We start from the raw sequence: 110912 nt of genomic DNA, 5'->3' as shown, positions 1-110912 counted from the left end.
CACATGACGGTCAACCTCAGTTGCGGCCGCTATCAGCAGGCGCTCGAACAGTGCCAGGACTTCGACCGGCTGGGACTGCCGGGCGACCCGGTCATGTCGTTGAGCACCCAACGCCTGCGGGTGCTGGCGTTGCATTTCATCGGTGACCAGGGCGCGGCGCGGCACGATGCCGAGCAGGTCATCCAGCGCCTGGCCCAGAACGGTCACTTGAGCCGCTTCACTCACGGTTTCGGCGTGCAATACGAACAGAGCGTGGCGGCGCTGACGATCCTGGCGCGGATCCTCTGGCTCCAGGGGTTCCCCGAGAAAGCCCGGCGCACCGCCAACCTCGCGTTGCAGATTGCCTTGCAAATCAACCACGGCCTGTCGATCTGCTACACCCTGGCGGTGAGCGGTTGCGTGATCGCGCAGTACACCGGCGATCACTCCATCGCCCGGGAACGGCTCGATATGCTGAAACACCAGGCCCGGAAACATTCGGTGATGCTGTTCCACGGCTGGGCCTGCCACTTCGAGCGCGCGTTCGACGGCGCGCCCCTCCAGGCGTGCCCGTCCCCTACCAGTCTCATCCAGGACATGGTCGTGACGGTCCGGCCCGATACCGTCAGCCCGACCCAGATCGAACGTGCCCACAGTGGCGCGGCGGGCTGGTGCTCGGCGGAGATCCTGCGTGCCGCCGCCGAAGCCTTGCTGGCACAGGGCGGTGCGGGGGCCGAAGCGAATGCCGAGGCCCATTTGCTGGCCGCGCTGGCCGTGGCCCGGCGCCAAGGCGCGCGCGCCTGGGAGCTGCGCGGTGCCATCTCCCTGGCCCGCCTGTGGCAGCGGCAAGGTCAGGACGAGGCCGCGCATGACCTGCTCGGCCCGGTCTATCGAGGTTTTACGGAAGGGTTCGACACCCCCGATCTAACGGAAGCCGGCGTGCTGCTCCAGGCGCTGGCTCGTCGGCTCGGGTCGTGAATGGCGCAGCTGCCACGCGTTCTGGAGCACGTAGCGGCGCCGCAGCAGATGCCACTGGCCATTACGCCGCAATTTTTCCAGGGCATAGCTGCGGGTGGTGTTCAGCAGATAGAACCGAGTCCCTTCGGCCCGTTGTTCGACCATCACCAGCGATTGCCTCACCAGCCGTGACAGCAGCCAGGGCAACCGCTCCATGCCCAGGTCAGTGCAACTGATGACGGCCATCGCGGCTTTCAGGGAAAACGCCTGTTCAAACACCGCCAGTCTCTGGAACACGGTTTGTTCATCGCGACTCAAGCGCTCGAAGCTCCAGTCCAGCGCGGCCTCCAGGCTGCCGTGACGCGCCACGGCCGTGCGACGCCCGTGGCTGAGCACCGACAGACCGCCGTCCAATTGTTCCAGGACGCCAGCAATCCCCAGGACATCGACTTGGGCCGCCGCCAATTCCAGCGCCAGCGGCACGCCATCCAGGCGCCGGCAAATCTGCGCGAGCAACGCCAGGTCACGCTCCCCCGGCGTGAAGCCTTGCTGTCGAGCGCCGACGCGATCCATCAGCAACTGCACCGCCGGGCACGCCAGCACCTGGTGATCCGGGTCGCGGGGCGACGCCACCGTCAGGCCGGGCAGTTGCAGCACATTTTCCTGCGCCAGGTCGAGGATTTCACGGCTGCTCAACAACAGGGACACGCCGGGGGCCGACGCACGCAGCATCAAGGCCAACTCTCGACAAGCCCCGAGTAAATGTTCAACACCGTCGAGCACCAGCAAAACCCGGGAGGATTGCAACCGCTGCTCCAACGGCCCGTACTCCACACCGAGGGCGTGGCAGATCCGCAGCGCAATCAGGCTCGGGTCGTTGACGTCGGACAAGTCAATGAACCAGGCGCCTTGGTCGAAATGCTCCAGCAGCAACTCCGCCGCCCGCAGGACCACGGTGGTCTTGCCGACGCCGCCCGAGCCGGTGACGGTGGTCAGGGACTGGCGCGGGACTTCGACAAGCAACCGCCCCAGCACTTTGTCGCGACCGATCACCGAGCTCAGGCGCGCCGGTAGATTGTGCCGCTCGCCCTGTTCGGCGTCGGGCCCGCCGGCACTCGGCTCGACAACCAGCGACGCGGCAAAGCAGTAGCCCTGGTGGGGGTGATTGAGGATGTAGCGCTTGCCGTCCCGTCCGTCGCCGAACGTTCGCCGCAACGCCGCGATATGCACCCGCAGGTTGATCTCCTCCACCACGCTGTCAGGCCAGACGTGGGCGATGAGCGTCTGTTTGCTGACGAAGGTGCCGGCGTGCGCCACCAGCAGTTGCAGAATATCCAGGGCGCGACCGCCCAACGCCAGGGGTTGGCCGTCGCGGGTGACCAGTCGTTGCTGTCGGTGAAAGACAAACGGACCGAAGCCCACCGTCTGTTCGGTGCCAGGTTTGACGAAACTGTCCATGAGCGATCCTGCGCCAGATAACCGGTCCGGGCGTGGCGTTGCGAATCGTCGCACGCGTCTGCCCTGGCTCTTTGCGCATCCTTTCCAGAGGGTTCGCCCTTATCTTGGCAGCCGCCCGCCAGAGAACAATGCTGGCACAGGACGCATCACGGACATCACGGTGCCCTGGACGGACACCGACGGCTCAACTGAACTGCTGGCGGTACTGGACCGGGGTCAGGCCGAGCTTTTCGCTGAACAGCAGGCGCATATGGCGGACGCTGCCGAACCCGCTGCGAAAGGCCACGGTCTTGAGCGGCAAGTCGGTGGATTCGAGCAATTGGCGCGCTCGATCGATGCGCGCGCCCTGGAGGAATTCCATGGGGGTCATCTTCACTTCCCGGACGAAGAGCCGGGCGAAGTGCCTGGAACTCATGGCCGCCAACGCCGCCATGCGCTCGATGGTGAACGGCTCTTCCAAATGCTCCATCACGTAGTGCTGCACGCGGGTAACCGCCGACTCCTGGGTCGCCACCGCCGCCACCAGCGGACTGAACTGTGCCTGACCACCCTGGCGTTTCATCACCACCAGCAGCACCTTGGCCACGTCCAGCGCGATCTTTCGTCCATAGTCCTGGGCGACGATGGACAACGCCATGTCGATACCGGCTGTGACACCGCCAGAGGTGATCAGGCGCCGGTCCTGCAGGTAGATCTTGTCGGTCTCGACCAGCGCCTTGGGGAAACGCTGGATCAGGCGCTCGGTGTAATGCCAATGGGTGGTGACGCGGTGTTCGTCGAGCAGGCCCGCCTCGCCCAGCACGAAGGCACCGGTGCAGATAGAGCCGTAGCGCGTGGCCCGTAGCGCCGCGGCCCGGAGCCAGGCGTGCAAGCCGGGATGGCGATCGTTATAGGCGCCAGGACCGCCCGGCACGAGCAAGACGTCATAGGCGGCCCACGCCTGGTCGATGTGGAAATCGGCCTGGACCGTCACCCCGTTGGAGGCCCGCAACGGGCCCCGCTCGGTGCCCAGGGTCAGCAGTTGATAGTGCTGGTCGGGAGCAAGAAAACGATTGGCGATGGAAAACACTTCGAGCGGCCCGGCCATGTCGAGCAGCAGGAAATCAGGGAACAGCACCATTGCAACGGTTTTCATGGGAAAGACGCCAAAATCGAGAAGAACATGCCGGACCCTGTGGGAGCGAGCTTGCTCGCGATAGCGTCCTTCCAGTGGCATCCATGCACCTGACACGCCGCTATCGCGAGCAAGCTCGCTCCCACAAGGATCATCGGCTGGCATTATGACGAAGCCAAGCGCCCGCTGCGAGATTGTCCACTCAGGCCGGACAGTATTTCGCCATTGAGCCGCTTATTGAATAAGTCGATTACCATTAATCTTCTTCTGAACCCGGCGAACGGCCACGGCCAACGCCCACAGAACCAGGAGAATCTTCATGCTCACTCTTCGCAAAGCGTCAGATCGCGGCATCGCTCGTCATGGCTGGCTGACCTCGTTCCACACCTTTTCCTTTGCCAGCTACCGCGACCTCAACCAACAAGGTTTTTCCGACCTGCTGGTCATCAACGATGACCGGGTTGCCGCCGCCAAAGGCTTCGGCCAGCACCCGCACCGGGACATGGAGATCTTTTCCTACGTGCTCGAAGGCGCGCTGGAGCACAAGGACACCTTGGGCACCGGCTCGGTCATTCGCCCGGGCGACGTGCAACTGATGAGTGCCGGCAGTGGCGTCGCGCACAGTGAGTTCAACCACAGTGCCGACGAGCCGGTGCACTTCCTGCAAATCTGGATCGTGCCCAATGTCGTCGGCGCCACGCCGCGCTACCAGCAGGAGCACTTCAGCCCCGAACAGAAACGCGGTCGCCTGCAACTGATCATTTCTCCGGACGGCGCCGAGGGATCGCTTCACGTTCGCCAGGACGCACGGGTGTATGCCGGGCTGTTCGACGGCCAGGAAAGCGCCACGCTGGCATTGGCCGCCGATCGCTACGCCTATGTCCATGTGGCCCGGGGCAGCGTCGAACTCAATGGCGTGCGGTTGCAGGAAGGCGATGGCGTGCGGGTGCGCCAGGAACAGGCGCTGACACTGGGCAATGGCCAGGATGCCGAGGTGCTGGTGTTTGACCTGCGGCCACAGGAACTGCCGCAAATGCCATGAAGCATCCTTTAACCCCTGTGGGAGCGAGCTTGCTCGCGATAGCGGAGGGTCAGCCCCATGAGTATCGGCTGACCTGACGCCATCGCGAGCAAGCTCGCTCCCACAATGGGTCCTTCATAATAGGTCTTCCATAGTGGAGCTTTGACATTGAATGGGTGGCCGCTCCGGCGCGTTATTCGTTTTCCTGGGCAAACGCCCCGACGATCTCATCGATCACCGCCCGCACCCGCGCCGTGTGGCGCAGGTCTGCGTGCGTCACCAACCAGACCTCGTACGGCAGCGGTCGCGTGCGTTCCGGCCACAGGCGCACCAAGCCATCACGCTCGCCCATGTACACCGGGATTTCCCCGACACCGATACCCGCCGCAATCGACCGCCGCACCAGCAGGCTTGAACTCAGGCTGGCAACGATCCGCCCCCGGCTGACCGGCTCGGCGACCAGGGTGAACTCCTTCTGCCCTTGCAAGTACGGCTGATAGACCACCAGGTCATGGCCTTCGAATGCGCTACCGGGCGTCGGCTCCCCGTGGGCGGCTACATAATCGCGCGAAGCAAAAAGCCCCACCGGCCAACGGGCGATCCGCCGGGCGATCAGGTCAGGATTGTCTGGCCGGGTGTTGCGCACGGCGATGTCCGCTTCGCGCTTGACCAGGCTGATGATCTGCGTGGAGGCGTCCAGTTGCACGCGCACATCGGGGTGCCGTTGATGCAGGCGGGCAATGGCCGGGATCAGGAAATCGATCGCCAGCGAATCGGTCGTGGCCACGCGCACGTTGCCGATCAAGCGATCGTCCAGGCCCTGGATCCGTCGCTCCAGCTCCAGCGCCGATTGCTCCATTTTTTCCACGGACTTGAGCGCGGCTTCGCCCATTGCCGTCAAGGCATAACCGTCGGGGGTCCGCAGGAACAGCGCCGCGCTCAGGGATTTCTCCAGCGCCACGATACGCCGCCCGACAGTGGCCTGGTCCACCCCCAATACCCGTGCGGCGCCACGCAAGGTCGACTCTCGACAGACCGCCAGGAACACCCGTGCGTCATCCCAATTCATCCATCCTCCGGTGATGCATAACTGCATCGCTGTGCCGCGTAATCGCTGCATAAACGCAACAACGATAGCCGATATGCTGGGCGCCATAAACCTCTCACGGGATCGCCATCATGCGTACATCATCCGCAGCGCTCGACTCACCTCCAAGCGGCATCTGGCTGCCAATATTCGCCGGTCTTTGCGCCAGCCTCGTCAGTATCGGCTTGGCGCGATTCGCCTATACCCCCTTGATTCCATCGCTGATCGAGGCGCATTGGTTCAGCGCGGGCGACGTGGTCTACCTCGGCGCGGCCAACCTCGTCGGATACCTGATCGGCGCCCTGCTCGGTCGGCCCATGGCTCGGCGACTGCCCCATAAAAACGCGCTGCGGTTGATGATGCTGGCGGTGACCGCTGCGTTTTTCGCCTGCGCCTTTCCACTGTCGGTGACGTGGTATTTCGCCTGGCGGCTGCTGTCGGGAATTGCCGGTGGCGCGATCATGGTGCTGGTGGCCGCGACCGTGCTGCCCCATGTACCCGCCGCGCGCAGAGGGTTGGCCAGCGGCGCGATTTTCCTCGGGATCGGGCTGGGTATCGCGGGCTCAGGGACGATCGTGCCACCCTTGTTGAGCCTGGGCCTTGAGGCCACTTGGCTGGGGCTCGGCGTGCTGTCGCTGGTGCTGACCGGGCTGAGCTGGTTCGGTTGGCCGCAGGATCTGCCCCACGTGGCCGCCGCGAAACACAGCACGCCGGAAGACACCACGCCCCGAGCCGTCTATCTGTTGTTCGCCCAATACGCTTTCATGGCGGCCGGGTTGGTACCGGCGATGGTGTTCCTGGTGGATTACGTGACCCGTGGCCTGAAGGCCGGTGCGCATGTCGGTGCGCTGGTCTGGGTGATGTACGGCGTCGGCGCGATTATCGGGCCCGTGAGCTATGGCTTTCTCGCGGATCATCTGGGCGCGCGCCGAAGCATTCGCCTGGTGCTCGCCGTGCAGGCCGTTGCCCTGGGTTTGCTGGCAGTTTCGCAGACGTTCCTGGCACTGGCGGTTCTGGCGGTGCTGATCGGTTCGTTTCCGCCGGGTATCGTGCCGCTGGCCCTGGCGCGGGTGCATGAACTGGTGCCAAACCATCACCGCCAACAGGTGGCCTGGAGCCGTGCAACCGTGTCATTCGCCACGTTCCAGGCGGTCGCCGGTTTCGCCTATTCCGCGCTGTTCAACGCCAGTGGCGGGCACCATGCGTTGCTCTTCCTGATTTCCGCTGGCGCGGTTGTCATTGCCTTTTTGTTCGACTACATTCCTCGCATTGCGGTGTCTGACACAAAAGCTTAAAGTTCCGCAAATTCGTCGGAGTCCGACCAGCGGTCAGCATTGCCATCATATTGCAATGTTGACTCGCTCCGACAAGCCAAGCAAAATGATTTCACTTGGCCATCATCCTCTGTCGTAGGTCCTTTCACGGAAGAAAAGAATGAAAAGGGTTATTTCTCTGGTCGCTGTCCTCGCGGCTTGCCCAGCGACAGCAGACGTACAGCAGATCCAGTACAGCTACGATGATTCGAATGCCGAGTACGCCATCGTCTCGTTCGTCGAAACGGGTTCGGCTGTGCAGGCAACGGTACGAAGAACCGGTGCCTATTTCACGAATTACACCAGGCTCGAACTTGATTGCGCCAACCGGAATGTCCGTCACATGGGCATGTACAACAGCGTCGAAGGTGTTGAAAAAGCCGAGTTCGACCAGATGCAAGGCCGGATCATAGACGGTTCGATCGCCGACGAAGTGGGCAAGGTGCTGTGCAAGGGCACGACCTTGACCGCCTCGCAGACAGAAGAATTGCCGACCGAAGATTTATTGGACGACAAGAGCTGAATCTAATCGCTGGCCTTCAACGCTACCATTCGTAGCCGCGAAGGCGATTGCAGAACGAGTTCCTGAAGCTCTCGGACATTGGATGTCCCGCAGTTGATTGGCAAGGCCTTGCGGCTCGCCAATCAACTGCTCGAAGACTTCTTTTATTTCTGCCCAGACAGAAAAAAAGCCAACCTGACCGATCGCTTGAACACCCGCCTTGATCGGCGGGCGGGGAATCTTGATGCACGCTAGAAAGCTATTCGAATTGCTGATGTCATCGCTGGGCTACGTCTTGATCTCACTGCTTTGGTTCGTCTACGCCGTCCCGGGGATGATCGAACTGGATTCCGACTTTTCCCTCATAGCCGCCGCTTTTGGCTCCATCATCTGGCTGTGTGCCACGGGCTGTATCGTCCTGTACGTCGTCCAGCGGATGCGCACGGCCTGATACGGCTCATTGCGATACGTGTTTTCGCCCGAACGCCGAGCGGTAGCTGCCGGGCGGAACACCAAAAAAATCCCGGAAACGTCGCTGGAAATGCGGGGAGCTGACAAAGCCCGTGGCAACGGCGATTTCCGTGACTGATCGATTGGTCTGCTGGATGAGCTGGCGCGCACGGGTCAGGCGCAGTTCCAGGTAATACCGCGTCGGGGTCGCCCCGAGAAACCGGCAGAACCGCCGCTCCAGTTGACGCTTGGACACCTTGACGCACGCCGCCAGCTCATCGATCGTCAACGGCTCCTCGACGTTCTGCCACATCAGTTCCAGTGCCAGCTTGAGACTTTGCGGCAGCGTCGGGTCCGTCTCGACGAAGATCGGCGGCAGGTCGCTGGCGTCGTCGCCCGACTCGTCGCAGCGCAGGATCTCCTCGATCGCCCCCACCAGCGCTTCCCCACCCGTGCGGCGAATCAACTGCAGCATCATGCGCAGCGAACTGTTGGCGCCCGCGCAACTGACGCGCTCGCGATCCACCACATAAGCGCGGCTGGAGACCTTCACAAGGGGGAACATTTCGGCCATGGTCGCGCGACTTTCCGGATGGACCGCGCATTCGAAGCCGTCCAGCAGATTCGCGTCAGCGACAAAAAACACGCCGTTCCACAACCCGCCCAACAAGGCGCCAGAGGTTGCGTTGGCGCGCAGTTTGCGCCGCAGCAACGGCGAGCCTTGCAGCTTGACGCGAAAGCCGCCGGCGACAATCAGCACGTCCAGGTTGTCCGGCAGTTGCGCCAGCTCGGCATCGGCCGAAATGACGATGCCCAGGTCACTCGTCACCTGCCCGCCCGACGCGCCGACCGTCAACACTTCATAAAGCGGCATGTCGCTCATCAGGTTCGCGGTGACCAGCGCGTCCACCGCGCCGGTAAAGGACATCATCGAAAAATTGTCCATCAATACAAACGCGACACGGACCGGCGCCTGGCCGGGCGACGCAGCGCCCTGGGGCCGATAGGCCATGTTCTTGTTCTTGAGTACGCTTTCGAATGCGCTTGGCATGGGGCCTCGGGAGACAGGAAGGCGATCTGGACCGGAGCCGGGCACACGGCCCGAACCCTGCCATCTTCCCGATTAACCACCCAAGCGACCATCGCCTGCGCGACATCACTGTCAGCGATAACGACCTCCGACAAATGGCAGTCTCAAGGGAATACGACCTTGGTCGATAGCCTATGGGTAGGCATGGGCGCTTTCCCTTCCAGAGTTCGCAACGCTCACCGCTAATGTTTCCGCCGTTCCAACACCGATAAATACCTGCGGGAGAAGTCATGAATATCAAACAGAAGCTGACATGGGCGTTCGCGGCCATTGCCTGCGTGCCGGTGATCCTGGTGGCGGTGCTCGTGGTATTGAACCTGCGCGATGCGGCACAAGCCAACTTCCTGGACAGCAGCGGTCGCGAGATCCGCCAGATCGACAACGGCATGAAGCAGTTTTTCGACGGCATCATGCAAAACGTCGAATTCTTCGCCAAGGATCCGCGGATCGTCGCAGCCAAGGACCTCAAGAACTATTCCAGCGCTGACGCTGCGCAAATTCCGCTGACCGAGAACAACAAACAACTCCTGGCGATTTTCGATCAGTTCGCCAAGAGCCACCCGACCACCGCCTACCTTTCCCTGGGCCTGGCGGACGGCGGCTACGCCAGTTGGCCGGATGATCCGAAGATTTCCAACTACGATCCGCGCGTACGCCCTTGGTACAAGGCCGCCATCGCCGCGCCGGGCACCACCGTGAAGACCGACGCCTATTACTGGGCGCCGGACGACGTGTCGTTGATCGGCATCGTGCACACCGTCACCGATGCCGCCGGCAAACTGGTGGGCGTGGTGGGCCTGGACGTGTCGCTCAAACAACTGACTGAGCTGGTCAAGAACATCAAGCTCGGTGACAGCGGTTACCTGATGTTGGTGGAAGCCAGCGGCAACGTGCTGGTGGACCCCGCCGATGCCAAGCACAACTTCAAGCCGCTGGCCGATCTCGGCCCGAACTACGCCGCACTGGCCAAGAGCAGCGATGGCGCCACCCAGATCGAGATCGATGGCGTGCCGTACATGGCCAACATCGTCACCTCCAAGAGCCTGGGCTGGCGCTTCATTGGCCTGATCAAGCGCGACGAAGTGATGGCCGGTGCCTCGAGCATGACCTGGCTGATCGCCGTTATTGCCGCCGCCCTGGCCGTGGTCTTCGCAATCGTCGGCGCGAGCTTCGCCAGCGTTATCGTCCGGCCGATTCGTGGCGTTGCCAACGGCCTGCAGGAAATCGCCGAAGGCGAAGGCGACCTCACCCGTCAGCTGGCCGTGCAAGGCAAGGACGAAACCGCCACCCTGGCAAGCTGGTTCAACCAGTTCCTGGGCATGATCGCGCAGTTGGTCCAACGCATCGGCAGCGCCTCCTCCGACCTGCAGAATGCCGCCGCCGATACCCGCGATGTCGCCCAGAACATGAACGAAGCCGCCGGACGCCAGCGCCAGGCCGTGGAACTGGTGAGTACCGCGTTCAACGAAATGGTCGCCACCGCCAACGAAGTCGCGCGCTCCTGCAGCCAGGCCGCCGTCAGCGCCGACACCGGTTATCGCGACGTTCACGACGGCCAGCACCACATCGGCGAAGCCACCGGCAGCGTGTTGAAGCTGAGTGAGGAATTGCAGCAGTCGACCCAGACCATGCAGGCGCTGGAGCAGGACAGCAAGAACATCAACACGATCCTGGACACCATTCGCTCGATTGCCGAGCAGACCAACCTGCTCGCGCTCAACGCGGCCATCGAAGCCGCCCGTGCCGGTGACCAGGGCCGCGGCTTCGCCGTGGTGGCCGACGAGGTACGCGCCTTGGCGCGGCGTACCGCCGACTCCACCGGCGAGATCGACAGCCTGCTCGGCAACCTCGCCCGACGCACCCAGGAAGTGACGCACCAGATGCAGAACAGCCTGCAGGTGTCGCACACCAGCGTCGAGCGCATCCAGCAGGCCCGCGACAGCTTCGACAAGATCCGCACGTCGGTGGACTCGATTCGCGACCAGAACACCCAGATCGCCACCGCTGCGGAGCAACAGCACCAAGTGGCCGAAGACATCAACCGGCACATCGCCCAGATTCATTCCGATGCGCAACTGGTCGAGGAATTCGCCCACACGGCACAGACCGGTTCGAGCCGTTTGACGGATATTTCCGGGCAGCTCAAGGGCTTGGTGGGGCGCTTCAAGTTCTGAACCGGACTTAGGCTCTGTACGAAATGTATCCGCACTCGCCCATACTGCGTTGAAACGGGGCTCGGAATGCTCATGTACTCCAGTACACTGCGCTTCCTCGCCCCGTTTCGCCTTGTCTGGCCTTCGCGCAAACACATTTCGTACAGAGCCTAGGTCCCGCTAAAAATCAAATGTGGGAGCGAGCCCGCTCGCGAAGACCGTGTCACAGTCGACGAAGCATATAGACTGTGCCGGCCTCTTCGCGAGCAGGCTCGCTCCCACAAATGGTTTTGTGTTACACGTCCGGGGCAAGCTCAACCAACAGGACAGGCTCCATGCTCCACAAGCAACTGATCAGACGCCTGGACCTCATCACGCTTCAGCTGTTCGTCGGCGTCCATGAAGAAGGCACCTTGACCCGCGCGGCATCGAGGGAGGCGATTGCGGTGTCGGCGGCCAGCAAACGCTTGATGGAGCTTGAGGAAGTGCTGGGCGTCGCGCTGTTTTCGCGTACCGCAAAGGGCATGTCCCTGACCGCCGCCGGCGAAACATTGCTGCACCACGCGCGGCGCATGCTGGCCGAGGTGGAGAAAGTCGGCATCGAAGTCGGCGAGCATCTCCAGGGGCTCAGGGGCTACGTGCGCATGCTTGCCAATCTCTCGGCCATCATCCAATTCCTGCCTGAAGACCTGCACAGCTTCGTGTCCACCCACCTGCGGGTGAAAGTCGACCTGGAGGAGCGCCCCAGCACCGGTGTGGTCGAAGGGATCATCGACGGTGTGGCCGACCTGGGCATCTGCACGATGGACAGTGACACCAAGGACCTGTCCAGCGTGCCTTACCGCCACGACCGCCTGGCCGTGGTCATGCGCCCTGACCATCCATTGGCCGGCCGGGCCCAGGTGGCCTTTTCGGAAACCTTGCCATACGACCATATCGGCCTGCACGCCGCGAGCTCGATCAACAGCCGCGTCCACGCCGCCGCCAACGCCCTCGGCGAATCCTTGCGCGTGCGCATCCATGTGCCGGGGTTCGACGCGGTGTGTCGGATGGTGCAGGCGAACATGGGCATCGGCGTCCTGCCGTACAAGGCCTACGAACTGTTCGGGCAAGGCCTTGGATTGACGGTCGTGCCGCTCACCGATGATTGGTCCCATCGAACCCTGCTGCTGGTGGTTCGCGAGCGCGACGCCCTGTCCCCCGTGAGCCGGTTGTTGTTCGACCACCTTCAGCTCAGCGAATGATCCAACGCCGCGTTCGCGAAACGCGAACGCCCCTTTCCAACACAAGGTTGGAATCCGCCTCGGGTCAGCCCCTAGTCTTGGCACAAATTCCAAGAAACACGAGGCTGCACCATGACTGCTCTTAGCGGAATCCGCGTCATCGAGATCGGGACACTCATCGCCGCCCCTTTTGCCGCGCGCTTGATGGCTGAATTTGGTGCCGAGGTGATCAAGATCGAAAGCCTTGGCCAAGGCGATCCACTTCGCAAGTGGCGAAAGCTGCATGAAGGCACCTCGCTCTGGTGGTACCTGCAGTCACGCAACAAAAAATCCCTGGCACTCAATCTCAAACCCGCCGAAGGCATCGCGATCGTCAAGCAACTGGCGGAAAGCGCCGATGTGCTGATCGAGAATCTTCGCCCTGGTGCATTGGAAAAACTCGGGCTGGGTTGGGACGTGCTGCATGCGCTCAATCCCAAGCTGACCCTCGTGCGGATCTCCGGTTATGGGCAGACCGGCCCTTACCGCGACCGCCCGGGATTCGGTGCGATTGGCGAGGCCATGGGCGGGGTTCGCTACACCACCGGCGACCCGCAATCGCCGCCCGCGCGCATGGGCGTCAGCCTCGGCGATTCGCTGGCCTCGATGCATGCGGTCATGGGCGCGCTGATGTCGTTGTTGCGGGTCAAGACCGGCCAGGGCGACGGCCAGGTCGTCGACGTTTCCCTCGTCGAAAGCGTGTTCAACGTGATGGAAAGCCTCGTGCCGGAATACGCCATGCTCGGCCATGTCCGCGAACGCAGCGGCGGCGCCTTGCCGGGCATCGCGCCGTCCAATACCTACCCGACGGCGGACGGTGGCTACGTCGTCATCGCCGGCAACAGCGACCCCATCTTCAAGCGCCTGATGATCGCCATTGGGCGACCCGACCTGGGCGAAAATCCGGCATTCGCCCATAACGACGGACGGGTCGCGGAATGCGAACAGCTCGATCGCGCCATCAGCGAGTGGAGCACCAGGCTGCCCATCGATGAGGTCCTCGACACGTTGGAAAAAGCCGAGGTGCCGGCGGGGCGAATCTACTCCGTGGAGGACATCGTCAGCGACCCGCACTACCAGGCGCGCGACATGATCCTGGATGCGCAGCTTCCTGGCGGTGCCGCGGTAAAGATGCCCGGGATTGTCCCCAAGCTGTCGGCCACACCGGGCACCGTCAATTGGCAAGGACCGAGCCTGGGGCAACACACCCAAGCCGTCCTGGGCGAACTGGGCCTGGACGAAAGCGCCATCCAACGCCTAAAAAATGAAGGGGTCGTGCAATGATCACCGACTACTCGCAACGCCTCATCGTCCAGGAAGTCTCGCCCCGTGATGGCCTGCAGATCGAGCCGACCTGGGTCGAAACGGCGGACAAGGTCGAACTTATCGATCAGTTGTCCCTGGCCGGTTTCACGCGAATTGAAGCAGGATCCTTCGTGTCGCCCAAGGCCATTCCCGCGCTGCGCGATGGCGAGCACGTGTTCCAGGGCATCACGCGGCGCCCCGGCGTCATTTATGTCGCGCTGATCCCCAACCTCAAGGGTGCACAACGGGCACTCCACGCCGAGGCTGACGAACTGAACCTGGTGCTGTCAGCGAGCCAGAGCCACAACCTGGCCAACATGCGCATGACCCGCGAGCAGTCCCTGGCCGCCTTCGCCGACGTGGTTTCGCTGGTGAGCAACAGCGGCGTCAGCCTCAACGGCTCGGTAGCGACGACCTTTGGCTGCCCGTTCGAAGGGCCGGTCGATGAAGACGTGGTCATGCGCCTGGTCGATGCCTACCAAACGTTCGGCATGCAGGGCGTGACCTTGGCCGATACCACCGGCATGGCCAACCCACGCCAGGTCTACCGACTGGTACGCCGGGTGCTGGAACGACTTCCCGCCAGTGCCTTGACGTTGCACTTCCACAACACCCGAGGCCTGGGCCTGTGCAACGTGCTGGCAGCCTACGAGGCCGGGGCCCGGCGTTTCGACGCCTCGCTCGGTGGACTGGGAGGCTGCCCTTTCGCCCCGGGTGCCTCAGGAAATATCTGCACCGAAGACCTGGTGAATCTCTGCGAAGAAATCGGCATCGACACCGGAATCGACCTGCCCCACTTGCTGAAACTGTCCCGCACCCTGCCCTCGCTTCTCGGGCACGAGATGCCTGGGCAAGTGGCCAAGGCGGGACGAAATCGTGACCTTCATCCGCTGCCTCCTGGCATCGACTGACACACAACGAGGCGACTCGGGTCGCCAGCCAGACAACAAAAACAAAAGGGTTCCCCTAGGGAAACTCGCCTGGAGAAAAACTCATGTCCGTATCCGTAACCTCACAGGGCGACGGCGTCGCCACCGTGGCCAACGATGAAAAAGCCTTGATCGCAAAAGTGGCGTGGCGCCTGATGCCCTTGATCATGGTCTGCTACCTGTTTGCGTTCTTCGACCGCATCAACATCAGCTTCGCCAAGTTCCAACTGCAAGCCGACCTGAGCCTGAGTGACACCGCCTACGGCCTGGGCGCCGGACTGTTCGTGGTCGGCTATGTGCTGTTCGAAGTACCGAGCAACATGATGCTCTACAAGGTCGGCGCCCGTCGCTGGATCGCTCGCATCATGATGTCCTGGGGTATCGCGACGGCGCTGATGGTATTCGTCACCGCCGAGTGGCAGTTCTACGTGCTGCGCTTCATCATCGGCGCCATGGAAGCAGGCTTCGCCCCGGGCGTGTTGTACTACCTGACGCTGTGGTTTCCACAGAACTACCGCGGGCGCATCACCTCCACGCTGTTCCTGGCCTCAGCCTTTGCCGGGTTGATCGGCGCACCGGTGTCCGGCCTCGTCCTGGGTCATATGGACGGCGTCCTGCAGATGCGCGGCTGGCACTGGTTGTTCCTGCTCGGTGGCATTCCCTGCGTGGGCCTGGGCCTGGTCGTACTGTTCACCCTCAAGGACCGCGTCACGGACGCCAAATGGCTGACCGATGCCGAGAAAACCTACCTGGCCAGTCGTATCGCCAGCCAGGAACCCCACAAGCATGGCGGCTCATTGATGACGGCCCTGAAATTGCCGGGCTTCCTGATGCTGGGCCTGATCTACTTCCTCATCCAGGTCGCCTCGTACGGGCTCAATTTCTGGGCACCACAACTCATCCGCAGCGCCGGCACCGAAAGCCCGACCGTCATTGGCCTGCTCACCGCGGTGCCTTATGTCTGCGGCGCCATCAGCATGATTGTGATCGGGCGCTGGTCCGACGCCACCGGGGAGCGGCGCAAATTCGTCTGCGGCCTGGTGCTTGCCGGCGCGATCGGTTTCTTCAGCGCCGGCATCTTTGCGAGCCACACGCTGCTGCTGACCATTTCCTTGGCGTTGCTCGGCAGCGGCATCATCGCCTCGATCCCGGCCTTCTGGGCACTTCCTCCCAAGCTGCTCGCAGGTGCAGGAGCCGGCGCCGCGGGAGGGATCGCGCTGATCAATACCCTGGGGCAGTTCGGCGGCATCGTCAGCCCGGTGATGGTGGGCTACATCAAGGACATGTCCGGCAGCACCACGCCAGCGCTGTATGTCATCGGCGGCACCTGCATCCTGGCCGGGGCCTTGCTGATGTGGGGCTTGCCGCAGTCGTTGAGGACGCTGGACAAGAATCAGTAGCGACCTTTCGAGCCAAGGACGGCTCGCCTGCCCGTTCGCTACCCTTTTGCCTTGATCGCATACATCCCGCCGGCAATCACCAGGCAGGCGCCCACGACGGTCCAGGTGTCGGGTAGCTCGCCGAAGACCAACAGGCCAATCAGCGTGGCGAACACCAGAAGAGAATAGTTGAACGGTTGAAGCGTGGCCGCCGTTGCAACCTTCAGTGCCTGGAGCAATAACAGCTGGGCCACCACGCCGGTCATGGAGAGCACCGCTATCAGGCCCCATTGCGCCGGGCTCGGCGCTACCCAACCCGGAAGGCCCAACAAGGTGATCGCTACCGCGCCAAAAAAACCCATGTGAAGCATATTCGTGGCGAACGAGTCCTGCCGGCTGATACGTCGGGTCAGCACACTGAAAATCGCGAAACCCAGCGCAGACAACAGCGGAATCAGCGCAGCCAGTTCGAAGACGCCGGAGCCGGGACGAAGGATAACCAGCGTCCCCGTGAAGCCAATGGCGGCGGCAATCCATCGACGCACACCAATGAACTCGCCTAGAAACACCCCCGCCAATGCCAATGTCATCAAGGGGAACACCGCATACAGGGCGTGCATTTCCGCCAGCCCCAGATAGCGCAGCCCGAGTCCGAACAAGGCGCTTTCACCGACCCCGATGAGCGCACGAATGACCTGCTGGTAAGGATGGTGGCTTCGGCACGCGGTCCGCAGGTTTCCCTGATAGACGCTATAACCGACGGCAAAAGCCAGGAACACCCAATAGCGCACCATGACCAGTTGAGCGATCGGGAGGTCTTTGACCAGTACCTTGGTGACGCCATCCTGGGCTGCAAAGATCAGCATGGACAGAAGGCACAGGAGAATGCCGAACTGGGGCCTGGGAACGTCGTAAGCATGTGCCGCGCTGTCCAACTGATTGCTCATAGATCATTCCATATGCAGGGCAATGCTTCACTTAGGAAAAACGACGGCCCCCGTGGCGAGGGAGCTTGCTCCCGCTCGGCTGCGAAGCAGCCGTAAATCCGGCGAATGCGGTACAGCTAAAGCTCCGCATTCGTCAGTTCCGGCGCCGCTTCGCCCGAAGCGTCGGACCGTCCCAGCGGGAGCAAGCGCCCTCGCCACAGGTGTCTAGACGACCTTAAGTGATCGGGTAATCAACCCACCGATTTAAGTGGAATCTGGGCCTGGAGGCGCGCCAGCATGGTTTCGCAGTACCAATCGTCAAACTGGCATACACCATTTTCCGCAATGTCCGAAAAGGGTCCCGGCTCGTAGGTCGGTGAGGTCACACCTGCCTGCGTGCCTTCTACCAGGCGACGGTCTTGATCGTTGGTGGCCAGCCAAACCTTCGTCAGCCGATCGATCTCGTAGTCCACACCTTCAACAGCGGTATTGGGCACCAGCCATTTGGTGGTCACAAGCGTTTCGCCTGGTCCGATCGGGAGTACCCGGAAGCTCAAGGCGTGATCGCCGAGAAAGTGGTTCCAGGTAGACGGATAGTTAAAGTAGAGCAGCGCGCCAATATCCGGCTCGCCGCTTTTATCCAGGCGCCCCGCCACAGCCGGTTTACCGTCCATGGTGTAACTCACGGCACCTGCGGAAAGTGGAATGCGTGTCATACGAAAACGGCCATTCGGGTCCATGACCAGCTTGCTGGGCATTCCCGCGATTTCGCAGCGATTCCAGTGCGCAGTCAGTTCGGGATCATCTTCGCCCCCGACGCCTGCCACCGAAAGGTTCTCGACAAAAGAGTTCATCAACTCGGGATGCGTGCCGTCGCAGTGGAAACACTCGCGGTTGTTTTCAAACACGAGCTTCCAGTTACCCTTTTCGATGAGGTTGGACTCGAAAGCCACCTTGCAGTTATCCAGGAAATGCGGAGCGATGAAAGGACTTACAGAATCCCTGAAACTGTCGAATTCCGGCGCCTCGTCAGCGACGCAAACATAAATGTAGGTATGAACAATCTCACAATGAACAGGTTTCAGGTTGTATTGGGACCTGTCGAAATCGGCCCCCATATTACTGGCAAACAAAAGATTGCCATCCAGTTCGAACGTCCACTTATGATAAGGACAGACCAGTTTCGCCACTTTGCCCTGGGCGTGCTCGCAAACTTTGGAACCCCGATGACGACAAGCATTGTGAAAAGCGCGGACCTCGCCACTTTTATCCCTGATGATCAAGACGGGATAATCGCCGATCTGCAACGTCAAGTATTGCCCGGGTTTTTCAAGCTCAAAAGTATGCCCGGCAAAAATCCAATCCTTGTGCCAGATCTGCTCAAGATCCTGACGAAAAACCTCAGGTTCAATATAGAGTTCACGGGGAAGCGCGTGGCGCGCCTTACGTTTTTGAATCAGGTCGATCACGGATGCCTTGGTATTCATTATTATCCTCTACACATCAACCTGACGGTTAATGGCAAGTACGCCTGGAAAACGGTGTCATGGCCAACGGATCCTGCGCGCAGAATCGTCCAACGCAGCCGCTGAACAAGTATTTTTAGCCATGTTTAACACCAAGGGTACGGCAGCCTGTCCAGTCGACAAAACTACATTTTCGTCGTTCAACTGATAACTTAGCGTTATGACCCTGCGAATCCAGACGATACCCAGCCGACAATCACTACCGACCGAGAAACTTAGAGGCAGCGGGAAATTTATACGCTCCACCTGGAAAACTTCGAAAGGATCCAGTCCCGTACTCTGCGGCAGGCATCTTCGTATTCACTCCTTTCATTGCAGGCCACGTAATGAAGACTGTTTCGAAGCGTCACCTGATGCTCGACGGGTCGAACGAGCTGGCCTCTCTCGACCATCGCGCCGACCAGCTGGTTCCAGCCCAGTGCAACGCCTTGATGGGTCAGGACCATGTTCATGATCAGGTTGTAGTCGTTGGCATGAAAAATAGGCGGACAGTCGGCAGGACGCTCATCGATATCCACGTTCAGAAAAGCCAGCCACACCCCCCAGTCCACATGCTCGGCCACCCCCGACCGTCCATAGGGGCTTAGATTGAGTAGTAAAGAATCACGCACCCCTTCAAGGGAGGTCAGTTCGGGATGCGCGTCCAGAAACGCGGGAGAGCAGACAGGATAAATAATATCGTGGCACAACTGATAACTTTTATACCCGTCTCCAACCTTGCGAATTTTTGAAATGATGATGTCCGGCTCTACACCAGGCTCCATATTCACAAAATTCTGCGTGGTTATCAGGTTGAACTCAATATCCGGGTTAGTTGCACGAAACTCTGGAAGATGCTCGGACAGCCATAATGCCGAGAAGGCCGGTGAACAACAAACCGTCAGGATATGTTTCTGCGTCGGCGCGGTACGAATCCTTTCGGCCGCCTGCGCGATATTAACGAACGACAGTTGTGCCGCCTCAAAAAAGATCTTTCCCTCGGCGGTTAGTTCTACCGTGCGCCCGGCACGCATGAACAGTTGAGCGCCCAATGAGTCCTCAAGCTCTCGAATCTGCCGACTGATCGCGGCTTGCGATACGCACAGCGCCTCCGCAGCCCGTGTGAAGCTTTCATATTTAGCGGCGGCGACAAATGCCCTGACAGCCCGGAGGGAAGGCATTCTAAGCAGCAATGTATCGGGGTCAACGTGTCTGCTGAGCATGGCGAGCCTTCATCCTCCTATCATCCGCGAAAGCGCCGGAGCGTAACTCAATAGCCTAGACCAGGCCATACCAAAGCGTCGTGATTGGGCCAAGGCAGTCGTTTCGGCAGGTCTCGATAACGTTAGGTTATCCATAAAGCCCTGTAAATGTTGTTGGATTAAAGATCGGGATACTTATAGATTGAGAAAAAGCCCGACCCTAGGGGCAAACAATAAAAACAGGTACATGTCATGCGCAGGTTCATCTTCTATTACTGCCCGCCTAATTTAACAACGCCCGAATTCAATTCGATTTCGCGCGCTTGTAGCGTTACACGCAAAGGAGGGACGCAATGACGAGTCCAGACGAAATCATTTCCGTTAAGAACGTCTTTAAAATATTTGGTGCACAACCCGACGCGGCGATGAAAATGGTCGCCGCCGGGGCAAGCAAAAAAGAAGTCTTTGAGAAAACAGGTCAAGTGATCGGTGTTTTCGACGCCAGTTTTGCTGTCAAGCGTGGCGAAATCTTTGTGATCATGGGGCTCTCTGGTTCGGGCAAGTCGACGATGGTGCGCTTGTTCAATCGCCTCATCGAGCCCACGTCAGGCAGCATTTATCTGAATGGTCGGGAAATTACCGGGTTGGCTGATAAAGCCCTTCTCGATGTCCGCCGCAAAGAAATGGGCATGGTGTTCCAGTCCTTTGCCTTGATGCCCCACATGAGTGTCCTGGAAAACACCGCCTTCGGCCTGGAAATTTCCGGTATCGGTGAAAAGGAACGCCATAGCCGCGCCAGGGAAGCCCTCAGCCAGGTCGGTCTTGCCGGACAGGAGCACAGTTATCCGCACCAACTTTCCGGCGGCATGCAACAACGCGTGGGCCTGGCCCGTGCGCTTGCGAACGACCCGACCATCCTGCTGATGGACGAAGCCTTTTCCGCCCTGGACCCGCTTATCCGCAGCGAGATGCAGGGAGAGCTCATTCGCCTCCAGGCCGAGCAGAAGCGGACCATCATCTTCATTTCCCACGACATCGAGGAAGCCGTCCGCATCGGTCACCGCATCGCGATCATGGAAGGCGGCCAGGTGGTACAGATCGGCACGCCTCAAGAGCTGATCAGTCAACCGGCCAATGACTATGTCCGCACGTTCTTCAAAGGCTTCGACAGCTCCCGAATCCTGAAGGCAGGCGACGTGGCCAGGCTTGACCCGGAATGGGTGCGCAAGCTGAACGGCCAAGCGCCACAGTTCAAGGCCGGCCTACCGTTTGGTTACTTGATCGATGAAGGCGGGCAACTGCTCGGGGTCGTGGATATCGATACCAGCGGCGCGGGTGGCAGCACGCATTACACCCAGCACCAACAGCATCCCGTATTTACCGATACCCCTCTGCACGAAGTGCTGGAGATCGCAGCCAACCTGCCCTACCCGGTCCCTGTACTCGACCGTTCGGGCGCGCTCACCGGGACCCTGTCAAAGAGCGAGTTACTGCAAACGCTGAGCCGCCATTGATACAGCCGCGCCCCTCTACGCCGGCGCGTCCCTGACCTGAAGTACCTGCGGCTTTCATAACGCCGCTGCGGTGATGATGAAGAGGTAAGCCCTGATGTCCGAGTTCAGTTTTCTCGATCCGTTTCAAGTCGTCACTATTCCATTGGGTGATTGGGTGGAAAGCACCCTCAACTTCCTGGTGCACAACTTCCGCGATGTGTTCCGTGCCATCCGCTGGCCGATTGACCAAGTACTCAACGGTGTCGAATACACACTGCAGAGCATCCCACCCAGCATTGGGATCATTCTGTCTTCATTACTGGGATGGCAGCTCGCCGGCAAACGCATGGCGTTACTGTGCTTTGTGACGCTCACGCTGCTGGGTCTGATCGGTGTCTGGTCCGAGTCGATGACCACGCTGGCGCTGGTACTGACTTCAGTCTTCTTTTGCGCCTTGCTAGGCATCCCCCTGGGTATTCTCTGCGCCCGCAGCGACAACCTGGAAAGGATCTTGCGGCCCGTACTCGACGCCATGCAGACATTGCCGGCGTTCGTTTACCTTGTCCCTGTCGTCATGCTCTTCGGCATCGGCAACGTGCCGGGCATCCTGGTGACCATTGTCTTCGCCCTCCCCCCGCTGGTGCGCCTGACAAACCTGGGCATCCGCCAGGTACCGGAAGACAAGATAGAAGCGGCCCGCGCGTTTGGCTGCACGCCTCGGCAGATGTTGACCCGCGTCCAGTTGCCACTGGCGACCCCCACCATCATGGCGGGACTCAACCAGACCCTGATGCTCTCGCTGTCGATGGTGGTCATCGCGTCGATGATCTCGGTGGGCGGCCTTGGGCAGATGGTCCTGCGCGGCATCGGTCGCCTGGACATGGGCTTGGCCACGGTCGGCGGAACTGGCCTGGTGCTGCTCGCCATCTTCCTTGACCGCTTGACCCAAGCCATGGGCGCGCGCACCGGAGCCGACCCGAGCCTGCGCTGGTATCACACCGGTCCCGTAGGTCTGCTGCTGCGCCTGTTCGGCGCAAGACAACCTGCGGGGCGAAGCAAGACCGCTTGAACCCTCCTCTCCAAATCTGCCGCTCTCGAAGATAAAAACCCAAAAAAGGTACGCGATAATGTCTGAGTTCAAGCTTTCCCGCAGCATTCTCAATTGCGCTACAGCCCTCGCCATAGCAGCGATGTCGCTTTGCGCAAACGCCTCGGCCAACCAACCGGGCGACGGTGTAAAGATCACCCCCATCTTCCCTTCCATCGCTGAGGAACGATTCCGCGGTGAAGTGGCAATGGAAGGTCTTCGAGAGCTGGGTTACAAGGTGCAGGACCCCAAGGAGACCGAGTACGGCGTCATGATGATGGCGCTGAGTAGCGGTGACGCGGACTTTACGGTGCACTTGTGGGACAAATTGCACGATAAGTTCTACCAGCAGGCCGGGGGCGACAAGACCATGGTCAAGGCGGGCGACATCATGCCCGGCGTACTCCAAGGTTATTTGATCGACAAGAAGACCGCCGACGCCCATGGCATCAAATACATCACTGACCTGAAAAAACCGGAAATCGCCAAGCTGTTCGACACCAACGGCGACGGCAAGGCGGACCTGACGGGATGCAATCCTGGCTGGGGCTGCGAGCTGGTCATCGCGCACCACATGAAGGCCTACGGCCTCGAAAAAACGGTCACCGTCAACCAGGGTTCTTATTTCGCACTGATGGCGGACACCATCACTCGGTATAAGGAAGGGCAGCCGATTCTCTACTTCACCTGGGTCCCACAATGGATCGCCACTGTCTTGGTCGAAGACAAGGATGTGGTCTGGCTGGAAGTACCGAAAACCGACTTGCCTGATGGCAACAATACGGTCGACACAATGTACAAGGGCAAGAACCTCGGCTTTGCGGTAGACAAAGTCCAGGCCGTGTTGAACAAAGACTTCGCCGAGAAAAACCCGGCGGCCTTGAAGTTCCTTTCGGTGATGCAAATTACTACGGCCGACGAAAGTGCCCAGAACTTGAAAATGCAACAGGGCGAGAAAAAGCCAGCTGATATCCAACGTCACGCCAAGGAGTGGGTAGCCGCCCATCGGCAGCAATTTGATGCTTGGTTGCAAACCGCTCGCGCGGCGGCGACACAAGCTAAAAATTAATGTGGATAAGAGGCGGGACGAGTCGATGGCTCCCCGCCTCTTTAATGGCGTTCCGCTCCACGTAGAATTCAACTCGTGAACAACCCACTGAAAGCCTCCGTTCCGATTACTTATAACGGAGGGTTATCTTTTTTCGCTATTAAATGTTGTTGGATATCAAGCAACCACCCGAATAGATTTGGCCATGGCCCTACCGCCAATTGAAACTGCAAAACTTAACCGTTACGCCCGCTGAATACTCAATTCACGTGAAGTTACCAAGCTCTCTTTTTTTGCATGACTGACGTCGGATCGGTTGAATGAACAGGATCTTGAAATGTTAAAAGTATCGTCATTACCTGCCGATGATCAATCTTGCGGTTGGTACCACTTGAGCCGGGGGCGCCAGGTCAAGCCCGCCCATCAAGGCCATGGCAGCGCACGCTGGGTCATTGTCGGTGCCGGCTTCACCGGGCTTGCCGCCGCCCGTCAGCTCGCGACTCATTTCCCCGACGATCAGGTCGTGTTGATCGACGCACAGGAAGTGGGCTTTGGCACTTCCGGTCGCAATGCCGGGTTCGCGATCGACTTGCCGCATGACATCGCCGCTGAGGACTACATCGGCGATATCGCCACGGCTAAAACAACACTGAAACTTAATCTGAGTGGCCTGAGTTATTTAAAGGAATTGGTTGAACGCCACAGCATCGATTGCCAAATGAAGCATTGCGGCAAATATCAGGCAGCCGTTGAACCACGGGGCATCGCCGTCCTGGAGGCCTACCGTCGCGGACTCGATAAACTCGATCAGCCCTACCAGATGATCGAGGCCAACGAACTGCCCGAACATATCGGCACGCATTTTTACCGCAAGGCCTTATTTACGCCGGGGACGTCGTTGCTTCAGCCTTCGGCGCTGGTCAAAGGCTTGGCCGACAGCCTTCCCAGCAACGTGACGCTATACGAAAACACCCCGATCACCCATGTGGAGTACGGCACCAAGACCGTGCTCACGCACGCCGCGGGCTCAATTACCGCGGACAAACTGATCCTGACCAATAATGCCTTTGGCATGAGTTTCGGCTTCCTCAAGGGCCGCATGCTGCCGGTGTTCACCTACGCCAGCCTGACCCGCCCCATGACCGAGCAAGAGCAAGCTCGTCTCGGCGGCTTGCCTTATTGGGGTGTCATTCCTGCGGACCCATTCGGCACCACGGTACGTCGCACACCGGACAACCGTCTTTTGATCCGTAACAGTTTCAGCTTCAACCCGGACGGCCGCAGCGATTCAAAATACTTGAAGCGTTTTGTCGCCCGGCATCAGGCCTCTTTCGAACAACGGTTTCCCATGCTGCCTGAAATGAACTTCGACTATACCTGGGGCGGCGCACTGGCTCTTTCACGGAACCACATGGGTTATTTCGGCGAACTTTCACCCAACGTCTATGGGGCACTGTGCTGCAACGGACTAGGTGTTACCCGCGGCACGGCGACCGGAAAACTCTTGGCGGATTGGCTGGCCGGAGAACAATCCGAGCTCATTGATTTTGTCTTGAAGTCACCGGGCCCCTGCCCTAACCCACCCGCCCCGCTGGTTTCAGCGGGCGTCAATATAAGTTTGCGCTGGGGGCAATACCGAGCGGGAAAAGAAAGTTAATCCGGCCCGACAAACTTTAAGAACTTGAAGTCGTTCATTCGACTTTCAACAAGCGGCCTCCCTTGGTTTAAAGATTGGCTGCGCTGACTCTATCGAGGTAGCGCCGCTTGGTAGGCAGTGACACTAACTGGAGCGAGATAAATGAAATTTGAAGGCATTTACACACCGGCCGTTACGCCGCTGACCCCTGACGGCAGTATCGATAAGACCGCCTTCGCCGAAGTCCTGGAGTATCTGGTGGACGCCAAGGTACACGGCATCATTATCGGCGGCTCGACCGGCGAATATTACGCACACACCGCCCAGGAGCGTTTCGACCTGGCTGCCCAGGCCAAGGACGTATTGTGTGGTCGTCTGCCGCTGATCGTCGGCACCGGCGCCATCCGCACTGAAGACTCGGTCGCCTACGCCGAAGCGGCGAAGGCCATCAAGGCCGATGCATTGTTGGTGGGTTCGCCACCCTATGCACTGCCGACACAAAAAGAGATCGCCCTGCATGTCAAGGCGGTGGACCGCGCCGCCAGTCTCCCCATCATGCTTTACAACTACCCAGGCCGCATGGGCGTGAGCATGGGCGAGGAGTTCTTTGATGAAGTCGGCGATGTGAAAAACATCGTTGCCATCAAGGAAAGCTCCGGTGACATGGCGCAGATGCACCGTTTGGCCTGCAAGTACCCGCACATTGCCCTGTCGTGCGGCTGGGACGATCAAGCCCTGGAGTTTTTCGCCTGGGGCGCCCGCAGTTGGGTGTGTGCCGGTTCCAACTTCATTCCCCGCGAGCACGTCGCGTTGTATGAAGCCTGCGTTGTCGAAAAAAACTTCGACAAAGGCCGCCGCATCATGGCGGCGATGATGCCGCTGATGGACTTCCTGGAAGGCGGGAAGTTTGTCCAGTCCATCAAGTACGGGTGTGAAATGAACGGCTTGAGCACCGGTGGCCTGCGCGCCCCCCTGCACGGCCTGGACCTTGAGGAAAAGCAGGCGCTACAAGGCGTCGTCACCGAGCTCAAGCGCAACATCGCGCAGATCACTGGAGGTGCCTGAGATGGCTGATTTACTGAGCAAAGCACAGTACGCGGCCATCGCCGCCCAGTTGCAGTTTCCTACCCAGGCGTTCATCAACGGCGAGTTCCGTGATGCACTCTCTGGAAAAACCTTCATCACGACGAACCCGGCCACGGGTGAACAGCTTGCCGAGATAGCGGCGTGCGATAGCCGTGACGTCGACGTTGCCGTGGCGGCCGCCAAGCAAGCGTTCGAGGACGGTCGCTGGCATAAGCTGTCGCCCGGCGCACGCAAACAGGTGCTCCTGCGTTTCGCCCAATTGCTGGAAGACAATGCCCATGAACTCGCCGTGCTGGAAAGCCTGGACAGTGGCAAGCCGGTCAGCGAATGCCAGAACGTCGATGTGCCCGATGCCATCCATACCTTGCGCTGGCATGCGGAGTTGATCGACAAGGTGTACGACAGCACCGCGCCGACCGGCCACGGTGCCGTCACCCTGGTGGTGCGCGAGGCGATCGGTGTCGTCGGCCTGGTCCTGCCGTGGAACTTCCCACTGTTGATGCTGGCCTGGAAGATCGGCCCGTCCTTGGCCGCCGGCTGTTCCATCGTGGTCAAGCCGGCCAAGGAAACCACCCTGACCGCGCTGCGTGTTGCCGAGCTGGCCCATCAGGCCGGTATTCCGCCAGGCGTGTTCAACATCACCCCGGGCGGTGGCCGGGAGGCTGGCGAGCCAATCGGTCGGCACATGGATGTGGCGATGGTCAGCTTCACCGGTTCGACCGACACGGGCCGGTTGTTCCTCAAGTACGCGTCCGAGTCGAACCTCAAGCGCGTGGTGCTGGAACTGGGGGGTAAAAACCCCGCCGTGGTGATGAATGACTGCGAAGACCTCGATCAGGTGGCCCAGTACGTGACCGCCGGCGCGTTCTGGAACATGGGCGAGAACTGCTCGGCCTCCTCACGGCTGATCGTCCATAAAGACGTCAAGGATGAACTGCTGCAACTGATCGGCAAGCATCTGTGCGATTGGAAAATGGGTGACCCGCTCGATCCTGAAAATCGCCTCGGCGCCATGATCAGCAAAACGCATTTCGACAAGGTACGTTCGTATCTGGAATACGCAGCCGAGCACAAACTCAATGTGATGCAAGGTGGCGAGACCGAGTCCGGCGTGTTCGTGCAGCCGACGATCATCGATGGCGTGGAGCGTGACAGTCGCCTGTTTATCGAGGAGATCTTCGGGCCGGTATTGAGCGTCACCAGCTTCAGCACGATCGACGAAGCCATCGAGCTGGCCAATGACACGGTCTACGGCCTGGCGGCGTCCGCCTACACCGGCAGCCTGCGTAACGCCTTGCGGCTGTCGCGGGAAATTCGCGCGGGCGTGGTCACGGTCAACTGTTTCGGTGAAGGCGACGCCTCCACGCCGTTCGGCGGCTACAAGGAGTCTGGCTTTGGGGGTCGAGACAAATCCGTCTGGGCCCATGATCAGTACACCGAGCTGAAAACCATCTGGATCGACGCTTCGTAACCTGATCGAAATCGCGATTTTGTGGCGGCTGTACTGGCCTCATCGCGAGCAAGCTCGCTCCCACATTCCTCCGGGGTACACATGACCCTGTGGGAGCGAGCTTGCTCGCGATGGGGCCGGCACAGCGGGCAATACCTCAGGCAGACCGAACACTGGACGCCATCATGACCCCTTCACCTTTTTCGATTCCAGCCAATGCCCAGCGCATCGACCCGGCCAGGCAGCGTGCAACCGCCTTAAAAAAAGATGGCTCCGCCAATGACAACGACCGTGTCGAAATAGGCCCTACTCCGCTGGCTTTTGCGGAGTGGGAGCGTTTGGGCCTGGAGCCGCCCCATTTGCCCACGCTGCGTACGTACCGATTGCAACGACTGGTTGATCAGTTGGTCGCCCGTGACCTGGGCGGCATTCTGCTGTTCGATCCATTGAATATCCGCTACGCGACCGACACCACCAACATGCAGTTATGGACGACCCATAACCCCGCACGGGCCTGCTTCGTCGCCGCCAGTGGGCACGTCGTGCTGTGGGACTTCCATGGCTGCGATCACCTTTCCGCCCACTTGCCACTGGTCACTGAACTGCGCAGCGGTGCATCGTTTTTCTTTTTCGAGACCGGTGAGCACACGGATCGCCACGCCAGGCATTTCGCCGCGCAAATCGACGAGTTGCTGCGCCAACACGCCGGAACCAACCGACGCCTTGCGGTCGATCGAATCGAAGTCGCCGGCGTGCGCGCACTGGATGCCCTGGCGATCGAGATGTGCAGCGGCCAGGAAGTGACCGAGTTCGCACGCATGATCAAAGGCCCGGATGAAATCAAGGCGATGCGCTGCGCGGTGGCCGCGTGTGAAGCCTCAGTCGCCGAGATGCACCAGGCCATGCGCGCCGGCGCGACCGAAAACGACGTCTGGGCCGCGCTGCATGCCGGCAATATCCGCCGTGGTGGCGAATGGATCGAGACGCGCATCCTCAGTTCCGGTCCCCGTACCAACCCCTGGTTCCAGGAGTCTGGCCCACGGGTGTTGAGCGACGGCGACCTGTTGTCGTTCGACACGGATCTGATCGGCACCTACGGAATGTGCGTGGACATGTCCCGCAGCTGGATTTGCGGAGGGCTGGAGCCCACCGCCGAACAGAAGCGCCTGTATCGAATCGCCCATGACCATATCGTCCACAACACCGAACTGATCAAGCCGGGCGTACGCTTCACCGAATTGACCGCCAAGGCGCACCGATTGCCCGAACCGTGCCGGGCCCAACGCTATGGCGTGCTTTATCACGGCGTCGGGCTGTGTGACGAATACCCAAGCATCCGATATCCAGAAGATCTGGAATCCTACGGATACGAGGGCGAGCTCCAGGCGGGCATGACCCTTTGCGTCGAGGCGTATGTAGGCGAGGTGGGCGGACGGGATGGCATCAAGCTGGAGAACCAACTGCTGGTGACGCAGACCGGTTATGAATTACTCACCCGCTACCCTTTCGATGACAGTTTCCTGCGGGATGCGAAGCACACCTCATGAACCCGATGATCGAGCCCCAGAAAACATCGAGCGTGGGATTCCTGTTGCTCGACAACTTCTCCCTGACCTGTTTCACCCAATGCCTGGACGTGCTGGTCACCGCCAACCTCATCCAGCCCGGATCGATAAGAATCCATACGTTCAGTCGAAACGACTCTGAAGTGATCAGCGACCTGGCAATCCCTATCAGGCCAGACACACCGTTGACCGATATCAGGATCGCGGCGCTGGACTTGATGATTGTCTGCGGCGGGCTGCGCACGCCCAGGGCACTCCCCAACGGGCTGATAACACTGCTGACCAAGCTGGCGAACATGCCCATTGCACTCGGCGGGTTATGGAACGGCGCCTGGTACTTGGGCAAGGCAGGACTGCTGGATGGTTACCGATGCGCCATTCACGCCGAACAACGTATGGCCTTGTCAGAGTGCGCCCCCAAGACAACGGTGACGTTGGATACGGTGGTGTTCGACAGGGACCGGTTCACCGCGTCAAACCCTGCCGGCGCGTTCCAGATCATGATCAAGTGGCTTTACGCCGCCCTCGACCCCAACGTCGCGGATGCCGTATTTGACCTGTTGGATCACGAGTCTCGGTTTCGGACTTCGGCAAAGGTGCTGGACCGCAAAGTCAGTGCCTCCCTGCGAGAAGTCATTGCCTTGATGGAGTGCAATCTTGAAGAACCGTTGAACCTGGATCTGCTCGCCCAATGCGTTCAACTTTCCAAGCGCCAGGTCCAACGTCTGTTTCGAAAACAGATCAATATGTCCCCCCAACGGTACTATCTGGAACTACGGCTGACCGAGGCACGACGCCTGCTGCAGAATTCCAGGCTGAGCGTCACTGAGGTTGCCATTGCCTGCGGTTTCGTTTCGACCCCTCACTTCAGCAAGTGCTACAGCACGCTCTTTGGTTGTCCGCCTTCAAGGGAAAGTCGTTACGAAATATAGTGCATCCGGTGCCCCTCACGAAGGGCACCGGACTGCAACAACTATCGGATAGCAACGACGATTACTGGGCCGGCGTCGCAGAAGCCGTCTGGCTGCCAAACATCGCTTCGAAACGCGGCTTGTTGGTTGCGTAATATTCTGCGACCACCTTGTCCGCCGAGCTGTCACGGGCGTCCGCCATCAACTTCTCGAGGTCTGCCTTGGGAATCTTGAAGTTGGCGAAGAAGCGCGCCACCTCAGGGTGCTCCGCGCTGAAGCCTTTGCGTGCGACGGCGTGGATCTGCTCGGCGCCACCGAAGATCTGCTTTGGATCATCGAGGTAGCGCAGCGGCCATTTGGCGAACATCCAGTGCGGGCTCCAGGCGTTGACCAACGACCATTTGTCGCGCTTGATGTTGCGATCCAGCTCGCTCAGCATCCCGGACTCCGACGAAGCCACCATCTTGTAGCCGTCGAGCTTGTATTCCTTGATGGCCTTTTCCGTCAGCTTGTACTGACCGTTGCCCACTTCCGAGGTGAGGATCTTGCCACCGAGTTTTTCCCGCACTTCAGGCTTGTTGAGGTCCTCGACGCTGGCGATCTCGCTGGTGGGAATGGAGGTGGGCACCGCCATGCCGATCCGGCCTTCGTACAGCACGCCGAGGTCTTCGAGCCTGTCCTTGTACTTGTCATAGAAGGACTTGTGAGTGCTGGGCAGCCAGACCATCGGGATCAAGTCGATATTGCCGTTAGCCAGCGCCTGGAACTGGATGCCGATGTCGGCCAGCACCAACTTGACCGGTTGCTTGAGGTGATCCTGCAACGCGGTGTTCGCCAGTTTCACCGCGATTTCCGTATCCGACCAGTTCACCCAACCGATACGGATGGGCGCGGGTTCCTCGGCTTGGACGATCAGGCTGCTGCAGGCTAAAGCAAGGCCTGCAAACCAGCCGATTAAAGTTTTACTGGATAACGTCATCATGTGCATCTCCGCAGACTGTATTAATAGTTATTGGCAGGGCAGCAGAAGCATTTATTTCCCATCACGACCGCACGCGGCCATCCGGTGGGTTCTCGTTATGAAAATCACGGGGACTGAAGTTTTTCGGCCCTCCTCCGCCCTCTGGCGTTTCCAACCGCAATGACCGGCTTATTCACAACGCCTTCTCGAGTGCCGGCAAAGCCTCGAACAAATCCGCCACCAACAGGTAATCCGCCACCTGGGCAATCGGCGCCTCGGCGTCCTGGTTGATCGCGACGATGACTTTTGAACCGCTCATGCCCGCAAGATGTTGGATGGCGCCACTGATACCCGCCGCGATGTAAAGCTCTGGCGCGACGATCTTTCCTGTTTGCCCCACCTGCAGATCGTTGGGGGCAAACCCTGAATCCACCGCTGCGCGGGAGGCACCCACCGCGCCACCGAGCTTGTCCGCCACGCGTTCGATCAAGGCAAAATTGTCTTTGGCTTGCATCCCCCGGCCGCCGGACACCACGACGCGGGCGCTCGACAGATCGGGCCTTGCGCTGGTTGTCAGTTGTTCACTGACAAAGCGGGCGTGGGTTGAGCTTTGGCCGCCCTCCACCGCGATGACTTCGCAGGGTTTGTCCTGGGTCAGCGCTTGGGCGAACGCCGAGGCGCGAACGGTGAGCAACTTGATTGGATCGAGGGATTGAACCGTGGCGATCGCGTTGCCGGCATAGATGGGGCGCTGGAAAGTGTCCGCCGAAACGATAGCGGTAACGTCTGAAAGCATGCCGACATCCAGGCTGGCCGCGACCCGCGGCAACAGGTTGCGGCCCATGCTGCTGGCGTCGGCGAAAACGTGCGTATAACCCTCGCAGACCAACGACGTGATCAGCGGCTGGGTATTTTCGGCCAGTGTTTTTTCGAACAGCGCATCCTGTACGAGCAGGACTCGGTCCAGGCCTTGGACGAGCGCAGCTTGGCGCGCCACTTCCGGCGCATCCGCTCCACCCAAGACCAGCAAATCCGTCTCGCCCCCCAGCGCCAGGGCGGCGGTCACGGCGCTGCGTGTACCTGCCGTCAGTTGACCGGCACTGTGCTCGGCGATCACTAAACTGCGCATCAAATCACCCCCGCCACGTTTTTCAGTTTATCCACCAGCTCAGCCACCGAAGCGACCGTGATGCCTGCCTTGCGCACCGGCGGTGGGACCACGCCCAACAATCGAGCGTGTTCCTTCACGCTCGCGCCCAAGGTGTCGGCGGCAATGATTTGCAGCGGTTTTTTCTTGGCTTTCATGATGTTCGGCAACGAGGCGTAGCGCGGTTGGTTCAGGCGCAGATCACAGGTCACCACGGCGGGCACCGTGAGGGCGACGACCTGACTGCCGCCGTCGACTTCACGCTCGACGACCCATTGCCCGTCGACATGATTGACCGCCGAGGCGTAAGTGGCCTGACCGCAACCGATCAACTGCGCCACCATTTGCCCGACCTGATTGTTCTCCTGGTCAATCGCCTGCTTGCCGAACAGGATCAGTTGCGGCTTTTCCTGGTCGATCACCTTGCTCAAGTACTTGGCGACGTTGAGCGGCTCAAGGACCGCGCTCGTCTCAACCAGAAGTGCTCGATCCGCACCCAGCGCCAATGCGGTGCGCAATTGTTCCTGCGCCGCAGGACTGCCCACCGAGACCACCACGACCTCGGACGCCAGCCCCTTCTCCTTGAGGCGGATTGCCTCCTCCACTGCGATCTCGCAAAACGGGTTCAAGGCCATTTTCACGCCGTTGAGCTCGACGTCCGAACCGTCAGCCTTTACCCGGACTTTCACATTCGGGTCGATGGCGCGCTTTACCGCAACGAGCACTTTCATGATTCCTCGCATCCCCCTCGCACTCTGGATCGACGCGGGCGACCGGCTACACGTGCCATCACCCCTGTTTCGACTGGATGGTAATCCTGGTTTTTCCGCGGCGCAAGAAAAATGTACACCTGTGTCTCAATCATTGACACACATGAACATTGCACATACCGTTATGTCAAAACCAAGCCTGATGTTCTGTTCCCGGAGCAACACCATGTCCAGTGATCCTCTGCTGCAGCCCTACAAAATCAAGCATCTGACGCTCAAGAATCGGATCATGACCACCTCTCATGAACCGGCGTATCCCGTCGATGGCATGCCGAAGGACTTGTACCGTGCCTATCACGTCGAGCGGGCGAAGGCCGGCGTGGCGCTGACCATGACCGCGGGCTCCGCCGCTGTTTCCCGGGACAGCCCGCCGGTGTTCAACAACGTGCTGGCGTACAAGGACGAAGTGGTCAAATGGATGAAGGACCTGACCGACGAATGCCACGAGCACGGCGCGGCGGTGATGATCCAACTGACCCACCTGGGCCGGCGCACGCGCTGGGACAAGGCTGACTGGCTGCCGGTCGTCTCGCCGTCCCATCGCCGCGAAGCATCCCACCGGGCCTTCCCGAAAAAGATGGAAGACTGGGACATCGACCGGATCATCAAGGATTACGTGGACGCTGCCGAACGCATGAAGGCCGCGGGCCTGGATGGCCTGGAGCTGCAGGCCTACGGGCATCTCATGGATCAATTCTGGTCGCCACTGACCAACGATCTCGACGGGTCCTACGGTGGCTCGCTGGAAAACCGCATGCGCTTCACCTTCGATGTGTTGCGCGGTATCCGCCAGCGTTGCGGTGAAGATTTCCTGCTGGGGGTGCGCTACACCGGCGACGAAGACTTGCCAGGGGGCTTCGGTGCCAGCGACGGCATCCAGATTTCCCACATGCTCAAGGACAGCGGGCTGGTGGATTTCCTTAACGTCGTGCGCGGGCATATCGATACCGATGCCGGCCTTACCGACGTGATTCCGATCCAGGGCATGCGCAACTCGCCACACTTGGATTTTGCCGGCGAGATCCGCTCGGCCACCGGTTTCCCGACGTTCCACGCGGCGAAGATCCCGGACGTCGCCACTGCGCGGCATGCCATTGCCTCGGGCAAGGTCGACATGATCGGGATGACGCGAGCCCACATGACCGACCCGCACATCGTGCGCAAGATCATCGAAAAGCGCGAAGAAGACATCCGCCCCTGCGTCGGCGCCAACTATTGCCTGGATCGCATCTACCAGGGCGGCGCCGCGTATTGCATCCACAACGCCGCCACCGGGCGCGAAACCACCATGCCCCACGACATCCCCAAGGCGCCGGTCAAGCGCAAGGTCGTGGTGATCGGCACCGGCCCGGCGGGGCTGGAAGCGGCACGGGTGGCTGGTGAACGTGGCCACGACGTCACGGTGTTCGAAGTGGCCGACCAGCCAGGCGGGCAGATCCGCCTGACCGCGCAGAGCGAGCGGCGCCGGGAGATGATCAGCATCATCGATTGGCGCATGGCGCAGTGCGAACGGCTGGGCGTGAAGTTTCAATTCAACACCTGGGCCGAGGCCGAGACGGTCATGGCCGAGGAGCCGGACGTGGTGATCGTCGCCACGGGCGGCCTGCCCCACACCGAGGTGCTCAAGCAAGGCAACGAACTGGTGGTGTCGACCTGGGACATCATTTCCGGCGACGTCAAACCCGGCCAGAACGTGCTGATCTTCGACGATGCCGGCGACCACGCGGCGCTACAGGCGGCCGAGGTGATCGCCAACAGCGGTGCGAAACTGGAGATCGTCACGCCCGACCGATCGTTCGCGCCGGAAGTGATGGCCATGAACCTGGTGCCGTACATGCGCAGCCTGCAGGACCTGAACGTCACCTTCACCGTCACGTATCGGGTCGACGCCGTGGAAAAACGCGACGGGCAGTTGGTCGCCAGCTTCGGCAGCGATTACGGCCAGGTGCACAAGCAGCGCGTGGTCGATCAGGTGGTGGTCAACCACGGCACCCTGCCCCTGGATGACTTGTACTTCGAGCTGCGCCCGCATTCGAGCAACAACGGCGCGGTCGAACAGCACGACCTGATTACCGGGAAAACCCAGAACATCGTGACCAACCCCGAGGGCCGCTTCCAGCTGTTCCGCATCGGCGACGCGGTGTCGGCGCGTAATACCCATGCCGCGATCTACGATGCGCTGCGGCTGGTCAAGGACATCTGAAGACGCGGCCCGATAAGGATCGGGCAACGTTCGCCCTGAATAAGAAATGCGCTCAATCCGTGGCGAGGGAGCTTGCTCCCGCTGGGCTGCGCAGCAGACCTGTTATGAGCGCTTGGCACTCAAGCGGGAGCAAGCTCCCTCGCCACGGTTATCCCGTCCGTAAACTTCTACAACCAACAGAAAGGAAATGAAATGTCCGTTTTTACCCATGTCACCGTCGGCACCAACAACCTGGCAAAGGCCCGTGCGTTTTATGACGCCACCTTGAAGGAAATCGGCCTCAAGCGCGTTGCCGACCTTGATGAGGCCGGTTCCATCTGGGGCGTCGACAAGCCTTCGTTCTTTGTACTGAACCCGGCCAACGGCAACCCCGCGTCCATCGGCAACGGCGTCACCGTGAGTTTCGAAGCGCCGGACCGGGCGGCGGTCCATGCCTTCCATAGCGCCGCGCTGGTGAATGGCGGCGTGTGCGAGGGGCTGCCGGGCTCTCGCGGCTGGGCGGAAAATGCCTACGCGGCTTATGCCCGGGACTTGGATGGGAACAAGCTGGCGGTGTATTGCTTCAAGGCTGAGTAATGAAATGGAGCTTGCTCGCAAAAGCGGCGGGTCAGTGACAGGAATGTTGGATCGGCTGACATCATCGCGAGCAAGCCCGCTCCCACAATTTCCGGGCAATGGATCAGGCTTGGAGCCCTTTGCGCGCCACTGCGGCGCCGGCTTGCAACGCCCTTCCCACCTGCGCCTCGAAATGTCCCTGGGTCATTGACTGCAAGGCAGCGGCCGTCACGCCGCGATAGGCGACCAGGGCATCGATCATGTGTTGCGCGTCATGACTGGCCAGCAGCTGGCTGCTGTTGACCACGACATTCCTCGCGGCAAGCTGGGCAATCTCGGCTGGGATGCCGGCTGCCATCGCCTGATTCGCCAACGCCGTCATCAACAAGGCAGGAAAGGCCGGGCCGGTGCCCGACAGCGCGGACAGGTAATCAATGAAATCCTCCTGTTGGACCTCGGCAGCCGTGCCGACGCATTCGAACAAGCGCTGGACCAGGCTTTTCGTCGTCGGCTCCGCCACGCCAGCGCAATACCACGGCGTAAAGGATTGCCCGATCTCCACCGCCGCGTTGGGCATCGCCCGTACGACCCTTGAAGCCGAGGTCTGCGCGGCAATAGCCTGCGCCGTGATTCCGGCCATCAGTGAAATGACCGTCTTGCCCATCGCGTCGAGGGTCAGGCTGGCGAACTGCTCGGGTCGTACCGCGATGACGATGACGTCGCTGCGGTCCACCAGTGCCTGGTTGTCGGTGACCAGGCAAACGCCTTGCTGCGCCAGTGGATGTGCCCCGGAGCGATTGGAGAGGATCAGATTACCCGCCGGCAACAAGGCCTTCGCCAGCACGGCCTGGGCAATCGCCCCGCCCAGCCAGCCTGTACCGCCAATGATGCCCAGCGTCGGCTCGGTCATTTTTCAGCCGTCTCTTCAAACGTTTCCACCAGCGGCACAAAGACCCCAGGCTCTTTTTCGGCATAGCCGAATTTGCCATAGAAACGATCCAGCTCGCGCTGCTTGGGCACCTTGCCGGTGAAGATGCTCACGTAATGGGGGATGCGCTGGAAACGCACGGTGATCAGCTCGCTGGTGTTCATGGTGATGTAGCCGATCTGCGTCAGATAGATCGTCCGGGCTCGTGCGTCGGCCCCCTGGCTGTCGTAGCCAAAGCGCTTGAACATGCTCGCCAGGGCGCCCATTCGCTGCTCGTCGACGATCGCAACTTCTTGGGCGACGTCGGCGGACTGGAGCGCCCAACTGCGCACCGCGAACTCAAACTGCGAGTCGAACAGCTGAGGGTTCAACCAACATTCAAAGACGTTCAGGATCGCCTCGGAAATGCTCTCGGCGTAGCTTTCGCTTTGCCGGATCAGGCCACCGGTATTGGTCTCGCGCCAACGCGACAGCAAGGCCGCCAGCAGCTGTTCGCGATCCTCGAAGAACCAATAGAAACTGGTGCGCGACAGACCCAGGCGCTTGGCCAACGGCATGACCCGGACCGCATCGATGCCGGACTCCTTCAAAGCCTCGTAGGCCGCCTCCAGCCACCCTTCTGGCGACCCCCGCCAACCCGCGTCTTGGGCCTTGCCACGTGCCTTCCCTACCTGGGGCATCTTGCATCCACCTTATTGAACATACGTAACGCGAATGTACTCGGATGCCCGCTAAATGTACACCTAAGTACATTTTATCGACTCACCGCCCCTTCTTCCCCCGAGACCGCAAAAAGATTGATGAGAAAAAATCATGAGTGGCTGATTTTAAATGGTTTGTCAGCGTGGCAGGCCCCGGACGAGTATCTGCTCCAGGCAAACCAAAACAACAACGAGCCGCCTCTATGTGGACTACGCAAGAAAAACTTCCATTGGGCGAGCACATCGCCCGGTACGTCGAGTGGCTGACCCAGCATGGCGCGGATATATTCGACGCCATATCGTCGTCGCTCTCCGAAATCATCAGCCTCTTCACCAGCGCCCTGCTCTGGTTCAATCCGCTGGCCTTGATAGGGCTGCTGGCGCTGCTCGCCTTCTACATTCAACGCAAGGTGAGCCTGACGCTGTTCGTCGCCCTGTCGTTCCTGTTGATCCTCAACCTGGGCTACTGGCAGGAAACCATGGAGACCCTGGCCCAAGTGACATTCGCCACGCTGGTGTGCGTGATCGTCGGCGTGCCGCTGGGGATCGTCGCGGCGCATCGCCCCTGGTTCTACGCAGCCTTGCGACCGGTGCTCGACTTGATGCAGACCGTGCCCACCTTCGTCTACCTGATCCCGACCTTGACGCTGTTCGGCCTCGGTGTGGTTCCCGGGTTGATCTCCACAGTGGTCTTCGCCATCGCCGCGCCGATTCGCCTTACGTACCTGGGCGTGCGTGACGTCCCACAAGAGTTGATGGACGCCGGCAAGGCGTTCGGTTGCTCGCGTCGCCAGTTGTTGGCCCGCATCGAGTTGCCCCATGCGATGCCGAGCATCGCCGCCGGCATCACCCAATGCATCATGTTGTCGCTGTCGATGGTGGTCATTGCCGCGCTGGTGGGCGCGGACGGCTTGGGCAAACCCGTCGTCAACGCCTTGAACACAGCTGATATCGCCATGGGCTTCGAAGCAGGCCTGGCGATCGTGTTGCTGGCGATCATCCTCGACCGCATTTGCAAACAACGCGAAACCGTAAGACGAGGTGACGTATGAGCATCATTCGTTTCGAAGACGTCGACGTCATTTTCTCCCATCGTCCCAAGGCCGCGCTGGACCTGCTGGATCAAGGTTTTTCCCGGCCAGACATTCTGCAGAAGACAGGCCTGATCGTCGGCGTGGAAAAGGCCAACCTGGCGATCAACAAAGGCGAAATCTGCGTATTGATGGGCTTGTCGGGTTCCGGCAAGTCCAGCCTGCTGCGCTGCATCAACGGCTTGAACACGGTGAGCCGCGGCAAGCTCTTCGTCGAACACGAAGGTCGGCAGATCGACATTGCCGCCTGCACCCCAGCCGAGTTGAAGATGATGCGCACCCAGCGCATCGCCATGGTGTTCCAGAAGTTCGCCCTGATGCCCTGGCTGACGGTGCGCGAGAACATCGGTTTCGGTTTGGAGATGCAGGGTCGCCCGGAGAAGGAGCGGCGCAGACTGGTCGACGAAAAGCTTGAACTGGTGGGTTTGACCCAGTGGCGCAACAAGAAGCCGGACGAGTTGTCCGGCGGCATGCAACAGCGTGTGGGGCTGGCCCGCGCCCTGGCGATGGACGCGGACATTCTGCTGATGGACGAGCCGTTCTCGGCCCTCGACCCGCTGATCCGCCAAGGTTTGCAGGACGAATTGCTCGACCTGCAGCGCAAGTTGCACAAGACCATTGTGTTCGTCAGTCATGACCTGGACGAAGCCCTCAAGCTGGGGACGCGGATCGCGATCATGAAGGACGGCAAGATCATTCAGTACAGCAAGCCCGAAGAAATCGTCCTGAACCCGGCCGACGACTACGTGCGCAACTTTGTGGCCCACACCAATCCGCTGAATGTGCTGTGCGCGAAAAGCTTGATGACCCCGCTGGACCGATGCGTTTTCGCCCGGGATGAATATTGCCTGGATACGGTACAGAACCTCTGGATGGCATTGGATCAATCCCGAGGACTGGCCAGCATCCGACGAGGCGCAACCGCCCTGCCGGCGCAACACTGGGAGGACAGCAAGGCCTTCGGAAGCTTGCGCCGCCAAGTCACGCTGGTAACGCCGGACACCCGCATGCGAGTCGCCTTGGGGATCCGTTATGAAACAGGTCATCCATTGCTCGTCGTCGACGATGCCCAAACCGTCCTGGGCGTATTGGGCGACGTGGAACTGTACCGGGCGCTGCTCGGCCATGACCTGTCGCACCCGGTCTTACCCGAGCCATTGCCGCAGCCTTCGGTGGCTTGAACAAACGACACCCATTTTTCCTGCAGCACTGCTTGTCCGCCAACCACCGATCATTTGCCTTGAGTGAGATCGACGATGAACCCTACCTTGAAAACCCATCGTGAACTGCTGGCCGATCGCGCCCCCGGCCATGGCATGCCCGGCGGTCTGTTCGGCCGCCAGGATATTTTTGATACCGATGTCGATGTCTTTTTTACCAAGCACTGGATTCTGGTGGGGGTCACCAGCGACGTTGCCGAACCCGGCGATGTCTCCACGATCGACATCGGCAAATCCTCCATCCTCCTGGTGCGCGATGACGACGAGCATGTGCAGGCCTTCCGCAACGTCTGCCGCCACCGTGGGGCGCGCCTGAAACAGGCCGGCAAATCGACGGTGGGCATGCTGGTCTGTCCTTATCACCAATGGACGTACGACCTCGACGGCAGCCTGAAACATGCCGCCCACATGGGCAAGGATTTCGACCCGGGGTGCAAGAGCCTGATCCCTGTCCATACGTGCGTGGTCGGCACCCATGTTTTCGTCTGCCTGAGTGACGAGCCGCCAGAAGACATCCTGTACCTGGACCAGGTCATGACGCCGCGTTTCGCTCAATATGACCTTGCCCATTCCAAGATCGCCTACGAGTCGGAGATCATCGAGAACGGCAATTGGAAACTGGTGATCGAGAACAATCGCGAGTGCTACCACTGCGCCGCCACCCACCCCGAACTGACGGCGTCGTTCCTGCCGGAGGATTTCGGCTTCTGCACCGATGGACTGGGCGAGGACTCGCTCCAGGCGTTGCAGGAGTACCACCAGCGCAACGCCAACACCAAGCAGGACTGGGAACGCGAAGGCTACCTGTGTGACGCCGTCGAGCACCTGGGCGAGGACGCGGTGACTCAGTTCCGCTCCCAGCGCCTGGTCATCGCGGGCAACGGCGAATCCCAGACCCTCGATACCCGCGTGGCCTGCACCCGACTGTTTGGCGACCTCACGCGCCGCGACCTGGGCGACATGCACTTGTGGACCCATAACTCATGGACCCACATCATGAGCGATCACGCGATCGTCTCCTACATCATCCCGCTCGCGCCCGATAGAACCCTGGTGCGCACCAAATGGCTGGTGCACGCCGACGCCGTCGAAGGCGTGGACTACGCGTTGGACAAGCTGACCGAAGTCTGGGCGGCGACCAACCTCCAGGACGCCAGCCTCGTCGGCATCACCCATAGCGGCACCCAGGACCCGGCCTACACGCCCGGACCGTTCTCGGCATTTACCGAAACCTATGTCGACCAGTTCTCGCGCTGGTACGCGGCGCGTCTGGCCGCCCACGGCGTGTGAGGGATGAACATGACGATTTACGAAAAGCTGACGCGCCCTGAACGTTTTACCGATCCGACGACCTGGGGAGCGTTTGGCGCGCAATGGCACAGCGGCGAGCAGAAGATGTTGCAATGCTGCGCCGTGCGACAGGAAACCCATGATGTAAAAACGTTCACGTTCCAATGCGCGGACTTCAGTGCGTTGAGTTTCGAGCCGGGCCAGTTCATTACCCTGTCGCTCGTCATCAATGGGCAGGCCATTGCGCGGTGCTACACCCTGTCGTCTTCACCGACTCGCCCGTTCGCTTTTTCGATCACCGTCAAACGCGTGCCCGGAGGCGTGGTGTCGAACTGGCTGCATGACCATCTCAAGCCTGGAGACAACCTCAAGGCATCCGGGCCGGCGGGCAGCTTCACGCCGGTTGGTCATCCGGCGGCAAAACTGTTGTACCTCTCCGCCGGCTCCGGCGTGACCCCGTTGATGTCGATGACCCGCGCCGCCTGCGACATGGCTGCCAACCTGGACATTGTTTTCGTGCACAGCGCTCGCACGCCGGCGGATATCATTTTCCACGGCGAGTTGACGCGAATGCAGGCCGATATGCCGGGACTGCGGGTCATCGATATCTGTGAAGGGCTTGGCGATGCCAGCCACTGGCAACAGCCCATGGGTCGTCTCGATTTGCCTTTGTTGAGCCAGCACGTGCCGGACTACAAGGAGCGGGAAATCTTTACCTGTGGCCCCCAGGGTTACATGGAAGCGGTCAAGGCGCTGCTCAGGGAAGCTGCATTCGACTTTAACCACTATCACCAGGAAAGCTTCGATATCGCGGTGCTGAATGAAGAACAGTTGATCGAGCAAGCCGCTCCATTGGATCAACAGGACATCTTCACGGTCACGCTGGCACGTTCGGGCAAGACCTTCAGCATGCCCGGCCACCAGACCGTGCTGAGCGCAGCCAAAAAGGCCGGTGCGATTGTGCCTTCATCCTGCAGCCAGGGCGTTTGCGGCACCTGCAAGACCGCCCTGCTGGAAGGCACCGTGGACATGAACCACAACGGCGGCATACGGCAACGGGAGATCGACAAGGGCCTGCGCTTGCTGTGTTGCAGCAAGCCCACGTCCAACCTGGTGATCGATCTCTAGCCGTCATGCCGGATTAGGTAGTCACTGCGCGCAGGCTTCTGCACAATCGCCCTGCGCTTGAAACCAACAAGACAGTGACCCAGCCCGATGAAACTGCAACCGTTGCCGCCGCTCAACAGCCTGGTAGCGTTCGAAGCCGCCGCACGCCACCTGAGTTTCACCGTGGCGGCCCGCGAACTGAACGTCACCCAGGGCGCTGTCAGCCGCCAGATACGCCTGCTCGAGGATTACCTGGGAACAGCGCTGTTTGTCCGCACGACCCGTGAGATCAACCTCACTGCGACGGGCAGCCAGTACTACGAAAGTGTTCGCGATACGCTGCAACAGATCGCCCGTGCCACGGCTGGCGTGCGTCATTGGCAAGGCGCGCAGCAAGTCACGGTGGTCACCAGCACGGCGATGGCATCGCTGTGGTTGCTGCCGTTGGTATCGGAGTTCCGGCGTCAGCACGAGGAGATCGACCTGCGCATCATCGCGACCGATCAAGTCGAGGATTTCTCCCGGCTCGACTGCGACCTGGCGCTGTACTACTGCAGCACGCCCCCCAAGAACATGAAGGTCACCGCACTGTTCAATGAAGAAATTTTCCCGGTGTGCAGCCCGGCCTACCTGTCTCAGCATCCCGAGGCGGGCAACCTTGAACAATTCGGCGCCTGTACCTGGCTGTGGCTCGAGGACCAGCATCGGGACTGGATTGGCTGGATGGAATGGTTCCAGCGCCTGGGCCATCCAGCGCCAGAACCTCGTCGGCGCATCAACATCAACAACTACTCGATGCTGATCCAGTCGGCGCTGGCGGGCCAGGGAATCGCCCTGGCCTGGACGCGGTTGCTCGGCGACCACCTACAGACCGGCAATCTCGTACGCCCGACATCCGCCATCTTGTGCACCGATGCGCAATTCTGCTTGTTGGAGCCCCTGGGCCAAGTACCGAACCGGCAAAGCGTCAACCGCTTCCGCGAATGGTTGATGGCGCACCTGGCACAGACAGAGGATGTCTGACCCATGGCGCCTCGAACCCGTTTATCAATTAGCTTCAAAAATCAGCGCCCGCAGCCGATAACCATGACAAGAGCCCAGTGATTGGGTGGTTGGAATGCGGCGGGAACCGGTGATGACAGACATATATCTGCTGATAGCGAGCGGCACGGACCAGAGCGATGCGTACGTCCTGGGCTGGTTCGATGATCGAAACAAAGCCAGGGAAGCGGCCGAGCAAAAGGAATGGGAAGCTTATCGCGCCAGCCTGAAAGCGGAACACCCTTGGTCCAGCCAAAAACCCTTGGCGCCGGACAAGACCGAGTATCGGCGCTATTGGATCAAGACCGTTTCGAAGTTCGAACATGTGTCCGTGCCGAGGTCCCTGGCGGTTCACTGAGCGGCTCCCAGACTTTTTACCCATCACGCAAATTTAACGAACTGTGCGCTCTCGCCAAGGGTCTAGAAAATTAAGCCCATCCGATGAGAGCGTTCCTATGTTGAAATTTCTTGGTGGTACCGTTGGGATCATTTTCCTGATCGGCCTGATCGTGGTCATTGCCTTGTTCAAGTTCATCTTCTGATCCGACACAGCGGTAGCGCACTGCGCTACCGCTGGTTTTCCTCGGGTTCGGACGCTGGCAAGGACGCCAGGATCTGATCACGGCAGACTTCAAGTATTTCGTCTGCCAACGGCGAATCATCCGGACAAGCGCGCGAGAGCATGACCGCGCCGATGGCATGGGCGAGCCAGTTGATCATCTTTGCCCGTCCGCCTTCTCCTGTCGGCTCGAACTTTTCCTCAAGGGTAGCCAGCGTGCCTTCCACCCCATTGGCAAACGTGGCCTTTACCTCATCGGACTGACGCGCCGCGTCGCCGCACAACGCCGCCATCGTGCAGCCGTTGCCCCGAGCGTCGCGGTGCTCCCGCGAGACATACATGGCGAAGAACCCAGCGACATCCAGGTTGCTGGCGCTGGTCAATGAGCGCGAAAGACTGTCCGCAGCGGCTTCGGCCATCAGGTCGGCCTTCGAACCGAAATGCTTGTAGAAACCGCCGTGGGTGAAGCCGGCAGCGGCCATCAGATCCGCCACGCCTATGCCGTCAAAACCTCGCTCGCGAAACAACACGGACGCTGTCTCGACGATGTGTTCCCGGTTTGCCTGTGCCTGGGCCTTGGTCACTCTCATGTTCGTTTACCTCGTACCACTCCAATCAGGTCCTCATCATACATAGATGCCAACCGTAATCAAATTCGTTGACAGTTTAGATTTCGATCATCATCCTAAGTGCCAGCCGCACCCACCGCTCATCTATTGGCACGGAAACGAGAGACATGACCGATCAGATTCTGTTTACCCCCTATACCCTGGGCTCCCTCACCCTCGCCAACCGAGTCGTGCTGGCGCCGCTGACGCGTAACCGCGCAGCCAAAGGCTTCGTCCCCAGTGAGTTCGCGGCGACCTACTACAGCCAGCGCGCATCGGCAGGCTTGCTGATTGCCGAGGCCACGCAGATCTCGCAGCAGGGACAGGGTTATCAGGACACGCCCGGCATCTACACCCAGGCGCAGATCGACGGCTGGCGCCAAGTGACCGATGCGGTCCATGCCAAGGGCAGTCGGATATTCCTGCAACTGTGGCACGTCGGGCGCGTGTCCCACGTGGCCCTGCAGGAAAACGGCGCCGCCCCGGTAGCGCCTTCCGCCCTGCGCCCCGCCACCAAGGTATTCGTCAACAACAGTTTCGAGGATGTGTCCGAACCACGAGCGCTCGACCTGAGCGAGTTGCCGGGAATCGTCAAGGATTTTCGCCAAGCGGCAGCCAATGCCATCGCCGCCGGGTTCGATGGCGTGGAGATCCACGGTGCGAACGGCTATCTGCTCGATCAGTTCATCAAGGACGGCGCCAACATCCGTACCGATGCCTACGGTGGCTCGATTGAAAACCGCGCCCGACTGCTGTTGGAAGTGACCGCCGCCGTGGTGAGCGAGATCGGTGCCGGACGTACCGGCCTGCGCATCTCGCCCGTGTCGCCGGCCAACGGCGTGTCCAGCAGCGCACCGCAGGCGCAGTTCGACTACATCGTCGATCAGCTCAACACCTTGGACATCGCCTACCTGCACGTCGTCGAAGGCGCGACCGCCGGGCCGCGTGATGTGGCACCGTTCGATTTCGCCGGCTTGCGCCAACGCTTCAACAATACCTACATCGCCAACAACGGCTACGACCTGGACCTGGCCACTTCGCAGCTCCTGGAAGACAAGGCCGACTTGATCGCCTTTGGCCGCCCGTTCATTGCCAATCCAGACCTGGTAGAGCGCCTGAAAAGCGCCGTCCCTTTGGCGGCCCTCAATCCCGCGACCCTCTACGGCGGCGGCGCCGAAGGCTACATCGACTACCCGACGCGCGCCGAGGCGAATGCCCAATAGCGCCGAAACAAATCACGCAGTTGATCGCCCCCCAATCCTGAAGAGACCGACACCATGACCACTCGCACAACCGTTCTCATCACCGGCGCTTCCACCGGTATCGGCGCCGTCTATGCCAAGCGCTTCGCCCAGCGCGGCCATGATCTGGTGCTGGTTGCCCGCGACAGCGCGCGACTCGAAGCGCTGGCGACTGAACTGCGCCACGAACACAACGTGACCGTCGACGTGCTCCAGGCCGACCTGACCCAAATCGGCGACCTGCACACAGTCGAAGCACGCCTGCGTGATGACGACCGCATCGGCATCCTGGTCAACAATGCGGGCGCCGCCCAGTCCGGCAGCTTCATCGAACAGACCACCGACAGCGTCGCGCACCTGGTTTCACTCAACACCACTGCGCTGGTCCGGCTCGCCAGCGCCATCGCCCCGCGCCTGGCAAACGCCGGCGACGGCGCGATCATCAACATCGGCTCGGTGGTTGGCCTGGCGCCGGAGTTCGGCATGTCAGTCTACGGGGCGACCAAGGCTTTCGTGCTGTTCCTGTCCCAAGGGCTCAGCCTCGAACTGACCCCAAAAGGCGTCTACGTGCAAGCCGTCCTGCCCGCCGCCACCCGGACCGAAATCTGGGAACGCGCCGGCATCGACATCAATACCTTGAGCGAAATCATGGAAGTGGGCGACCTGGTCGATGCCGCGCTGGTCGGCTTCGACCGTCGCGAACCGGTGACCATCCCGCCGCTGCAGGACGGTGCGCGCTGGGATGCGTTGCAGGGGGCGCGGCAGGGGTTGTTGTCCGAGATCAAGCAATCGGCGGTTGCCGAGCGCTATAAAAACCCAGGCCTGAACGGCTGAACCGGGCAAACGATGGCGAAGGTCTTGATGTCGCCATCGTTTGCAATGCCGCCAGAAAAAACGCCCGAATTACTTGGGCGCGTATTCCTTGCACATGTCCTGGGCCATGGCCCCGAGTGGTGAGTTAGCCAGCGTGCTCACCATGTTTGAAACCTGGAATTTATAGGCGGGATCGGACTTTATCTTCCTGATCTGGGCCTTGGCTGCTTCGTTGAATTTTGGTTCAGTGGCCATAGCGTTCTCCACATCCCCGTTCAGGCCAGGGTTATTCTTGTTGCATATCTGTTCCATGGCCACCAAGACGACGTAACCCTGGTGCTCTTGATCTTGCTGATTCGCGAGCGAGCTGCCAGCAACGCTGATTCCAGCCAGGCAAAGAGAAAACGTAGAAATCCTTAACAGCGACATTCAAAACTCCTTATTGATAAAAACAGCCTCTACTGCCTGCGGACCAAGATCGCCGCACCTTGTCGCGCCCTTCAGTTCTTTCGCACAGTTGCCCGAACGATTATTGCGAGTCTTCGGCGGACGCTGCGTCCGCATCCTCCGGTGGCGCTCCATACGGCTTGCCAATCTCGACCCGGTCAGCCTTTACCCAACCGGTATAGTCCTCGCCATCCTTGGCGATGAAATTCACTTCCAGCCATGATTCGTCCTCCAGGCTGGAGTAGACGGTGAGGGAGTCGCCCGGTATGACAAAAATCTTCTTGTTGGCACAGGCTTCATCCGGTGCCTCGTGGAAATGCAAGCGCCCGGTGCCGATGACCTTGCCTTGCACCGAAGGATGAAACTCAGGCACTGTTCCCGAGAGTTTTTCCGCCAGGGCCGAACAGTTAACATTCACGGCGGCCTGACCCAGGCTGCTGAACAGGCATAGGCACAACAAGCTTGCACGCAGATGCATTGGCGGATTCCGTTTGGATGGGAGCCGTAGGATATAAAGTCGGGAACGCTCGGGGAAGAGACGTCTCGGAATTTATAAGTCGCTGAGTGGGACCAACCATCAGACCTCCAGGCCGCAATGACATGACGGACACAGAGACAGTCTTCGCTGACTGGGAACCGCTTGATCTTGAGTGGCATCAAGGCTTCGCGTTCATGGACGACGTACTTCTGGGCGATGGGCGCGTGCCAGACGTCTACATCCTGCTCAGCCCTCAAGGCGCACGACCCGGCGAGCTAGCCCAACGTGCCGGGGACGGAGGTTATCCGCCCTCGCCGCTGATGGCCGGCCAGCCGGTTTGGCGGCATCGACGCAACCCATGGATCCTGCGTGATGCATCGCACGATTATTATCTGCTTCCAGGTTACTGGCAGCGCCATGGTTACCATGCCCTCCAGGCCCTGTCTTTTCGGTTCGAGCAGGGTCTGGAAAGTCTCGGCCACCAATACTGGCGTGACGAAACCGGCGCCTATTGGTTCGGCGAATACGCAATCACCGAAATCCCACAGGCACGGCCCGACAGCCTGGCGCTGTTGCCATTGTCGCCCGCCTCGGTGGCTTCAACCTCTGCGTTGTTCAGCGACGGGGTGAACATCTTTCTCCATGGAAAATTCATCGCCGCCGCCACCGCTCGGGTGCGGTACTGCAACCATCCGTCTTATCGAGTGATCGACGGACAAGTCCATAAGGGTTTCAAGCCCGTGCACCAAAAGGACGGCACGCCGCTGCCGATAACAAACCCCGACGGCTTCCACATGCTCGCCCAACGCTGGGGAACCGACGGGCACTCGATCATCGTGCAAGCGCAGCAGGGCTCGAGTGTTTCGTATGAATACTTCTACCGCATCGACAATGCCGACCTGACCACCTTCACCGTGCTTAACGAACGCTACGCCAAGGACAGTCGACGGGCCTATTACCTGACGGGGAAAACCATCCGCTACGTCGGCGATTTCCACCTGCTCAAGGGTTGGCAGCCGGTGTTCGATGAGTGCGGCCGCGTGGTCAGCGCCAGTGAATACGAGGATGACTATTTTGCCGTGGACGACACATTCGTCTACGCCGCCGGGACCCGCTTGCGTGATGCCCACGGCCCGAGTTTTCGTCACTTGGGATTCGATTACTACCGTGACCGTCAGTACGTCTATCAACACCAGAAACGCCTCGATGTCGACGTGGAAAGTTTCGTAGTGGCCCAGCTCTATCGCAATGACCAGGATGACTCCCCCGTGCTGGCAGGTGACAGGAATGGCCCGCTGGGTTCTGGCGGAATAATCGATGCGGCCATGCAACAAGCCTGGGCACCGTATTTCGAGGCCCATCCGCAACTGAAGGATTATTGGTGGCACCGCTTGCAGGCAGAGGCTGGCGCCGCGCAAATATCTTCAGAAACGGCGCCTTTACGCGCCATCGGCCTCGGCTTCGAGGTGGGCGGCCAAGTGCATTTTCATGGACGGGCGATCAACGGGCTGGACGCGGCGAGTTTCAAACTGCTGGACACCCACTTGTGCGGCGATGCCCATGGCCTCTATCTGATCCCGTTCCATAACGCCGAAACACAAGTGCCCGAACGATTCTCCACGGAGCCTGCCGAGCACTTCCGCTCACTGGGGCCGCCTTACCTGACAGACGGAAAAACCGTTTATTGCCACCGGGTCTTCTATCATCCCCCCGAACCGATTCGTAAGGCTCACGCAGCGAGTTTCGAGTCCTGTGGACATGGCTGGGCCAAGGACCGGGAGGCGGTGTATTACTACGGCGAGGCGAAAAAACGCCTCCATCCCGCTGAGACCCGCGTGCTCGGCATCTATGCCATCAGCCCTACCCTGATCTTTTCGGAGGGCAAGTGGCTGGATGTCGACTTCGACCCTGATGAAGTTCGTGTGCCGCATCCGGATTTCCTGCAACTGGGGACACGCAAGTTGTTCTGCCATCGACGGCCGCTGAGCGCCAAGCGTTTTGATCTCTCCACCCTCGAATTCCTGACTGAGCGTTATGCCCGGGACAGGTATCGGTTCTATTACTACGATGGGTATGGGACGTTGACGGAGGTTGATGAGGCGGATTACCGGGCATCCCTTGGACATCCGGTGGAGGGCGCCTAGAGATTGCAGTCGTACTGATATTCGAAAGGGAAAAATACGGTATCGACCACCAAGGAAAACGGTGCGTCGATAAGTAGAAATGGAATCAGCTTTCCTTTGGACGTGCCCACCAGCCACCAGTCGAAGCGCAGGCCGATGTAGGGGCATCTGTGCTTGTCGTAATCCATCCGCATCGCGGTGGCCATGCAGCCGCTCAAGCTGGTGATCAAGATCAGTAGAATTGCTTTCCGTAGCACGTAATGTCCTTGTTGATTCTTGCAAAGCCCGGGTAGACCAGGAAACCCAGCGATGGATACGAAGGCGCATGGACGCATGTTTTGCACACGCACAAGAAAGCCGATCGAGCTGATCGGCTTAGATACCTGGATCAGTCAGGATACAGGGTCTGGACAGAGTGATTCGAACATTCAAGTTTTGTCAGGAACATCAATCCTTGCGTCAGGTCTTCGAAGGTTGGGCCGCCGAGACAAAGCCGAATGCCGGCCGCCTGGTCAGTGTGATCGACCATGACCGATTCTGGCGCAGTCACTTTGATGCCAATCGCGGCAGCCGCTGTGGCAAAGCGATCGGCAGCGTCGCGTCGCATCGGTAGCCAGACATGAAAGGCGTCCGGATGCCAGACAAGCCCGGCCGCGCCGAACAGCGAAGCGGCCAGGTCTGCTCGGCGTCGCGCTTCATGGCGCAGGTCCTGGGGGATCGATGCGATAACGCCACTGGACAGCCACTCCTCCACCACCGCGCAGGACAATGGCGACGGGGTCATGGGGACATCCTGCAAGACTGCTTGTGCGGCGGCATTCATGCCGTCCGGTAGCGTGAGCATGCCGATCCTCAACCCAGGACCAATGGATTTGGACAGCCCGTTGACGTGCAAGACTCTCTCGGGCGCCAGCGTCACAAGCGCAGGTTCAAGTGGAGGTCCTAAAGCGTAGACGCCATCCTCGATGATCCAGGCCCCGGACCGTCGACAGACATCGACGATAGCCTGCCGTCGCGCCGTGTCCATCGTGGCCGTCGTCGGATTGTGCAGCGTCGGGGTGAGATAAACCGCTTTGGCTGCGCTTGATGCCAGGCCAGCGAGGGCGTCCGCAAGCGCCTGAGGCAGCATGCCTTGCGCATCAATCTCGACACCTTGCATCCGGTAACCCTTGCGCCGGGCCAGGGCAATCGCGCCGGGATAGGTGACGCGTTCTGTCAGAATCACCCCCTGGGGACCGCAGGCAAGATCGAAGGCCAGGGAAATGGCCTGGCGGGCGTTACTCGTGAGCGCCAGATGCGACGGTTTGACCACGATGCCGAGCGTTTCAAGCCAGCGGGCCAACAGACGGCGATGCTCCAGATGCCCGGCGGGCGGTGAATACAGGTTGAGATGATCGGTGTCGATCTTGCGCGCCATACCGGTCAGCGTCCGCGCCAAAAGACCGGCCGTCAGCATCGCCGGCGGCACATTGGACGAGAGGTCGATCTGCCGGTCCTCATGTGCCTGATGGATCGCCACGAACATTCCCCGGCCCTTGACGCTGCGCACCAGACCTCGTCGCTCCAGCACCGCATAGGCTTTGGTCACCGTGCCAAGACCGATCTGCAACTGCCACGCGAGGTCTCGATGGGCAGGCAGACGGTCACCCCCTTTCAGTCGCCCCTCGATGATGTCGTCGGCCAGGGCGAGCACCAGGCGCTCGGCGACACTTGCCTCGATGTCTGCAAGGCGGGGCATCCAAGGCGATTGCAGACGCATTGCTACTCTCCAAACTGATTAATAGTGTCGCGTGACACTATATAAATAGCCATAAAGTGTCACGCATATTAGGGTATTTCACGAAATCAACCTTTCACCATCAGCCTGGCCGCGATGACGGAGCGAGGCAGCGGAGCGTCCAATGTTTAGCCATGTGACCGTGGGCACGAATGATCTTGAGCGTGCAGGCGCTTTTTATGACGCTATCCTCGCGCCACTGGGTCTGAAACGACGAGTCGTAGTGCCTGATGGCGGTCCGGCGGCGCTCTGCTGGGTCGCCGCCGAAGCGCCTCTGCCGCGCTTCTATGTCTACATCCCTGCCAATGGCGAGCCATCGTCGATCGGCAACGGCAGCATGGTCGCCTTCCTGGCGTCCTCTGAGAACGCCGTGGCGCTGGCCCATGCGGCGGGACTTGCCCATGGCGGGACGGACGTAGGAGCGCCCGGGCCGCGTCCCCGCTACGGCGACGGCTATTTCGGCGCATACCTTCTCGACCCCGATGGAAACAAGGTTCATATCGTTCATCGCGCGGATCTGCTGCAACCATGAAAAAAAACCACGCTTTACCGTGCAGCGGATCGCCGCATCCATTTCATGGTTTGCGGTCTCCATTCCAAGGAGCCGCTCAATGATCGGCAGCCCGATCCTGCTCGCCTTCGGCACCTATGTCCTTGCCGCTGCAAGTCCAGGCCCCAGCAACATGGCAATCATGGATGTGGCGATGCGTGATGGTCGCACGCGCGCCCTGATGCTGGCGTCCGGCGTCATCTCCGGCTCGCTCTTCTGGGCGATCCTGGCGGCCACGGGTATCAGCGCCTTGCTGGCCGCCTATGCCCAAGCGTTGTTGTTGATCAAGGTGGTCGGCGGTGTCTATTTGCTTTATCTCGCGCTGCGTGCCGGCAGATCCGCCATGCAGTCGACCGCCGACCACACCAGCACGGTCGCGGGACAGGCGCCGCGTTACCGGTCGCTGTACCGCCAGGGTGTCCTTATGCACATCAGCAATCCCAAGGCCATCATGTCCTGGATGTCGATCATGTCGCTCGGACTCCGGGAGGACGCTCCAGCGGGCACCTTATCGGCAATCATCGGTGGTTGCGCAGTGCTCGGCGTCATCATCTTCGGCGGCTACGCCATCGTTTTCTCGACCGCCACGATGATTGCCTGCTACGCCCGCTCAAGGCGCTGGATCCAGGGGCTTTTCTCGGTACTGTTTGGCGTCGCGGGGTTGAAGCTTCTGGTCTCTACAAATTGATTTCGTGTTGAAACCAATGGGCCTGGTTCCCCTTCAAGGCAGGTCAGGCGAGCCAGTGTCGCCACACAGGTGAGAGAGAACGTGATGACCCATGTGATCCATATGATCGACGTATTCGGAGCAAAAGCCCTGAGTGGAAACCCACTGGCGGTGGTCATGGACGCCGACGCATTGCAGACAGATGACATGCAGCGCCTGACGCGCTGGCTCAACCTGTCGGAGACAGCCTTTGTGCTTTCGCCCACGCATCCGCAGGCAGACTACAGGCTGAGGATTTTCACCTTGGACAGGGAAATGCCATTTGCTGGACACCCGACGCTGGGAAGTTGCCATGCCTGGCTGTCGACCGGACGGGCGCCGAGGAACGAAACGCACATTGTCCAGGAATGCGGTGTGGGCCTCGTGACCATTCGCCGTGAACAAGGACGGCTTGCCTTTGGCGCTCCCCCACTGCTCCGTTACGGCGCTCCGTCGAAGGAAGAATTAACCGAGGTGCTGCAGTGTCTCGGCATTGAACCCTGTGAGATCGTTGATGCGGCGTGGATCGACAACGGTCCCGGATGGCTGGGGATCCGCCTGGCTTCAGCAGAGAAAGTCCTTTCCCTGCAACCGGCCCGGAGCTGGCCGCGCAGAATCGACTTCGGCGTCATGGGTCGTCACCCCCATGGCGATGCCACCTTCGAAGTTCGCGCCTTTTTCAGCAATCACCTCGGTGCCATTGTCGAAGACCCGGTTACAGGCAGCCTTAATGCCTCACTGGCACAGTGGTTATTCGACACAGGTGTGGTTGAGCAAGACTATGTCGCCGCCCAAGGCACCCGCCTCGGCCGCCAAGGGCGCATTCACGTAACTCGCGATGAAGCAGGCCAAATCTGGATCGGCGGCGAGACACGCACTCAGGTGGAAGGCCGCATTAGCGCAGGGTGAAGGGGCGGGTTGCAGTAAATGCCTGGGCGGCGGCGTGGAGATCGCGCACCTGCTGAGGTTCTCCGGCCTATCGCTGGACAGCATCGGTGAACGACTCGCGTGCCGGCAAGAGGATGCAGTGCCGGATGAGCTGACCGCTGTGAAAACCAGTATCGCGCCGGACAAGAATGCGATCGCCGCCAAGCTCAAGGAAATCCGTGACCACAACGAGACAGTTCGCAAGCGCATGGCCGCCGGCGAAGACGCAGAACACGAACTGATCGAAGAGCCGGCATGGGCGCACCTTGAGCGTGGCGATAGTTCGAACTGCATCAATTAAGGCAACCATGATCAGCACCACCTCAGCCTGGTCGAGCATCATGGGCCACAGGCGGACGCCATATCCAAGCAGATCGCCCAGTTCCTGGCGGCGGGCGGCCGGATCGACGAACTGCAAAGCCCACCGCGCAATCCCATCCCACCGCCCCGCTCAACCCGGATAGCCCCTGAAACGGTCCTCAAGCGCAAACCCCGGTCGCCGTCACTGGCCTAGCGCCGCGCGCTACGCAAGATGGCGGATTCGCTATGAGCAAGCGCAAGCCGTGCAATCGGCGAGTCCAAACGAGCGCAGCATGCGGGCTCTGGTCAACACGAATCACGCCGCAGTGATCAACATCGACCCTAGCGGCTTGCAGGTGATGATCAACTGGAAGAACGGAAAGCAGATTCTTTCAAGGCCAGTGTCTGACGCGCTCTGTGACGTCGCGCACCGCTGGACGATCTACATCGCCGGAATCTGCGTGCGCCAGGACGGCGCCCAGTACATCAAGTCAATCGACATCAGGCCGGAGGGCGTACACAGGGTGGAAAGGCTTTCGGATGTCCTCGAGCATTTCTACGAAGGGGTGAAGGCCGACTGCAACCCGAATCAGCGCATCGGCATGGACTGGCTGGCACTGCCGGCCAGTGGAATAACGGAGACCTGCCATGGCTGCAGCTCAGAAAGACCGGTCAGCAAAGACCGCGGCGAAGCGAAAGATTCGCGGCGAAGAGGAGTTGCGGATGCATACCATGGCCGGAACCCGCCAGGTTCTCGCTGATTTGATGGAATGGCATCAGATTGATGAGCAAGGCGAGGCGATGACCCTGGCCTTACATCACCTACACGCCCTGGGCCCATCCGGATCTGCGCCGTTCTTCGCCCCGCCGCGACACGAATACGTGATACCCGAAAACGTGTCGGCAAAATTGACCCTGGCATATCAGCGCGAAGCTCTTCGCATCTGTGGAGAAGATTAAGCGAGGAGCTGTTGCCTTAGGTTGCCAGTACTGACGTCGTGGTTCTGCACATAAACATCTGCAACCCAGCCCTTCGTGATGTTTCGGTAACTACAAGAACCCATTGTGTAACCGTCTGACCAAGCGATTTCATCGCCAACTTCAATAGGATGCGACGAGAGCATTTCGATGATTGTGTATCCACCATGCTCATCGACCCAGATGCCTGCCATGCCCCTGCTGCGATTGATCATTCCAACAACGCCTTGTGTTTGCATAAACAACACTCCTTGAGCTGCCCCCGTGCCGATCAAACCTAATACCCCATACAGAACCAATTGCCACCGACCGTTACCGAGGGCGGCAGCAACTCTAACCTTTCAGGATCAAAACGATATCGATTGCGGCGGTCGATCCTTCTGGAAGACTCTCCGGTACCGTCGAGACAACTTGGGCATCATGGATTCCGCCGCCTACGATATCGATTGTCGCTTCCCCCGGGCCTGTTTCGTCCGCTCCGAAACCATATTGACCAGACTTCAGGCTCACCGTGTAAATGCCCTCGCTGGATCGCACCAGATACAGCGGCGGCCGCCCTTCGCTTTTCCTGTAGATCAAGTGGTCAGAGCCTCGACTCACGAAAAGGCTCTGTATCTCCTGCTGCGACGGCATCGCTGTCTCCTTGATCCGGCCTCATGCCGGGCCATCAACCAATAGCCCACAAACTCGAATCACGCCAGCCGATGAGGCCGCTGGCTGTCTGGAGCAAACATGAATCCGTATATGATCCAGGGCCCCGGCCCAGATCGGCATCAGCGTTGGTCGCACCAGCGGACACATGGTCTACGAAATCCTCGAGGCCCACGGCGGAGCTGCCGCAGGACGTTCACCTGTTTTTTCAGAACACCGGCAAAGAGCGCGAGGAGACGCTGATCTTCATCGACCAGATAGCCAAGCGTTGGAGCGTGAACATTATCTGGATGGAGTGGTGCCGGTTGTACGGCCAGCCGGAAGACGCGCCCTGGTACAAGCCGGTGGACTTCGAAACGGCCAGCCGCAACGGCGAGCCGTTCACGATGATGCTCGAATATTACGCCGCGTACCGGAAGGCAGAGAAGAACCTGGCGCCAGTGCTGCCGAACTTCTCGAACAACATGTGCACCGCATATCTGAAGGTGAAGATCGGCGAGAAGCACATGCGCGCCCTTGGCTACACCGAATGGGATTGCGTCGTCGGCATCCGTTACGACGAGCCGAAGCGCTACCACCGCATGATGGCGGCGAACGACCGCGACGGCACGCGCTGGGACAATGTCTGCCCCTCCTACACCGCCGGAATCACGAAGGAAGATGTCTCGGAATTCTGGGCGGCCCAGCCCTTCGATCTGAGCATGGATTCGGATTTCGGAAATTGCGACCTGTGTTGGAAGAAGAATGAAGGCAAGCTGATCAAGACCATCATGGATGATCCTTCTCGGGTTATCTGGTGGTCAGATACTGAAGAGCAGTTCGGCCAGGTGTTCCGGCAAGACCGCGCTGACTACAAAACCATGGGCTGGTCTGCCGAACAACGCTCCCAACAGACCGACTTCGGTTTTTATTATCTCGCTGAAGACATCGATTGCTTCTGCGGTGACTAGTCAGCTCAATCGACGTCATCACCCCGGATAGCAGGCTTTCTCCTCAACCCACCATTCTTCAGAAGCATCTCCCGACACGCGCACAGAGAGGCCGTCGTGTTCCACAACTTCGCCACAACGTTCGACACCAGTGACTACATCACAAACGAAATCACCCACTTCGAATTCTACCGTTTTGTCGCTGTTGATCTGCATGACGCCTCCGAAGGTCGGATAGAAAGAACCTAAACATCAATAACCCAATTTCTCCACTGACGCTACTGGCGAGGATCTCCTATGCGCCTGCACCTTTGAAGATGTTCTCGCGGTGGTATTTTAGGAAGGTCCGCTGAATAGGATCAAAAGCGCCAACATTCGGAGTCCCGGCTAATCCCCATGCCTGCGCGACCGACTTCGCTTGTTCTGAAATCAGGACCCGCCCGTCATCGGAAAAGGATATCCAACCCCTATCGAACAATTTATCTACGTGAGGGGAAAGCAAGAGACCGTTACTGCCGCTGAGGCGCTCCTCGTTATCAGAGTATCTCCAAGGTTTGATATGACTTGCCACCAAAAACGCTAGGTTATCGACACCGGTGAGCCGGCATCGTTTTTCCTGTTGAGCCACCCGCATCCTGAAAATCCCTTGCCCTATCCTAGATCGGACCAATTGCTGCTTTTCAGTTTCGGGGATCTCAGAAGACCGGAGGATTTGTTCCTGCAGCGCGTCCTCTCCCTCGATCTCGATTTCATTAACGGTCTGGACTGCAGTCGGGTCGACTTCGCATACCAAGCTGAGAATTAAATTGCCGAGATCCTGCGAAATACTCGCGAGATAGATTCCTTGGTTGCCATCCCCGTTTTTCTGGATTGGAGAATATTTCTCAGGGAGCAACGGCGCTATCCGATAAAGAAAATTTTTGGGCCGAAGAGGTGTCGTCAGTGGCATCCACTCCACCGAAACTTGCCATCCGGAACTTCCCCAATACTCAGCTGCCTCCCAATGAGTTTTCGGAATAGGTGCATCGACATGATCATTGGTCACCACACCAATGGACTTGATGACGCCGTTTGCATAGGAAATAATTCTGTCGCCGACTTTTGCCTTCGTAAGGTTCAAGTACCCCTCATTGGAGTTGCCATTCTTTTTTGTCTTGGGCGCCCAAATGTATCCACCAGAGTATTCATCAAGGTGGGTTTGCTTATGGTTGACCCACCAATAACGATGCGCTGGCTTGGAAAGACTGTGGGAAGCACGACGGAATACCGCGATTTCATTTGCTCTATCAACCGAGTCACATTCCCACCCAGCAGCAATCCAGAGGTGGGCCCAAGTATGACTGTCTTCGGTGCGTGAGTTTGCCCACCAAGCGTCATGGTTCCTTGCGCTGGGTGGCAAGCCATTTACTAAGGAGTCGATGTGAGTAAATGCTAGCTCGACCGAGTCTTCCAACTGGGCTTTCAGATGATTTGCTAATGGCGCGTATTTGCTCATGCTCACCTCCTTGGTTGAGGTAGGAGCATATTGACATCACGTCGCGACCGCAACAGCATCAGCCCGCCGCCTATGGCTGCTTTGGCATGGCCAACGATCCGTGGCGAATCAGCGAGCAGCAGACAAAGGCGGCCTAATCGTTATCGCGAATATCCGCGCATGCGTAGCACTCGTCCGCAGCAGATTCGACAGCTTCCTTGACGTGATCGGTCATGTCTCGTGGGTCGTCAAAGTTGCCCACCTCTCCGCTGGTCATGAGAAAGTTTCCGAGCTTGTAGGCGGGAGTCGGATCGTTGCCGGGATTGTAATGGTTGGAATGTCTTTCGCAATACTTCAGCACCCCCGCCCTAACGGCAATGCTAATTGCCACCGCTTCCTTCTCTTCCTCTTCCATCATCGCGTTCTTGGCCTGGCCCATCGCAGTAACTCCGAACGAAGTGAACCTCAAGGATAGTTCGGAATCCGGAACGTCAACCAAAAACCACTCCACCGCCCGGGCATGCCCCGGCATAGGACGCCCCCCTTGCCCACAGAAAATAACCCGGCCGAGCTGCTGAAGGTTGAGCGCTCGACGGTCACCAAGCTGTTGATCACCGGCGCACCGCGGCTTGACCCGATAACCTTATTCCACGAGGACTTCGGCCGGCGCGACTGCCCGACTGGATCAGACCCGAACTACCAGACCGCCCAAAGGCAAGATCACGATCAACTGCTGAGACAACAGCTGGAACGCCTATTGGGGTGGCATGGGCCCGCGCACAGTCGCGAAATTTGTCGCCGACTGCGATTGGCATTACATCCTGAACTGCCTCGATCGCGGTATCAGTAGCACGAGGTTCAGCGGAGACGCGCTCCATACCTTCGCGAAAAAGTGCATCGTCCAGCGCCGCCGGCAACAGACCGGCCGACATGACTGGAGCTGGATGAGCTGAGCAAGGATGAGGCTCGTGAGCTCTGGCACGACATCGACGTTCTGCGAAGCGTCGAGTCGCCAAACGAATGCTGGCGTCACGACAGGCTGTTGACTGAACTGTTTGGCAATGAATGGCACTACCCGGTTGGCGACAAGGCGGTCGAGGAGAATCACGAACTCAACTACCGGCGCCGAGTGGTGGAAGCGGTACAGGGCGCATTACGGCAAGAACAGTAGCAAGTGGCAGCACGAAGCGTTTTTATCTCAGCGGGCCCATGAGGGGCCTCCACGACTCTCACTAATCCGCGTTCAGTTCAGCAAATACAACCATCGAGCGTCATACGAGTTCTAGAGCAGACCATGCCGACTGGGTGGCTTGAGACCTTCAGTTCACACCGGCTCAGAAACATTGAATTTCAGGACTTGGGCGGCTCATAACGCAACCCTCCCAAATCCGTTTTCCTAATTATAGTTTTCAAATCAACTTTACCTCGCCTCAGATTTTCTGCTGCATCACTCCTCGCAACATATAGAAAGCTCTTACCTTCTTTTATCTTTGCGAGGGCCTTTAGATCGACCAAGCCTTCGAGATCTTTCCTCGCGGTATTCTCCGAGATATCATAGTCATGTATCAACTCTTTAGATATGAAGACCCTCCCTGGATTACGGATGATTTTCTTCAGCATGTGCCCCTGCCGGTAGTTAAGCATTTTACTAATCCCACACTCATCTAGCCAACTCATCAACTCATAAAACTCTCTTCTCTTGCCCTCAAAATATTGTATAAATTCAACCACTGCCCGCTCAATGATTTTTAGCTGATACAATACAAAGTACGTCATATCAAAATCATCATTCTCAGTAAAAAGATATGACTCCCCGTACTGGACAGGCGCTTGCTTAAGCAGCGCACTTATCGATATGTATTCAAATGCCCAGTATCCACTTTTTAACATGAACCAGTAAAATAAGCACCTTGCCGTCCTGCCATTTCCATCCCGAAAAGGATGCTCATAGCCAATCATAAAGTGGAGAGTTATAGCCTTGATTAATGGATGAATGAACAACCTACCATCCTGCCCGTCATGCGCTTCATTGGCGAAAGCACAGAGATTTTCCAAACGATCCAAAAGCAAATCGGCTTTTGGAGGTTGGTGGGCTACTTCGTCGTCGCGGCCTCCAACGAATATATCGTCCGTCTCCCGAAATCTTCCTGGAGTTACTTCCTCATCCTTAACACCTAAGGTTGCTATCCTGTGAAACTCGCATATGAGTTCAAGTGAAAGAGGCTGATCTTTATTATACTTCGCGTGCCGCATAAGAAGATAATTGTTGAGAATCATCCTCTCATCATCATTTTGCGGTTCTCTTTCTTTAACCAACATTTCCTTTGCGGCCTTTCGCGTCGTAGCAGCGCCTTCAAGCTGAGCACTTGAAATCGCCTCCTCCATCATCAATGAATCTACTAAGTACTTAGTATTCTGACCGTGCCCCGCCGAAGACCCCGCAGCTCCTCCCAACCGGCCACTTAGCTGTTCGATATCATGAATAACTTTATGACAGTAATCGGTCATATATAATTTGAAAGGTTGGTGATCTTCGCTAAAGAGCGATAGATCTTTAAGGCCACTTGATCTCGCAATCTTTACCGCCGCCCATGCAGCTTCTTTATTTATCCCCGATTTAACCCTGCGGCTAAACTCATGCCAATGGAGATATCTCCCTTTCGAGTCGACAGCTTTAAAGTCTCCAAGCAAATCAAATACAACTTGGGCGTGCTCCTTCAGTAGAACTCTGAAAGGCTTGGGTTTAAGTATCTTTGCCACATCATCACCGCAATTTTTTAAAATTGCGGTGATGTTCGACCAGAATCCTGACTCCTGTCAAGACAACCCTCTTCATCCAACTAATGCCTGCCGGTGTACGGCGGGCAAGGAATTCGTATGCCTGAGAAAAAATCCATCCAAGATTTGCATGGTGCTGACCTGACCCTGTGGGCTGCACGTGCCCAGGGCATTGGAGACAGGAAGCGAATCAAGCTGTACGCCTCTGGGCCGTGCCTTTATCGAGACACTGGACCGGGCGGCGAGCCGTTTCCGTTCCGCCCCGACTCTCACCTGGGTGACACAGCAGTCCTCATTCATGAAATGGCCGAGGTCGGGATTCTCACCTTGTTTTAGCACGGGGCGCAGTTTGAAGCCTAAGGCTCTGGACACGTTGGTTTTACCGGAAACGCCCAGACGGCCCTGACCCGGTGCGACATGGCGCGGAAGCTCCGCCAAGACTTTACGGCCACTGCCACCAACTGATCACCACCTTCTGCCGCCACGCGCGGCACGGAGCACACCAATGAATAAAGAGCTGATCAAGATCAGTGAATTCCAGCGCCGGCGCTGGGGTGAAAACGGCACACCACCCTGCCCCCAAGGCGATTCGCAACTACATCCGTAACGGCCAGGTGCCCGGCGAGCAGATCGGGAAACTCTGGTACGTTGATTGGACAGCATTCAGCCGGTCGAACGGTAATGATCTGGTCGCAATGGTATTGAAAGGAGCTGCATGATGGTCCCACGGCCGCGCAACAAAGCGAACAAGAGCCTCCCACAGAACCTGTACTTCGATTCGCGGCGCTCGACCTATCGCTACCGCCGGCCTACCGACGGTAAGTGGTTCCAATTCGGCGGCTACCGGATCAAAGCGATCGATGCCGCGAAGCAGTTGAATCTGGAGTTCATGCGCGGCGCAGACCTTATCGGCGCCGTGATGGGCAGCACATCGGAATCCTTCGCCGGCTTCCTGGATGCCTACGAACGCGACGTGCTGCCGCCACGGGAACTGGCAAAAGGGACCTTGGGCCTGTACGCCGTGCACTTTCGCCGCTTTCAGAAACAGTTCGAAGGCAAAGCGGTCGACCAAATCACAATCCGCATGATTGCCGAAATGCTGGATGCGCTCACTCCGCGCACGGCAAATCAGTGCCGCGCGCTGCTGATCGACATCTTCAACCACGCAGCGGCCAAGGGCCTATGCCCGGACAACCCGGCGGCCAGCACCATCAACCGGATCGAGAAGAAGTAGCGCAAGCGGCACACCGTCGAGCATCTTAAGGCCATTCGAGAAAAATCGCCTGCCTGGCTGCAAAACGCAATTGACCTGGCATTGATCACTGCGCAGCGGCGCACCGACATCTTGAATATGCGATTTGACGGGGTTCGGGAGGGACACCTGTATGTGGTGCAGCAGAAGACGGCCAAGGCCAGTGACACAGCGTGGATCCGGTTCAAGGTGACCGACGAACTACAAGCTGTGATCAGCCGGTGCAGGGATGAGATCGTCTCGCCTTACCTGATCCATCGCCGGCAGAACCGCAAGAAGCAGAAGCAAGCGCAGACAAAGGACCACTGGACGCAGGTCGAAGAGCGATATTTGACGCGGGCCTTCAAAGAGGCACGGGAGGCGGCGGGTTGTTACAAAGGATGGAAGGAAGAGGAAATGCCGGGCTTCCACGAAGTGCGGGAGTTGTCGCTGCACCTGTACCAAAAAGCAGGTAAGGATGGGCAGAAGATAGCCGGTCACGCCAGCGAGAGCATGACCAGAAACTACCAGAAGGATCACGCGGATATCGTGTGGTCGGAGGCAATCCCCGACCTGAATATCAGCGAAATCACTGGATAGTTTTGCGCAGGCACAAAAAAGCCGATCTAGCTGATCGGCTTAACTGTCTGATTCTACTCAGGAAATATGGTCGGGACGGAGTGATTCGAACACTCGACCCCTAGCACCCCATGCTAGTGCGCTACCGGACTGCGCTACGCCCCGACTAGGCGTGAATCTTGTTCCGCTTCTCAACGGAACGCTCAGGAATATATCGCAAGCTTTTGAAAACTGGAAGTATTTAAAAGCAGAAATTTATTTCTTGAGCACCACCAGTACATCTTCAAGCTCGGCGATCATCTGGCGGATCATTTGTTTGTACTGGGTTGTGTCGTCCTTGGCCTCGTCACCGGAGAGGCGCAGGCGCGCGCCGCCGATGGTGAACCCCTGGTCATACAGCAGCGCGCGGATCTGCCGGATCATCAGCACGTCCTGGCGCTGATAATACCGGCGGTTTCCGCGGCGCTTGACCGGGTTGAGTTGAGGAAACTCCTGCTCCCAATAGCGCAGCACGTGCGGCTTTACCGCACACAGCTCGCTGACTTCACCAATGGTGAAGTAGCGTTTGCCTGGGATGACGGGTAGCTCGTCGTTATGACTTGGTTCCAGCATAAGCCTCAACTCGGGCCTTCAACTTCTGCCCTGGACGAAAGGTGACCACACGGCGAGCCGTGATCGGGATTTCTTCTCCCGTTTTCGGATTGCGGCCAGGCCGCTGGCGTTTGTCCCGAAGGTCAAAATTGCCGAAACCCGACAATTTGACCTGTTCGTTGTCCTCGAGAGCGTGCCTGATTTCTTCGAAAAACAGTTCGACCAATTCTTTGGCCTCCCGTTTATTCAGGCCCAACTCCTCATACAGACGTTCCGCCATCTCAGCTTTCGTCAGAGCCCCCATACGTCACTTCCTTAACGTGGCGTTCAACCTGTGTTCGAGCGAGGTGAGGATATTCTGCGTTGCGGTATTCACCTCATCGTCATTAAGAGTGCGCGATGGATGCTGCCAGGTCAAGCCGACGGCAAGGCTTTTTCTATGAGGATCAATGCCTTTACCCTGATACACGTCAAATAGCCTGAGGTCCGTCAGCCATTCGCCTGCATTTTCACGAATTACTGCCAGAACCGCGCTGGATGCGACACCGACGTCAGCCACCAGGGCAAGGTCGCGGCGCACTTCAGGAAAGCGCGACAACTCCTGGAATTTCGGCATTTTTCCTTGGGCGACTTCGGCCAGGACCAGCTCGAAAACGAAGACTGGACGGTCCAGACCCAGGGTCTTGGACAATTCAGGGTGGATTGCGCCGACATAACCGACTTCACGACCGTCTCGCTCGATGCGCGCGGTCTGCCCCGGGTGCAGCGCCGGATGCTTGCCAGGCACGAAAGTGAACGCGTCAAGCGCGCCGGCAAAGCCCAGCACGGCTTCCACGTCGGCCTTGACGTCGAAGAAGTCGACGACATCGCGCCCTTGTGCCCAGCCTTCCGGCAGGCGGCTGCCGCAAACGACGCCGGCCAGCATCGGCTCTTGCTTCAAGCCGTCCAGCTGACCCACGAAGCGCAGGCCACTCTCGAACAGCCGCACGCGATCCTGCTGGCGGTTCAGGTTGTGCTGCAGCGACTTGACCAGGCCCGGCCACAGGGACGAACGCATGGCCGCCATGTCGTTGGAGATCGGGTTCGCCAGCAACAGCGGCTCGACACCGGGATTGAACAGTTCGAACTGACGCGGATCGATGAAGCTGTAGGTGATTGCTTCCTGATACCCACGAGCCACCAGCAGGCGGCGCAGTTCCGGCAGCTCGCTGCGAGCCTCGGCCTTGGCTTGCGGGGCCAGGCGCGCCTGGGGATAGCGAACCGGCAGGCGGTTGTAGCCGTACAAGCGAGCCAGTTCTTCGATCAGGTCGACTTCCAGGCTGATATCGAAGCGATGGCTTGGCACTTCAACCTGCCACTGCCCTTCCCCATCGGCACGGATGCCCAGGCCCAGGGCGCTGAGCAGACGCTCGACCTCGGCTGGAGCCATTTCCATGCCCAGCATCTGGGTGATGCGCTGGGCACGCAAGGTAACCGGTGCAACCTTTGGCAGATGCTGTTCGCTGACCGTCTCGATGACCGGGCCGGCTTCGCCCCCAGTGATTTCCAGCAGCAGGCCAGTGGCGCGCTCCATGGCTTCACGGGCCAGTTGCCAGTCCACGCCGCGCTCATAGCGGTGCGAGGCGTCGGTGTGCAGGCCATAGGAACGCGCCTTGCCGGCAACCGCGATCTGGTCGAAGAATGCGCTTTCGAGGAATACATCGCGAGTCGTCGAAGACACGCCGCTGTGCTCGCCTCCCATTACGCCAGCAATCGCCAGGGCCCGGGAATGGTCCGCAATGACCAGCGTATCGCTGCGCAAGGCCACTTCCTGACCGTCGAGCAGTACCAGTTTTTCGCCTTCTTCGGCCATGCGCACGCGGATGCCGCCGTTGATTTCGGCGAGATCGAACGCGTGCAGCGGTTGACCCAGTTCCAGCATCACGTAGTTGGTGATGTCGACAGCCGCGTCGATGCTGCGCACTTCAGAGCGACGCAGGCGCTCGACCATCCACAGCGGGGTCGGCTTCGACAGGTCGACGTTTCGGATCACTCGACCCAAGTAACGAGGGCATGCCGCCGGCGCCAGGACCTCGATCGAGCGCACTTCATCGTGCACGGCGGGTACAGCCGCGATCACCGGACGCGTTACCGGGGCGTCATACAGCGCGCCCACTTCGCGGGCCAGGCCGGCCACCGACAGGCAGTCGCCACGATTCGGGGTCAGGTCAACCTCGATGCTCGCATCGTCCAGGCCCAGGTATTCACGAATGTCCTGGCCCACTGGCGCATCGGCCGGCAGCTCCATCAGGCCATCGTTGCCTTCGCCAATCTGCAGCTCCGCCTGGGAGCACAGCATGCCGTTGGACTCGACACCGCGCAGCTTGGCTTTCTTGATCGTGAAGTCGCCCGGCAGTTCGGCGCCGATCATGGCAAACGGGATCTTCAGGCCCGGACGCACGTTGGGCGCACCGCACACGACCTGGAAAGTTTCCGCGCCATTGCTGACCTGGCACACCCGCAGCTTGTCGGCGTCTGGGTGCTGCTCGGTGCTCAACACCTCGCCCACCACCACGCCGCTGAAGGCACCGGCGGCCGGCGTCACGCTATCGACCTCAAGGCCGGCCATCGACAGGCGAGCAACCAGCTCGTCCTGGCTCACCTGCGGGCTTACCCAGCCACGCAGCCATTGTTCACTGAATTTCATCCTGCTCTCCTAAGGGTTCGTTACGACTAGCGAAATTGCGCGAGGAACCGCAAGTCGTTGTCGAAGAACAGACGCAAGTCATTCACGCCGTAACGCAGCATGGCCAGGCGCTCGACGCCCATGCCGAAGGCAAAGCCCGAGAATTCTTCCGGATCGATCCCGGACATGCGCAGCACGTTCGGGTGAACCATGCCGCAGCCCATGACTTCCAGCCAACCGGTCTGCTTGCAGACACGGCAACCTTTGCCGCTGCACATCACGCATTCCATGTCGACTTCAGCCGATGGCTCGGTGAACGGGAAATACGAAGGGCGGAAACGCACGGCCAGTTCTTTTTCGAAGAACACCCGCAGGAACTCTTCGATAGTGCCTTTCAGGTCGGCGAAATTGATGTCGCGATCAACCAGCAGGCCTTCGACCTGGTGGAACATCGGCGAGTGGGTAATATCGGAGTCGCTGCGATACACACGGCCTGGGCAGACGATGCGGATCGGCGGCTGCTGCGATTCCATGGTGCGGACCTGTACCGGCGAGGTATGGGTGCGCAACAGCATGTTCGCATTGAAATAGAAGGTGTCATGCATCGACCGGGCCGGGTGATGGCCTGGGATGTTGAGCGCCTCGAAGTTGTGATAGTCGTCTTCGACCTCAGGGCCTTCGGCAATGCCATAGCCGATGTGGGTGAAGAACTGCTCGATGCGTTCCAGGGTCCGGGTCACTGGATGCAGGCCACCGGAAGTCTGGCCACGGCCAGGCAGGGTCACGTCGATGGACTCGGCGGCGAGCTTGGCAGCCAGCCCTGCTTCCTCGAACAACGCCTTGCGCGCATTGAGGACCTCTGTGACACGTTCCTTGGCGACGTTGATCAGCGCACCGACCTGCGGACGCTCTTCGGCCGGCAGGTTCCCCAGGGTCTTCATCACCTGAGTCAACTCGCCTTTCTTGCCAAGGTAGTGAACCCGGATTTGCTCCAGGGCATTGATATCTTCAGCGCTTTGCACAGCCTCTAGTGCTTGAGCGACCAGCGCGTCCAGGTTTTCCATGTACAGACTCCAGATACAAAATAGGGGAAGAGCTTTAAGGCTCTTCCCCTATTTATGACGTTTGACACCTGGGCCCGCAGATGCGGACCCCGGTGACTGCCGGGGGTACTTAAGCCAAGGTGGCTTTAGCTTTCTCGACAATCGCAGCAAACGCCGCTTTTTCGTTCACTGCCAGATCAGCCAGAACCTTACGGTCGATCTCGATGGACGCTTTTTTCAGGCCAGCGATGAAACGGCTGTAGGACAGACCGTTAACACGAGCACCAGCATTGATACGAGCGATCCACAGAGCGCGGAACTGACGTTTTTTCTGACGACGGTCACGGTAGGCGTATTGGCCTGCCTTGATTACCGCTTGCTTGGCAACACGGAATACGCGGGAACGCGCGCCGTAGTAGCCTTTAGCAAGTTTCAGAATTTTTTTGTGACGCTTACGGGCAATGACGCCACGCTTTACACGAGCCATGAGTTACTTCCTCTATTCTTGATCCAAAAATTAACGAAGGCGCAGCATGCGCTCGACTTTTGCCACGTCAGACGGATGCAGCAAGCTGCTACCGCGCAGTTGACGCTTACGCTTGGTCGACATTTTGGTCAGGATGTGGCTCTTGAAAGCGTGCTTGTGCTTGATACCGTTAGCAGTTTTCAGAAACCGCTTAGCAGCACCACTTTTGGTCTTCATCTTTGGCATGTTCGGATACTCCGCATTCAGTTGATAAACATAATCGCAAGGCCTGCCGTGCCCTGTTGATTACTTCTTCTTTTTCGGGGCGATGACCATGATCAGCTGGCGTCCTTCCATCTTAGGATGCTGTTCGACCGAACCGTACTCGAGCAGGTCTTGTTCAACCCGCTTGAGGAGTTCCATCCCCAGCTCCTGGTGGGCCATCTCACGGCCGCGGAATCGCAAGGATACCTTGGCCCTGTCCCCGTCACTCAGGAAACGTACCAGGTTGCGCAGTTTTACCTGGTAATCCCCTTCCTCCGTCCCTGGACGAAACTTGATTTCTTTTACCTGAATCTGCTTCTGGTTTTTCTTCGCCGCGGCAATCTGCTTCTTCTTCTCGAAGATCGACTTGCCGTAGTCCATCACCCGGCAAACGGGCGGGACTGCGTCCGCGGAGATTTCCACCAGATCAAGCTTGGCTTCTTCAGCAATACGAAGCGCTTCATCAATCGAGACGATGCCAATCTGCTCGCCATCAGCGCCAATTAACCGAACCTCGCGTGCCGAGATATTCTCGTTGATCGGGGCTTTCGGTGCAGCTCGTTTATCTTGTCTCATTTCACGCTTAATAATAATTACTCCGAATCTGGGCGACCACGCCGGGAAACCGCTTGCGCGAGAAACTCAGCGAATTCGGCGACGGGCATCGAGCCCAGGTCAGCACCTTCACGAGTACGCACAGCGACAGTCTGCATCTCGACCTCCCGATCTCCAATAACCAAGAGAAAGGGAACCTTGAGCAAAGTATGCTCGCGGATTTTAAAGCCGATCTTTTCATTTCTCAAGTCGGACTTGGCACGAAATCCGCTTTGGTTGAGAATTTTTTCGACCTCGGCGGCAAAATCTGCCTGTTTATCAGTGATATTCATGATCACTGCCTGGGTCGGCGCCAGCCACGCGGGGAACGCGCCCTCGTAATGCTCGATCAGAATCCCGACGAAACGCTCGAACGAACCGAGGATCGCGCGGTGAAGCATGACCGGGTGCTTGCGGCTGTTGTCTTCGGACACATATTCAGCGCCCAGACGGATCGGCAGGTTGAAATCGAGCTGCAAGGTACCACACTGCCAGACGCGACCGAGGCAATCTTTCAACGAGAATTCAATCTTCGGACCGTAGAAAGCGCCTTCGCCCGGCTGCAGGTCGTACGCAAGGCCCGCGCTGTCGAGGGCGGCGGCCAGGGCGGCCTCGGCGCGATCCCACAGCTCGTCGGAACCGACGCGTTTTTCCGGACGAGTGGACAGCTTCATTTCGACTTCAGTGAAGCCAAAGTCGCGATAGACGTCCATGGTCAGCTTGATGAAGGCGGCGGATTCGGCCTGCATCTGCTCTTCCGTGCAGAAGATATGCGCGTCGTCCTGGGTAAATGCCCGCACGCGCATGATGCCGTGCAGCGCACCCGACGGCTCGTTACGGTGGCAGGCACCGAACTCGGCCAGGCGCATCGGCAGCTCGCGGTAGCTCTTCAAGCCCTGGTTGAACACTTGCACGTGGCAAGGGCAGTTCATCGGCTTGATGGCGTAGTCGCGATTTTCCGACTGGGTCGTGAACATGTTGTCGGCGTAGTTGGCCCAGTGCCCGGATTTCTCCCACAGGCTGCGGTCGACTACTTGCGGCGTCTTGATTTCCAGGTAGCCGTTTTCACGCTGGACCTGGCGCATGTACTGCTCCAGCACCTGGTACATCGTCCAGCCGTTCGGGTGCCAGAACACCATGCCCGGGGATTCTTCCTGGGTATGGAACAGGCCCAGGCGCTTGCCGATCTTGCGGTGATCGCGCTTCTCGGCTTCTTCGATACGCTGGATGTAGGCCGCCAGTTGCTTCTTGTCCGCCCAGGCAGTGCCATAGACGCGCTGCAACTGCTCGTTCTTCGCATCGCCACGCCAGTAGGCGCCGGACAGCTTGGTCAGTTTGAAGGACTTGAGGAAACGCGTGTTCGGCACGTGCGGGCCGCGGCACATGTCGACGTATTCTTCGTGGTAATACAGGCCCATGGCCTGCTCGTCCGGCATGTCTTCCACCAGACGCAACTTGTAGTCCTCGCCACGGGCCTTGAAGACTTCGATGACTTCGGCGCGCGGGGTGACTTTCTTGATGACGTCGTAATCTTTCTCGATCAGCTGCTGCATGCGCTGCTCGATGGCCGCCATGTCGTCCGGCGTGAAAGGACGCTCGAAGGCGATGTCGTAATAGAAGCCTTCGTCGATGACCGGCCCGATGACCATTTTCGCGCTCGGATACAGCTGCTTGACCGCATGGCCAACCAGGTGAGCGCAGGAGTGACGAATGATCTCCAGCCCCTCTTCATCCTTGGGCGTGATGATTTGCAGCGAGGCATCGCTGTCGATGACATCGCTGGCGTCGACCAGCTTGCCGTTGACCTTGCCGGCCAGGGTGGCCTTGGCCAAGCCCGCGCCAATGGATGCGGCGACCTCGGCTACGGAAACCGGGTGATCGAATGAACGTTGACTGCCGTCGGGAAGAGTAATAGTTGGCATGGCGCCTCCTCTCCTAGTGGTGACCCCTACCAAAGGTCACGTGGGTTGGGATGAGCCAGTACAAGATCCAGTCCAGGCCATTCAATGACGAACGCCTGCCTTACAGCGGCAGGAGCCTTGCGGCCAACCGGGAAAACCGAACCAGAGTGACTGGGATTCAAATCAGGGTTAATCGAACATTTGCCGCCACCGGGACCTGTCGTCATCCGGCGCCTGAGAAATACCCGAGCCCGGCATCCTAGCACAGATGAACGGTCATCGCCGCCTCCGGATGGAAGCGCGCGTAAACTCACGTTTTTTATGCCAAAGTGCTGAACCGAAGCGCCTGCAACGCCTCAGATAACAAGACATCGACCCCAAAAGGAGCATCCTCGCATGCGTCTGAATACACTACTGGCAGTAGTCGCCCCCCTCGCCCTGCTGCTTCCGCCGGCCGCCCACGCCGAATGGCCGAAGGGCGAGCGTGAAAAATACATGGCCCAGTGCACTGAAGCGGCCACTCCCCAGATTGGCGCAGCAGCGGCCAAGTCACACTGCGCCTGTGGCGCCGACGCGATCAAATCCTATCCGGCCAGTGACATCCAGGCGTTGATGGACAACAAGGCCACCCCTGAACTGCAGCAGAAAGCGCTCGGTCAAATCGCCAAATGCAAGGCCAATCCACCTGCGAAAAAATGAATAATCGGTACCGCGCAAGGCCCTCGGAGCCGATAAAAAGGGCCGAATAAACGCTTTTTCGTACGATTTTTTCAGGTTTTTCAGCTTTTTTTATCGTCTTTACTTTCGACTGAAAGCCTTTGAAACCGGGGCTTTCAGCCAATTCGGACGATAGAGAAAACACGACTGATTGGCAAACAGCTCGTCCGGGGGGCTCCCAAATCGAACATTTCGACTATGATACCCGGGTGTGCCCAGTTGGCCTGAGCAGCACAGTACACTGAAAATATATGTTTCTTGGAGATACACCATGTCTAATCGCCAAACCGGCACCGTTAAATGGTTCAACGATGAAAAAGGCTTCGGCTTCATCACTCCTCAAGGTGGCGGTGACGACCTGTTCGTACACTTCAAAGCTATCGAAAGCGACGGTTTCAAAAGCCTGAAAGAAGGCCAGACCGTTTCCTTCGTGGCTGAGAAAGGCCAAAAGGGTATGCAAGCTGCACAAGTTCGCGCAGAGTAATTTCCCGGCGCGCTAAAAAAACCCCGTCCAAGTGACGGGGTTTTTTATGGCCGGTCGAAAACCGGATCAGCCGCAGTTCACCCGATTGATCACCAGGTTGGCATCGGTATTGAGGTTCAGGCGATCGGAGCGGTACTCAAGGGTCACCATGTCGTTGGGCTTGAGAATACGAGCAATCTGCGCACCCGCACGAGTCCGTGCCTGCTCCAACAACTCCGGCGAGGCCTTCTTGCCGATCGCAAACTCGGCAGACTTCGCTTCGCAGCGGTCATGGCCGGTCTCTGCCGCCGCAGGTTCGGGGGTCGATTCCGAGGTGCTGCTGCAACCGCTCAACAGCGCGACGGCCAGCAAAGTACTCAGTGACGCGAGCTTCCAAGGCATGAAGCCTCCTTTCTTGATTGATAAACAGAGAGCGTGCGACAACCCAAACGGGGCTTGGTTTCAGCACCGTTGCCATCCGCCAGGGCAAAGCTGGCAGTTTGCCTGAGCCCACTAACCTGTTCAGCCCAGAATCGTGACTGGATATGAACGCGGCTCAATAAACGTCGATGTAATCGAAAGGCGGATTCGGCCAGTTGTCCTTCAATGCGTTGTAGATCTGCATGACCCAGACCTCATCGCTGGCAGCGACCCGGCCGACGTATCCCGAGCCCTTCGCCCAGGTCTCGAGTCGAAACCGCAAGCCGCCGATATCAGCACCACCGACCACACCCGAAGACAAATAGGCGATACCGTTCTTGGTCACGCGCAGCTGTGTATGCTCGTCGTCACTCGCCGAGGCCAGCAATTGACGAACCGCCTCGACGGTGAGGCCGTCAGGAGCATTCAAATCGATCTGCACGGCGGGACTCCCTTGAAAAATAAAAAGACGAGTGTCGCACAGCCCTCCCACGATGCCTAAGTCGCAGTGCCAAATCCCTGGCAAAAATGTTTAACTCAGCCTACCGACCTCCAACTCGCGAGCCCTACCATGAGCACCGTCAGCATCGAAGCCACCATCAATGCCAAATGGTCGGAGGGCCATAGTTCCTATAGCCCGGGCAGCCCGGAGGAACTGGCAGTCATCTGCATAGAATTGTTGGTGAGAGAATTGGGAACGGAGGTCGCCCGCGACTTCATCCAGCAGGCGTTCGAACGCTACCCGAGCATCGTCGACGCGGTGGATTGAAACTCATGTGCCCGCAGGTCCAGGCCGCGGGCACATGGCCAGGCAGGTTACTTCAGGCGCGCCAGGCGCTCGGTCAACAGGTCAAAGAAGCCCTGGGCATCGCCGTCCTTCACCCAGAAGGCATTTTTCGGTGCCCCCAGACCGTCATACCAATCAACAATGGTTTGCCCGAAAGTCGGGCCCTCACGACTGTCCACCACAAGGTTGACCGAACGACCGCTAAACAGTTGCGGCTTGAGCAGATAGGCAATCACCGTCGCGTCGTGCACCGGTCCACCCGTCATCCCGTAGTGCTCCATGTCGCCCTTGACGTATTCATTGAGAATATCGCCGACCAACTTGCTGGCGTTGTTGTTGAGCGCCGCAATCTGCTTCAGGCGTGCCTCGCTGGTGAGGATCTTGTGGGTCACGTCCAACGGCAGATAGGTCAGCTTCACGCCACTTTTGGCAACCACTTCGGCCGCCTGGGGATCGGCGTACAGATTGAACTCGGCTACCGGCGTGATATTGCCGCCGTTGAAATGCGCGCCGCCCATGATGACTACTTCCTTGATGCCCTGGACGATGTCCGGCTCCTGGATCAGCGCAAGCGCGAGGTTGGTCTGCGGCCCAAGCATGGCGATGGTGATGCTGTGCGGCTTGGCGGCCTTGAGGGTGTCGATCAGGTAGTTGACCGCATTGCCCTGGGCCAAGCCTTTCTTCGGCTCATGCACGGTCACACCCGACAGGCCTTCCTTGCCATGGATGTTTTCCGCGTAGATCGGTGTACGCATCATCGGCTTTGGCGCACCGGCATAGACCGGGACCTCTTCGCGCCCTGCCCACTCCCGGGCCAGGCGCGCATTGCGAGAAGTCTTGTCCAGGCGCACGTTGCCTGCGACGGTGGTCAATGCGCGGATATGCAATTCTTCGGGCGACGCCAGGGCGAACAACAGCGCAACCACGTCATCGGCGCCCGGGTCGGTGTCGATGATCAGGTCGATTTTTTCTGCCGCCTGGGCGCTTGCGGTGGTGATCAGGGACAAAAGCAGCAGACTCCGCAGCAGTTGATGGACTTTCCGAGCATAGCGGTGCATGGCGCACTCCTTGTGCAGGTGGGTAAGACTCAGAACGTGACGCCCGCGACCAGCACCACGTTGCAATAGGGAGAGCACTCCCCCGTGCGAATAATCGCCCTCGCCTCGCGGCTGAGCAGCTTGAACTGTTCGTGGCTGACCAGCTCCCGCGAGCCCAACGCGCCTTCGGCATGCAGCGCCTCCAGCGTGGCCAGGGCCGACGGTTGCTTATCAACGATTTCCTTGGCCAACACGTGGCTTTCAACCTGCATTTCGCTGAGCACCACCTTCAAGGTACTGACGAAATCAGGAATACCATGGGTCAGCGCCAGGTCAATCAGCTCGACGTGTGGCGGGACCGGCAGGCCGGCGTCGCCAATGACCACTTTGTCACCATGGCCGAGGGACGCAATCAACCGTGACATGGCCACGTTCAGCAACGGAGTCTTTTTCATGATTCGAACGCCTGTACTTCCAGCAAAGTGGGGATGGAGGGTTGAGCGCCCGCGCGAGTGACCGACAGCGCAGCGGCGACCTGACCAAAACGAATCGCCTCGACTTCGTCCTTGCCGCTCGCCAGCGCGGCTGCGAAGCCACCGACAAACGTATCGCCGGCCGCCGTGGTGTCCACGGCCTTGACCCGTGGCGCGGGGAAGTGCTCGAAGCTCGAACCGTTGGCGAACATGAGCCCCTGGGCTCCCAGCGTCACAATCACTTTGCCGGCACCGGCGGCGATCAACTGCGTCGCGGCGGCTTCGGCGGTTTCCAGGGAGTCCACCGCCAGACCACTCAAGACCATCGCTTCGCTTTCATTGGGGATCAGGTAGTCGACGTACGCGTACCACTCGGCCGGCAGCGCACGGGAGGCCGGCGCCGGGTTGAGGATGACGGTCTTGCCGAGTTCGCGTCCGCGCTTGAGCGCATGCCCCACAGTGGCATCCGGCACTTCGAGCTGGCAGATGATGACATCGGCGCTTTGCAGCACGGCGTCGAAACGCTCGAGCACCGTTGGCGTCAGCTCGCCATTGGCCCCGGCGACGATGACGATCGCATTCTGGCTGTTGTCATCGACCACGATCAGCGCCACACCGCTGGAGCCGTCCACGACGCTGACCGCCTGGCAATCGATGCCCTCGGCCAACAGCGCACCGCGCAATTGCTGGCCGTAGGCGTCACTGCCGACGCAGCCGACCATGGACACCTGCGCCCCCAGGCGCGCGGCGGCCACCGCCTGGTTGGCGCCCTTGCCGCCTGGAATGGTCGAGAAGGATTCTCCGATCAGGGTTTCGCCACCGCGAGGCAGACGCGGTGCACGGGTCACCAGGTCCATGTTCAGGCTGCCTATTACCACTACGTTTGCTGGCATTGCTTCATTACTCATCTATTCGGTTCAGCGGTACTGGGCGAATGTGCCGGACAGCGGTGCAGTCGATTCTCGCAGGACAATGCTCGGCGTCACGATCCGCTGGTCAGTGACGAGCCCCGGCGTAGCGATGCGTCGCAGCAAAACTTCTGCCGCCATTTCGCCAAGCTGCAGGATCGACTGCCCCACCGTGGTCAGCGCCGGGTAGACATAACGGCTCATCTGGATGTCATCGAAGCCGATGATCGACAGCTCGCTGGGCACGCGCACATTGCGTTCGGCGGCGGCGCGCAGCGCACCGATGCCGATCATGTCGTTGGCGGCGAAAATCGCGCTGGGCGGTTGCTGCTCAAGCAACTGCGCCGCGGCCCGATAGCCGCCGGTACTGGTGAAATCACTTTCGAGCATGCGCTCCACAGGCAGCTCGATCCCCGCCTCTTTCAGCGCACGGCAATAGCCCGCCAGGCGCATTTGCGCCACGCTGGTGTCCGCCGGACCACCAATGAAGGCAATGTCACGATGGCCCAGCTCCAGCAAGTGCCGAGTCGCCAGGTACGCGCCGTACTCGTGGTCGATGCGCACCAGGTCCGCGTCCACGCCATCAAGCCCACGGTCGACGATCACCATGGGCGTGCGCACGTTGGCCAGCCCTTCGGCCAAGCCGACATCGCCCCCGGCCGAGGCCACGATCAGCCCGTCGATGCGTTTCTCCAGCAGCACCCGCAGATAACTGCGCTGCTTGTCCGGGTTGTCGTCGGAGTTGCAGAGGATCACGCAGTAACCATTGCGCTCGCAGTAATCCTCGATCCCCCGAGCCAGTTCGGCGAAGTACGGGTTGAGGCTATTGGGCACCAGCAGGCCAATGGTTGCCGTGGTCTTGGCCTTGAGCGAGCGCGCCACCGCGCTGGGCACGTAGTCCAACCGCTCGATCGCCGCCTCGACCTTTCGTCGCACCTCGTCACTGACCGGCCGCGTCTTGTTCACGACGTGGGACACGGTCGTGTAGGAAATGCCTGCGAGCGCCGCCACATCCTTGATCGTCGCCATGGTTCAAGCCCGCCGACTGGCGCGCTGGCTGCGGTACGTATCGAGCACCACCGCCACCACGATCACTGCGCCGGTAATGATGCGCTTGGTCGGCTCGGTGGCGCCGATCTGGGCCAGGCCCGCCGCCAACACTGAAATGATCAGCACGCCGAAGAAGGTGCTGATCACCGAGCCACGCCCGCCCATCAGGCTGGTGCCGCCGATCACTACAGCGGCGATGACTTGCAGTTCAAGCCCTGAACCGGCGTTCGGATCCGCCGCTTCCAGGCGCGAAATCTGGAACAGCGCCGCAACGCCGGCCAGCAAGCCCATCAGGCTGAACACCAGGATCTTGTAGGGTTTTGGATTGATGCCGGCCAGGCGCACGGCTTCCTCGTTGGTGCCGATGCCGATCAGGTAGCGGCCGAACACGGTGCGGGTCAGCACCGCCTGGGCAATGAAGATCACCAGCAAGGCGATGATGAACGAAGGTGAAATGCCAAAGGCGATCGGGTTGGACAGCCAGGCGAACGAGTCGCCGATGTAGGCGGTCCGCGAACCGGTCATCTGGTACGCCAGGCCCCGGGCCATTTCCAGCACGCCCAGCGAGACGATGAACGATGGGATACGCCAGGCCACGGTAATCGAACCGGTGACCGTCCCCGCCAACGCCGCCACGGCCATGCCAAGCAAGGCCGAAGGCCAGACGCTCCAGCCCCAGCCGAGCACCGCCACGCTGACTGTCGAGGCGGCGAGTGCCAGCACCGATCCCACCGACAGGTCGATGCCACCGATGATCAGGATAAAGGTCATGCCGACGGCCAATACCATCAGGTCCGGAATCTGGTTGGCCAGGGTGCTGAAGGTGTCATAGGACAGGAAGTGGCTGCTCAGGACCGAGAACAGCGCGACCATGGCCAGCAACGCGCCAGCCAGGCCCAGGTAGGTGCCGAGGCCATAGAAATTGCCAGTGGATTTGCCAGCGGCAGGTGCGGTTTTCATGAGAGATCCCTAGGCGCTGCTTCGTTGAGCAGCGCATCACGTTTCTGGTAGCCGGCGAACGCGGCGGCAAGCAGGTCATCCTGGGTCCAGCTGTCGCGCTCGAAGGTATCGATCAGGCGCCCGGCAGACAACACGCCGATGCGGTCACAAATCAGCATCAACTCCCGCAGGTCGCTGGAGACCACGACCAGCGCCTTGCCCTGGCGAGTCAACTCACCGAGCAATGCATAAATGTCGAATTTGGCGCCAACGTCGATACCACGGGTCGGCTCGTCGAACAGAAGCACCGAGCAATCGCGCTCGAGCCAGCGGCCGATCACGACTTTTTGCTGATTACCGCCGGACAGTTCGGACACCAATTGCGTCGGGCTGGAGCTGCGGATGCGCATCGCGTCGATCTGCCGCTGCGCCAACGCCACCTCGGCGCTGCCATTGACCAGGCCGGCGCTGGAAATCTCCGGCATGTTTCCCAAGGCGATATTCGCCGCGATGGATTGGGTCAGCAGCAGGCCTTCGCCCTTGCGATCCTCGGTGATCAAGGCGATGCCATGGGCCACCGCATCGGCCGGCGACCGAATGCTGACGACGCGGGCCGGTGAACCCAGCGCCACGGTGCCGCTGTCGGCCGCATCGGCGCCGAAGATCAACCGCAACAACTCGGTGCGCCCAGCCCCGATCAGCCCGGAGATGCCAAAGATTTCACCACTGCGCACTTCAAAGGATACGTCGCGGACCTTGTCGGACCGGGTCAGGCCCTTGACAGTCAGCGCTGGAGCACCGATCTGCCGTGGGCCCAGGTCGATGTGCTCGCCCAGCTCACGGCCGACCATCAGCGTGACCAATTGCTCGCTGTTGTAGTTGGCCATCGGCTCGACGCAGACCAGGTTGCCGTCGCGCAGCACCGCAATGCGCTGGGCGACCCGCGCCAACTCTTCGAGGCGATGGGAGATGTAGATGATCGACACGCCGCGAGCCTGCAGGCGCGTGATTTGCTCAAAGAGCATTTCGACTTCGCGGGCCGTCAACATCGCGGTCGGCTCATCGAGAATCAGCACATGGCAATCGCCGATCAGGTTGCGGGCGATCTCGACCATTTGCTGATGGCCGATTCCCAGCTCACCGACCAGGGTGTCGGGATCGATTGCGTCGAGCCCCACCTGGGCCATGGCCTCGACCGCCGCCTTGCGCAGCTGCTTGCGGCTGATCCAGCCACCGTGGCTGGGCAGGTTGTCGAGGAACAGGTTCTCGGCCACGGAAAGGGTCGGCAGCAGGTTGAGTTCCTGCATGACCATGCGTACACCCAGCGATTCCGCCTGGGTCCGGCTGCCGGGGCGGTAATCCTGCCCCTGGAATTGCATTTGCCCGGTCGTTGGCGTGACCAGGCCACCGATAATCTTGGACAAGGTACTTTTGCCGGCACCATTTTCGCCGGTCAGCGCCAGCACTTCACCGCGCATCAACGTCAGGTTGATATCGCTCAGTACCGGCTGGGCATAGGTCTTGCCGATACCGCTGACGCACAGGACAGCGTTCGGGTCGCGAACGGACATAACAAACTCTCCAATGCGCTCGCCCGGACGGGCGAGCGCCGTTGTGTCGCCAGGATAACTACTTGGTCACCAGCTCGACCGGAGTTTCGATGACGCCGTTGGCGCCGCTGTCGACTTTTTCACCCTTGAGGATCTTCAGCGCGGTCTCGATACCGAACACAGCCTGCTTGGCAGCGAACTGGTCAGCCGTGGCCAGGACACGACCGTCCTTGAGCATCGGCTTGATGGCATTGATGTTGTCGTAGCCGACCACTTGTACCTTGCCTGCCTTGCCAGCAGCGCGCACGGCCGAGACCGCGCCAACCGCCATGCTGTCGTTGCCGGCCAGCAGCGCCTTGATGTTCGGGTATTCGCTGAGCATCGACGAGGCAACCTGGTTGCCCTTGTTGATTTCCCAATCGCCCGATTGCAGGGAAACGACCTTGACCTGCGCCGCCTCCATCGCATCCTTGAAGCCTGCGGTGCGCGCCTGGGCATTGGTGGTGGTCGACACGCCTTCGATAATGCCTACCTCGTCACCAGCCTTGAGCTGCTTGGCCAGGTATTCCCCCACCAGGCGAGCACCCTTGCGGTTGTCCGGACCTACGAACGGCACGTTGATGTTCTTGCTCTTGACCACCGCCGGGTCGAGCTGGTTGTCGATATTGATCACGGTGATACCGGCGTCGACGGCTTTCTTGATCACCGGCACCATGGCCTTGGAATCGGCAGGCGCGATAATCAGCGCATCGACTTTGGATACGATCATCTGTTCGACGATGCGAATCTGATTGGCGGTGTCGGTTTCATCCTTGATCCCGTTGGAGATCAGGTCGAAATCGGCGGAGTGTTCCTTTTGATACGCCTTGGCGCCATCTTCCATGGTCAGGAAGAATTCATTGGCGAGGGACTTCATGACGAGCGCGACCTTGGGTTTTTCCGTGGTCTGGGCGAGCGCCGAGGAGAAAGGCAGCGCTGCGGATGCGGCCGCGAGCATGGCGACGGCGAGAAGGCGTCCAGCGAATGGCAGCTTCATGGGTTCACTCCGATTTTATGATTATTGTGAGCAAAAATCGTCGCACGGCAATCGCGCAAACGTTTGCGTGGAATGAACTATGGTAAAGCATCGGCGTTTTGTCAACGTCCCGTTTTCATCCGGAACGCCATCGATCAAGCCGTGGTGTTGACCAGCGAACCCGAGCTGGAATCTTTCGCCAGCTCCTTGATCAAGCTGCCCGTAACTTGCTGCAGCGCGCCGGTGGTGTCGGCGATCTGACCCTGGATCGACAGGATAGCAGTCGCCTTGGCTTCAGGCGTCGGATAAGGACGCGCCTGTGCCGCGGCAAGTTGCTGTTGTTGCTCGCGCAGCTGTTGTTGAAGCTCCTGCATGCGCTTGAGCAATATTTTTGTGGCGATGCTTTGGTCGCTGTCGCTTTTTTCGGTCTTGCTCTGGGCTTCGGTCGCCAGATTCGCACGGACCTTGCCAGGCGCTTGCGTTTCGCCAAGGGCCTCGTCGGCTGCGTCGGCACTCGCCTCGCTCAAGGCATTCAATGTGGCTGCGGATTTTCCGCCAATGGTGACGGCGGCGGCATTTGGAAAGCCGATAGAAAGGGACATGTCTCGCTCCGTGAAAAAATTTCCTACAAACAAGATCGTCCGCCAGGGAATTTTCTTTAGGCTTCTGGCGGAATCTGCTGCAGACAGAAGATCTTTCTCAATAAAAAAATCCCTCTTCCTACATCAAAACGCAAAAAGCGCTGTCAGACGATTTTCTTGATTTTTAAGCAGTTGCGTAAATGCCTACAGTTAAATACTGTATGCACGTACAGATTAATAAGGATAATCCTGTGGCCACGCCCTCCGCTGCAACTACTCCCTTAGACTCCTATACACGACTCGGTCTTCGGGTCTCGAAAATCATCAATTCCCCTACCGCACAAAAAGCCAAGGCCGCGCTGATCTTCCGTCTTCCTGATGAGCCGATGGATGAGTGGGAACGGCTGTTGGAAGAAATCGACGAGAACGACAACGTCACCCTCGCTTATCGCGACGATGGCGGCGTGCAGGTTTTCTGGGTTGTGCCGAAGGAAGATTGAGCCTGATGATTGTTCGCTGTTTAGCTTTATCGCTCGTCTTCGTTGCCATGGGCGCGCAAGCCGCTGCTCCCCGCACCTTCAACGAAGCCAAGAAAGTCGCCTGGAAACTCTACGCCCCGCAATCCACCGAGTTCTACTGCGGCTGCAAATACACCGGCAATCGGGTGAACCTGGCGGCCTGCGGTTATGTGCCGCGCAAGAATGCCAGTCGCGCCGCGCGCATCGAGTGGGAGCACATCGTGCCGGCTTGGCAAATTGGCCATCAGCGTCAATGCTGGCAACAGGGCGGGCGCAAGAACTGCACGCGCTACGACCCGGTGTACCAACGGGCCGAGGCCGATCTTCACAACCTGGTGCCCAGCATTGGCGAGGTCAATGGCGACCGCAGCAATTTCAGCTTCGGTTGGTTGCCGGTGCAGAAGGGTCAGTACGGCTCATGCCTGACCCAAGTGGATTTCAAGGCCAAGAAAGTCATGCCCCGCCCTTCCATCCGGGGGATGATCGCCAGGACGTATTTCTACATGAGCAAACAGTACGGCCTGCGCCTTTCGAAACAGGACCGGAGCCTGTATGAAGCCTGGGACAAGACCTATCCCGTGCAGGCCTGGGAACGCCAGCGCAACCAGAGCGTTGCGTGCGTGATGGGTCGCGGAAACGAATTCGTCGGCCCGGTGGACCTGAAGGCCTGCGGCTGAACACTTGGAAAACAAAAGGCCCCGGACGTGCGCGTCCAGGGCCTTTTGTTTGTCCGCCTGTTTATCGTGCTGGCGGATAACCCACAACCTGAGTCTCGATGTTGCGCTTCTTGGCGCGGACCAGGGCAGCGGTGATCTGCTCCTGCTTCGCTTGAGCCTCGGCCTCGGAGCCCAACGGCCCGACCAGAACCCGATCCTTGCCATTTTCCCGGACCACAGTGGACATGAAGCTGTGCTCGATCAGCCATCCGGTGAGATCGCTGACGGCCTGGGGAGTCTCGCCGCGAACCTCGACCGCCCATTGCGGCGCCGCAGCGGCCGCCGGCGTGGAGCTCGCCACTGCTTTCGGCTTGGGTGCCTCGACGTCGCGCCCTTCCCCACATCCAGCCAGCGCCAGTACCGCGATAACCCAAGCCAATTTACGCACAACGATTCCCTCGCAAGACATGAAGCGCGGATTTTAGCATCCACTCTCACCAGGAACGCCCCAGGTTTTGTATGAAAAATGCCTGCGCGACGATCAGGCTGCGTTGAAAACAGGCTTGGATGCTCATTGACAGACAGTCAAGTCGAACGCGACCCCGGCCGCTCCTCGCCTGTTTTCGCCTTGCCTGATCGCCGCTCGGCAACTTTTCATACAAAGCCTAAACAGTACGCAAAACACGAGAATCCTGTCCGGCGTCTCTGTATAGTCGCACCCTGGGAATTAATGCTGCGTCTGCACGTCAGAAAGAGGCACCCACATTGTGACACTTAGCACTAATCTATAAGCAGTACCGACATCTGCACTGTCTGAATCAGGTGCCCTATAAAGCTATCAAGGAGAACACCATGCTGATACTCACCCGCAAAGTCGGTGAAAGCATAAACATTGGTGACGACATCACGATCACCATTCTGGGCGTAAGCGGCCAACAAGTCCGGATCGGCATCAACGCCCCGAAAAACGTTGCAGTGCATCGTGAAGAGATTTATCAGCGTATCCAGGCCGGCCTTACCGCCCCGGACAAGCCTCAAACGCCCTGAGCCTTGCCGCAGTCCGCAGCCAGCCCGCTTGCATCACCGCAAGGCTGGCTAAAGATGCATATCGACCGCGCCTCGCCCTGCCCCATCCGTCTTGACCTCGTCCAGCCGTGAAACCGATATTAATGGCTTGCCTCGTAGCATGGCTGTCAGACGTTTCGTTTTAATGGCGATGAAGCAGGCGTTCGTGGCCGGTCAACCCAAACTCACGCCGCGAGCCATCCCCGTGGCGGCGATCACCATCAGGATCAACAGCAACGCCTCCAAATGACTGATCCGAGCAAAGCGCCCCGCCCTTGACGGATCGATCGCGCCCCCTTTGCCGAGGGCTATCCGCCATTTGATCAGGGCGATCATCGGCGCGATTTCAAGCAACAGGATCACCACGAACAGCGTCATCTTCAGATGAAACAGCGGCTGATGCAGGTAATAGTCAGCGCCTTTTTCGTACCCGCCGAAAGCGCGCATCCCACCCGTTACCAGCAACACCAACGCTGACAGCCCCCATACGTTGTCCGCAACCAGGACATTGCGAACCACGTCAGCGCCCCCTGCGAAGCGGCGCAACGCCGTGCCACGGGTCAGCACCGCCCAGAACCCGAGGGCGAACGCCAGGAGATGGATGGCCGCGAGAGACCAATGAGCGAGCATGGAAGGACTCCTGTCAGAGGATGTCGAATTGACCTGACAGTACTAGCTCATAATTAATCGATTGCCAGGTTGGAATGCAAAAAACTGTGGGAGCGAGCTTGCTCGCGATGGGGATATATCAGCAGACAAACATGCTGACTGACACTCCGCCATCGCGAGCAAGCTCGCTCCCACAGTGGGCATTGCGCTTCTAAGAGATCTTAATCCGCCAATCGCCAGGTCGTCCCGCCCTTCCCGTCTTCCAGCACCACGCCCATGGCGGTGAGCTGGTCGCGGATGCGGTCGGATTCGGCCCAGTCCTTGTTGGCCCGCGCTGCCAGGCGCGCCTGGATCAAGGCGTCAACCTCGGCGGCGTCCACGCGGCCTTCGGCGCCAGCCTGCAGGAAGTCATCGGCTTCGAGCTGCAACACACCCAGCACGCTGGCCAGTTCCTTCAAGCGCGCGGCCAAGCCTGCCGCCGCATCAAGATCGCTCTCACGCAGGCGGTTGATCTCACGCACCATCTCGAACAGCACCGCGCACGCTTCCGGCGTACCAAAGTCGTCGTTCATCACTTCGGTGAAACGCACCACGAACGCTTCGCCACCGGCAGGGGGCACGGCGGGCAGGCCCTTCAACGCGTGGTAGAAACGTTCGAGGGCGCCCTTGGCGTCCTTGAGGTTGTCTTCCGAGTAGTTGATGGCGCTGCGGTAGTGACTGGACACCAGCAGGTAACGCACGACTTCCGGGTGGTACTTGTCGAGCACGTCGCGGATGGTGAAGAAGTTGTTCAAGGACTTGGACATCTTCTCGCCATTGATGCGGATCATGCCGCAATGCATCCATGCGTTGGCGTAGGTCTTGCCGGTGGCCGCCTCGCTCTGGGCGATTTCGTTCTCGTGGTGCGGGAATTCCAGGTCGCTGCCGCCGCCATGAATGTCGAAGGTCTCGCCCAGGCAGCACGTCGACATCACCGAGCACTCGATGTGCCAGCCCGGACGCCCGGCGCCCCATGGCGAATCCCAGCTCGGCTCGCCCGGCTTGGCGCCTTTCCAGAGCACGAAGTCCAGCGGGTCTTCCTTCGACTCGTCGACTTCGATGCGCGCGCCGATGCGCAGGTCTTCGATCTTCTTGCGCGACAGCTTGCCGTAGCCCATGAACTTGGCGACGCGGTAGTACACGTCACCATTGCCCGGTGCGTAGGCGTAGCCCTTGTCGATCAAGGTCTGGATCATCGCCAGCATGCCTGGAATGTGGTCCGTGGCACGGGGCTCCAGGTCCGGCTTGAGGATATTGAGGCGCGCCTCGTCCTCGTGCATGGCCTTGATCATGCGCTCGGTCAGCGCATCGTATGGCTCGCCGTTTTCACGGGCACGGTTGATGATCTTGTCTTCGATGTCGGTGATGTTGCGCACGTAGGTCAGGTCATAACCACTGAACCGCAACCAGCGGGTCACCAGGTCGAAGGCGACCATGCTGCGACCATGGCCGATGTGGCAGTAGTCGTACACGGTCATGCCGCAGACGTACATGCGGACCTTGTTGCCATCCAGCGGCTTGAAGACTTCTTTGCTCTTGGTGAGCGTGTTGTAGATCGTAAGCACGGGGTTTCCCTTAAGACTTGATCACTGACCCCAGGAATCGCGCAAGGTCACGGTACGGTTGAACACCGGAGCACCGGGTTTCGAGTCCTTGATATCCGCGCAGAAGTAACCTTCGCGCTCGAACTGGAAACGGTCTTCCGGCTGTGCGTTGCCCAGCGAAGGTTCGGCACGACAACCAGTGAGTACTTGCAGGGAGTCAGGGTTGATGTTGTCCAGGAAGCTGGCGCTGTCTTCGGCCTTCTCCGGGTTCGGCGAACGGAACAGGCGATCGTACAGGCGCACTTCGCACTCGACGCTGGCGGCGGCCGGCACCCAGTGGATCACGCCCTTGACCTTGCGACCTTCCGGGTTCTTGCCCAGGGTGTCGGGGTCGTAGGAGCAACGCAGCTCGACGATGTTGCCGTCGGCATCCTTGATGGCTTCGTCGGCGCGGATCACGTAGCTGCCGCGCAGGCGCACTTCGCCGGCAGGCTCCAGGCGCTTGTAGCCTTTTGGCGGTTCTTCCATGAAATCTTCACGGTCAATGTAGATTTCCCGGGCGAACGGCAGGACGCGCACGCCCATGTCTTCCTTCGGGTGGCACGGCAGCTCGAGGTTCTCGACCTGGCCTTCCGGGTAATTGGTGATGACCACTTTCAGCGGACGCAACACGCACATGGCGCGCGGCGCACTGTGGTCGAGGTCGTCGCGGATGCTGAATTCCAGCATGCCGAAATCCACCACGCCGTCGGAACGGTTGGTGCCGATCATCTCGCAGAAATTGCGGATCGACTTCGGCGTGTAGCCACGACGGCGGAAACCCGACAGCGTCGACATGCGCGGGTCGTCCCAGCCGCTGACGTGCTTCTCGTCCACCAGTTGCTTGAGCTTGCGCTTGCTGGTGATGGTGTAGTTCAGGTTCAGGCGGCTGAATTCGTACTGGCGCGGGTTGGCCGGCACCGGCAGGTGTTCCAGGAACCATTCGTACAGCGGACGATGGCTTTCGAATTCCAGGGTGCAGATCGAATGCGTGATGCCTTCGATGGCGTCCGACTGGCCGTGGGTGAAGTCATAGTTCGGGTAGATGCACCACTTGTCGCCCGTCTGGTGGTGATGGGCATGACGGATGCGGTACATGATCGGGTCGCGCAAGTTCATGTTCGGCGAGGCCATGTCGATCTTGGCGCGCAGCACACGGGCGCCGTCCGGGAATTCACCGGCGCGCATGCGGGCGAACAGGTCCAGGTTCTCTTCCACGCCGCGGTCACGGAACGGGCTGTTCCGGCCGGGCTCGGTCAGGCTGCCACGGTATTCCTTGGCCTGCTCCGGGGTCAGGTCGCACACGTAGGCGTTGCCGGACTTGATCAGCTCGACCGCCCAATCATGCAACTGGTCGAAATACTGCGAGGCGTAGCGCACTTCGCCGGCCCATTCGAAACCCAGCCACTTGACGTCGCTCTTGATCGCGTCGATGTATTCCTGGTCTTCCTTGGCCGGGTTGGTGTCATCGAAACGCAAGTGCGTGACGCCACCGAACTCCTCGGCCAGGCCGAAGTTCACGCAGATGGATTTGGCGTGACCGATGTGCAGGTAGCCGTTGGGCTCCGGCGGGAAACGGGTGACGATCTGCGTGTGCTTACCCGAATCCAGGTCCGCCTGGATGATCGGGCGCAGGAAATTGACCGGCACGGCCGGGCCGGTCTTGGAATTCGAGGTAGGGTCGACAGTGGGCTTGCTCATAGGATCCTTGAACGTACAAGTGCGCGGCCGGGTGCGGCCTGATAAATCAAAGCCCGTATCATAGCCGATGCTGTCAAGCACCTGACAGGCCGAGCCGGCAAACGATTGAATTTAATCGATGAGCCGATGAAAAACAGCCTCGAAATTCGTGCCCGGCACGCTAAACTGCCCAACCTGGCGATTGCTGCCAGACCGGTTGCGGGCGTCCGCGCCCCCGAAACCCACGAATTCCTTGAAAGAGTAGTGATCATGACCCAAGTCAAACTGACCACCAACCATGGCGACATCGTCCTGGAATTGAACGCCGAAAAGGCTCCGATCACCGTTAAGAACTTCCTTGAGTACGTCGAGGCCGGCCATTACGAAAACACCGTTTTCCACCGCGTCATCGGCAACTTCATGATTCAGGGCGGCGGTTTCGAGCCGGGCATGAAAGAAAAGAAAGACAAGCGCCCAAGCATCCAGAACGAAGCCGACAACGGTCTTTCCAACGACAAGTACACCGTCGCCATGGCCCGCACCATGGAGCCGCATTCGGCCTCCGCGCAGTTCTTCATCAACGTGGCCGACAACACCTTCCTGAACCACAGCGGCAAGAACGTCCAGGGCTGGGGCTACGCGGTATTCGGTAAAGTCACCGCTGGCACCGACGTGGTCGACAAGATCAAAGGCGTGTCCACCACCTCCAAGGCCGGCCACCAGGACGTGCCGGCAGAAGACGTGATCATCGAGAAAGCCGAGATCATCGAAGCGTGATATTGCTGATTTCAGATTTGCATCTGGAAGAGGAGCGCCCGGACATCACCCGGGCGTTTCTGGATTTACTCGCCACACGCGCCCGCTCGGCGCAAGCGTTGTACATCCTGGGCGACTTTTTCGAAGCCTGGATTGGCGACGATGCCATGACGCCGTTCCAGCGTTCCATCTGCCAGGCCCTGCGCGAATTGAGCGACAGCGGCACGGCCATTTTCCTCATGCACGGCAATCGTGACTTCATGCTCGGGCAGGCTTTCTGCAAAGCGGCTGGCTGCACCTTGCTCAAGGATCCGAGTGTCGTGCCGTTCAACGGTGAACCGGTGTTGCTGATGCACGGCGACAGCCTCTGTACGCGGGATATCGGCTACATGAAGATGCGCCGCTGGCTGCGCAACCCGGTCACGTTGTTCATCCTGCGCCACCTGCCACTGGGCAGTCGCCAGAAACTGGCGCGCAAGCTGCGCAGCGAAAGCCGCACCCAGACGCGGATGAAAGCCAACGACATCGTCGACGTCACGCCAGAAGAGATCCCGCGGATCATGCAGCAATACGGCGTGAAGACTCTGGTCCACGGCCACACCCACCGTCCCGCCATTCACAAGCTGCAACTGGGCGAACACGCCGCCCGGCGCATCGTGCTGGGGGATTGGGACAAGCAGGGTTGGGCGTTGCAGGTGGATGAACAGGGGTTTGCGCTGGCGCCGTTCGGGTTTGCCCCGCCGCCGCAACTTCCGGCACCCGATACAATCCCTGACTGCATATAGATCCCTTGTGGGAGCGAGCTTGCTCGCGATAGCGATGGATCAGCCGACAGTGATGTTGAACGTGAATCCGCCATCGCGAGCAAGCTCGCTCCCACAGGGTTTAGGTTGCTTCAATGACCGCTGGCCGCAGGCCCCGCCTTCGCCGCAAACGGCGGCTTCGCCAGCCACACCAGCAAAATCAACCCCATGAACGCCCAGCCCAGCAGCGTGAAGTAATCCACGGTGGAGAGCATGTACGCCTGGCTGGTGAGGATCTGGTCGAGCTGGGCATAGACCGGCGTGCTCGCGCCGCCGAGTTGGTGGATCGTCTCGCGGGTGGCCGGCTCGAAGGTGCTGATGCTTTCGCTCAGGTACGCATGGTGCTGGTCGGCGCGACGGATCCAGATCCAGGTGGTCAAGGAGGCGGCGAAGCTGCCGCCCAGGGTGCGCAGGAACGTCGCCAGCCCCGCGCCATCGGCGATCTGGTGCGGCGGCAGGTCCGACATCAGGATGCTCAGGGTCGGCATGAAGAACAGCGCCACGCCAATGCCCATGAACAACTGCACCAGGGCAATGTGCTGGAAGTCCACTTCATTGGTGAACCCGGCGCGCATGAAGCAGCTCAGGCCGATCGCCAGGAACGCCAGCCCGGCCAACAGGCGCAGGTCGAACTTGTGGGCGTATTTGCCGACAAAGGGCGACATCAACACCGGCAGGATGCCGATCGGCGCCACCGCCAGGCCGGCCCAGGTGGCCGTGTAGCCCATCTGGGTCTGCAACCATTGCGGCAGGATCAGGTTGATCCCGAAGAACCCGGCGTAACCGCCCACCAGCACAATGGTGCCGATGCGAAAGTTGCGATAGGCAAACAGCCGCAGGTTGACCACTGGGTGTCCATCGGTCATCTCCCAGATCACGAAGACCGCCAAGGCAACGACTGAAATCAGCGCGCCAATGACGATGAAGTTCGATTCGAACCAATCCAGGTCGTTGCCCTTGTCGAGAATCACCTGCAACGCACCGACGCCGATGATCAGCGTGATCAAGCCGACGTAGTCCATCGGTTGGCGGCTGGTGACGACGGGGCGCGCCTTGAGCTGCTGGCGCACGACCATCACCGCGAAAATCCCGATGGGTACGTTGATGAAGAAAATCCACGGCCAGCTATAGCTGTCGGTGATCCAGCCGCCGAGGATCGGCCCGGCAATCGGCGCCACCACCGTGACCATCGCCAGCAACGCCAGGGCCATGCCGCGCCTGGCCGGCGGGTATACCGCAATCAGCAGGGTCTGGGTCATCGGGTACAACGGCCCGGCGACCAGCCCCTGGAGCACGCGGAAGCCGATCAGCTCTGGCATGGAGGTGGATATCCCGCACAGGAACGACGCCAGGACGAACAGCATCGTCGCCCACAAAAACAGCTTCACCTCGCCAAAGCGACGGCTCAGCCATCCGGTCAACGGCAGCGCGATGGCGTTGCTCACGGCGAACGAGGTGATCACCCAAGTGCCCTGCTCCGAGCTCACGCCCAGGTTGCCGGAAATGGTCGGCAAGGCGACGTTGGCGATGGTGGTGTCGAGCACCTGCATGAATGTCGCCAGCGACAAGCCAACGGTGCTGAGCAACAGGCTGGGCGGCGTGAAGGACGCGTTATTGCTCATTGCGAGAATCCTATGAAACGGAGGTGGCGAATTACAGGCGCCCCGATGGAATGGAATGACGCCCTGTGGCGAGGGAGCTTGCTCCCGTTGGGTTTGTAGGAGCTGTCGAGCGAAGCGAGGCTGCGATCTTTCCACTGCCAATTGAGTCTGGAGCGAACGATCGCAGGCTTGGCCAGCGCCTACAGAGCCGAGCGGGAGCAAGCTCCCTCGCCACAGGGTTCGAGGGGGCTGCCTCAGCGCTGCGCGGTATTGCTCGTCGCCGCGCTGTTCTCATGAATCAAACGGCTGATCATCGCGTCGGCATCGGCCAACTGGCGGTCGTAGACCTGGGTGCTGAACGAAGCTTTTTGCGGTGGCTGCTGGGCCAGTACCGGTCCGCTCTGGTCATGCAGATTGACGTTGACCTGAGTCGACAGGCCGACCCGCAGTGGATGCTTGGTCAGCTCCTCGGCATTGATATGAATGCGCACTGGCACCCGCTGGACGATCTTGATCCAGTTACCGGTGGCGTTCTGCGCGGGCAGCAAGGCAAACGCACTGCCGGTGCCGGCGCCGAGGCTGTCGACCGTACCGCTGTATTTCACATCGCTGCCATACAGGTCAGCCTCGATGTCCACCGGCTGGCCGATGCGCATGTCGCGCAGTTGGGTTTCCTTGAAGTTGGCGTCGATCCACAACTGATCCAGCGGGATCACCGCCATCAACGCCGTGCCCGGCTGCACTCGCTGCCCCAGCTGCACGGTGCGCTTGGCAACATAACCGGTCACTGGCGCGATCAAGGTGCTGCGCGCGTTGGACAGATAGGCCTGGCGCAGTTGCGCGGCCGCCGCTTGCACGTCGGGATGGGACGACACCACCGTGTCATCCACCAACGCGCTAGTGGTCTTGAGCTGTTGCCGGGCGTTGGCCAAGGCGTTCTGCGCCGAGGTCAGGTCGTCCCGGGCGTGGGACAGTTCTTCCTGGGAGATCGCTCCGCCGGCCGCCAGGTTCTTGCGTCGGCTGTAGTTTTCCTGGGCCTTCTGCACTTCGGCCTCTTGCGCATGCACCTGTGCTTTCATGCCATCGACATTGCTGTACAAGCCGCGCACCTGGCGCACCGTGCGGGCCAGGTTGGCCTGGGCACTTTGCAGCGCGACTTCGGCATCGTTCGGGTCGAATTGCACCAGCACCTGGCCTTCGCGCACCAGGTCACCGTCATCGGCGCCAATGCTCACCACCGTGCCGGTGACTTGCGGGGTGATTTCCACGACGTTGCCGTTGACGTAGGCATCGTCGGTGCTTTCGTTCCAGCGACCATACAGTTCGTGCCAGCCCCAGACACCCACGCCGGCGAGAATGACGATCAGGGCCAGGGCCAGCAGCATCACCTTGCGCTTGCGCGGATTGCTGCCGTCCTGTGGGGTTTGTTGAGTTGTTTCGGCAGTTGCCATGACAAATACCTCGAATCAGTGAGTCGGCGCGGTGGCGGCCGGTGTGGCCGAAGCCACGGTTTGGGTCTCGAAACCACCGCCCAGGGTCTGCATCAGTTGGATCGACAGGTCGATCTGCTCGGCATTGAGGGTCGCCAGTTGGCGTTGGGCCTGGAGCAGTTGCTGCTCGATGCTCAGCACGTCCAGGTAATTGCCGATGCCGGAGCCATAGCGCTGGACCACGGTGTCATAGGAGCTTTGTGCGATATCCACGGCATGTTGCTGGGCGCCGATCTGCCGACCGATGTCACGCAACTGGTTGATGGTGTCGCTGACATCGCCAAGGGCCGCGACCAGGCTCTTGTTGTATTGCGCCACCGCCAGGTCGTAGTCGGCGTCCCGGGCATCGAGGTCGGCCCGCAGGCGTCCGCCGTCGAAAATCGGCAGCGACACCGTCGGCGCCACATTGAAGAAACGACTGGCCGAGCCGAACATCGCATCACCCAACAGCGATTGGACCCCGGCCGCCGCGCTCAAGTTGAGGTTGGGGTAGAAATGGGTCTTGCCGGCTTCGATATTCTTGCTCGCCGCCTCGACCCGCCACCGCGCCGCGACCAGGTCCGGACGACGGCCCAGCAATTCGGCCGGCAGATTCGATGGCAAGGCGACGGCGCTGGCCTGCAGTACGTTGGGCCGGGCGATTTCGTTGCCACGATCCGGCCCTTTGCCCAGCAACACCGCCAAGGCGATCTTGGCGCTCTGCAAACGTTTCTCCGCGTCGATCAACGTTGCATCGGCGCTCGCTTCCAGGCTTTCGGTCTGCTGGAACTGATACTGGCTGTCGATCCCGGCGCCGAGACGACGCTTGCCCAGGTCGAGCATTTGCCGCGTGCGCTTGAGGTCTTCGCTGGCCAAGTCATGGATGATGTGGGCCTGGCCCAGGTCGCTATAGGCCCGGGCCACGTCGGCGGCCAGGGTCAGTTGCGCGGCCTGGCGGTCGATCTCGGCGGCGCGGGCCTGGCCGAGGGCGGCTTCCCAGGCGGCGCGCTGGCCGCCCCAGAGGTCGAAGTTGTAATTGAAATCCATGCTCAGCGACCGCAACGTGCTGTAGGCACCGCCCTGCCCTTGCGGATCCTGGTCGCGAGCCAGGCGTGAACGGCTGACGCTGCCGCTGGCGTCCAGGGTCGGCAGGCGTGCGGCGTTGGCGGCATAGGCGGCGGCACTGGCCTGGTGGACCCGGGCGCTGGCGATCTGCATGTCCGGGCTGTCGTGCAGCGCTTCGCGGATCAGGCCATCGAGTTGTGGGTCGCCGAGGCTTTTCCACCAGTCGCTTTTCGGCCACGAGGCTGGAGACAGCTTGACGCCAGTCAGGGACTGTCCCGCCTGGAGGCTCTTGGCTTCGAGGCTGACCCCTTCGGTCTTCAGGCCGCTGTAGCTGGCACAACCGGCGAGGCTCATGGCCAGCAGCACCAGGCTCAAGCGGGTACGCAAGGTTTGATGCTTCATTTTTCCCCCAATCGCAAAACGGTGATGGGGTCACCGGCGGCGAGCAGTATTTTCTTGAGGATGTCTTCGAGGGTTTGCAGCTCCTCGCGGCTGATGGCACTGGCCAGCTGATTCATCGCGTCGGCGCCAATGAACGGCAGGCGATCGGCAAGAGCCTGGCCGGCTTCGGTCAGCACCAATTGCACTTGGCGCCGATCCTCTGCCGAGCGTTGGCGGGCGAGGAAGCCTTTCTGCTCCAGGCGATCGAGCATTCGAGTCATCGAGCCGCTGTCCAGGGACAGGTACCGGCACAGCTCGACCGGAGTGTCGATGCCGTGCTGGGCCATGATGATCAACACCTTGAACTGCGCGGCGGTAATGCCGACGGGCTCCATGTGGGTGTCGATGATCCGATCCTTGAGCAGCGCGGCACGGCCGAGCAGCATGCCGAGTTGGCAGTTGTGGAAGTCGCCTGGGGTGAAATGTTTCATCTGAATACCGTTGTCGGAAGACGGTTTGCTGCCTAGGCAGTGAATGTATGTCGAGATATTACTGCTTAGGCAGCAAATGTCAAACAAATAGTTAGTTAGCTACGTATGATGTTGGAAGAAAATCGGTGACCCAATGTGGGGGCGAGCTTGCTCGCGATAGCGGTGTATCAGTCAACGAAGATGCTGAATCTGATGGCGCTATCGCGAGCAAGCTCGCTCCCACAAGGGGATTTTGTTTTTTGGGAAGGGATCAGAAATCGCGCTTGTAGAAGATATCCAGCGAACTGGCGACGCCGCTGGCGGCTTCGAGGTAGACCTTCTTGCTCAGCTTGTAGCGCAACGCGATGGTATTGGCCGGCTCGAACACACCCACGCCATAGCGCAGGCTGAGTCTTTCCGACAGGTTGCCACTGGCGACCACGCTGGTGTCGTTGCCACTGCCCTGGGTGTCGAGCTGGAAATCTTCGATCCCCAGGTTGTTGGCCAGGCTGGTGGTCACGCCGGCGCTGCCCATCAAGCCCAGGCCCAGCGCTGCCTGGGCGAGCATGTTGTTGTCCTCGCCGGTGGTGCTCAACGGCCGCCCCAGCACCAGGTAGGACAACGCCTGCTCCTGGCTCATCGCCGGCTCCGAGAAGATCTGCGTGGTCGGTTGCTCGGCGCTGCCGCTCAACCGAATACCCGCGATCACATCGTCGGTCTGGCGGATCGCCTCGATGTCCAGGTACGGCTGGTCGATCGGTCCGGCGAACAACAATCGCGCCCGGCGTACCGTCAGGCGTTGTCCGTAGGCCCGGTATTTTCCGTCGTTGAGCCAGAGTTCGCCGCGCGTGTCCATGTTGTCGCCGATATGCACCTGCCCTTGTACGTTGGCGGTCAGGCCGAAACCCGAGAAGGCGAGCTTTTCCTGGCCGACAATGACATCGATGTCCATCGCCATCGCAATCGGTGCCTTGCCCTCTTCGGTCTGGTGGCCAACGATCACTGTGTCATCCGACACTTTGACCGTGGACGGCGGCAGCTCGCGAACGGTGATCTCGCCCTTGGGCACCAGAACCTTGCCGGCAATCGAAAGGCGCTCGCCCTGCATCGTGATGTTCAGGTCCGGCGCCACGTCCAGCACTGCATAAGGTTCAACGGTGACCGGCAGTTGCGAGCCCTTGAGGGCCAGGTCCATGGTCAGGGCCTCGCCCCAGCCGATGCTTCCGGTCAAGCTGCCCTGCCCGCTCTTGCCACTTTTCCAGGCGCCATCGAGCCGTACCGTATCACCGGCGATCATGGCTCGCAGTCGCAGGGCTTCGAGGCTGATCGGCAGTTCCGGGCCGGACACTTCGCCGTCGCTGAGCACCAGGTTGCCGTTGACCTGGGGCGCGAGCAATCCACCGGACAGCGTGCCGCTGCCATTCAAATGGCCGGTCAGGGTTTCCACCATCGGCACGAACGGCCGGGCCACCGACAGGTCCAGGCCATTGAGTCGGAAGGAGCCGCTCAAAGGTTTGCTGGCCGGCAACGGATTGATCCGCGCCTGGAGCGTCAGCTCACCCAGCCTCGCACCGACGAAATTGACGTCCGTATCGATGCGCGTGGGCGTCAGGCGGCTGCTGAGCGTCAGGGTCTGGTAGGGGAAATCCAGCCATTGCCCCTTGCCCTGCTCTTTATCTCGAATCCGTAGCGTACCGCCGCTGGCATCCACCGACACTCGGCCATTCGGGCCGCTGGCTGGCAGGTCCAGTTGCAGGTCGGCGTTGAGCTGTCCGCGCCAGCCAAAATCCTTGGGCATCCACTGGGCCAGGCTTTCGATGGGGAATTGCTTGAGGTGATAACGCAGCTTTGGCTCCGGCATCAATCGCTGATCTTCCCCGCAGAGGCTGGCCTGGCCGGATCGCCAGCAGTGGGCACCGAAGTTCAGCGTCCCGTTGGCCAGGCGCTCCAGCTTCGCCGGTGCCTGCAAGCGCCAGGTCTGTCCGCCGACCTGCACGTCGCCGCTGGCGAGGCGTCCGCGCCAGTTGCCTTGGTCGAGCGAACCGTTGAGGGCCAAGGCGGTTTCCAACTGCGGCCCCTGCAGGTCGACGTTGAGCTTCTGTTGCTTGATGTCGCCCTGGCCGCTGACCGTCAACACGCCCAGTGATGTTTCGCCGGCCCGGATGCCGCTCGCCTTCAGGTCGACCTTGCCCCGCTGCGCACTGTCGAGCGTCGCGTCCAGGTTCAGGCTTTGCAGGCGGTTGTCCTGGAAGGCCAGTTGCGTGCCTTGCAAGTCGAGCTTGCCTTGCGGTGCCTTCAGCGTGCCGGCGAGATCGACGCGGCCGCTGACTTGGCCACGCAATTGCGGCCAGAGCTGGGCCAGGCGCAAGAGCTTGATATCGATCTGCCCTGTCAGTTTCTGCTGCAGGCTGCCCGTGCCGTTGATGCGGTTGTCGCCCAGACGAATGTCCAGTGCGCCGACGTTCCATTGTTCGCCCGCGCCACTGGCCTTGGCCTGGAACAGCGCCGGCTGACCGCGCAGCTTGCCCTTGAGGTCCAGGTCCGCGTCGAGCTCGAGGCGCTCGTTTTTCATCGTTCCCTTGCTGCGCAACGGCCCGGCCAGGGTCCCGGGCAGCTCGCCGAGCCAATACGCCGGGTTGATGGCCGACAATTGCAGCGCCGTATCCCAGGCAATGCCGTCGGCAAATTGCAGGCTCAAGTGCCCTTCGGCCTTGCCCTGCCCGGCGACGAGCTTGAGCTGTGGCAAATGGATCTGCGTCAGGTCGCCGCTGAACGGGCTGTCCAGGCTGAATGCCCCGGCCGGACCGTCCAACGCCGCCTGGAAGTTGCCGAGGTATTGGCCATCGGTGTACGAGACCTCGCCATTGAAACTGCGCAGCGTGACCTGCGGTTCGTCGATCAGCGGATAGAGGCGATGCCAGGGAAAATCCAGCCACGCGACTTTCGCTTCGGCACTCAGGCCTTCGCGCCAATCCACTTGCCCGCTGAGCTTGAGGCTTTGCCGCTCGCCCGCCTCCAGATCGAGGCCAGCGATCTGCGCACCGTTGGCGTCCACCTTGCCTTGCAACAGCAACGCCACCGGTCCTTTTTCGGCGGGAAGGGTCGCTTTGCCAAGCAGCTGGTAGCCACTTTTCAGGTCGCCTTCGCCGGTCAACTCCAACTGATCAAGCAGCAATGTGTCCGGCAACCCGGCGCTGGCCCTGAAGCCGTCGGCGGTGATGCGCACCTTGGCTGGCAGGTTGTCCGCCAGGGGTTGCAGTTCGCCGGCCAGGCGGCCTTGCAGATAACCGCTGCTGTCAGCAGTGAGATCAAGGGTCTTGAGCAGATCGCCGTCGACTTTCAAATCCAGCGCCCAAGGCGTCGCACCCGGCGCCGGCAGCGTCAACCGGCCCGCAGCACTCAGCGGCCAGTCCCCACGCGGCCGCAACAGGCCGGACAACTTCAGGCTCAGTTCGTCGCGCTGGAGCTGCACCGAGTCGATCTGCAAACCTTCTGCAGTCCAGTGCGCCGCCAGTTGCAAACCCTTGAGCTGCTCCGTGCCGTTGAATGACAGGCTGCCCACCTGGACATCGCCCAGCTCGATCGCCAATGGCAAGTCCAGGTCCGGCAGGCTGATCGGACCGCTGCTCGGCTCATCGGAAGAGGCCGGCAGTTGCAAGGCGATGGTGTCGGCCTTGAGCTGATCGATGCACAAGGTCATGCGCAACAGGCACGACGGCGACCAGGCGACTATCGGCTGGTCGAGCTCCACCCGGCTGGCGTCCTGCTGCCACAGCACCCGGTCGGCGCTCCATTGGCCGCCCAACCGCCCCTGGAAATTCTCCACCGTCAGACCCGGCACCAGGCCGAGGGCCCAGCGGCTGCCAAACGCCGTGCCCAGCAGGATGCTCAAGACCAGTGCAATGGTCACCAGCAGCCCGCCGAGCGCCAGCAAGGTGACTTTCAAACCGCGATTCACAACTCTGGCCCCATGGAAAAGTGCAATCGAATGCCGCCCTCGTCGTCCAGCGCGTGGGCCAGGTCGAGGCGGATCGGGCCGACCGGCGACACCCAGCGCACGCCGATGCCCACGCCGGTCTTGAGGCTCGGCAGGTCGAGGCTGTTGAAAGAGTTGCCCTGATCAACGAAGGTCGCCACCCGCCATTTTTCGGCAACCGAATATTGATATTCGAGGCTGCCGGCCACCATGTAGCGCCCGCCGATGCGATCACCTTCGGAGTTCTCCGGCGACAGGCTCTGGTAGTCGTAGCCGCGCACGCTCTGGTCGCCACCGGCGAAAAACCGCAGGGACGGTGGAATGGACTTGTAGCCATTGGTAGCGCTGCCGCCGATCTGGGCCCGAGCCAGGAAACGATGCTTGTCGAACACCGTGGTCAGGCCCTTGACCATGGCGGTGCCGTATAGAAGGTTGTTGTCCGAGCCCAGCCCTTCCTTGGCGACCTTGGTGTCGAATTGCAGGCGATAGCCATGGTGCGGGTCGATACGGTTATCGCTGCGCAGGTACGAATAGCTGACGCCCGGCATCAGCAACGTGCTCAAGCCCGCATCGTCGCCGAGGCGGTACTCCTCGCGCTGCCACTTGAGCGACACCACCCGCTGCCAGCCGCTGGGCAACTTGCTGTGCCATTCGGGCCCCACGGTCAGCAGCTTGCTGAGGGTGTCGGTACCGGCCAGTTCTTCATATTGATAACCACCGGCGTAGCGCAGCTTGTCGGTCAACGGCGGGTCCAGCGGCACGTCGTACCAGAGGCCGACATTTTGCCGGGGCGCCGAGACTTCCGCTTCCCAGCCGTAGCTGTGCCCTTGCGGATTGACCCAGTGGCGCGTCCAGTTGGCCTTGGCCCGTGGCCCGACGTCGGTGGAAAAGCCCAGCCCCAGGCCCATGGTGCGCGGCTTGCGGGTGTCGAGCTTAACCGCGACTGGAATGACATTATCGGTAGCCGCGGTGGGTGCCGCATCGACCCGAACACCCTCGAAATAGCCGCTCGATTGCAAGGCCTGGTTGAGTTCGGCAATGAGCTCGGAGTCGTAGGGCGCGCCGGCCTTGAACGGCACCATGCGTCGCAGCAGGTCCTCGTCGAAGGGTGTGTCGCCTTCAAAACTGACCGGGCCCAGGGCGTAGCGCGGGCCGCTGTCGTAGATCAACTCGATGTCGGCAATGCCGGCCTGCGGGTCCACGCGCAAGGTCTGGCTGACGAATCGCCCACTGAAAAAACCATAGCGCGAGGCCTGGTTCAGGATCGTTCGCTTGGCGTCTTCATAGCGACCATGATTGAGCACCGCGCCTGGCTTGAGGCCCGCATTGCCTGGCACGCGGAAGCCCTTGAGCGACGCCGCCGGGCCTTCGATGCGGATCGTGACATTGCGCAAGTGCACCGGCTCGCCGGGGTCGATGGTCAGGATCAGGCGCGGCGCCTTGCCCGTCGTGACCTCGCTGTCGATCTGCGGCTGGTAATAGCCCAACGCCTGGGCCGCTTTGCGCGCCTGCTCCTCGGCGCCGCGACTGAAGCGCAGCAACGCCTCTTCGTCACGATCACCCACGCCACCGATGTAGCCTTCTACGTTGGCCTTGAGTTCGTCATTGGACGGTTTGACCCGCACATCCAATTCACTTTGTGCCAGCGCCACGCAGCTGAGGGACAGCAAGAGCGCGCCACCGGTCATTCGTCCTGGGAAATTCATGGCGCGGATGCTATCACGAGGTTGGGAGCCTGATAGAGCCAGACGATTCCCAAAAGTTCGTGCGACTAAGCCGTCGCGCTCTGCAGGACCTGCGGGTTCGCATGAAAGAAAACATGCTCGCGGATCGGTCCTACCGCAATTTCGCCAATTTCCTCATAACCCTGGCGTTTATAAAATTCGAGATAACGCGGATTTCCAGTGTCCAGCACCACGCCTTGGGAATGCTCGTCCACGGCACACCAGTTGTGCACCGCCTCGAGCAACTGTTCGCCGTAGTGTTTACCCTGGAATTGCGGATGAACCCCCAGCAGTGGCAATACGTGCACCGCGTCCGAAGGCAGGCAGGCCAGCACCGCGGCGTGGTACTCCAGGTACCGTCGGGTACAACGGAACCCCGTGCTCAAGACCATGCGCAGGCGCCAGGCCCAGCTTTCAGTGATGCCCAGCCGGCGTTGCGGCGGGGCGATCAGGGCGATGCCGATCAGGCGGTCGTTGACCAGCAGGCCGATCGCCGGCAGCTCCTGGAGGAAATGCTGCTTGACCAGCTCGCGCACGGTCGCCCGTACCCGCTGTTCATAGCCGGGCCGCTCGGACTCGAACAGGTAGCTGAAGGTCGGCTCATGACGATAGGCCTGGTACAACAACGAACGTGCTTCGCGGGAATAGCCGCTGTCGAGCATATGGATATCAGCGATGGCGGTTGCAGTTTCAGGCATGGTGCTGGATCTCCTGGAGGCGAGGCTTGGCAATGAGCCCTGTAGGAACTGCGTAGGAACTGCGTAGGAGCTGCGTAGGAGCTGCCGAGTGCAACGAGGCTGCGATCTTTCCCCTGACACCCGAATCTCAAGCGAAGGATCAAAAGATCAAAAGATCGCAGGCTTCGCCAGCGCCTACAAAGCCGAACGGGGAAATCTCCTCACCACAGGACATTAGCAGTGCATTTGTCGTACTGCCACGCTGGCCCCGTTCCCACATGTCAGCTAGCATCGCAGTTTTGCCAGGACAGCCGACCATGAAGATCGTCTCCTTCAACATCAACGGCCTGCGAGCCCGTCCCCATCAGTTGGCGGCACTGATCGACAAGCACCAGCCGGACGTGATCGGGTTGCAGGAAACCAAGGTCCACGACGAACAGTTCCCGCTGGCCGAGGTGCAAGCCCTGGGTTATCACGTGCATTACCACGGCCAGAAAGGCCACTACGGCGTCGCCCTCCTCTCGCGCCAAGCGCCATTGACCCTGCACAAAGGCTTCGAGACGGACGACGAAGATGCGCAGCGGCGTTTCATCTGGGGCACGTTTGCCGATGCCAACGGTGTGCCGGTGACCATCATGAACGGTTATTTCCCCCAAGGTGAAAGCCGCGATCACCCGACCAAGTTCCCGGCCAAGGAGCGTTTCTACAGCGATCTGCAGCAATTGCTGGAAACCCGCTTCAGCAACGACCAGCCGGTCGTGGTGATGGGCGACGTGAACATTTCCCCGGAAGACTGCGACATCGGCATCGGCCCGGACAACATGAAGCGCTGGCTCAAGACCGGCAAATGCAGCTTCCTGCCCGAAGAGCGCGAGTGGATGGCGCGCCTGAAGAATTGGGGCCTGGTGGACAGCTTCCGCCACCTGAACCCGGACGTGACCGACCGCTTCAGCTGGTTCGACTACCGCAGCCGCGGTTTCGAAGACGAACCCAAGCGCGGCCTGCGCATTGACCTGATCCTGGCGTCCCACGGCCTGCTGCCACGGGTCAAGGACGCGGACGTGGACTATGAACTGCGAGGCATGGAAAAGCCGTCGGACCATGCGCCGATCTGGTTGGAATTGAGCTGAATCCAAACCTTCAGGTTCTCTGTAAGAGATCCCCTGTGGGAGCGAGCTTGCTCGCGATAGCGGTTTATCTGCCACATCAATACTGACTGTGCTGCCGTCATCGCGAGCAAGCTCGCTCCCACAGTTGCCGCGCCGGTTATTCGCCGGCGTCGCACCCCTGTCATCTTTCAGTAACGCGACTGACTTAATCTTCCGGCACTTCCCAAGGTCAGAAGGTGCCGGCATGCGGCTGTGCGTTGTGTTTTTCCTCGGCTTCTGGCTGCCGTGCGCCGCATGGGCGGACCGCTTGCCCATTCCTGATCACGGCCCTGCCCTGCGCCTCCAGGGCTCCAACACCATCGGCGCGGCGTTGGGGCCAGCCCTGGTCCGCGGGCTGATGGAAAACCAGGGCCTGCTCAAGGTCAGTAGAGAAATCACCGGTCGCGACAATGAACAGCGCATCGTCGGCCAGACCGCCGATGGACGCCGTGTGGCAATCGACATTGCGGCCCATGGGTCCAGCACCGGTTTCGCCGCGCTCAAGCAATCCAGCGCGGACCTGGCTGCCTCCTCCCGGCCGATCAAGGACAGCGAACTGAAAGAACTGATGCCGCTGGGGGACCTGAAAAGTCCTGCCGCCGAGCAAGTCATCGCCATCGACGGCCTGGCGATTATCCTTCACCCACAAAACCCATTGCGCCAGCTCGACACCGTGCAACTGGCACGCATCTTCAGCGGCGAGGTAAAGACCTGGGAAGCGGTGGGTGGCGTCGGTGGCCCGATTCATCTGTATGCCCGGGATGAGCAGTCCGGCACCTATGACACCTTCAAGGAACTGGTACTCAGCCGACAAGGAAAAAAGCTGGGTCCTACGGCCAGACGCTTCGAATCCAGCGATCAACTGTCGGATGCTGTCAGCCAAGACCCGCAAGGCATCGGTTTCATCGGCCTGCCCTATGTGCGCCAGGCGAAACCTCTGGCGATTGTCGATGGTGACTCCCAACCCATGTTGCCGCTGAACCACCTGATCGCCACCGAGGACTATCCCCTGTCCCGGCGTTTGTTCTTCTATTTACCGCCCTTGCAGACCAATCCGTGGGCCGAGGCGCTGGTGGACTTCACCCAAAGTGAACAGGGCCAGGCCATCGTCGCGGCCAACGGCTTCATCGCCCAGACCGTCCAGGCGATGTCCGTCACCCCCAACGCCTTGATGCCCGAGGGTTATCAAGCCCTCAGCCGCCATGCCCAGCGCCTGACGGTGAATTTTCGTTTCGAAGAAGGCAGCGCCACTCTCGACAACAAGGCGCATCAGGACCTGGGTCGCGTACTCGACTACATCAAGCAGCATGGCAAGGCCGACCGGCGCGTGACCCTGGTGGGTTTTGGTGACGCCAAGGATGATCCGGCGCGGGCCGACCTGCTGTCCAAACTGCGAGCGATGGCGGTGCGGCGTGAATTGGTCAAATTCGGCGTGGCGTTGCGTGAGGTGCGCGGTTTCGGCGCGTTGATGCCGGTGGCGGCCAACAGTGAAGATGAAGGACGGGTTCGCAATCGGCGGGTGGAGGTTTGGGTTTACTAGAAAGTTACGCAATCAAAGCGAACCCGGTCATGTGGCGAGGGGATTTATCCCCGTTGGGCTGCGCAGCGGCCCCCAAACCAGCCAACTCGGTGTGCCATTAAATTGAGTTCACTGTTTTAGGGCTGCTGCGCAGCCCAGCGGGGATAAATCCCCTCGCCACAAAAGCGCTGATGTTTATCTCGATATTCTCGGCGTAGGAACGAACGCCCTCTTCTTGCGCCATTGCCTACAACTACGCCAGAATCCGCCGGCTTGTGCGCCTTGGGGGCGGGCCTTATTGTTGCTCGGTCGCTGAAAATCAGCGATCGGGTTTGGTAGCCCGGGTAAAACTAAGGCGCACAGCTCCGGCATATTTATTATGGCGGCTGTGCGCGGGGCGCCTCTTGGCGCGCTGGGTTTGCCTTGGTACCCGGTCTACCAACCTGCGTATAGCCGCCACCCAATGTTTGGTAGCAAAGGGTTGCGGCTCCCATTACCAAGGAGTTTCATCATGTTCAAAGCAACCCCAAACCCGCCGGACAACGATCCAGCCGACTCACCAGCACTCGACAAAGCGGCGGCAGACCGCGCCCTCGATTACTACCTGAAACCCAAATCCAGCAAGCCGAAAACCGACCCAGGCCAGCTCTTCACCCTCATCAACGGCATCGACACCGAAGCCCTGCTCGCCAACCTCAGCGAAACCCTGGCCTCGGCCAACGCCATGATCAATGACCTGGCCTTCGACCTGGACGGCTCGCGCCGGCACGTCGCCCTGGGCATCCTGCAATTGATCGAACTGAGCGGGTTGCTGGCGAATCGCGCGCTGGATAACGTCGACCCACGCTAGTCGAGGACAACCCTGTTGTGGCGAGGGGATTTATCCCCGCTCGGCTGCGGAGCAGTCGCAACCCTGCTGGCGGGGTTTATCTGGTGTACCGCGCCACTTGGTTTTGGGACTGCTTCGCAGCCCAGCGGGGATAAATCCCCTCGCCACAAGGATTTTTGGGGTCCGGGAGTGGACAGCTACCGCCCCGCCAATTCCATGATCATCCGCGAGAGCAAATAGATTCGCGGCACCACGCTTTCGACCTCGGCATATTCCTCGGGTGTATGGATATTGCCGCCGACGATGCCAAAGCCATCCAGCGTCGGCGTGCCAACCCCGGCAGACAGGCTGGCGTCCGCCGCCCCGCCACTGCCTTCTTCGGTGAGTTTGCGCCCCAGTTCGCCGTAGATACCCTGGGCCATGGCCATCAATCGATCCGACTCCTTCGTCTGTGGCATCGGCGGCAAACCGCGCTGCAAGCTGGTGGTGACTTCAGTGTCGGTGATCAATTTATCCTTCGAGACTCGCGCGAGGTCTTTTTCGATGCGATCGAATTCTTCTGGCACCGCCGCCCTCACGTCGGCCTTCGCCGTGGCCTGGTCGGGAATCACGTTGGTCCGGTCACCCGCCTTGAGCACGGTGAAGTTGATGGTGGTTTTCTTCTCCGCGTCGCCGAGCTTGCCCAGTTGCAGAATCTGGTGCGCCGCCTCCATCGCCGCGTTGCGCCCCAGCTCCGGCGCCACGCCCGCGTGGGCCGCCTTGCCCTTGACCTCCACCAGCGCCGTTGCGCTGCCCTTGCGCCACACCACCAAACCGTCAGCCGGACGCCCCGGCTCGAGATTGAGGGTTACATCATGGGCCTTGGCGGTTTTCTTGATCAGGTCGGTGGCGACGTCCGAGCCGGTTTCTTCGCTGGCGTCGAGCAGGAACGTGATCTGCGCGTAATTCTTGAAGTCCAGGTTCTTCAGCACTTTCAACGCATAGATGCCGGCGACAATGCCACCCTTGTCGTCCATCACCCCCGGCCCGTAGGCCCGGCCATCCTTGATATGAAAAGGTCGCTCGGCGGCGGAGCCTTCCTTGAACACCGTGTCCATGTGGGCCATCAGCAGGATCTTCGCCTTGCCGGTGCCCTTGAATGTCGCCAGGACATGCTGAGTGCCGTCCGAATTCGGCACCTTCTCGATGGTCGCCCCGAGCTTCTGCAATTCGTCGATGGCGATGTCGCCGACCTGGGTCAGCCCCGGCACATAGCCGGAGCCGGAGTCGATGTTGACCAGCCGTTCCAGCAGTTTCAGGGCCTCGCCCTTGTACTGCTCGGCATCGGCCAGCACTTGCTGATGGGGTTGGGCAAAAGCAGCAGGCGCCAAGGCACTGAGGGCCAGGCTCAGGCCAAGACTGACGGCCAGACGGGAGCGACGAGCGATAACGGTCATGAGTTCATCCTTGTTTCGTCGGGAAAGTACCCTTGAGGGAGTCAAGGGCACCCTACCCGACAAAACGCCAACGCTCTAGACCGTCGACGTCTCCAACACCGGTCGATGTCGCTGGCAGACAAGCCGATTACGCCCGCCCGTCTTGGCCTCGTAGAGCATCTGGTCAGCGTCGTTGAGCCATGCAGTGGCATCGCCATAAGCCGGGTTGAACGCCGCCAGGCCAATGCTCAGGCTGACTTTCAAGGCCGGATCCTGCTCATAGGCGAGCGTGGCAAAGCGCTCGCGCAAACCGTCCATGGCCTGCACCGCGTTGTGCAAGGTCAGGTCCGGCAGGATCACGCAAAACTCGTCGCCACCGTAGCGCCCGACAATGTCGGCAGCCCGCAGGTTTTGCCTGAGCAGCTTGCCGAGCTGGCGCAGCACAACGTCGCCGGCACCGTGGCCGTAGGTGTCGTTGATGGTCTTGAAATGGTCGATATCGATCAGCGCGATCGCGCCCTGGGTTCCGTCCGATGGATGACGCAGGCAGCGCTGGAATTCTTCGTTGAGTCGATCTTTCCAGGCGCCATGGTTGAGTAACCCAGTGAGGCTGTCGGTGCGACTCAAGGCCAGCAATTCTCGCTTTTGCCGGCCGAGGGTGTAGGCCTGGCGAAAACAGATCCAGCCCAGCGCCAGTGGGTACAGGCACAGCAGCGGCAGACAGGCATAAAGCTGTGCAGGGCTGGTCATGGGCACGCTGGCCAACGGGAAAATCACACTGCCCACCGCAATGCCTGCCGTTTGGGCCGCGGCCCCAACCAGCAGGAAACGCAGGCCGCCGATGGCGACATTGTTCATGGCCATCATCGCCAGGGTGACGGCCGTGGGTAGCGGATTGAATTGCATCGCGGCGACCCAGAAGCCGCCGAGAAAGGCATCGATCAGCAGGTTGCGGTGTTCGGCGTGATACGGCACCGCCGAGCGACGGGCCCATTGATAGGACACGTGCGGCCAGAGCAAGCCGTTGAACAGCATGAAGCCCCAGACCCAGGGCGCCGGGTCGAGAGGCTGGACGGCGACGCTCACCACGAGCAACCCCAGGGTCAGGCCGAGGATGCGTGATGTGTACAGCCTCCTGGCCAGCGAAAGTCCCTTTTTTCCCGTCTTATGCATAGAGGCCTCTGCACCGCAGGTCTCCCGATCACCGGGATGGGGTTGTTGGGAGTCTATCAGGGTGGCGTCAAATAGCCATTACTCCATACAGGGGTATTTATCCCACCGGACGAACGTAGTTCTTCGCATATCTTGGCTATACATGAGGAGGGGGAATTGTTGTCCGACACAGCGCGTATCAAAGCAGACACCTGCCTGACATCGCGATATTCCGAGGTTTCAGCTTCACTTACCTTGATCCGTCGATTCATACCGACGCGTCAACATCTCACGTGACCCATGGAGGGCAACGACATGCTGGTGTTGTGGGTGGTCCTCGCCGTGTTCATCGCCTGGAGCTGGCTGACGTATCCGGGCATCGGCCACGTGCTGTATGACCTGGGTATGGCCCTGGAAGCGCGGATTTACCGGCTGCACAAGATCACGGTGCCCATCAGCGAGATGACGGTATCGACCTGGCAAGGTGGCCCTTATGAAGCGTCCGGCAGCATCCTGATGCTGCATGGCTACAGCGCCGACAAGAACCTCTGGCTGCGCTTCGCCCGGCATTTCGTCAGCCAATACCGCGTGGTGATTCCCGACCTGGCTGGCCATGGCGAAACCGGCTTCAAGGCTGGCGGCGGCTATGACATTCCGACCCAGGCCCGACGGGTGATCGAGCTGCTCGATGCCTGCGGCCTGGACAAGGTCCATGTGATCGGCAATTCCATGGGCGGCCACCTCGCGGCGTGGCTGGCGGCGACCTCACCCGACCGCGTGCTGACCCTGGCGCTGATCGACCCGGCGGGCGTCACCGCCCCCCAACCCAGCGACATGGAACGCCACCTGGCCGCTGGGCATAACCCGTTCCTGATGTATTCGCGGGATGATTTCGCACCGTTCTACGCCATGACCATGGCCTCGCCGCCCTGGTTGCCCAGCGTGGTGCTGGCGGCGCTGGCCGAGCGTTACGAACAGCGCCGGGAGGAACTGGCGGAAATTTTCGTCGACTTTCGCGCCAGCCCACCGATGGAGCCCCGCCTTGCCGACATCCGCGCGCCGTCGTTGTTGCTTTGGGGGCGCAAGGATCGGTTGATCGACGTCAGCAGCGTGCCGGTCTGGAGCAAGGGCATCGCCGACCTGCGCGTGGAAATCTGGGACGGCGTCGGCCATATGCCGATGGTGGAAAAACCTGGGAAAACCGCGGCGTTGTATCGGGATTTCCTGAGGGGATTGGGGCAGTGAACACAAGGCAGGCTTGATTGCTTGCGACGACGTCTTCGGCGGGAGCCTTCGGATCAGTCCCTGGCAGAATGAAGTCCTGAAGATTCTTCGTTTGCCGGCATTGGCGAAGGCTGCGATCTTTCGTTCAACTTTCCCACAGTCTCGCCAGGAATTCTTACGATGAGCTTCGTCAGCCCCGACTTGATCCGCCAACGCTTTTCCAGGGCGATGTCCGACATGTACCGCGACGAGGTGCCGCTGTACGGTGCATTGATGAACCTGGTGGAACAGACCAACGCCCGGGTGCTTGCAAACGACTCATCACTGGCCGGGCACCTGCGCAGCACCGGCGAGCTCGAGCGCCTGGACCTGGAACGCCACGGTGCGATCCGCGTCGGCACCGCCGCCGAGCTGGCGATGCTCGGTCGCCTGTTTGCGGTGATGGGCATGGAGCCGGTGGGCTATTACGACCTCACGCCTGCCGGGGTACCGGTGCACTCCACGGCATTTCGCGCTGTTCACGAGGCATCGTTGCAAGTAAGCCCGTTCCGGGTCTTCACCTCGCTGTTGCGCCTGGAGCTGATTGAAAACACCGAGCTTCGGACCTTTGCCGAGTCGGTGTTGGCCAAACGGCAGATTTTCACCGCCGACGCCCTCGATCTCATTGAGCTGGCCGAGCGCCAGGGTGGCCTGACGGAGCACCAGGCTGACGAGTTTGTCCTGCAAGCATTGGAAACTTTCCGCTGGCACCACAGCGCCACGGTCACCGCCGAACAATATCGACAACTCAGCGCCCAGCATCGGCTGATCGCCGACGTCGTGGCCTTCAAGGGCCCACACATCAATCACCTGACGCCGCGCACCCTGGACATCGACATCGTCCAGGCCCAGATGCCGCGGCATGGCATCACGCCGAAGGCCGTGGTCGAAGGTCCACCTCGCCGACAGTGTCCGATCCTGCTGCGCCAGACCAGCTTCAAGGCCCTCGACGAACCCGTCGCGTTTACTGACTCGCCTCAGTCCAAGGGCAGCCACAGCGCGCGTTTCGGCGAGATCGAACAACGCGGCGCCGCCCTCACGCCCAAAGGTCGTGCGCTGTACGATCAATTGCTCAACGCCGCACGGGACGCCTTGGGGGAATTTCCCAACGAAGCCAACGCGCAACGCTACAACGCGTTGATGGCTGAACATTTCGCCCAATTCCCGGACACCCTCGATGAGTTACGCCAGCAGGCACTGGCCTACTTCCGCTACTTTCCGACACCGAAGGGCCTGGCCGCCAAGGGCACATTGGCCAGACCGCTCACACTGGAGCACCTGTTGGAACAGCAATACCTGCGCGCCGAGCCCTTGGTGTACGAAGATTTCCTGCCGGTCAGCGCCGCCGGTATTTTCCAGTCGAACCTGGGCGATGCCGCCCAGAGCCACTACGCCGGACAATCCAATCGGCAGGCATTCGAAACCGCACTGGGACGATCAACCATCGATGAGTTGGCGCTGTATGCCGCGACACAGCAGCGCTCCATCGATGAGTGCATGTCTGCATTGGGTGCGTAGAAAAGCCGAAAGCCAGGCGACGCAAGAAGTTGCACGGGGGCGCTGGCTCCAATCCAGCGCTGGTCGCCGTTTCAGCCGCCCCAGCGCAGTGTGCAATCGACGGGGATACACGGCGCAGTCCATTGCGTGAATGTCCGGCGCTTGATGCCGGATTCGACAGCAACGCCTCATCAACCCATTGATTTATAGATGTTTTTTAGCGAATGGCACAGCTCTTGATAACTCAGGCAGCCTCGGGACGATTCGCGACCCGGGCTTTCAGATTATTCCGCAAGGAGAGCATCCATTGGCTACCCCCGCTTACATGTCCATCGAAGGCACCAAACAAGGCCTGATCACTGCCGGCGCGTTTACCGCCGACTCGGTGGGCAACACCTATCAGGAAGGTCATGAAGACCAGGTCATGGTGCAAGGCTTCGAGCATCAGGTGATCATCCCGCGCGATGCCCAGTCTGGCCAGCCGACCGGTCAGCGCGTGCACAAGCCACTGGTCATCACCAAGGTTTTCGACAAGGCCTCGCCGCTTCTGCTCGCTGCCCTGACCAGCGGCGAACGCCTGACCAAGGTCGAGATCCAGTGGTTTCGCACGTCAGCCGCAGGCACCCAGGAGCACTACTACACCACCACCCTGGAAGACGCGATCATCGTTGACATGAAAGACTACATGCTCAACTGCCAGGACCCGAACAACAGCCACTTCACCCATCTGGAGGATGTCCACTTCACGTATCGCAAGATCACCTGGACTCATGAAGTCAGCGGCACGTCGGGCTCCGACGACTGGCGTTCACCGGTCGCCGGCTAAGTCGCACAGGTGTTCGCCCAGTGCGACGGCCTCGGCATTCCATGCACTGGTAAAGAGCCTGACACTGGGCGAACGCAGACAATAATAGTGGAGCTTGCGCGGGATGTCCGTGAGCCCCACTTAAATAATTCTTCACACCCTGTGGCAAGGACCCTTGCCCTCTCCCGTCGGCAGCTTCAGTCGCGCCGCGCCGTTTTCTGTGCATCGGTTTCCTGCGCGCCAGGATGACCTTGGCGTTGCTCTCGCTTGGCCGCGTCGTTGTCCCGCTCTACTTCACCGGGCAGGGCCGGCTTATCGGGGTTGTGTTCGGTTTGGTCGGACGTCGGTTTCATCGTGAATTCCTTGAGCTGCAGCGCCTGCTATTGGCGCGGGATTGGATGGCGGCGATGGCGTCTTGATCCAGGACCGGGTGGTCTTTTTCGCGATCCGGCTCGCTCCCACATTGGCATGCATGCTTCTGTGGGAGCGAGCCTGCTCGCGAAAGGGCCGTCAGAAAATCAGGCGTCGGGGTCCGCCACTTCCGCTGCGACGTTGGCATCTGGCGAACGCTGGTGAAGTTCCTCGGCCCTGGTCTTCAGTTCTTGCCAGCGGTCCAGGTCAATCTCTCCCCGGCCGAACAGATCGTTGGCCAACCGCATCAGCTCGGTGAAATGAGCGTCGGGCGATTGCTGGAAATAAGCCTTGTCGTCGAACAGTCGCTGCCAATCGGCCAGCGACGGTGGTTTGAGGTCATCGCTCATGAAGGGCTCCCGCGAGGCATTCATAAGCTATGAGGGCCGACGGACACAGGGAGTTCCGGCGATTCTCAGTAGCCTGTCATTTCCAGATAGCCGTTGCCGCCATGACTGCCGCTCAGTTGCACCGGCCCTTCCCAGTAGGGAATGCGCAGGTTCATCCAGGCGCCGGGGTTCAGGGCGCGGGTGGTGATGTCGAGCTGCTTGCCGGGGATCTTGACCGACCAGCGCACCGGCATCGCGCGCCCTTCGACCTTGGCGGTGTCCAGCGTTACAAGGCTGATTTCGCCGGCATGCAATGTCGTCGCCTGGCCCTGGGCGTCGATCCAGGTTCCCGTGAGATAGGGTGCGCCCTCCTTGTGGCGCATGCGATAGAGCATCACCTGTTCGCCGCTTTCCAGATGCAGCGAAAACCAGTCCCACCCGGTCTGGTTTTCCGTCAGCGGCTGGCTGCTCCACTCACGGTCAAGCCAGGCCGGGCCGCTGACTTCGTAGCGCTGGCCATCGATTTCCAGATGACCGCGAGCCTGGAAAAACGGCTGGCTGTAGTAATACGACGCCTGGCCCTGCTCGGATTTCTGGCTGAAGCCCTGGTCGCCTTGCAGAACCAGCGGACGCGTCGATGTGAGCTGCAGTTCATACTTGAAGTGTGCGTCACGCGCCTTGAGTTGCATCGCCGCCAGGGGATCATTGCCAGTGGCTTGAGTCGTCAATTGCCAATCATCGATCCAGGCATCGAAAGGCGTAGTCCGCACCCCGGCCTGCCCGACGCCGCCCCGGGCGTAGCGCTCGGCGGCATGGTGGACGCTGGCGGAGGTCACGGCGGCGTGGCCGAGCCAGATCGTCTGGTTGCGCCAGCCGCTGCCCTGCACCGCAGGGTCCTGGGCGCTGCGGAACAACGTCCACTGCACACCGAAATCTCGCCCTTCGGCGTCCTTGAGATTAGCGGTGATGTACCACCATTCGATGCGGAAACCTTCATGGACACCGTGATCGGCTGGGAAGCTGAACACGCGCCCGGGTACCACGGGCGTGAACGCAACGGCGTGGGTGCCGAGACCGGCAAACCCCTTCTCCCGCGGCGTCGAGTCATCACAACCGGCAAGCAGTGCAAGGAGCATCAGGCCGACGCTAATCTTCATGGGCGAACGTCCTCAGCAAATCCGTCGGCTGCGTACGGTACAGCGCGTACAGCGGCCAGGCCGATGCCAGCAGCGTGGCGAGCATCGCCAAGGCCAGCAGTTGCGCCAATTGCAGCGGAAAAACCCGCAACGGCAGGCGCCAGCCAAAGGCCTGCACGTTGATCACCGCATCCAGGCACCAGGCCAGGGCAATGCCCAGCGGCACGGCCAACAGCAACGTCAGCAGCGCCAGCAACCAGGTCTGGCCAAGGTTGAGCAGCATCAACTGCCGCCGCGTGACGCCCACTGCCCACAGCGGTGCCAATTGACCGAGGCGGCTCTGGCTCTGGGTCAACAGGCTGATGAACAACGCCACCCCGGCCACGGCCAGGGTCAGGCTGTTGAGCGCGGCGGTGGCGGCAAAGGTGCGCTCGAACACTTGGGTCGACCAGCCTTTGAGCCGGGCCTGATCGACGATGCGGCTGTCGTCGAGGTTGAACCGATCCTGCAACGCCGCCAGTAAGGGCGGGATCTTCGACGGTTCGATGCGCAGGTTGAAACGATACGGCGTGAGCTGCGGCCAATGCGCCAGCAGGTGTTTCGCGTTGATCAATACGTGGCCCTTGGGATTGCCGTAGTCGGCGTAGATTCCGACAATGCGTGGCATCCAGGGGCCTTGTGGGGTCGGGAGGGTCAATCGATCACCGATCCGCACCTTCAGGCGCCGGGCCAGTTGTTCGCTGAGCATCAGCGTATCGGCGCCGGCCAGTTGCTCCCACGCTTGGCCGTCGGTCGACTCCA

Annotated in this window: 111 protein-coding genes, 1 tRNA gene and 4 pseudogenes (2 of these 116 cut by a window edge); 57 read left to right on the top strand and 59 right to left on the bottom strand. The window is 60.1% G+C overall.

The window, feature by feature from the left end:
* Window positions 1-957 carry the 3' end of an ATP-binding protein gene (locus M8Q45_RS07680; protein WP_249874191.1) on the top strand. The gene continues 1854 nt to the left of window position 1, outside the view, so only the last 957 of its 2811 coding nucleotides appear in the window; the start codon falls outside the window, past its left edge; its stop codon occupies window positions 955-957.
* Here M8Q45_RS07680 and M8Q45_RS07675 read toward each other — a convergent pair.
* Window positions 904-2394, bottom strand: a complete 1491-nt coding sequence (locus M8Q45_RS07675; protein WP_249874190.1) for an ATP-binding protein — start codon at window positions 2392-2394, stop codon at window positions 904-906. The genes M8Q45_RS07680 and M8Q45_RS07675 overlap by 54 nt on opposite strands.
* A gap of 184 nt (window positions 2395-2578) precedes the next feature.
* Window positions 2579-3529: a GlxA family transcriptional regulator gene (locus M8Q45_RS07670; protein ID WP_249874189.1), complete on the bottom strand. Its 951-nt coding sequence runs from the start codon at window positions 3527-3529 to the stop codon at window positions 2579-2581.
* Window positions 3530-3827: 298 nt separating this feature from the next.
* Here M8Q45_RS07670 and M8Q45_RS07665 point away from each other — a divergent pair, with 298 nt between their 5' ends.
* Complete coding sequence (locus tag M8Q45_RS07665; protein WP_249874188.1) at window positions 3828-4550, top strand: pirin family protein; 723 nt, start codon at window positions 3828-3830, stop codon at window positions 4548-4550.
* 172 nt (window positions 4551-4722) lie between these two features.
* On the opposite strand, the gene M8Q45_RS07660 is transcribed toward M8Q45_RS07665, so the two are convergent.
* Complete coding sequence (locus tag M8Q45_RS07660) at window positions 4723-5598, bottom strand: LysR family transcriptional regulator (RefSeq protein WP_249874187.1); 876 nt, start codon at window positions 5596-5598, stop codon at window positions 4723-4725.
* Window positions 5599-5708: 110 nt separating this feature from the next.
* Here M8Q45_RS07660 and M8Q45_RS07655 point away from each other — a divergent pair, with 110 nt between their 5' ends.
* The 3 genes from M8Q45_RS07655 to M8Q45_RS07645 all read left to right on the top strand — a co-directional run bounded on the left by M8Q45_RS07655 (window position 5709) and on the right by M8Q45_RS07645 (window position 7882).
* Window positions 5709-6911, top strand: coding sequence for a YbfB/YjiJ family MFS transporter (locus M8Q45_RS07655; protein ID WP_249874186.1), 1203 nt, complete (start codon window positions 5709-5711; stop codon window positions 6909-6911).
* Window positions 6912-7050: 139 nt separating this feature from the next.
* The gene (locus M8Q45_RS07650; protein ID WP_249874185.1) at window positions 7051-7452 is read left to right on the top strand and encodes a hypothetical protein; all 402 of its coding nucleotides are present in this window, start codon (window positions 7051-7053) and stop codon (window positions 7450-7452) included.
* A gap of 223 nt (window positions 7453-7675) precedes the next feature.
* Window positions 7676-7882, top strand: coding sequence for a hypothetical protein (locus M8Q45_RS07645; protein WP_249874184.1), 207 nt, complete (start codon window positions 7676-7678; stop codon window positions 7880-7882).
* Window positions 7883-7888: 6 nt separating this feature from the next.
* On the opposite strand, the gene M8Q45_RS07640 is transcribed toward M8Q45_RS07645, so the two are convergent.
* On the bottom strand, window positions 7889-8932 hold the full coding sequence (locus tag M8Q45_RS07640; protein ID WP_249874183.1) for a GlxA family transcriptional regulator: 1044 nt from the start codon (window positions 8930-8932) through the stop codon (window positions 7889-7891).
* A gap of 269 nt (window positions 8933-9201) precedes the next feature.
* Between M8Q45_RS07640 and M8Q45_RS28560 the strand changes: the two are divergent.
* The 6 genes and pseudogenes from M8Q45_RS28560 to M8Q45_RS07615 form a co-directional block, all read left to right on the top strand.
* A pseudogene (locus tag M8Q45_RS28560) lies at window positions 9202-10284 on the top strand (HAMP domain-containing protein); the annotation flags it as partial.
* Between the two features lie 6 nt (window positions 10285-10290).
* Window positions 10291-11145: a methyl-accepting chemotaxis protein gene (locus M8Q45_RS28555; RefSeq protein WP_502940543.1), complete on the top strand. Its 855-nt coding sequence runs from the start codon at window positions 10291-10293 to the stop codon at window positions 11143-11145.
* A 314-nt stretch (window positions 11146-11459) separates the two neighbouring features.
* Window positions 11460-12368, top strand: coding sequence for a LysR family transcriptional regulator (locus tag M8Q45_RS07630; protein ID WP_249874181.1), 909 nt, complete (start codon window positions 11460-11462; stop codon window positions 12366-12368).
* Window positions 12369-12479: 111 nt separating this feature from the next.
* Window positions 12480-13670 carry a CaiB/BaiF CoA transferase family protein gene (locus M8Q45_RS07625; RefSeq protein WP_249874180.1) on the top strand — a complete coding sequence of 397 codons (1191 nt, stop codon included), beginning with the start codon at window positions 12480-12482 and terminating at the stop codon, window positions 13668-13670.
* Window positions 13667-14602 (top strand): hydroxymethylglutaryl-CoA lyase, encoded by a 936-nt coding sequence (locus M8Q45_RS07620; protein WP_249874179.1) that lies wholly within the window; start codon window positions 13667-13669, stop codon window positions 14600-14602. The genes M8Q45_RS07625 and M8Q45_RS07620 overlap by 4 nt, the downstream gene beginning before the upstream one ends.
* Window positions 14603-14685: 83 nt before the next feature.
* Window positions 14686-16020 carry an MFS transporter gene (locus M8Q45_RS07615; RefSeq protein WP_249874178.1) on the top strand — a complete coding sequence of 445 codons (1335 nt, stop codon included), beginning with the start codon at window positions 14686-14688 and terminating at the stop codon, window positions 16018-16020.
* 38 nt (window positions 16021-16058) lie between these two features.
* Here the strand turns inward: M8Q45_RS07615 and M8Q45_RS07610 are convergent, their stop codons facing one another.
* From M8Q45_RS07610 to M8Q45_RS07600, 3 genes are all read right to left on the bottom strand, one after another.
* Window positions 16059-16946: a DMT family transporter gene (locus M8Q45_RS07610; protein WP_249874177.1), complete on the bottom strand. Its 888-nt coding sequence runs from the start codon at window positions 16944-16946 to the stop codon at window positions 16059-16061.
* Between the two features lie 230 nt (window positions 16947-17176).
* Window positions 17177-18412: an aromatic ring-hydroxylating oxygenase subunit alpha gene (locus M8Q45_RS07605; RefSeq protein WP_249874176.1), complete on the bottom strand. Its 1236-nt coding sequence runs from the start codon at window positions 18410-18412 to the stop codon at window positions 17177-17179.
* A 272-nt stretch (window positions 18413-18684) separates the two neighbouring features.
* The gene (locus M8Q45_RS07600; RefSeq protein WP_249874175.1) at window positions 18685-19653 is read right to left on the bottom strand and encodes a LysR family transcriptional regulator; all 969 of its coding nucleotides are present in this window, start codon (window positions 19651-19653) and stop codon (window positions 18685-18687) included.
* A 332-nt stretch (window positions 19654-19985) separates the two neighbouring features.
* Here M8Q45_RS07600 and proV point away from each other — a divergent pair, with 332 nt between their 5' ends.
* The 8 genes from proV to M8Q45_RS07560 all read left to right on the top strand — a co-directional run bounded on the left by proV (window position 19986) and on the right by M8Q45_RS07560 (window position 29929).
* Window positions 19986-21146: a glycine betaine/L-proline ABC transporter ATP-binding protein ProV gene (gene proV / locus M8Q45_RS07595; protein ID WP_249874174.1), complete on the top strand. Its 1161-nt coding sequence runs from the start codon at window positions 19986-19988 to the stop codon at window positions 21144-21146.
* 94 nt (window positions 21147-21240) lie between these two features.
* Window positions 21241-22194: a glycine betaine/L-proline ABC transporter permease ProW gene (gene proW / locus M8Q45_RS07590; protein WP_249874173.1), complete on the top strand. Its 954-nt coding sequence runs from the start codon at window positions 21241-21243 to the stop codon at window positions 22192-22194.
* A gap of 58 nt (window positions 22195-22252) precedes the next feature.
* Window positions 22253-23281 (top strand): glycine betaine/L-proline ABC transporter substrate-binding protein ProX, encoded by a 1029-nt coding sequence (gene proX / locus M8Q45_RS07585; protein WP_249874172.1) that lies wholly within the window; start codon window positions 22253-22255, stop codon window positions 23279-23281.
* Window positions 23282-23597: 316 nt separating this feature from the next.
* Window positions 23598-24917 carry an NAD(P)/FAD-dependent oxidoreductase gene (locus tag M8Q45_RS07580; RefSeq protein WP_249874171.1) on the top strand — a complete coding sequence of 440 codons (1320 nt, stop codon included), beginning with the start codon at window positions 23598-23600 and terminating at the stop codon, window positions 24915-24917.
* A 141-nt stretch (window positions 24918-25058) separates the two neighbouring features.
* Window positions 25059-25961: a dihydrodipicolinate synthase family protein gene (locus M8Q45_RS07575; protein WP_249874170.1), complete on the top strand. Its 903-nt coding sequence runs from the start codon at window positions 25059-25061 to the stop codon at window positions 25959-25961.
* A gap of 1 nt (window position 25962) precedes the next feature.
* Window positions 25963-27453, top strand: a complete 1491-nt coding sequence (locus tag M8Q45_RS07570) for an aldehyde dehydrogenase (RefSeq protein WP_249874169.1) — start codon at window positions 25963-25965, stop codon at window positions 27451-27453.
* A gap of 164 nt (window positions 27454-27617) precedes the next feature.
* Window positions 27618-28979 (top strand): dimethylsulfonioproprionate lyase DddP, encoded by a 1362-nt coding sequence (dddP, locus tag M8Q45_RS07565; RefSeq protein WP_249874168.1) that lies wholly within the window; start codon window positions 27618-27620, stop codon window positions 28977-28979.
* Window positions 28976-29929, top strand: a complete 954-nt coding sequence (locus tag M8Q45_RS07560; RefSeq protein WP_249874167.1) for a GlxA family transcriptional regulator — start codon at window positions 28976-28978, stop codon at window positions 29927-29929. The genes dddP and M8Q45_RS07560 overlap by 4 nt, the downstream gene beginning before the upstream one ends.
* Before the next feature lie 61 nt (window positions 29930-29990).
* On the opposite strand, the gene M8Q45_RS07555 is transcribed toward M8Q45_RS07560, so the two are convergent.
* The 3 genes from M8Q45_RS07555 to M8Q45_RS07545 form a co-directional block, all read right to left on the bottom strand.
* Window positions 29991-30890 (bottom strand): glycine betaine ABC transporter substrate-binding protein, encoded by a 900-nt coding sequence (locus M8Q45_RS07555; protein ID WP_249874166.1) that lies wholly within the window; start codon window positions 30888-30890, stop codon window positions 29991-29993.
* Window positions 30891-31062: 172 nt separating this feature from the next.
* Window positions 31063-31998: an electron transfer flavoprotein subunit alpha/FixB family protein gene (locus M8Q45_RS07550; protein WP_249874165.1), complete on the bottom strand. Its 936-nt coding sequence runs from the start codon at window positions 31996-31998 to the stop codon at window positions 31063-31065.
* A complete protein-coding gene (locus tag M8Q45_RS07545) occupies window positions 31998-32747 on the bottom strand; it encodes an electron transfer flavoprotein subunit beta/FixA family protein (RefSeq protein ID WP_249874164.1) in 750 nt (249 codons plus the stop codon). The genes M8Q45_RS07550 and M8Q45_RS07545 overlap by 1 nt, the downstream gene beginning before the upstream one ends.
* 205 nt (window positions 32748-32952) lie before the next feature.
* Between M8Q45_RS07545 and M8Q45_RS07540 the strand changes: the two genes are divergently transcribed.
* Together M8Q45_RS07540 and M8Q45_RS07535 are read left to right on the top strand one after the other, a co-directional pair.
* Window positions 32953-34989, top strand: a complete 2037-nt coding sequence (locus M8Q45_RS07540; protein ID WP_249874163.1) for an NADH:flavin oxidoreductase — start codon at window positions 32953-32955, stop codon at window positions 34987-34989.
* 192 nt (window positions 34990-35181) lie between these two features.
* Window positions 35182-35565, top strand: coding sequence for a VOC family protein (locus M8Q45_RS07535; protein ID WP_249874162.1), 384 nt, complete (start codon window positions 35182-35184; stop codon window positions 35563-35565).
* A gap of 103 nt (window positions 35566-35668) precedes the next feature.
* Here M8Q45_RS07535 and M8Q45_RS07530 read toward each other — a convergent pair whose 3' ends face one another.
* Complete coding sequence (locus M8Q45_RS07530; protein WP_249874161.1) at window positions 35669-36454, bottom strand: pyrroline-5-carboxylate reductase family protein; 786 nt, start codon at window positions 36452-36454, stop codon at window positions 35669-35671.
* Window positions 36451-37152: a TetR/AcrR family transcriptional regulator gene (locus M8Q45_RS07525; protein WP_249874160.1), complete on the bottom strand. Its 702-nt coding sequence runs from the start codon at window positions 37150-37152 to the stop codon at window positions 36451-36453. The genes M8Q45_RS07530 and M8Q45_RS07525 overlap by 4 nt, the downstream gene beginning before the upstream one ends.
* A 224-nt stretch (window positions 37153-37376) precedes the next feature.
* On the opposite strand from M8Q45_RS07525, the gene choW reads away from it, so the two are divergent.
* The 7 genes from choW (at window position 37377) to M8Q45_RS28550 (ending at window position 43464) form a co-directional block, all read left to right on the top strand.
* Window positions 37377-38225 (top strand): choline ABC transporter permease subunit, encoded by an 849-nt coding sequence (gene choW, locus M8Q45_RS07520; RefSeq protein ID WP_249874159.1) that lies wholly within the window; start codon window positions 37377-37379, stop codon window positions 38223-38225.
* Window positions 38222-39445, top strand: coding sequence for a choline ABC transporter ATP-binding protein (gene choV, locus M8Q45_RS07515; protein WP_249874158.1), 1224 nt, complete (start codon window positions 38222-38224; stop codon window positions 39443-39445). The genes choW and choV overlap by 4 nt, the downstream gene beginning before the upstream one ends.
* Before the next feature lie 75 nt (window positions 39446-39520).
* On the top strand, window positions 39521-40774 hold the full coding sequence (locus M8Q45_RS07510; protein WP_249874157.1) for an aromatic ring-hydroxylating oxygenase subunit alpha: 1254 nt from the start codon (window positions 39521-39523) through the stop codon (window positions 40772-40774).
* A gap of 9 nt (window positions 40775-40783) precedes the next feature.
* Window positions 40784-41902: an FAD-binding oxidoreductase gene (locus M8Q45_RS07505; protein WP_249874156.1), complete on the top strand. Its 1119-nt coding sequence runs from the start codon at window positions 40784-40786 to the stop codon at window positions 41900-41902.
* An 87-nt stretch (window positions 41903-41989) separates the two neighbouring features.
* Window positions 41990-42904 carry a LysR substrate-binding domain-containing protein gene (locus M8Q45_RS07500; RefSeq protein WP_249874155.1) on the top strand — a complete coding sequence of 305 codons (915 nt, stop codon included), beginning with the start codon at window positions 41990-41992 and terminating at the stop codon, window positions 42902-42904.
* A 112-nt stretch (window positions 42905-43016) separates the two neighbouring features.
* A complete protein-coding gene (locus M8Q45_RS07495; RefSeq protein WP_030142163.1) occupies window positions 43017-43280 on the top strand; it encodes a hypothetical protein in 264 nt (87 codons plus the stop codon).
* 97 nt (window positions 43281-43377) lie between these two features.
* Complete coding sequence (locus M8Q45_RS28550; RefSeq protein ID WP_442087941.1) at window positions 43378-43464, top strand: small membrane protein YohP; 87 nt, start codon at window positions 43378-43380, stop codon at window positions 43462-43464.
* A 25-nt stretch (window positions 43465-43489) separates the two neighbouring features.
* Here the strand turns inward: M8Q45_RS28550 and M8Q45_RS07490 are convergent, their stop codons facing one another.
* A complete protein-coding gene (locus tag M8Q45_RS07490; protein WP_249874154.1) occupies window positions 43490-44071 on the bottom strand; it encodes a TetR/AcrR family transcriptional regulator in 582 nt (193 codons plus the stop codon).
* A gap of 146 nt (window positions 44072-44217) precedes the next feature.
* Here M8Q45_RS07490 and M8Q45_RS07485 point away from each other — a divergent pair, with 146 nt between their 5' ends.
* Together M8Q45_RS07485 and M8Q45_RS07480 are read left to right on the top strand one after the other, a co-directional pair.
* Window positions 44218-45312, top strand: a complete 1095-nt coding sequence (locus tag M8Q45_RS07485; protein ID WP_249874153.1) for an alkene reductase — start codon at window positions 44218-44220, stop codon at window positions 45310-45312.
* Window positions 45313-45366: 54 nt separating this feature from the next.
* Window positions 45367-46164: an SDR family NAD(P)-dependent oxidoreductase gene (locus tag M8Q45_RS07480; protein WP_249874152.1), complete on the top strand. Its 798-nt coding sequence runs from the start codon at window positions 45367-45369 to the stop codon at window positions 46162-46164.
* Between the two features lie 69 nt (window positions 46165-46233).
* Here the strand turns inward: M8Q45_RS07480 and M8Q45_RS07475 are convergent, their stop codons facing one another.
* Together M8Q45_RS07475 and M8Q45_RS07470 are read right to left on the bottom strand one after the other, a co-directional pair.
* Window positions 46234-46572, bottom strand: coding sequence for a hypothetical protein (locus M8Q45_RS07475; RefSeq protein ID WP_249874151.1), 339 nt, complete (start codon window positions 46570-46572; stop codon window positions 46234-46236).
* Window positions 46573-46672: 100 nt separating this feature from the next.
* Complete coding sequence (locus M8Q45_RS07470; RefSeq protein WP_249874150.1) at window positions 46673-47068, bottom strand: hypothetical protein; 396 nt, start codon at window positions 47066-47068, stop codon at window positions 46673-46675.
* Window positions 47069-47190: 122 nt separating this feature from the next.
* Between M8Q45_RS07470 and M8Q45_RS07465 the strand changes: the two genes are divergently transcribed.
* A complete protein-coding gene (locus tag M8Q45_RS07465) occupies window positions 47191-49212 on the top strand; it encodes a DKNYY domain-containing protein (RefSeq protein ID WP_249874149.1) in 2022 nt (673 codons plus the stop codon).
* Here the strand turns inward: M8Q45_RS07465 and M8Q45_RS07460 are convergent.
* The gene (locus tag M8Q45_RS07460; protein ID WP_349654618.1) at window positions 49209-49448 is read right to left on the bottom strand and encodes a YceK/YidQ family lipoprotein; all 240 of its coding nucleotides are present in this window, start codon (window positions 49446-49448) and stop codon (window positions 49209-49211) included. The genes M8Q45_RS07465 and M8Q45_RS07460 overlap by 4 nt on opposite strands.
* A 131-nt stretch (window positions 49449-49579) precedes the next feature.
* Window positions 49580-50950: an aminotransferase-like domain-containing protein gene (locus tag M8Q45_RS07455; RefSeq protein WP_249874147.1), complete on the bottom strand. Its 1371-nt coding sequence runs from the start codon at window positions 50948-50950 to the stop codon at window positions 49580-49582.
* 142 nt (window positions 50951-51092) lie between these two features.
* Between M8Q45_RS07455 and M8Q45_RS07450 the strand changes: the two genes are divergently transcribed.
* The 6 genes and pseudogenes from M8Q45_RS07450 (at window position 51093) to M8Q45_RS07420 (ending at window position 54411) form a co-directional block, all read left to right on the top strand.
* Complete coding sequence (locus M8Q45_RS07450) at window positions 51093-51500, top strand: VOC family protein (protein ID WP_249874146.1); 408 nt, start codon at window positions 51093-51095, stop codon at window positions 51498-51500.
* Between the two features lie 79 nt (window positions 51501-51579).
* Window positions 51580-52206 carry a LysE family translocator gene (locus M8Q45_RS07445; protein WP_249874145.1) on the top strand — a complete coding sequence of 209 codons (627 nt, stop codon included), beginning with the start codon at window positions 51580-51582 and terminating at the stop codon, window positions 52204-52206.
* A gap of 81 nt (window positions 52207-52287) precedes the next feature.
* Entirely contained in the window at window positions 52288-53133 is an 846-nt protein-coding gene (locus M8Q45_RS07440) for a PhzF family phenazine biosynthesis protein (RefSeq protein WP_502940237.1), read from the top strand.
* A 109-nt stretch (window positions 53134-53242) separates the two neighbouring features.
* Window positions 53243-53452, top strand: a pseudogene (locus M8Q45_RS07435) (siphovirus Gp157 family protein); the annotation flags it as partial.
* Window positions 53453-53744: 292 nt separating this feature from the next.
* Window positions 53745-54212 carry a hypothetical protein gene (locus M8Q45_RS07425; RefSeq protein ID WP_249877406.1) on the top strand — a complete coding sequence of 156 codons (468 nt, stop codon included), beginning with the start codon at window positions 53745-53747 and terminating at the stop codon, window positions 54210-54212.
* Window positions 54175-54411: a hypothetical protein gene (locus tag M8Q45_RS07420; RefSeq protein ID WP_502940236.1), complete on the top strand. Its 237-nt coding sequence runs from the start codon at window positions 54175-54177 to the stop codon at window positions 54409-54411. Before M8Q45_RS07425 ends, M8Q45_RS07420 begins: the two co-directional genes overlap by 38 nt.
* Here M8Q45_RS07420 and M8Q45_RS07415 read toward each other — a convergent pair.
* Both M8Q45_RS07415 and M8Q45_RS07410 read right to left on the bottom strand, forming a co-directional pair.
* Window positions 54408-54668, bottom strand: a complete 261-nt coding sequence (locus M8Q45_RS07415; RefSeq protein WP_249874142.1) for a hypothetical protein — start codon at window positions 54666-54668, stop codon at window positions 54408-54410. The two genes, M8Q45_RS07420 and M8Q45_RS07415, sit on opposite strands and share 4 nt — an antisense overlap.
* A gap of 94 nt (window positions 54669-54762) precedes the next feature.
* Complete coding sequence (locus M8Q45_RS07410; protein WP_249874141.1) at window positions 54763-55062, bottom strand: hypothetical protein; 300 nt, start codon at window positions 55060-55062, stop codon at window positions 54763-54765.
* 146 nt (window positions 55063-55208) lie between these two features.
* On the opposite strand from M8Q45_RS07410, the gene M8Q45_RS07405 reads away from it, so the two are divergent.
* The gene (locus M8Q45_RS07405) at window positions 55209-56030 is read left to right on the top strand and encodes an adenine nucleotide alpha hydrolase family protein (RefSeq protein ID WP_249874140.1); all 822 of its coding nucleotides are present in this window, start codon (window positions 55209-55211) and stop codon (window positions 56028-56030) included.
* Between the two features lie 18 nt (window positions 56031-56048).
* Here M8Q45_RS07405 and M8Q45_RS07400 read toward each other — a convergent pair whose 3' ends face one another.
* The 3 genes from M8Q45_RS07400 to M8Q45_RS07390 form a co-directional block, all read right to left on the bottom strand.
* Window positions 56049-56225 (bottom strand): hypothetical protein, encoded by a 177-nt coding sequence (locus M8Q45_RS07400; RefSeq protein WP_249874139.1) that lies wholly within the window; start codon window positions 56223-56225, stop codon window positions 56049-56051.
* Between the two features lie 79 nt (window positions 56226-56304).
* Entirely contained in the window at window positions 56305-57504 is a 1200-nt protein-coding gene (locus tag M8Q45_RS07395; protein ID WP_249874138.1) for an HNH endonuclease, read from the bottom strand.
* A 133-nt stretch (window positions 57505-57637) separates the two neighbouring features.
* Window positions 57638-57922 carry an Ea8.5 family phage-derived protein gene (locus M8Q45_RS07390; protein ID WP_249874137.1) on the bottom strand — a complete coding sequence of 95 codons (285 nt, stop codon included), beginning with the start codon at window positions 57920-57922 and terminating at the stop codon, window positions 57638-57640.
* Window positions 57923-58250: 328 nt separating this feature from the next.
* On the opposite strand from M8Q45_RS07390, the gene M8Q45_RS28545 reads away from it, so the two are divergent.
* Together M8Q45_RS28545 and M8Q45_RS28540 are read left to right on the top strand one after the other, a co-directional pair.
* Window positions 58251-58436, top strand: coding sequence for a phiTE_072 family protein (locus M8Q45_RS28545; protein ID WP_502940233.1), 186 nt, complete (start codon window positions 58251-58253; stop codon window positions 58434-58436).
* A complete protein-coding gene (locus tag M8Q45_RS28540; protein ID WP_502940541.1) occupies window positions 58418-58654 on the top strand; it encodes a phiTE_072 family protein in 237 nt (78 codons plus the stop codon). The genes M8Q45_RS28545 and M8Q45_RS28540 overlap by 19 nt, the downstream gene beginning before the upstream one ends.
* A 179-nt stretch (window positions 58655-58833) precedes the next feature.
* Here M8Q45_RS28540 and M8Q45_RS28455 read toward each other — a convergent pair whose 3' ends face one another.
* Window positions 58834-60243, bottom strand: a complete 1410-nt coding sequence (locus M8Q45_RS28455; protein WP_249874136.1) for a Fic family protein — start codon at window positions 60241-60243, stop codon at window positions 58834-58836.
* Window positions 60244-60360: 117 nt separating this feature from the next.
* Here M8Q45_RS28455 and M8Q45_RS07380 point away from each other — a divergent pair, with 117 nt between their 5' ends.
* The 3 genes and pseudogenes from M8Q45_RS07380 to M8Q45_RS07370 all read left to right on the top strand — a co-directional run bounded on the left by M8Q45_RS07380 (window position 60361) and on the right by M8Q45_RS07370 (window position 62092).
* Window positions 60361-60597, top strand: coding sequence for a hypothetical protein (locus M8Q45_RS07380; RefSeq protein WP_249874135.1), 237 nt, complete (start codon window positions 60361-60363; stop codon window positions 60595-60597).
* Window positions 60598-60766: 169 nt separating this feature from the next.
* Window positions 60767-60980 (top strand): annotated as a pseudogene (locus M8Q45_RS07375) (hypothetical protein).
* A pseudogene (locus M8Q45_RS07370) lies at window positions 60980-62092 on the top strand (tyrosine-type recombinase/integrase). The pseudogenes M8Q45_RS07375 and M8Q45_RS07370 overlap by 1 nt, the downstream one beginning before the upstream one ends.
* A gap of 67 nt (window positions 62093-62159) precedes the next feature.
* Here the strand turns inward: M8Q45_RS07370 and M8Q45_RS07365 are convergent.
* From M8Q45_RS07365 to thrS, 9 genes are all read right to left on the bottom strand, one after another.
* Window positions 62160-62236: transfer RNA gene (locus tag M8Q45_RS07365), tRNA-Pro, on the bottom strand.
* 90 nt (window positions 62237-62326) lie between these two features.
* Window positions 62327-62683 (bottom strand): MerR family transcriptional regulator, encoded by a 357-nt coding sequence (locus tag M8Q45_RS07360; RefSeq protein ID WP_003179985.1) that lies wholly within the window; start codon window positions 62681-62683, stop codon window positions 62327-62329.
* Window positions 62664-62966: an integration host factor subunit alpha gene (gene ihfA, locus M8Q45_RS07355; protein ID WP_002553164.1), complete on the bottom strand. Its 303-nt coding sequence runs from the start codon at window positions 62964-62966 to the stop codon at window positions 62664-62666. Before ihfA ends, M8Q45_RS07360 begins: the two co-directional genes overlap by 20 nt.
* Window positions 62967-62969: 3 nt before the next feature.
* On the bottom strand, window positions 62970-65348 hold the full coding sequence (gene pheT, locus M8Q45_RS07350; RefSeq protein WP_249874134.1) for a phenylalanine--tRNA ligase subunit beta: 2379 nt from the start codon (window positions 65346-65348) through the stop codon (window positions 62970-62972).
* Window positions 65349-65374: 26 nt separating this feature from the next.
* A complete protein-coding gene (pheS, locus tag M8Q45_RS07345) occupies window positions 65375-66391 on the bottom strand; it encodes a phenylalanine--tRNA ligase subunit alpha (RefSeq protein ID WP_030142134.1) in 1017 nt (338 codons plus the stop codon).
* 109 nt (window positions 66392-66500) lie between these two features.
* Window positions 66501-66857, bottom strand: a complete 357-nt coding sequence (gene rplT, locus M8Q45_RS07340) for a 50S ribosomal protein L20 (RefSeq protein ID WP_002553161.1) — start codon at window positions 66855-66857, stop codon at window positions 66501-66503.
* 30 nt (window positions 66858-66887) lie between these two features.
* On the bottom strand, window positions 66888-67082 hold the full coding sequence (rpmI, locus tag M8Q45_RS07335; RefSeq protein WP_002553160.1) for a 50S ribosomal protein L35: 195 nt from the start codon (window positions 67080-67082) through the stop codon (window positions 66888-66890).
* A gap of 60 nt (window positions 67083-67142) precedes the next feature.
* Window positions 67143-67694: a translation initiation factor IF-3 gene (gene infC, locus M8Q45_RS07330; protein WP_169432615.1), complete on the bottom strand. Its 552-nt coding sequence runs from the start codon at window positions 67692-67694 to the stop codon at window positions 67143-67145.
* Entirely contained in the window at window positions 67694-69616 is a 1923-nt protein-coding gene (gene thrS, locus M8Q45_RS07325; RefSeq protein WP_249874133.1) for a threonine--tRNA ligase, read from the bottom strand. Before thrS ends, infC begins: the two co-directional genes overlap by 1 nt.
* Window positions 69617-69991: 375 nt before the next feature.
* Here thrS and M8Q45_RS07320 point away from each other — a divergent pair, with 375 nt between their 5' ends.
* Both M8Q45_RS07320 and M8Q45_RS07315 read left to right on the top strand, forming a co-directional pair.
* Window positions 69992-70294 (top strand): hypothetical protein, encoded by a 303-nt coding sequence (locus tag M8Q45_RS07320; RefSeq protein WP_249874132.1) that lies wholly within the window; start codon window positions 69992-69994, stop codon window positions 70292-70294.
* A gap of 289 nt (window positions 70295-70583) precedes the next feature.
* The gene (locus M8Q45_RS07315; RefSeq protein WP_007905882.1) at window positions 70584-70796 is read left to right on the top strand and encodes a cold-shock protein; all 213 of its coding nucleotides are present in this window, start codon (window positions 70584-70586) and stop codon (window positions 70794-70796) included.
* A 66-nt stretch (window positions 70797-70862) separates the two neighbouring features.
* On the opposite strand, the gene M8Q45_RS07310 is transcribed toward M8Q45_RS07315, so the two are convergent.
* Both M8Q45_RS07310 and M8Q45_RS07305 read right to left on the bottom strand, forming a co-directional pair.
* Complete coding sequence (locus tag M8Q45_RS07310) at window positions 70863-71177, bottom strand: I78 family peptidase inhibitor (RefSeq protein WP_030142130.1); 315 nt, start codon at window positions 71175-71177, stop codon at window positions 70863-70865.
* A 154-nt stretch (window positions 71178-71331) separates the two neighbouring features.
* Window positions 71332-71637: a hypothetical protein gene (locus tag M8Q45_RS07305; RefSeq protein WP_249874131.1), complete on the bottom strand. Its 306-nt coding sequence runs from the start codon at window positions 71635-71637 to the stop codon at window positions 71332-71334.
* Window positions 71638-71766: 129 nt separating this feature from the next.
* On the opposite strand from M8Q45_RS07305, the gene M8Q45_RS07300 reads away from it, so the two are divergent.
* Window positions 71767-71964, top strand: coding sequence for a hypothetical protein (locus M8Q45_RS07300; RefSeq protein ID WP_030142128.1), 198 nt, complete (start codon window positions 71767-71769; stop codon window positions 71962-71964).
* 47 nt (window positions 71965-72011) lie between these two features.
* Here the strand turns inward: M8Q45_RS07300 and M8Q45_RS07295 are convergent, their stop codons facing one another.
* The 8 genes from M8Q45_RS07295 to M8Q45_RS07260 all read right to left on the bottom strand — a co-directional run bounded on the left by M8Q45_RS07295 (window position 72012) and on the right by M8Q45_RS07260 (window position 79556).
* The gene (locus tag M8Q45_RS07295; protein ID WP_249874130.1) at window positions 72012-73040 is read right to left on the bottom strand and encodes a nucleoside hydrolase; all 1029 of its coding nucleotides are present in this window, start codon (window positions 73038-73040) and stop codon (window positions 72012-72014) included.
* Between the two features lie 29 nt (window positions 73041-73069).
* Window positions 73070-73474, bottom strand: a complete 405-nt coding sequence (gene rbsD / locus M8Q45_RS07290) for a D-ribose pyranase (RefSeq protein ID WP_249874129.1) — start codon at window positions 73472-73474, stop codon at window positions 73070-73072.
* Entirely contained in the window at window positions 73471-74385 is a 915-nt protein-coding gene (gene rbsK, locus M8Q45_RS07285) for a ribokinase (RefSeq protein WP_249874128.1), read from the bottom strand. The genes rbsD and rbsK overlap by 4 nt, the downstream gene beginning before the upstream one ends.
* A gap of 24 nt (window positions 74386-74409) precedes the next feature.
* Window positions 74410-75429 (bottom strand): LacI family DNA-binding transcriptional regulator, encoded by a 1020-nt coding sequence (locus M8Q45_RS07280; protein ID WP_030142124.1) that lies wholly within the window; start codon window positions 75427-75429, stop codon window positions 74410-74412.
* 3 nt (window positions 75430-75432) lie between these two features.
* The gene (locus M8Q45_RS07275; protein WP_030142123.1) at window positions 75433-76410 is read right to left on the bottom strand and encodes an ABC transporter permease; all 978 of its coding nucleotides are present in this window, start codon (window positions 76408-76410) and stop codon (window positions 75433-75435) included.
* Window positions 76407-77960: a sugar ABC transporter ATP-binding protein gene (locus M8Q45_RS07270; RefSeq protein ID WP_249874127.1), complete on the bottom strand. Its 1554-nt coding sequence runs from the start codon at window positions 77958-77960 to the stop codon at window positions 76407-76409. The genes M8Q45_RS07275 and M8Q45_RS07270 overlap by 4 nt, the downstream gene beginning before the upstream one ends.
* Window positions 77961-78018: 58 nt before the next feature.
* A complete protein-coding gene (locus M8Q45_RS07265) occupies window positions 78019-78975 on the bottom strand; it encodes a sugar ABC transporter substrate-binding protein (RefSeq protein ID WP_181287823.1) in 957 nt (318 codons plus the stop codon).
* A gap of 134 nt (window positions 78976-79109) precedes the next feature.
* Window positions 79110-79556 carry a hypothetical protein gene (locus M8Q45_RS07260; RefSeq protein WP_249874126.1) on the bottom strand — a complete coding sequence of 149 codons (447 nt, stop codon included), beginning with the start codon at window positions 79554-79556 and terminating at the stop codon, window positions 79110-79112.
* 179 nt (window positions 79557-79735) lie between these two features.
* Between M8Q45_RS07260 and M8Q45_RS07255 the strand changes: the two genes are divergently transcribed.
* Entirely contained in the window at window positions 79736-80035 is a 300-nt protein-coding gene (locus tag M8Q45_RS07255; protein ID WP_249874125.1) for a DUF1654 domain-containing protein, read from the top strand.
* Between the two features lie 5 nt (window positions 80036-80040).
* The gene (locus M8Q45_RS07250; protein WP_030142118.1) at window positions 80041-80730 is read left to right on the top strand and encodes an endonuclease; all 690 of its coding nucleotides are present in this window, start codon (window positions 80041-80043) and stop codon (window positions 80728-80730) included.
* A 61-nt stretch (window positions 80731-80791) separates the two neighbouring features.
* On the opposite strand, the gene M8Q45_RS07245 is transcribed toward M8Q45_RS07250, so the two are convergent.
* Entirely contained in the window at window positions 80792-81157 is a 366-nt protein-coding gene (locus M8Q45_RS07245; RefSeq protein WP_249874124.1) for an SPOR domain-containing protein, read from the bottom strand.
* Window positions 81158-81561: 404 nt separating this feature from the next.
* Here M8Q45_RS07245 and csrA point away from each other — a divergent pair, with 404 nt between their 5' ends.
* Window positions 81562-81756: a carbon storage regulator CsrA gene (csrA, locus tag M8Q45_RS07240; RefSeq protein ID WP_003179932.1), complete on the top strand. Its 195-nt coding sequence runs from the start codon at window positions 81562-81564 to the stop codon at window positions 81754-81756.
* A gap of 192 nt (window positions 81757-81948) precedes the next feature.
* Here csrA and M8Q45_RS07235 read toward each other — a convergent pair whose 3' ends face one another.
* The 3 genes from M8Q45_RS07235 to M8Q45_RS07225 all read right to left on the bottom strand — a co-directional run bounded on the left by M8Q45_RS07235 (window position 81949) and on the right by M8Q45_RS07225 (window position 85706).
* Window positions 81949-82404 carry a DUF2214 family protein gene (locus M8Q45_RS07235; protein ID WP_249874123.1) on the bottom strand — a complete coding sequence of 152 codons (456 nt, stop codon included), beginning with the start codon at window positions 82402-82404 and terminating at the stop codon, window positions 81949-81951.
* A 200-nt stretch (window positions 82405-82604) separates the two neighbouring features.
* Complete coding sequence (gene cysS / locus M8Q45_RS07230; RefSeq protein ID WP_249874122.1) at window positions 82605-83987, bottom strand: cysteine--tRNA ligase; 1383 nt, start codon at window positions 83985-83987, stop codon at window positions 82605-82607.
* 21 nt (window positions 83988-84008) lie between these two features.
* Window positions 84009-85706, bottom strand: a complete 1698-nt coding sequence (locus tag M8Q45_RS07225; RefSeq protein ID WP_249874121.1) for a glutamine--tRNA ligase/YqeY domain fusion protein — start codon at window positions 85704-85706, stop codon at window positions 84009-84011.
* A 249-nt stretch (window positions 85707-85955) separates the two neighbouring features.
* Between M8Q45_RS07225 and M8Q45_RS07220 the strand changes: the two genes are divergently transcribed.
* Both M8Q45_RS07220 and M8Q45_RS07215 read left to right on the top strand, forming a co-directional pair.
* Window positions 85956-86462, top strand: coding sequence for a peptidylprolyl isomerase (locus tag M8Q45_RS07220; RefSeq protein WP_249877281.1), 507 nt, complete (start codon window positions 85956-85958; stop codon window positions 86460-86462).
* Window positions 86459-87226: a UDP-2,3-diacylglucosamine diphosphatase gene (locus M8Q45_RS07215; protein WP_249874120.1), complete on the top strand. Its 768-nt coding sequence runs from the start codon at window positions 86459-86461 to the stop codon at window positions 87224-87226. Before M8Q45_RS07220 ends, M8Q45_RS07215 begins: the two co-directional genes overlap by 4 nt.
* A gap of 110 nt (window positions 87227-87336) precedes the next feature.
* On the opposite strand, the gene M8Q45_RS07210 is transcribed toward M8Q45_RS07215, so the two are convergent.
* The 7 genes from M8Q45_RS07210 to M8Q45_RS07180 all read right to left on the bottom strand — a co-directional run bounded on the left by M8Q45_RS07210 (window position 87337) and on the right by M8Q45_RS07180 (window position 98628).
* Window positions 87337-88866, bottom strand: a complete 1530-nt coding sequence (locus M8Q45_RS07210; RefSeq protein WP_249874119.1) for a DHA2 family efflux MFS transporter permease subunit — start codon at window positions 88864-88866, stop codon at window positions 87337-87339.
* Between the two features lie 233 nt (window positions 88867-89099).
* Window positions 89100-90296, bottom strand: coding sequence for an HlyD family secretion protein (locus M8Q45_RS07205; RefSeq protein ID WP_249874118.1), 1197 nt, complete (start codon window positions 90294-90296; stop codon window positions 89100-89102).
* A gap of 15 nt (window positions 90297-90311) precedes the next feature.
* Window positions 90312-91781 carry an efflux transporter outer membrane subunit gene (locus M8Q45_RS07200; RefSeq protein WP_249874117.1) on the bottom strand — a complete coding sequence of 490 codons (1470 nt, stop codon included), beginning with the start codon at window positions 91779-91781 and terminating at the stop codon, window positions 90312-90314.
* Complete coding sequence (locus tag M8Q45_RS07195; RefSeq protein WP_249874116.1) at window positions 91778-92251, bottom strand: MarR family winged helix-turn-helix transcriptional regulator; 474 nt, start codon at window positions 92249-92251, stop codon at window positions 91778-91780. The genes M8Q45_RS07200 and M8Q45_RS07195 overlap by 4 nt, the downstream gene beginning before the upstream one ends.
* A 250-nt stretch (window positions 92252-92501) precedes the next feature.
* The gene (locus M8Q45_RS07190; protein WP_249874115.1) at window positions 92502-96188 is read right to left on the bottom strand and encodes a translocation/assembly module TamB domain-containing protein; all 3687 of its coding nucleotides are present in this window, start codon (window positions 96186-96188) and stop codon (window positions 92502-92504) included.
* Complete coding sequence (locus M8Q45_RS07185) at window positions 96185-97912, bottom strand: autotransporter assembly complex protein TamA (RefSeq protein ID WP_249874114.1); 1728 nt, start codon at window positions 97910-97912, stop codon at window positions 96185-96187. The genes M8Q45_RS07190 and M8Q45_RS07185 overlap by 4 nt, the downstream gene beginning before the upstream one ends.
* A 65-nt stretch (window positions 97913-97977) precedes the next feature.
* Entirely contained in the window at window positions 97978-98628 is a 651-nt protein-coding gene (locus M8Q45_RS07180; protein ID WP_249874113.1) for a GNAT family N-acetyltransferase, read from the bottom strand.
* A gap of 296 nt (window positions 98629-98924) precedes the next feature.
* Between M8Q45_RS07180 and xthA the strand changes: the two genes are divergently transcribed.
* The 3 genes from xthA to M8Q45_RS07165 all read left to right on the top strand — a co-directional run bounded on the left by xthA (window position 98925) and on the right by M8Q45_RS07165 (window position 102124).
* Entirely contained in the window at window positions 98925-99737 is an 813-nt protein-coding gene (xthA, locus tag M8Q45_RS07175) for an exodeoxyribonuclease III (protein WP_249874112.1), read from the top strand.
* A gap of 223 nt (window positions 99738-99960) precedes the next feature.
* A complete protein-coding gene (locus M8Q45_RS07170; RefSeq protein WP_249874111.1) occupies window positions 99961-101295 on the top strand; it encodes a substrate-binding domain-containing protein in 1335 nt (444 codons plus the stop codon).
* Window positions 101296-101785: 490 nt separating this feature from the next.
* Window positions 101786-102124: a DUF6124 family protein gene (locus tag M8Q45_RS07165; RefSeq protein ID WP_249874110.1), complete on the top strand. Its 339-nt coding sequence runs from the start codon at window positions 101786-101788 to the stop codon at window positions 102122-102124.
* Window positions 102125-102300: 176 nt separating this feature from the next.
* On the opposite strand, the gene M8Q45_RS07160 is transcribed toward M8Q45_RS07165, so the two are convergent.
* On the bottom strand, window positions 102301-103539 hold the full coding sequence (locus tag M8Q45_RS07160) for a M20/M25/M40 family metallo-hydrolase (protein WP_249874109.1): 1239 nt from the start codon (window positions 103537-103539) through the stop codon (window positions 102301-102303).
* 75 nt (window positions 103540-103614) lie between these two features.
* A complete protein-coding gene (locus M8Q45_RS07155; RefSeq protein ID WP_249874108.1) occupies window positions 103615-104691 on the bottom strand; it encodes a diguanylate cyclase in 1077 nt (358 codons plus the stop codon).
* Between the two features lie 294 nt (window positions 104692-104985).
* Here M8Q45_RS07155 and M8Q45_RS07150 point away from each other — a divergent pair, with 294 nt between their 5' ends.
* From M8Q45_RS07150 to M8Q45_RS07140, 3 genes are all read left to right on the top strand, one after another.
* Window positions 104986-105915 (top strand): alpha/beta fold hydrolase, encoded by a 930-nt coding sequence (locus M8Q45_RS07150; RefSeq protein ID WP_249874107.1) that lies wholly within the window; start codon window positions 104986-104988, stop codon window positions 105913-105915.
* 159 nt (window positions 105916-106074) lie between these two features.
* Window positions 106075-107451 carry a 2-oxoadipate dioxygenase/decarboxylase HglS gene (gene hglS / locus M8Q45_RS07145; RefSeq protein WP_249874106.1) on the top strand — a complete coding sequence of 459 codons (1377 nt, stop codon included), beginning with the start codon at window positions 106075-106077 and terminating at the stop codon, window positions 107449-107451.
* 286 nt (window positions 107452-107737) lie between these two features.
* Window positions 107738-108256 (top strand): Hcp family type VI secretion system effector, encoded by a 519-nt coding sequence (locus M8Q45_RS07140; RefSeq protein ID WP_030142096.1) that lies wholly within the window; start codon window positions 107738-107740, stop codon window positions 108254-108256.
* 176 nt (window positions 108257-108432) lie between these two features.
* Here M8Q45_RS07140 and M8Q45_RS07135 read toward each other — a convergent pair whose 3' ends face one another.
* From M8Q45_RS07135 to M8Q45_RS07120, 4 genes are all read right to left on the bottom strand, one after another.
* Window positions 108433-108588 (bottom strand): hypothetical protein, encoded by a 156-nt coding sequence (locus M8Q45_RS07135; RefSeq protein WP_249874105.1) that lies wholly within the window; start codon window positions 108586-108588, stop codon window positions 108433-108435.
* Window positions 108589-108753: 165 nt separating this feature from the next.
* Window positions 108754-108996 carry a hypothetical protein gene (locus tag M8Q45_RS07130; protein WP_249874104.1) on the bottom strand — a complete coding sequence of 81 codons (243 nt, stop codon included), beginning with the start codon at window positions 108994-108996 and terminating at the stop codon, window positions 108754-108756.
* Window positions 108997-109061: 65 nt separating this feature from the next.
* Complete coding sequence (locus M8Q45_RS07125) at window positions 109062-110132, bottom strand: lipocalin-like domain-containing protein (RefSeq protein ID WP_249874103.1); 1071 nt, start codon at window positions 110130-110132, stop codon at window positions 109062-109064.
* Window positions 110122-110912 carry the 3' portion of an ABC transporter permease gene (locus M8Q45_RS07120; protein WP_249877280.1) on the bottom strand. Its footprint extends 1681 nt past the window's final position, so the window shows 791 of its 2472 coding nt (coding positions 1682-2472); the start codon falls outside the window, past its right edge; it ends in the stop codon at window positions 110122-110124. The genes M8Q45_RS07125 and M8Q45_RS07120 overlap by 11 nt, the downstream gene beginning before the upstream one ends.

It is taken from the genome of Pseudomonas sp. T1.Ur (assembly GCF_023516725.1).
Classification (GTDB): Bacteria; Pseudomonadota; Gammaproteobacteria; order Pseudomonadales; family Pseudomonadaceae; genus Aquipseudomonas; species Aquipseudomonas alvandae.
This window is presented reverse-complemented; position numbering and strand designations above follow the sequence as displayed.

Excerpts from the sequence above, each read along its gene's own strand:
- M8Q45_RS07675 (WP_249874190.1), bottom strand. The coding sequence starts at position 2,394 with ATGGACAGTTTCGTCAAACCTGGCACCGAACAGACGGTGGGCTTCGGT.
- M8Q45_RS07670 (WP_249874189.1), bottom strand. The coding sequence starts at position 3,529 with ATGAAAACCGTTGCAATGGTGCTGTTCCCTGATTTCCTGCTGCTCGAC.
- M8Q45_RS07665 (WP_249874188.1), top strand. The coding sequence starts at position 3,828 with ATGCTCACTCTTCGCAAAGCGTCAGATCGCGGCATCGCTCGTCATGGC.
- M8Q45_RS07660 (WP_249874187.1), bottom strand. The coding sequence starts at position 5,598 with ATGAATTGGGATGACGCACGGGTGTTCCTGGCGGTCTGTCGAGAGTCG.
- M8Q45_RS07655 (WP_249874186.1), top strand. The coding sequence starts at position 5,709 with ATGCGTACATCATCCGCAGCGCTCGACTCACCTCCAAGCGGCATCTGG.
- M8Q45_RS07650 (WP_249874185.1), top strand. The coding sequence starts at position 7,051 with ATGAAAAGGGTTATTTCTCTGGTCGCTGTCCTCGCGGCTTGCCCAGCG.
- M8Q45_RS07645 (WP_249874184.1), top strand. The coding sequence starts at position 7,676 with ATGCACGCTAGAAAGCTATTCGAATTGCTGATGTCATCGCTGGGCTAC.
- M8Q45_RS07640 (WP_249874183.1), bottom strand. The coding sequence starts at position 8,932 with ATGCCAAGCGCATTCGAAAGCGTACTCAAGAACAAGAACATGGCCTAT.
- M8Q45_RS28555 (WP_502940543.1), top strand. The coding sequence starts at position 10,291 with ATGATCGCGCAGTTGGTCCAACGCATCGGCAGCGCCTCCTCCGACCTG.
- M8Q45_RS07630 (WP_249874181.1), top strand. The coding sequence starts at position 11,460 with ATGCTCCACAAGCAACTGATCAGACGCCTGGACCTCATCACGCTTCAG.
- M8Q45_RS07625 (WP_249874180.1), top strand. The coding sequence starts at position 12,480 with ATGACTGCTCTTAGCGGAATCCGCGTCATCGAGATCGGGACACTCATC.
- M8Q45_RS07620 (WP_249874179.1), top strand. The coding sequence starts at position 13,667 with ATGATCACCGACTACTCGCAACGCCTCATCGTCCAGGAAGTCTCGCCC.
- M8Q45_RS07615 (WP_249874178.1), top strand. The coding sequence starts at position 14,686 with ATGTCCGTATCCGTAACCTCACAGGGCGACGGCGTCGCCACCGTGGCC.
- M8Q45_RS07610 (WP_249874177.1), bottom strand. The coding sequence starts at position 16,946 with ATGAGCAATCAGTTGGACAGCGCGGCACATGCTTACGACGTTCCCAGG.
- M8Q45_RS07605 (WP_249874176.1), bottom strand. The coding sequence starts at position 18,412 with ATGAATACCAAGGCATCCGTGATCGACCTGATTCAAAAACGTAAGGCG.
- M8Q45_RS07600 (WP_249874175.1), bottom strand. The coding sequence starts at position 19,653 with ATGCTCAGCAGACACGTTGACCCCGATACATTGCTGCTTAGAATGCCT.
- proV (WP_249874174.1), top strand. The coding sequence starts at position 19,986 with ATGACGAGTCCAGACGAAATCATTTCCGTTAAGAACGTCTTTAAAATA.
- proW (WP_249874173.1), top strand. The coding sequence starts at position 21,241 with ATGTCCGAGTTCAGTTTTCTCGATCCGTTTCAAGTCGTCACTATTCCA.
- proX (WP_249874172.1), top strand. The coding sequence starts at position 22,253 with ATGTCTGAGTTCAAGCTTTCCCGCAGCATTCTCAATTGCGCTACAGCC.
- M8Q45_RS07580 (WP_249874171.1), top strand. The coding sequence starts at position 23,598 with ATGTTAAAAGTATCGTCATTACCTGCCGATGATCAATCTTGCGGTTGG.
- M8Q45_RS07575 (WP_249874170.1), top strand. The coding sequence starts at position 25,059 with ATGAAATTTGAAGGCATTTACACACCGGCCGTTACGCCGCTGACCCCT.
- M8Q45_RS07570 (WP_249874169.1), top strand. The coding sequence starts at position 25,963 with ATGGCTGATTTACTGAGCAAAGCACAGTACGCGGCCATCGCCGCCCAG.
- dddP (WP_249874168.1), top strand. The coding sequence starts at position 27,618 with ATGACCCCTTCACCTTTTTCGATTCCAGCCAATGCCCAGCGCATCGAC.
- M8Q45_RS07560 (WP_249874167.1), top strand. The coding sequence starts at position 28,976 with ATGAACCCGATGATCGAGCCCCAGAAAACATCGAGCGTGGGATTCCTG.
- M8Q45_RS07555 (WP_249874166.1), bottom strand. The coding sequence starts at position 30,890 with ATGATGACGTTATCCAGTAAAACTTTAATCGGCTGGTTTGCAGGCCTT.
- M8Q45_RS07550 (WP_249874165.1), bottom strand. The coding sequence starts at position 31,998 with ATGCGCAGTTTAGTGATCGCCGAGCACAGTGCCGGTCAACTGACGGCA.
- M8Q45_RS07545 (WP_249874164.1), bottom strand. The coding sequence starts at position 32,747 with ATGAAAGTGCTCGTTGCGGTAAAGCGCGCCATCGACCCGAATGTGAAA.
- M8Q45_RS07540 (WP_249874163.1), top strand. The coding sequence starts at position 32,953 with ATGTCCAGTGATCCTCTGCTGCAGCCCTACAAAATCAAGCATCTGACG.
- M8Q45_RS07535 (WP_249874162.1), top strand. The coding sequence starts at position 35,182 with ATGTCCGTTTTTACCCATGTCACCGTCGGCACCAACAACCTGGCAAAG.
- M8Q45_RS07530 (WP_249874161.1), bottom strand. The coding sequence starts at position 36,454 with ATGACCGAGCCGACGCTGGGCATCATTGGCGGTACAGGCTGGCTGGGC.
- M8Q45_RS07525 (WP_249874160.1), bottom strand. The coding sequence starts at position 37,152 with ATGCCCCAGGTAGGGAAGGCACGTGGCAAGGCCCAAGACGCGGGTTGG.
- choW (WP_249874159.1), top strand. The coding sequence starts at position 37,377 with ATGTGGACTACGCAAGAAAAACTTCCATTGGGCGAGCACATCGCCCGG.
- choV (WP_249874158.1), top strand. The coding sequence starts at position 38,222 with ATGAGCATCATTCGTTTCGAAGACGTCGACGTCATTTTCTCCCATCGT.
- M8Q45_RS07510 (WP_249874157.1), top strand. The coding sequence starts at position 39,521 with ATGAACCCTACCTTGAAAACCCATCGTGAACTGCTGGCCGATCGCGCC.
- M8Q45_RS07505 (WP_249874156.1), top strand. The coding sequence starts at position 40,784 with ATGACGATTTACGAAAAGCTGACGCGCCCTGAACGTTTTACCGATCCG.
- M8Q45_RS07500 (WP_249874155.1), top strand. The coding sequence starts at position 41,990 with ATGAAACTGCAACCGTTGCCGCCGCTCAACAGCCTGGTAGCGTTCGAA.
- M8Q45_RS07495 (WP_030142163.1), top strand. The coding sequence starts at position 43,017 with ATGACAGACATATATCTGCTGATAGCGAGCGGCACGGACCAGAGCGAT.
- M8Q45_RS28550 (WP_442087941.1), top strand. The coding sequence starts at position 43,378 with ATGTTGAAATTTCTTGGTGGTACCGTTGGGATCATTTTCCTGATCGGC.
- M8Q45_RS07490 (WP_249874154.1), bottom strand. The coding sequence starts at position 44,071 with ATGAGAGTGACCAAGGCCCAGGCACAGGCAAACCGGGAACACATCGTC.
- M8Q45_RS07485 (WP_249874153.1), top strand. The coding sequence starts at position 44,218 with ATGACCGATCAGATTCTGTTTACCCCCTATACCCTGGGCTCCCTCACC.
- M8Q45_RS07480 (WP_249874152.1), top strand. The coding sequence starts at position 45,367 with ATGACCACTCGCACAACCGTTCTCATCACCGGCGCTTCCACCGGTATC.
- M8Q45_RS07475 (WP_249874151.1), bottom strand. The coding sequence starts at position 46,572 with ATGTCGCTGTTAAGGATTTCTACGTTTTCTCTTTGCCTGGCTGGAATC.
- M8Q45_RS07470 (WP_249874150.1), bottom strand. The coding sequence starts at position 47,068 with ATGCATCTGCGTGCAAGCTTGTTGTGCCTATGCCTGTTCAGCAGCCTG.
- M8Q45_RS07465 (WP_249874149.1), top strand. The coding sequence starts at position 47,191 with ATGACGGACACAGAGACAGTCTTCGCTGACTGGGAACCGCTTGATCTT.
- M8Q45_RS07455 (WP_249874147.1), bottom strand. The coding sequence starts at position 50,950 with ATGCGTCTGCAATCGCCTTGGATGCCCCGCCTTGCAGACATCGAGGCA.
- M8Q45_RS07450 (WP_249874146.1), top strand. The coding sequence starts at position 51,093 with ATGTTTAGCCATGTGACCGTGGGCACGAATGATCTTGAGCGTGCAGGC.
- M8Q45_RS07445 (WP_249874145.1), top strand. The coding sequence starts at position 51,580 with ATGATCGGCAGCCCGATCCTGCTCGCCTTCGGCACCTATGTCCTTGCC.
- M8Q45_RS07425 (WP_249877406.1), top strand. The coding sequence starts at position 53,745 with ATGCGGGCTCTGGTCAACACGAATCACGCCGCAGTGATCAACATCGAC.
- M8Q45_RS07420 (WP_502940236.1), top strand. The coding sequence starts at position 54,175 with ATGCATACCATGGCCGGAACCCGCCAGGTTCTCGCTGATTTGATGGAA.
- M8Q45_RS07415 (WP_249874142.1), bottom strand. The coding sequence starts at position 54,668 with ATGCAAACACAAGGCGTTGTTGGAATGATCAATCGCAGCAGGGGCATG.
- M8Q45_RS07410 (WP_249874141.1), bottom strand. The coding sequence starts at position 55,062 with ATGCCGTCGCAGCAGGAGATACAGAGCCTTTTCGTGAGTCGAGGCTCT.
- M8Q45_RS07400 (WP_249874139.1), bottom strand. The coding sequence starts at position 56,225 with ATGCAGATCAACAGCGACAAAACGGTAGAATTCGAAGTGGGTGATTTC.
- M8Q45_RS07395 (WP_249874138.1), bottom strand. The coding sequence starts at position 57,504 with ATGAGCAAATACGCGCCATTAGCAAATCATCTGAAAGCCCAGTTGGAA.
- M8Q45_RS07390 (WP_249874137.1), bottom strand. The coding sequence starts at position 57,922 with ATGGGCCAGGCCAAGAACGCGATGATGGAAGAGGAAGAGAAGGAAGCG.
- M8Q45_RS28545 (WP_502940233.1), top strand. The coding sequence starts at position 58,251 with ATGGGCCCGCGCACAGTCGCGAAATTTGTCGCCGACTGCGATTGGCAT.
- M8Q45_RS07380 (WP_249874135.1), top strand. The coding sequence starts at position 60,361 with ATGCCTGAGAAAAAATCCATCCAAGATTTGCATGGTGCTGACCTGACC.
- M8Q45_RS07360 (WP_003179985.1), bottom strand. The coding sequence starts at position 62,683 with ATGCTGGAACCAAGTCATAACGACGAGCTACCCGTCATCCCAGGCAAA.
- ihfA (WP_002553164.1), bottom strand. The coding sequence starts at position 62,966 with ATGGGGGCTCTGACGAAAGCTGAGATGGCGGAACGTCTGTATGAGGAG.
- pheT (WP_249874134.1), bottom strand. The coding sequence starts at position 65,348 with ATGAAATTCAGTGAACAATGGCTGCGTGGCTGGGTAAGCCCGCAGGTG.
- pheS (WP_030142134.1), bottom strand. The coding sequence starts at position 66,391 with ATGGAAAACCTGGACGCGCTGGTCGCTCAAGCACTAGAGGCTGTGCAA.
- rplT (WP_002553161.1), bottom strand. The coding sequence starts at position 66,857 with ATGGCTCGTGTAAAGCGTGGCGTCATTGCCCGTAAGCGTCACAAAAAA.
- rpmI (WP_002553160.1), bottom strand. The coding sequence starts at position 67,082 with ATGCCAAAGATGAAGACCAAAAGTGGTGCTGCTAAGCGGTTTCTGAAA.
- thrS (WP_249874133.1), bottom strand. The coding sequence starts at position 69,616 with ATGCCAACTATTACTCTTCCCGACGGCAGTCAACGTTCATTCGATCAC.
- M8Q45_RS07320 (WP_249874132.1), top strand. The coding sequence starts at position 69,992 with ATGCGTCTGAATACACTACTGGCAGTAGTCGCCCCCCTCGCCCTGCTG.
- M8Q45_RS07315 (WP_007905882.1), top strand. The coding sequence starts at position 70,584 with ATGTCTAATCGCCAAACCGGCACCGTTAAATGGTTCAACGATGAAAAA.
- M8Q45_RS07310 (WP_030142130.1), bottom strand. The coding sequence starts at position 71,177 with ATGCCTTGGAAGCTCGCGTCACTGAGTACTTTGCTGGCCGTCGCGCTG.
- M8Q45_RS07300 (WP_030142128.1), top strand. The coding sequence starts at position 71,767 with ATGAGCACCGTCAGCATCGAAGCCACCATCAATGCCAAATGGTCGGAG.
- M8Q45_RS07295 (WP_249874130.1), bottom strand. The coding sequence starts at position 73,040 with ATGCACCGCTATGCTCGGAAAGTCCATCAACTGCTGCGGAGTCTGCTG.
- rbsD (WP_249874129.1), bottom strand. The coding sequence starts at position 73,474 with ATGAAAAAGACTCCGTTGCTGAACGTGGCCATGTCACGGTTGATTGCG.
- rbsK (WP_249874128.1), bottom strand. The coding sequence starts at position 74,385 with ATGCCAGCAAACGTAGTGGTAATAGGCAGCCTGAACATGGACCTGGTG.
- M8Q45_RS07280 (WP_030142124.1), bottom strand. The coding sequence starts at position 75,429 with ATGGCGACGATCAAGGATGTGGCGGCGCTCGCAGGCATTTCCTACACG.
- M8Q45_RS07275 (WP_030142123.1), bottom strand. The coding sequence starts at position 76,410 with ATGAAAACCGCACCTGCCGCTGGCAAATCCACTGGCAATTTCTATGGC.
- M8Q45_RS07270 (WP_249874127.1), bottom strand. The coding sequence starts at position 77,960 with ATGTCCGTTCGCGACCCGAACGCTGTCCTGTGCGTCAGCGGTATCGGC.
- M8Q45_RS07265 (WP_181287823.1), bottom strand. The coding sequence starts at position 78,975 with ATGAAGCTGCCATTCGCTGGACGCCTTCTCGCCGTCGCCATGCTCGCG.
- M8Q45_RS07260 (WP_249874126.1), bottom strand. The coding sequence starts at position 79,556 with ATGTCCCTTTCTATCGGCTTTCCAAATGCCGCCGCCGTCACCATTGGC.
- M8Q45_RS07255 (WP_249874125.1), top strand. The coding sequence starts at position 79,736 with ATGCCTACAGTTAAATACTGTATGCACGTACAGATTAATAAGGATAAT.
- M8Q45_RS07250 (WP_030142118.1), top strand. The coding sequence starts at position 80,041 with ATGATTGTTCGCTGTTTAGCTTTATCGCTCGTCTTCGTTGCCATGGGC.
- csrA (WP_003179932.1), top strand. The coding sequence starts at position 81,562 with ATGCTGATACTCACCCGCAAAGTCGGTGAAAGCATAAACATTGGTGAC.
- M8Q45_RS07235 (WP_249874123.1), bottom strand. The coding sequence starts at position 82,404 with ATGCTCGCTCATTGGTCTCTCGCGGCCATCCATCTCCTGGCGTTCGCC.
- M8Q45_RS07225 (WP_249874121.1), bottom strand. The coding sequence starts at position 85,706 with ATGAGCAAGCCCACTGTCGACCCTACCTCGAATTCCAAGACCGGCCCG.
- M8Q45_RS07220 (WP_249877281.1), top strand. The coding sequence starts at position 85,956 with ATGACCCAAGTCAAACTGACCACCAACCATGGCGACATCGTCCTGGAA.
- M8Q45_RS07210 (WP_249874119.1), bottom strand. The coding sequence starts at position 88,866 with ATGAGCAATAACGCGTCCTTCACGCCGCCCAGCCTGTTGCTCAGCACC.
- M8Q45_RS07205 (WP_249874118.1), bottom strand. The coding sequence starts at position 90,296 with ATGGCAACTGCCGAAACAACTCAACAAACCCCACAGGACGGCAGCAAT.
- M8Q45_RS07200 (WP_249874117.1), bottom strand. The coding sequence starts at position 91,781 with ATGAAGCATCAAACCTTGCGTACCCGCTTGAGCCTGGTGCTGCTGGCC.
- M8Q45_RS07195 (WP_249874116.1), bottom strand. The coding sequence starts at position 92,251 with ATGAAACATTTCACCCCAGGCGACTTCCACAACTGCCAACTCGGCATG.
- M8Q45_RS07185 (WP_249874114.1), bottom strand. The coding sequence starts at position 97,912 with ATGAATTTCCCAGGACGAATGACCGGTGGCGCGCTCTTGCTGTCCCTC.
- M8Q45_RS07180 (WP_249874113.1), bottom strand. The coding sequence starts at position 98,628 with ATGCCTGAAACTGCAACCGCCATCGCTGATATCCATATGCTCGACAGC.
- xthA (WP_249874112.1), top strand. The coding sequence starts at position 98,925 with ATGAAGATCGTCTCCTTCAACATCAACGGCCTGCGAGCCCGTCCCCAT.
- M8Q45_RS07170 (WP_249874111.1), top strand. The coding sequence starts at position 99,961 with ATGCGGCTGTGCGTTGTGTTTTTCCTCGGCTTCTGGCTGCCGTGCGCC.
- M8Q45_RS07165 (WP_249874110.1), top strand. The coding sequence starts at position 101,786 with ATGTTCAAAGCAACCCCAAACCCGCCGGACAACGATCCAGCCGACTCA.
- M8Q45_RS07160 (WP_249874109.1), bottom strand. The coding sequence starts at position 103,539 with ATGACCGTTATCGCTCGTCGCTCCCGTCTGGCCGTCAGTCTTGGCCTG.
- M8Q45_RS07155 (WP_249874108.1), bottom strand. The coding sequence starts at position 104,691 with ATGCATAAGACGGGAAAAAAGGGACTTTCGCTGGCCAGGAGGCTGTAC.
- M8Q45_RS07150 (WP_249874107.1), top strand. The coding sequence starts at position 104,986 with ATGCTGGTGTTGTGGGTGGTCCTCGCCGTGTTCATCGCCTGGAGCTGG.
- hglS (WP_249874106.1), top strand. The coding sequence starts at position 106,075 with ATGAGCTTCGTCAGCCCCGACTTGATCCGCCAACGCTTTTCCAGGGCG.
- M8Q45_RS07135 (WP_249874105.1), bottom strand. The coding sequence starts at position 108,588 with ATGAAACCGACGTCCGACCAAACCGAACACAACCCCGATAAGCCGGCC.
- M8Q45_RS07130 (WP_249874104.1), bottom strand. The coding sequence starts at position 108,996 with ATGAGCGATGACCTCAAACCACCGTCGCTGGCCGATTGGCAGCGACTG.
- M8Q45_RS07125 (WP_249874103.1), bottom strand. The coding sequence starts at position 110,132 with ATGAAGATTAGCGTCGGCCTGATGCTCCTTGCACTGCTTGCCGGTTGT.